This window comes from Micromonospora vulcania (genome assembly GCF_042658605.1).
Taxonomy (GTDB): domain Bacteria; phylum Actinomycetota; class Actinomycetes; order Mycobacteriales; family Micromonosporaceae; genus Micromonospora; species Micromonospora vulcania.
Map to the genome: position 1 here is coordinate 1 of NZ_JBHSQS010000018.1, position 104,884 is coordinate 104,884.

At 70.6% G+C, this 104,884-nt stretch carries 86 protein-coding genes, 1 tRNA gene and 1 pseudogene; 57 read left to right on the forward strand and 31 right to left on the reverse strand.

Translation table 11 applies throughout. From position 1 onward, the window contains the following. From ACFQGL_RS24520 to ACFQGL_RS24530, 3 genes are all read left to right on the forward strand, one after another. On the forward strand, window positions 1-441 hold a 441-nt coding region (locus ACFQGL_RS24520), incomplete at its 5' end, for a hypothetical protein (protein WP_377514752.1). 2 nt (window positions 442-443) lie between these two features. Then, window positions 444-1,751: a hypothetical protein gene (locus ACFQGL_RS24525; RefSeq protein ID WP_377514753.1), complete on the forward strand. Its 1,308-nt coding sequence runs from the start codon at window positions 444-446 to the stop codon at window positions 1,749-1,751. Window positions 1,752-1,785: 34 nt separating this feature from the next. Further along, window positions 1,786-2,433 carry a hypothetical protein gene (locus ACFQGL_RS24530; RefSeq protein ID WP_377514754.1) on the forward strand — a complete coding sequence of 216 codons (648 nt, stop codon included), beginning with the start codon at window positions 1,786-1,788 and terminating at the stop codon, window positions 2,431-2,433. On the opposite strand, the gene ACFQGL_RS24535 is transcribed toward ACFQGL_RS24530, so the two are convergent. The 7 genes from ACFQGL_RS24535 to ACFQGL_RS24565 all read right to left on the reverse strand — a co-directional run bounded on the left by ACFQGL_RS24535 (window position 2,422) and on the right by ACFQGL_RS24565 (window position 7,923). Beyond that, window positions 2,422-2,979, reverse strand: a complete 558-nt coding sequence (locus ACFQGL_RS24535; protein WP_377514755.1) for a nucleoside-diphosphate kinase — start codon at window positions 2,977-2,979, stop codon at window positions 2,422-2,424. The genes ACFQGL_RS24530 and ACFQGL_RS24535 overlap by 12 nt on opposite strands. A gap of 31 nt (window positions 2,980-3,010) precedes the next feature. Next, the gene (locus ACFQGL_RS24540) at window positions 3,011-3,931 is read right to left on the reverse strand and encodes an NAD-dependent epimerase/dehydratase family protein (protein WP_377514756.1); all 921 of its coding nucleotides are present in this window, start codon (window positions 3,929-3,931) and stop codon (window positions 3,011-3,013) included. After that, window positions 3,921-4,586: a class I SAM-dependent methyltransferase gene (locus tag ACFQGL_RS24545; protein WP_377514757.1), complete on the reverse strand. Its 666-nt coding sequence runs from the start codon at window positions 4,584-4,586 to the stop codon at window positions 3,921-3,923. Before ACFQGL_RS24545 ends, ACFQGL_RS24540 begins: the two co-directional genes overlap by 11 nt. An 850-nt stretch (window positions 4,587-5,436) precedes the next feature. Continuing rightward, window positions 5,437-5,508 (reverse strand) — tRNA-Arg (locus ACFQGL_RS24550). Window positions 5,509-5,600: 92 nt separating this feature from the next. Beyond that, window positions 5,601-6,293: a winged helix-turn-helix domain-containing protein gene (locus ACFQGL_RS24555; protein WP_377514758.1), complete on the reverse strand. Its 693-nt coding sequence runs from the start codon at window positions 6,291-6,293 to the stop codon at window positions 5,601-5,603. A gap of 161 nt (window positions 6,294-6,454) precedes the next feature. Then, the gene (locus tag ACFQGL_RS24560) at window positions 6,455-7,126 is read right to left on the reverse strand and encodes a DUF305 domain-containing protein (RefSeq protein WP_377514840.1); all 672 of its coding nucleotides are present in this window, start codon (window positions 7,124-7,126) and stop codon (window positions 6,455-6,457) included. Continuing rightward, window positions 7,123-7,923 carry a DUF3105 domain-containing protein gene (locus ACFQGL_RS24565; RefSeq protein WP_377514759.1) on the reverse strand — a complete coding sequence of 267 codons (801 nt, stop codon included), beginning with the start codon at window positions 7,921-7,923 and terminating at the stop codon, window positions 7,123-7,125. Before ACFQGL_RS24565 ends, ACFQGL_RS24560 begins: the two co-directional genes overlap by 4 nt. A 97-nt stretch (window positions 7,924-8,020) precedes the next feature. Here ACFQGL_RS24565 and argS point away from each other — a divergent pair, with 97 nt between their 5' ends. The 11 genes from argS to ACFQGL_RS24620 all read left to right on the forward strand — a co-directional run bounded on the left by argS (window position 8,021) and on the right by ACFQGL_RS24620 (window position 26,230). Beyond that, window positions 8,021-9,688: an arginine--tRNA ligase gene (argS, locus tag ACFQGL_RS24570; protein WP_377514760.1), complete on the forward strand. Its 1,668-nt coding sequence runs from the start codon at window positions 8,021-8,023 to the stop codon at window positions 9,686-9,688. Window position 9,689: 1 nt separating this feature from the next. Continuing rightward, entirely contained in the window at window positions 9,690-11,075 is a 1,386-nt protein-coding gene (gene lysA, locus ACFQGL_RS24575) for a diaminopimelate decarboxylase (RefSeq protein WP_377514761.1), read from the forward strand. A gap of 8 nt (window positions 11,076-11,083) precedes the next feature. Next, window positions 11,084-12,400, forward strand: a complete 1,317-nt coding sequence (locus ACFQGL_RS24580) for a homoserine dehydrogenase (protein ID WP_377514841.1) — start codon at window positions 11,084-11,086, stop codon at window positions 12,398-12,400. Between the two features lie 148 nt (window positions 12,401-12,548). Beyond that, complete coding sequence (gene thrC, locus ACFQGL_RS24585) at window positions 12,549-13,598, forward strand: threonine synthase (RefSeq protein WP_377514762.1); 1,050 nt, start codon at window positions 12,549-12,551, stop codon at window positions 13,596-13,598. A 141-nt stretch (window positions 13,599-13,739) separates the two neighbouring features. Further along, window positions 13,740-17,030, forward strand: coding sequence for an efflux RND transporter permease subunit (locus tag ACFQGL_RS24590; protein WP_377514763.1), 3,291 nt, complete (start codon window positions 13,740-13,742; stop codon window positions 17,028-17,030). Between the two features lie 142 nt (window positions 17,031-17,172). Beyond that, on the forward strand, window positions 17,173-18,015 hold the full coding sequence (locus tag ACFQGL_RS24595) for a polysaccharide deacetylase family protein (RefSeq protein ID WP_377514764.1): 843 nt from the start codon (window positions 17,173-17,175) through the stop codon (window positions 18,013-18,015). Between the two features lie 11 nt (window positions 18,016-18,026). After that, window positions 18,027-19,271, forward strand: coding sequence for an MFS transporter (locus ACFQGL_RS24600; protein ID WP_377514765.1), 1,245 nt, complete (start codon window positions 18,027-18,029; stop codon window positions 19,269-19,271). Window positions 19,272-19,353: 82 nt separating this feature from the next. Beyond that, window positions 19,354-20,298, forward strand: coding sequence for a homoserine kinase (gene thrB, locus ACFQGL_RS24605; protein ID WP_377514766.1), 945 nt, complete (start codon window positions 19,354-19,356; stop codon window positions 20,296-20,298). 296 nt (window positions 20,299-20,594) lie between these two features. Continuing rightward, the gene (gene rho, locus ACFQGL_RS24610; RefSeq protein WP_377514767.1) at window positions 20,595-22,688 is read left to right on the forward strand and encodes a transcription termination factor Rho; all 2,094 of its coding nucleotides are present in this window, start codon (window positions 20,595-20,597) and stop codon (window positions 22,686-22,688) included. A gap of 138 nt (window positions 22,689-22,826) precedes the next feature. Next, on the forward strand, window positions 22,827-25,760 hold the full coding sequence (locus ACFQGL_RS24615) for a phosphodiester glycosidase family protein (RefSeq protein WP_377514768.1): 2,934 nt from the start codon (window positions 22,827-22,829) through the stop codon (window positions 25,758-25,760). After that, entirely contained in the window at window positions 25,649-26,230 is a 582-nt protein-coding gene (locus tag ACFQGL_RS24620) for a hypothetical protein (RefSeq protein WP_377514769.1), read from the forward strand. Before ACFQGL_RS24615 ends, ACFQGL_RS24620 begins: the two co-directional genes overlap by 112 nt. An 83-nt stretch (window positions 26,231-26,313) precedes the next feature. Here ACFQGL_RS24620 and ACFQGL_RS24625 read toward each other — a convergent pair whose 3' ends face one another. Then, window positions 26,314-27,210, reverse strand: a complete 897-nt coding sequence (locus ACFQGL_RS24625; protein ID WP_377514770.1) for a phosphatase domain-containing protein — start codon at window positions 27,208-27,210, stop codon at window positions 26,314-26,316. 278 nt (window positions 27,211-27,488) lie between these two features. On the opposite strand from ACFQGL_RS24625, the gene rpmE reads away from it, so the two are divergent. Together rpmE and prfA are read left to right on the forward strand one after the other, a co-directional pair. Beyond that, window positions 27,489-27,713 (forward strand): 50S ribosomal protein L31, encoded by a 225-nt coding sequence (rpmE, locus tag ACFQGL_RS24630; protein WP_007464546.1) that lies wholly within the window; start codon window positions 27,489-27,491, stop codon window positions 27,711-27,713. A gap of 133 nt (window positions 27,714-27,846) precedes the next feature. Next, entirely contained in the window at window positions 27,847-28,935 is a 1,089-nt protein-coding gene (gene prfA, locus ACFQGL_RS24635) for a peptide chain release factor 1 (RefSeq protein ID WP_377514771.1), read from the forward strand. Between the two features lie 137 nt (window positions 28,936-29,072). Here prfA and ACFQGL_RS24640 read toward each other — a convergent pair whose 3' ends face one another. After that, window positions 29,073-30,620, reverse strand: a complete 1,548-nt coding sequence (locus ACFQGL_RS24640; RefSeq protein WP_377514772.1) for a GGDEF domain-containing protein — start codon at window positions 30,618-30,620, stop codon at window positions 29,073-29,075. Between the two features lie 72 nt (window positions 30,621-30,692). Between ACFQGL_RS24640 and prmC the strand changes: the two genes are divergently transcribed. The 4 genes from prmC to ACFQGL_RS24660 all read left to right on the forward strand — a co-directional run bounded on the left by prmC (window position 30,693) and on the right by ACFQGL_RS24660 (window position 35,120). After that, the gene (gene prmC / locus ACFQGL_RS24645) at window positions 30,693-31,640 is read left to right on the forward strand and encodes a peptide chain release factor N(5)-glutamine methyltransferase (protein WP_377514774.1); all 948 of its coding nucleotides are present in this window, start codon (window positions 30,693-30,695) and stop codon (window positions 31,638-31,640) included. Next, window positions 31,640-32,287, forward strand: a complete 648-nt coding sequence (locus tag ACFQGL_RS24650) for an L-threonylcarbamoyladenylate synthase (protein ID WP_377514842.1) — start codon at window positions 31,640-31,642, stop codon at window positions 32,285-32,287. Before prmC ends, ACFQGL_RS24650 begins: the two co-directional genes overlap by 1 nt. Further along, the gene (locus ACFQGL_RS24655) at window positions 32,288-32,899 is read left to right on the forward strand and encodes an arsenate reductase/protein-tyrosine-phosphatase family protein (RefSeq protein ID WP_377514775.1); all 612 of its coding nucleotides are present in this window, start codon (window positions 32,288-32,290) and stop codon (window positions 32,897-32,899) included. A 106-nt stretch (window positions 32,900-33,005) separates the two neighbouring features. Further along, window positions 33,006-35,120: a transglycosylase domain-containing protein gene (locus ACFQGL_RS24660; RefSeq protein ID WP_377514776.1), complete on the forward strand. Its 2,115-nt coding sequence runs from the start codon at window positions 33,006-33,008 to the stop codon at window positions 35,118-35,120. 6 nt (window positions 35,121-35,126) lie between these two features. Here ACFQGL_RS24660 and ACFQGL_RS24665 read toward each other — a convergent pair whose 3' ends face one another. Continuing rightward, window positions 35,127-36,587 (reverse strand): SDR family oxidoreductase, encoded by a 1,461-nt coding sequence (locus tag ACFQGL_RS24665; RefSeq protein WP_377514777.1) that lies wholly within the window; start codon window positions 36,585-36,587, stop codon window positions 35,127-35,129. A gap of 35 nt (window positions 36,588-36,622) precedes the next feature. Between ACFQGL_RS24665 and ACFQGL_RS24670 the strand changes: the two genes are divergently transcribed. The 13 genes from ACFQGL_RS24670 to ACFQGL_RS24730 all read left to right on the forward strand — a co-directional run bounded on the left by ACFQGL_RS24670 (window position 36,623) and on the right by ACFQGL_RS24730 (window position 47,615). Beyond that, window positions 36,623-37,912 (forward strand): serine hydroxymethyltransferase, encoded by a 1,290-nt coding sequence (locus tag ACFQGL_RS24670; RefSeq protein ID WP_377514778.1) that lies wholly within the window; start codon window positions 36,623-36,625, stop codon window positions 37,910-37,912. After that, window positions 37,905-38,330 carry a hypothetical protein gene (locus ACFQGL_RS24675; RefSeq protein ID WP_377514779.1) on the forward strand — a complete coding sequence of 142 codons (426 nt, stop codon included), beginning with the start codon at window positions 37,905-37,907 and terminating at the stop codon, window positions 38,328-38,330. The genes ACFQGL_RS24670 and ACFQGL_RS24675 overlap by 8 nt, the downstream gene beginning before the upstream one ends. Before the next feature lie 189 nt (window positions 38,331-38,519). Then, window positions 38,520-38,756, forward strand: a complete 237-nt coding sequence (locus ACFQGL_RS24680; protein WP_088991414.1) for an AtpZ/AtpI family protein — start codon at window positions 38,520-38,522, stop codon at window positions 38,754-38,756. An 11-nt stretch (window positions 38,757-38,767) separates the two neighbouring features. Then, window positions 38,768-39,565 carry a F0F1 ATP synthase subunit A gene (gene atpB / locus ACFQGL_RS24685; RefSeq protein WP_377514781.1) on the forward strand — a complete coding sequence of 266 codons (798 nt, stop codon included), beginning with the start codon at window positions 38,768-38,770 and terminating at the stop codon, window positions 39,563-39,565. A gap of 66 nt (window positions 39,566-39,631) precedes the next feature. Beyond that, window positions 39,632-39,871 (forward strand): F0F1 ATP synthase subunit C, encoded by a 240-nt coding sequence (locus ACFQGL_RS24690; RefSeq protein ID WP_377514782.1) that lies wholly within the window; start codon window positions 39,632-39,634, stop codon window positions 39,869-39,871. 26 nt (window positions 39,872-39,897) lie between these two features. After that, entirely contained in the window at window positions 39,898-40,437 is a 540-nt protein-coding gene (locus ACFQGL_RS24695; RefSeq protein WP_377514783.1) for a F0F1 ATP synthase subunit B, read from the forward strand. Further along, entirely contained in the window at window positions 40,437-41,258 is an 822-nt protein-coding gene (locus tag ACFQGL_RS24700; protein ID WP_377514785.1) for a F0F1 ATP synthase subunit delta, read from the forward strand. The genes ACFQGL_RS24695 and ACFQGL_RS24700 overlap by 1 nt, the downstream gene beginning before the upstream one ends. A 118-nt stretch (window positions 41,259-41,376) precedes the next feature. Then, window positions 41,377-43,029 carry a F0F1 ATP synthase subunit alpha gene (gene atpA / locus ACFQGL_RS24705; protein ID WP_377514786.1) on the forward strand — a complete coding sequence of 551 codons (1,653 nt, stop codon included), beginning with the start codon at window positions 41,377-41,379 and terminating at the stop codon, window positions 43,027-43,029. A 4-nt stretch (window positions 43,030-43,033) separates the two neighbouring features. Then, a complete protein-coding gene (locus ACFQGL_RS24710; RefSeq protein WP_377514787.1) occupies window positions 43,034-43,963 on the forward strand; it encodes a F0F1 ATP synthase subunit gamma in 930 nt (309 codons plus the stop codon). After that, on the forward strand, window positions 43,963-45,399 hold the full coding sequence (gene atpD, locus ACFQGL_RS24715; protein WP_377514788.1) for a F0F1 ATP synthase subunit beta: 1,437 nt from the start codon (window positions 43,963-43,965) through the stop codon (window positions 45,397-45,399). Before ACFQGL_RS24710 ends, atpD begins: the two co-directional genes overlap by 1 nt. Before the next feature lie 221 nt (window positions 45,400-45,620). Then, complete coding sequence (locus ACFQGL_RS24720) at window positions 45,621-46,775, forward strand: LCP family protein (protein WP_377514789.1); 1,155 nt, start codon at window positions 45,621-45,623, stop codon at window positions 46,773-46,775. 90 nt (window positions 46,776-46,865) lie between these two features. Next, complete coding sequence (locus tag ACFQGL_RS24725) at window positions 46,866-47,147, forward strand: F0F1 ATP synthase subunit epsilon (protein ID WP_355237508.1); 282 nt, start codon at window positions 46,866-46,868, stop codon at window positions 47,145-47,147. 12 nt (window positions 47,148-47,159) lie between these two features. Continuing rightward, entirely contained in the window at window positions 47,160-47,615 is a 456-nt protein-coding gene (locus tag ACFQGL_RS24730; RefSeq protein ID WP_377514791.1) for a DUF2550 domain-containing protein, read from the forward strand. Between the two features lie 7 nt (window positions 47,616-47,622). On the opposite strand, the gene ACFQGL_RS24735 is transcribed toward ACFQGL_RS24730, so the two are convergent. Both ACFQGL_RS24735 and ACFQGL_RS24740 read right to left on the reverse strand, forming a co-directional pair. Then, window positions 47,623-48,051 carry a VOC family protein gene (locus tag ACFQGL_RS24735; RefSeq protein ID WP_377514793.1) on the reverse strand — a complete coding sequence of 143 codons (429 nt, stop codon included), beginning with the start codon at window positions 48,049-48,051 and terminating at the stop codon, window positions 47,623-47,625. Next, complete coding sequence (locus ACFQGL_RS24740; protein WP_377514794.1) at window positions 48,027-48,599, reverse strand: cob(I)yrinic acid a,c-diamide adenosyltransferase; 573 nt, start codon at window positions 48,597-48,599, stop codon at window positions 48,027-48,029. Before ACFQGL_RS24740 ends, ACFQGL_RS24735 begins: the two co-directional genes overlap by 25 nt. On the opposite strand from ACFQGL_RS24740, the gene murA reads away from it, so the two are divergent. Together murA and ACFQGL_RS24750 are read left to right on the forward strand one after the other, a co-directional pair. Continuing rightward, entirely contained in the window at window positions 48,598-50,040 is a 1,443-nt protein-coding gene (gene murA / locus ACFQGL_RS24745) for a UDP-N-acetylglucosamine 1-carboxyvinyltransferase (RefSeq protein WP_377514796.1), read from the forward strand. The genes ACFQGL_RS24740 and murA overlap by 2 nt on opposite strands. Before the next feature lie 79 nt (window positions 50,041-50,119). Then, window positions 50,120-50,968: a 3-hydroxyacyl-CoA dehydrogenase family protein gene (locus tag ACFQGL_RS24750; protein WP_377514797.1), complete on the forward strand. Its 849-nt coding sequence runs from the start codon at window positions 50,120-50,122 to the stop codon at window positions 50,966-50,968. 219 nt (window positions 50,969-51,187) lie between these two features. Here ACFQGL_RS24750 and ACFQGL_RS24755 read toward each other — a convergent pair whose 3' ends face one another. Together ACFQGL_RS24755 and ACFQGL_RS24760 are read right to left on the reverse strand one after the other, a co-directional pair. Then, window positions 51,188-52,033 carry an ABC transporter permease gene (locus ACFQGL_RS24755; protein WP_377514798.1) on the reverse strand — a complete coding sequence of 282 codons (846 nt, stop codon included), beginning with the start codon at window positions 52,031-52,033 and terminating at the stop codon, window positions 51,188-51,190. Continuing rightward, entirely contained in the window at window positions 52,030-52,881 is an 852-nt protein-coding gene (locus ACFQGL_RS24760; protein ID WP_377514799.1) for an ABC transporter ATP-binding protein, read from the reverse strand. The genes ACFQGL_RS24755 and ACFQGL_RS24760 overlap by 4 nt, the downstream gene beginning before the upstream one ends. A gap of 150 nt (window positions 52,882-53,031) precedes the next feature. Between ACFQGL_RS24760 and ACFQGL_RS24765 the strand changes: the two genes are divergently transcribed. Further along, complete coding sequence (locus ACFQGL_RS24765; RefSeq protein WP_377514800.1) at window positions 53,032-55,038, forward strand: protein meaA; 2,007 nt, start codon at window positions 53,032-53,034, stop codon at window positions 55,036-55,038. 4 nt (window positions 55,039-55,042) lie between these two features. On the opposite strand, the gene ACFQGL_RS24770 is transcribed toward ACFQGL_RS24765, so the two are convergent. Then, window positions 55,043-55,339 (reverse strand): DUF1540 domain-containing protein, encoded by a 297-nt coding sequence (locus tag ACFQGL_RS24770; RefSeq protein WP_377514801.1) that lies wholly within the window; start codon window positions 55,337-55,339, stop codon window positions 55,043-55,045. A 1,146-nt stretch (window positions 55,340-56,485) separates the two neighbouring features. Here ACFQGL_RS24770 and ACFQGL_RS24775 point away from each other — a divergent pair. Then, the gene (locus tag ACFQGL_RS24775) at window positions 56,486-57,073 is read left to right on the forward strand and encodes a hypothetical protein (protein WP_377514802.1); all 588 of its coding nucleotides are present in this window, start codon (window positions 56,486-56,488) and stop codon (window positions 57,071-57,073) included. 93 nt (window positions 57,074-57,166) lie between these two features. Here ACFQGL_RS24775 and ACFQGL_RS24780 read toward each other — a convergent pair whose 3' ends face one another. The 3 genes from ACFQGL_RS24780 to ACFQGL_RS24790 all read right to left on the reverse strand — a co-directional run bounded on the left by ACFQGL_RS24780 (window position 57,167) and on the right by ACFQGL_RS24790 (window position 59,934). Continuing rightward, on the reverse strand, window positions 57,167-57,853 hold the full coding sequence (locus tag ACFQGL_RS24780) for a response regulator (RefSeq protein WP_377514803.1): 687 nt from the start codon (window positions 57,851-57,853) through the stop codon (window positions 57,167-57,169). Beyond that, the gene (locus tag ACFQGL_RS24785; RefSeq protein ID WP_377514805.1) at window positions 57,850-59,076 is read right to left on the reverse strand and encodes a sensor histidine kinase; all 1,227 of its coding nucleotides are present in this window, start codon (window positions 59,074-59,076) and stop codon (window positions 57,850-57,852) included. Before ACFQGL_RS24785 ends, ACFQGL_RS24780 begins: the two co-directional genes overlap by 4 nt. Window positions 59,077-59,316: 240 nt before the next feature. Beyond that, window positions 59,317-59,934, reverse strand: coding sequence for a DUF4126 domain-containing protein (locus ACFQGL_RS24790; RefSeq protein WP_377514806.1), 618 nt, complete (start codon window positions 59,932-59,934; stop codon window positions 59,317-59,319). Between the two features lie 71 nt (window positions 59,935-60,005). Between ACFQGL_RS24790 and nucS the strand changes: the two genes are divergently transcribed. Continuing rightward, entirely contained in the window at window positions 60,006-60,665 is a 660-nt protein-coding gene (gene nucS / locus ACFQGL_RS24795) for an endonuclease NucS (protein WP_377514807.1), read from the forward strand. 27 nt (window positions 60,666-60,692) lie between these two features. Here the strand turns inward: nucS and ACFQGL_RS24800 are convergent, their stop codons facing one another. Beyond that, window positions 60,693-62,189 (reverse strand): aldehyde dehydrogenase family protein, encoded by a 1,497-nt coding sequence (locus ACFQGL_RS24800; RefSeq protein WP_377514808.1) that lies wholly within the window; start codon window positions 62,187-62,189, stop codon window positions 60,693-60,695. A gap of 254 nt (window positions 62,190-62,443) precedes the next feature. On the opposite strand from ACFQGL_RS24800, the gene ACFQGL_RS24805 reads away from it, so the two are divergent. The 11 genes from ACFQGL_RS24805 (at window position 62,444) to ACFQGL_RS24855 (ending at window position 74,721) form a co-directional block, all read left to right on the forward strand. Next, on the forward strand, window positions 62,444-62,860 hold the full coding sequence (locus tag ACFQGL_RS24805; RefSeq protein ID WP_377514809.1) for an FHA domain-containing protein: 417 nt from the start codon (window positions 62,444-62,446) through the stop codon (window positions 62,858-62,860). 330 nt (window positions 62,861-63,190) lie between these two features. Continuing rightward, window positions 63,191-66,448: an RHS repeat-associated core domain-containing protein gene (locus ACFQGL_RS24810; RefSeq protein WP_377514810.1), complete on the forward strand. Its 3,258-nt coding sequence runs from the start codon at window positions 63,191-63,193 to the stop codon at window positions 66,446-66,448. Window positions 66,449-66,476: 28 nt separating this feature from the next. Next, complete coding sequence (locus tag ACFQGL_RS24815) at window positions 66,477-66,602, forward strand: hypothetical protein (RefSeq protein WP_377514811.1); 126 nt, start codon at window positions 66,477-66,479, stop codon at window positions 66,600-66,602. After that, on the forward strand, window positions 66,599-67,447 hold the full coding sequence (locus tag ACFQGL_RS24820; protein ID WP_377514812.1) for a hypothetical protein: 849 nt from the start codon (window positions 66,599-66,601) through the stop codon (window positions 67,445-67,447). The genes ACFQGL_RS24815 and ACFQGL_RS24820 overlap by 4 nt, the downstream gene beginning before the upstream one ends. A 10-nt stretch (window positions 67,448-67,457) precedes the next feature. Next, a complete protein-coding gene (locus ACFQGL_RS24825; RefSeq protein WP_377514813.1) occupies window positions 67,458-68,723 on the forward strand; it encodes a copper amine oxidase in 1,266 nt (421 codons plus the stop codon). Window positions 68,724-68,835: 112 nt separating this feature from the next. Then, window positions 68,836-69,900, forward strand: a complete 1,065-nt coding sequence (locus ACFQGL_RS24830) for an alpha/beta fold hydrolase (protein WP_377514814.1) — start codon at window positions 68,836-68,838, stop codon at window positions 69,898-69,900. 147 nt (window positions 69,901-70,047) lie between these two features. Beyond that, window positions 70,048-71,838, forward strand: a complete 1,791-nt coding sequence (locus ACFQGL_RS24835; protein WP_377514815.1) for a 3-hydroxyacyl-CoA dehydrogenase family protein — start codon at window positions 70,048-70,050, stop codon at window positions 71,836-71,838. Window positions 71,839-71,877: 39 nt separating this feature from the next. Then, complete coding sequence (locus tag ACFQGL_RS24840; RefSeq protein WP_377514816.1) at window positions 71,878-72,372, forward strand: SigE family RNA polymerase sigma factor; 495 nt, start codon at window positions 71,878-71,880, stop codon at window positions 72,370-72,372. Further along, window positions 72,369-73,463, forward strand: coding sequence for a hypothetical protein (locus ACFQGL_RS24845; RefSeq protein WP_377514817.1), 1,095 nt, complete (start codon window positions 72,369-72,371; stop codon window positions 73,461-73,463). The genes ACFQGL_RS24840 and ACFQGL_RS24845 overlap by 4 nt, the downstream gene beginning before the upstream one ends. Before the next feature lie 64 nt (window positions 73,464-73,527). After that, window positions 73,528-73,854, forward strand: coding sequence for a hypothetical protein (locus tag ACFQGL_RS24850; RefSeq protein WP_377514818.1), 327 nt, complete (start codon window positions 73,528-73,530; stop codon window positions 73,852-73,854). A gap of 66 nt (window positions 73,855-73,920) precedes the next feature. Beyond that, window positions 73,921-74,721, forward strand: a complete 801-nt coding sequence (locus tag ACFQGL_RS24855) for an alpha/beta hydrolase (RefSeq protein WP_377514819.1) — start codon at window positions 73,921-73,923, stop codon at window positions 74,719-74,721. A gap of 76 nt (window positions 74,722-74,797) precedes the next feature. Here the strand turns inward: ACFQGL_RS24855 and ACFQGL_RS24860 are convergent, their stop codons facing one another. The 6 genes from ACFQGL_RS24860 to mce all read right to left on the reverse strand — a co-directional run bounded on the left by ACFQGL_RS24860 (window position 74,798) and on the right by mce (window position 82,445). Next, window positions 74,798-75,886, reverse strand: coding sequence for an AI-2E family transporter (locus ACFQGL_RS24860; protein ID WP_377514843.1), 1,089 nt, complete (start codon window positions 75,884-75,886; stop codon window positions 74,798-74,800). Window positions 75,887-76,062: 176 nt separating this feature from the next. Then, window positions 76,063-76,257, reverse strand: coding sequence for a DUF397 domain-containing protein (locus ACFQGL_RS24865; protein WP_377514820.1), 195 nt, complete (start codon window positions 76,255-76,257; stop codon window positions 76,063-76,065). Window positions 76,258-76,562: 305 nt separating this feature from the next. Next, a complete protein-coding gene (locus ACFQGL_RS24870) occupies window positions 76,563-78,590 on the reverse strand; it encodes a coiled-coil domain-containing protein (RefSeq protein WP_465263538.1) in 2,028 nt (675 codons plus the stop codon). Between the two features lie 177 nt (window positions 78,591-78,767). After that, window positions 78,768-80,030: a cell division protein DivIVA gene (locus ACFQGL_RS24875; RefSeq protein ID WP_377514821.1), complete on the reverse strand. Its 1,263-nt coding sequence runs from the start codon at window positions 80,028-80,030 to the stop codon at window positions 78,768-78,770. A gap of 286 nt (window positions 80,031-80,316) precedes the next feature. After that, on the reverse strand, window positions 80,317-81,672 hold the full coding sequence (gene ccrA / locus ACFQGL_RS24880; protein ID WP_377514845.1) for a crotonyl-CoA carboxylase/reductase: 1,356 nt from the start codon (window positions 81,670-81,672) through the stop codon (window positions 80,317-80,319). Window positions 81,673-81,971: 299 nt separating this feature from the next. Next, entirely contained in the window at window positions 81,972-82,445 is a 474-nt protein-coding gene (mce, locus tag ACFQGL_RS24885; RefSeq protein ID WP_377514822.1) for a methylmalonyl-CoA epimerase, read from the reverse strand. Window positions 82,446-82,507: 62 nt separating this feature from the next. Between mce and ACFQGL_RS24890 the strand changes: the two genes are divergently transcribed. From ACFQGL_RS24890 to ACFQGL_RS24915, 6 genes and pseudogenes are all read left to right on the forward strand, one after another. After that, a complete protein-coding gene (locus ACFQGL_RS24890) occupies window positions 82,508-83,707 on the forward strand; it encodes an acetyl-CoA C-acetyltransferase (protein ID WP_377514823.1) in 1,200 nt (399 codons plus the stop codon). Continuing rightward, window positions 83,704-84,708, forward strand: a complete 1,005-nt coding sequence (meaB, locus tag ACFQGL_RS24895; RefSeq protein WP_377514825.1) for a methylmalonyl Co-A mutase-associated GTPase MeaB — start codon at window positions 83,704-83,706, stop codon at window positions 84,706-84,708. The genes ACFQGL_RS24890 and meaB overlap by 4 nt, the downstream gene beginning before the upstream one ends. An 84-nt stretch (window positions 84,709-84,792) precedes the next feature. Beyond that, a complete protein-coding gene (locus ACFQGL_RS24900; RefSeq protein WP_377514826.1) occupies window positions 84,793-85,209 on the forward strand; it encodes an Asp23/Gls24 family envelope stress response protein in 417 nt (138 codons plus the stop codon). Window positions 85,210-85,307: 98 nt separating this feature from the next. Beyond that, window positions 85,308-86,996 (forward strand): acyl-CoA mutase large subunit family protein, encoded by a 1,689-nt coding sequence (locus tag ACFQGL_RS24905; RefSeq protein WP_377514828.1) that lies wholly within the window; start codon window positions 85,308-85,310, stop codon window positions 86,994-86,996. Window positions 86,997-87,220: 224 nt separating this feature from the next. Then, window positions 87,221-88,153 carry a tetratricopeptide repeat protein gene (locus ACFQGL_RS24910; protein WP_377514829.1) on the forward strand — a complete coding sequence of 311 codons (933 nt, stop codon included), beginning with the start codon at window positions 87,221-87,223 and terminating at the stop codon, window positions 88,151-88,153. Window positions 88,154-88,219: 66 nt separating this feature from the next. Further along, window positions 88,220-89,386 (forward strand): annotated as a pseudogene (locus tag ACFQGL_RS24915) (arginase family protein); the annotation flags it as partial. A gap of 273 nt (window positions 89,387-89,659) precedes the next feature. Here the strand turns inward: ACFQGL_RS24915 and ACFQGL_RS24920 are convergent. Next, window positions 89,660-91,627: a penicillin-binding transpeptidase domain-containing protein gene (locus ACFQGL_RS24920; RefSeq protein ID WP_377514830.1), complete on the reverse strand. Its 1,968-nt coding sequence runs from the start codon at window positions 91,625-91,627 to the stop codon at window positions 89,660-89,662. Window positions 91,628-91,915: 288 nt separating this feature from the next. On the opposite strand from ACFQGL_RS24920, the gene ACFQGL_RS24925 reads away from it, so the two are divergent. Further along, entirely contained in the window at window positions 91,916-97,006 is a 5,091-nt protein-coding gene (locus ACFQGL_RS24925; RefSeq protein WP_377514831.1) for an NAD-glutamate dehydrogenase, read from the forward strand. Between the two features lie 70 nt (window positions 97,007-97,076). Here ACFQGL_RS24925 and ACFQGL_RS24930 read toward each other — a convergent pair whose 3' ends face one another. Beyond that, window positions 97,077-97,775: a class F sortase gene (locus tag ACFQGL_RS24930; RefSeq protein WP_377514832.1), complete on the reverse strand. Its 699-nt coding sequence runs from the start codon at window positions 97,773-97,775 to the stop codon at window positions 97,077-97,079. 1 nt (window position 97,776) lies between these two features. Then, window positions 97,777-98,964, reverse strand: a complete 1,188-nt coding sequence (locus tag ACFQGL_RS24935; RefSeq protein WP_377514834.1) for a hypothetical protein — start codon at window positions 98,962-98,964, stop codon at window positions 97,777-97,779. A gap of 649 nt (window positions 98,965-99,613) precedes the next feature. Here ACFQGL_RS24935 and ACFQGL_RS24940 point away from each other — a divergent pair. Then, complete coding sequence (locus ACFQGL_RS24940) at window positions 99,614-101,368, forward strand: glycoside hydrolase family 6 protein (protein WP_377514836.1); 1,755 nt, start codon at window positions 99,614-99,616, stop codon at window positions 101,366-101,368. Between the two features lie 119 nt (window positions 101,369-101,487). Here ACFQGL_RS24940 and ACFQGL_RS24945 read toward each other — a convergent pair whose 3' ends face one another. The 3 genes from ACFQGL_RS24945 to ACFQGL_RS24955 form a co-directional block, all read right to left on the reverse strand. After that, window positions 101,488-101,874, reverse strand: a complete 387-nt coding sequence (locus ACFQGL_RS24945; protein WP_377514837.1) for a hypothetical protein — start codon at window positions 101,872-101,874, stop codon at window positions 101,488-101,490. A gap of 124 nt (window positions 101,875-101,998) precedes the next feature. Beyond that, window positions 101,999-102,307 (reverse strand): hypothetical protein, encoded by a 309-nt coding sequence (locus tag ACFQGL_RS24950; protein ID WP_377514839.1) that lies wholly within the window; start codon window positions 102,305-102,307, stop codon window positions 101,999-102,001. A 16-nt stretch (window positions 102,308-102,323) separates the two neighbouring features. Beyond that, window positions 102,324-103,985 carry a sodium:solute symporter family protein gene (locus ACFQGL_RS24955; protein ID WP_377514846.1) on the reverse strand — a complete coding sequence of 554 codons (1,662 nt, stop codon included), beginning with the start codon at window positions 103,983-103,985 and terminating at the stop codon, window positions 102,324-102,326. Window positions 103,986-104,884: the final 899 nt, after the last annotated feature.

Genomic DNA, 104,884 nt, shown 5'->3' on the forward strand with positions numbered 1-104,884 from the left:
TCTTGCTGCCACCAACAGCGGCGCTTCTACTCCAAGCCCCACAAGTCAGACACCGTCACGACTTTGCCGAGGCCCTGGGCTCTCACCCTTCTCGGAACGATACTCGGCGCATTTCTGGGCCTGCTCGCGCCGATCGTCACCGGGGGGATCGGCCGACGTGAGCGAAATCAGACCTCGCAACGGGAGATCGCGGGGCAGATTCTCGAGATCTTCGAGTCGCCTCAGCCGCTCCCCGACCTATTGTGCTCCACTGATAGTGCCGCCCGGCGACGGTTATACCTGCTGGCAATGCGTGTACAAGATATCCATGCAAGGGAATCGGCGCTGGAACTGGTTGCCGTCTCAGGATCGGACGGCTCCGCAGAACGTCTGCACGACGCATGGTTCAATGCGATGACCCACGTCGGTCGCGTCTGGCGTCAAGGCAAGGCGAAGGCCTAGCCATGGATAAGCAGATGATCCCCGCTGAAGTTAGAGCAGCGCAGCGAGCGCTCGGCCGCTACCAGCCTTCTCCGACGCAGCCCGAGTCGCCGACGCTTCCAATCCAAAGTACTAGCTCCACCGATGTGGAGGCCATCCTGGTCGAAGTGCTCGACGCCGACCGCGTCGATATAATCGGGGTACTGCCGCCACAATGTGTGGACCGCCTCGTCGAGTTGCACGCCTTGCGGGAGGCTGCGGAGGGCGGTAGTTCACTGCCGGCTCATGTACGTTACGTCACGCCAGCCCGAGATCGAATCACACTTTATCGCCAACCTGGCGTCCTGGGCACCCTTGTGCAACGCTGGATGACTGGCGTCACGGGTTTGAGGAACTGGCTTGAGCCTAGGACTACTGATCCGAATAGCTCGATGCGGTTGGAGATCTTTCAGTTCGATGACATGTTCCTCGACTGCGTCATTTATACCGTAAGAGATGGCGTCGAGCGGGCCGCGATTCTGAGTCAGTTGCCCATTCTTACCTCTGGCCGGGTAGGAGCAGCCGCGGCGGTATCCACGGTTGTTGCCTCCCGGATGTCGGCCACTCAAGTCAATGAGATGAAGACTTACATCCGACTACTGCTGAACCAGGCGATGCCACTGACCCAACGACAGGTTCGTTGCAGCTCGGCGGAGAATCGCAGGATCGGTGGACCCTTCACGCCGGCGATCCGCCGCGTCGCGGCGTATGGGCGCCTCGCAGTCGACGATGTCGAGCCGATCGCCGTCGTTGCAATCTGCGCCAATACGGCATCGGGCCCATGTGTTCTCCTGAAGCCAAGGAACGTCAAGAACTCAAGGGACGACTTTCGCAAGCTGTCGCTGGTTAGTGAGCGTATCCTGATAGAAGATATGTCTCAGTACTCCCGCGGGTCGATCGACGGAGACCACGAAAAAGCGCTGGACGATCTTTGGATGGCGGCAGACCAACCTGAGCCATTCCTCATCCCCGAGGAGAGCTTTAGGAGAGCCGCACAGCGTGAACTGTTTGTTACGTGCGGCCTGGACGTCCCGACCGGCCGATTGGCGCTAAAAGGCACCTGCATCCTTGATCGGGAGGACGAGGTGACGCACCTCGGCTTTTACGTCTTCCGCCTGGATCTACTGCGGACCGTCGGCGTGGATGAGTTGAAAGAAGTCCAAGCCTGGAATCCCGAACTGGTCCTGGTGCCCATAACTGATCTGTATAGCGCGACGTTCAGGCCTCGGCTCAATCGGCTCCTCACCCGAAAGCAGGAATGGCTTGTGGACCATGTCTTCTCCATCCAATAATTCGGATGGCTCACCTCACGGAGGAGCATTTCTGATGCTCGACGACATTGCGCCCGAACACCATACTGTAATCTCCGCTGCAATCTTTCGGGACCTTCACAAGCAAGAAATTCTTCTCGGGGTACGAAAGGCGACGCCTCTTGTGCAGAGGTTCCCGGGAGTGTTGAGCACGCCCACGATGGGCCTGCCGTCCAGGTTGTTCAAGATACTCGATGAGACAACCGACACCGAAAGACCAGGGGTTTACCCTGTCGGTTCGCAGGAACTGGTCCAGGTCGGCCGCGGCGGGTATCTGGCTTCGGAGGCAGCCTATGCCCTGGAGAGCCTCTTTGCGCGGAAGCTTGGACTCGCTGCGCCGCTTGCGGCGGGGCGGCTATATGCACAAGCAAGGCTGATCATCAAATCGTGTGACGACGTGGCAGACCCTCTGGGCACCCAGAGGGCAAACCGAACTTCGATGCTCACATACGAGGTAGTCATGGAAGACGGTAGCGAACAAGTGCCTGATGAAACGGAGTCATACTCAACGCTCATGTGGGTGCCGATAGAACTCGCTCATCGCGCGATAACTACCAGAGATGCGCTTGTGGTTAGTGACCGGCTCAACCCATTCGAGGTGTGTGCGAGCGGTCTCTGCCTGAGATCCATTGCTGGCGTTCTAGCTGATTCCCTACGCCGGTGAAATTTGGTGCGTGAATTCTGGGAACCACAGCGCAATTTCGCGTGCGGCCTCATCTGGATCGCCGGACGCGTGCACGAGGTTTGCCACCGGCCGAGATTCATCGTTGGCAAAGTCGGTCGAGTCCACGCTTAGATCCCCGCGAATGGTTCCCGGTGCCGCCACTACCGGAAGCGTGTTCCCGATGATTTTCCGGACAATTTCTATCGCCCGGTTTCCGCTAAGGATGAACGGGACCAGAGGGCCGCTGCTCAGAAACTGCACCAACCGTGACCGCACGATTCGACCAATCTCGACCGCGTCGTCGGTGCCTAACTTGTCGATTGTGGATTTTCCGAGTTGCTCATGATCGGCGAGTGTTTTGCCGCCGACGACCCGCAGCCATTCCACGTCGCGCGGGTAATGGTTGTCGATCATGTCGTGTTGGCTTGACGACACGCGAATGGCCTCGATGCGTAGCCCGGCTCGTTCGAATCTATTGAGGATTTCGCCTGTCAGGCCGCGACTGTAGGCGTCTGGCTTGACGATGACTAGAGTGAACTGTCGCATCTCGACCCCCTTTTATTTGACAAGGACTCGCCTACTGCTGATCACGAAGAACCTGTCGATAGTATGCCACAGTTCGCTCAATGCCGACTGGTAGCTCGGTCAGGTCGTCTGGGCTAACCCCTAATTCCGCGAGCGTGGCAGGATTGGCGAGGACCACCGCCCCCGGTGTCTCGCCCGGGCGCATCGGCAGATGGGAAATGGAGCCGGCACCGACGCAGCGGATCACCTCGGCCGCGATGTCGAGTACGGTCGTGCGGCGTCCGGTTCCGGCCTCGTAAACGGGATGCGCTGCCAGTCCGTCCTCAACTTTGATCAAGGCCTTTGCCAGAATTCGAGCAAGGTCTCCGACGTAGATCATGTCCATGACCTGTTGGCCGTCGCCGTATATTTCGATTGGGTGGCCGTTGATGGCTCTCGCGACGAATGCGGGTACGATCTTACGAACCTTGCCCGAGCCGTAGGGGCTGGACAGCGCTTGGCCAGGGCCGTAGGAGTTGAAGCCGCGTACTACTGCCACCGACACGCCACGGAACCTGCTGTACATGTCGCAGAAGCGCTCGACGGCGCTCTTTGTGATGCTGTAGGGGTTCTGCTCGAACCAGTTTCCAACAGATATGTTCACGCCCGGGATTCTGTGATGTGCGGCAGCCTCAAGGATGTTGATGCCGCCCACGATATTCGTTTCGATTGCTGGCCTCGGGATCGCAATGGTCTCCTGCGATCCGAGTACGCCGGCAAGGTGAATCCAGGAGTCTGCCTGTGACATCGCCTCGTGGACCGCGACGGGATCCCGTATGTCACCTAGGGAAACCTCGACTCCAGGCTGCATCGCAGGGGTCTTCTGGATGTGGTCGAACGCGACGACCGTGCGGCCCATCGCCAGCAACTCCCGAGTCACGTATTGGCCGATGAAGCCGTTGGCGCCGGTAACCAAAACCTTCTTACCCGGCATGTCTGCTCCCGGATGCGCCCACTTTGTCCGGGTATTTTTCACCAACAAAGAAAGTGAACGTGGGTACCCATCCTGTGCGACGTGTCGTTGTTCGCCTATCAGCGGCGAATTGCTCGTAGTGTTCCATGTCGACGAACCAGTCCAGGAACTGGGTTAGTTGCCATCCTGCACGGAGTGCCTCGTTGTAATACGTCTCGGGCCTGCGGTGGTAATAGGTCAACGGGCCGACGATGCCGGATATCAGGTAGTCACTGAGCTCTTGCTCCCGCGACACGTCCCGATTGATCACGAAGCCATCGTCGACAACATAACCCGCGTGTGCGAAGTACGGGTGGACGAGTGCGACGACAAGTCGACCGCCGGGCTTCGTAACCCTGTGGAACTCCCGGAGCGAGGTAGCGAGGTCGCTGACCCACATCAGAACCAGACTGCTGACCACGACATCGAACCTGTCGGACGGGTAGCTCATGTTTGTGATGTCTTCGCGGGTACTCTTCACTCCCGGACGCCGAGTTGGCGGAGGTGCCAGGTCACATTGCCATGCCTCGGCCGGATCTAGCTCCTCGAAGAGCCAGCCAGTCCCACATCCGGCATCGAGCACACATTTCGTGCTCACCGGACCGACCAAGTTCACAACATTGGGGATCAGACCCATTCGTCGGATGTACTCCGAGTCTCGCCCTGTGTCGACCGTCAGTTCAGCATACGGTTCCTGCTGGTCCGTCCATGCTGGACGGTCGATGCTTGAATCGTCGATCGGAACCTCCCAGGCGTCGCTGTCCGCGCCACGTAACCGGATCTGTGCAATCGGCGGCGCTCGACCGAGTCGGTGCGTACAAGTATGACAGGACTCTGCTGGTGGCACATCCAACGTCGACGCACCCCAGGACGCCTAGGTGGGCTGGGCGTCGGTCAAGCGCTGGCGTATAGGCCGCCCCTTGGCAATTGACCTCTATTTATGCTCTGTCCCCGCGCACCGCGGCCGGACATGCCAATCCTTCGGCGCCCACCCGTGGTCACCGTCTGCGGACCAACCCTGCTCTATTGGGCGGTTCTGACGCGAACTCCTCATACCCGTTGCAGCGGCGGGTCCCTCGCCGCGCGAGAGAACGGTGGCGGGGGAGATTGGTGCTGCACTGCAGGTAACGCTCGGACCTCGACATGCCCCGACCAGTCCACCGTCAGGCGTCGGTCCTCGCTCGCGGAGGGCGGGTCGCACAGCGCTACTCGCGCTGGTGTCCTGGGCGTCCGTCCGCTGAGACGACAGCACGTACCCCTACAGACCCGGCTGTGACGCCCTGCTCCAACGGGGGGAGAAAGGCGGAAGCGCGCTCTCGGACGCCCTCGGGCACCGGCGGGGCGTTGGCAGACATGTCGGGTATGTGCCGTGGCTGGGTCGATCATGGCCAGGGGAGGCCACTGGCAGCCGGACATATGAGACGAAGCCCTTGACCGCAGAAGTGCTGGTCAAGGGCTTCGAATTAGCTGGTCTCACTTAGCAAGTGTGCCCCCGGCAGGATTCGAACCTGCGCCCCCGCCTCCGGAGGGCGGTGCTCTATCCCCTGAGCTACGGGGGCTCAGCGACTGGAGAAGACTAGCAAACCTCCTCCGTGAACGCCGAATCGGTATCCGGTGACCCGATCGTGTCGCCGACCGCCCGATGCTGGTGCTAGGCCGCGATCGCCCGGCCGCAACTGGGCAGCGGGTGCAGGACGATCCGCCGGGGAGGGCGGCGCGGCCACTCGTTGCGCGGCCAGGAGCCGTCGATGATCAGGTGTACGGTGCGCTGCTCCTCGCCGCTGAGCCGCAGCACGAACTCGCGGGGGAGCGGCGGGTCGACCGTCGGTGTGGTGATCATGAAGCGCACCCGGCCGCGGGACGAGACGGCCGAGATCACGTCGGCCGCCGGCATGGTGCCGCGCAGTCGGACCCGGCCGATCCAGTAGACCTCCGCGAGGTGCTCCTGGGCCGCCCGGGTGATCGCCGGGTACTCGCTGCGTACCCACCGCTCGACCGCGCTGACGCAGAGCCCGCAGGCCCGCTCGCGCGGCTCGCGCGGACCCAACCCCCAGGCCCGCAGGTACGCCCCGACCGCGCCCGGATCGAGCGGGAGGTCGAACCGGCGCTGGATGAGCGTGGTGAGGCTCTGCCTCGTCCACAGCTCCTCGTCCAGGCCGAACTCGTCGGGGTGGACACCCCGCAGCACGTCGATCAGTTCGAGTTCCTGTTCGCGGCTGAGCATTCCCGGCTCGCCCTGCCGCTGTCCGCGACGGACGGCTGCCACCGCCCCGTCACCGCCGATGGTGTGGCGTCGGCACCAGCTGGTGACCGAGCGCCGCGCGTCTCTGAGTGCAACCCCCACGTCCCGGACAACGAGCACACTTCCTTTTAAGTAACCCTTAGCGGAAAAATCGACCGTAAGGCTCATAGCGCCCGCCGAAGGTGGTGCCGTCGCGGCACACGACCGCGCCCCACCGGCCTGGTGCTGGCCGGTGGGGCGCGATGGTGGAACCGATCGAGGAGCTAGCCCGGGTTCTGTTGGTACGCCCGTAGCTGGGTGACCTCCAACTGCTGGTTGCGCTTCATGGTGCCGGCCAGTTCGACCACTTCGTCCCGGTCGGTACGGTCGAGGACACCGTCGATCATGTGCAGGCCACCGAGGTGATGCTTGATCATCAGCTCCAGGAAGAGGCGGTCCACCTCCGTGCCCTTCGCCTCGCGGAGCTGGGCGATCTGCGCACTCGTCGCCATACCGGGCATCAAGCCGTCAGTGCCTGCCTGGGTGCCGTCCGGCATCCAGGCCATCGAGGGCTGACTGCCGGTGGGCAGCAGGTGCCACTCCTGCAACCAGCGCTGCATCTGACCGATCTGGCTCTGCTGGGTCAGCGCCATGTCGTACGCCAGCTGCCGGATTTCCGGGGTCGGCGAGTTGGCGTACGCGATCATCGCCATCTCGACGGCCTGGGCGTGGTGTCGGGACATGTCCCGGGCGAACCCCGCCTCGGCCGAGGCGTCGTCGGGCGTACGCGGTGGCGGCGCGAAGACGCCCGCCCCGTAGCCGAGTGCGAAGACCAGCAGGGCGACCAGGGCCACCAGCGGAGCTCGGTACGCGCCGAGCCCGCGCCGCGGCCTGGGCTCCTGCGCCGAGTCCTCGGGCTCATCCACCGCGTCCTCGACGACGGCCGTCACGCTCAGCTGCCCGACTCGGCCGGCATGTCGCGCGGGGTGGTGCCGGTGCCCGTGGTGTAGCTGCCCGACGAGCAGGGCACGCCCGCCTCCATCGAGGCGTTCTGCGCCAGCGTCGTCGCGAACTCCTTGACCCGCGGGTCACTCGCGCTGTCGACCTTGAGCTGGTAGCCCCACGCCTGGAGCGACACGGCCTTGTCGAGGCCCTCGTACGGGCTCATCAGCATGAAGTCCTTGCCACGGACCAGGCTGGCCAGCTTGTCCACGTCGGCCTTGGGCAGGTCGGGGCGGTAGGTGATCCAGACCGCGCCGTGCTCCAGGCTGTGCACCGCGTTCTCGCTGGCGATCGGGGCGTCGTAGACGTCGCCGAGGCAGCGCTGCCAGGTGGCGTTGTGCACGCCGCCGACGGGCGGCGAGTACTTGTAGGTCAGCGGGCCGGACTTGTGCGACTCGTACTTCAGGCTCTCCGGGTCGCTCTTGCGGATGTTGACGATGCCGTCGATGTCGCTGGCCTGCTTCTCCCAGCCCTTGGCCCCCTGGAACGACGCCCAGGCGCCGTAACCGACGATGCCGACCGCGAGGAGGCCCACGGCCACGAAGAGCGCGATCGGACCCCAGGCGCGGCCCTGGCTCACCTTGACCGGGGTGATCGGCTTGCGGGGACCCTTGCCACCTGCCCGCGGAGTGCCGGCCGGCTTGCCGGAGCCGGCCTTGGCGCCAGACGCCGGCCTGCCCGCGGCCGGCTTCTTGCCGGTGGTGACCACGGTCGGGCGGCGCTCAGGGCCACCCGGGGTGCTGATGCTCATCGTGCCTCGTCAGGTCGGTCGGTCAGGGGAGGTGGCGGGCCGGATGTCGCGAGGGTCGCCGCCGAGTGCCCGAGTCTACCCCCGATAACATGGTTCGGTGACTCCTGCAGAACTAGCCTCGGTCGTCCTCACCGCTGCCCACGCCGTCTTCGCCGAGCGCGGCCTGGACCGCGCCGCGCTGCCGGAGCGCACGGTGGTGGAGCGACCGCGCAACCCGGAGCACGGCGACTACGCCTCGACGCTCGCCCTGCAGTTGAGCAAGAAGGTGGGCGTCCCGCCGCGCGAGCTCGCCGAAGCCCTGGCCGATCAGCTGGGCCGGGCGTCCGGGGTCAAGTCGGTGGAAATCGCCGGGCCGGGCTTTTTGAACATCCGGCTGGACGCGGCCGCCGCCGGCCAGCTCGCCCGGGTGATCGTCGAGGCGGGAGCGGAGTACGGCCGTAGCGACCGGCTCAACGGCGAGAAGATCAACCTGGAGTTCGTCTCGGCCAACCCGACCGGCCCGGTGCACATCGGCGGGGTCCGCTGGGCGGCCGTCGGCGACGCGTTGAGCCGGCTGCTGCGGGCCACCGGCGCCGAGGTGGGCACGGAGTACTACTTCAACGACGCCGGTTCGCAGATCGACCGGTTCGCCCGCTCGCTGCTCGCCGCCGCCAAGGGGCAGCCCGCGCCGGAGGACGGCTACGGCGGGGCGTACATCGGGGAGATCGCCACCGAGGTGCAGGCCCGGCGGCCGGAGGTGCTCACCCTGGACGACGACGCCGCCCAGGAGGTGTTCCGGGTCGAGGGTGTGGCGTTGATGTTCGACGAGATCCGCTCCTCGCTGCGCGACTTCGGGGTGGAGTTCGACACCTACTTCAACGAGAAGGACCTGCACGACCGGGGTGAGCTGGACCTCGCCTTGGCCCGGCTGCGGGAGCAGGGTCGGATCTACGAGTCCGAGGGCGCCACCTGGCTGCGCACCACCGACTTCGGCGACGACAAGGACCGGGTGCTGCGCAAGTCCAACGGCGAATGGACCTACTTCGCCGCGGACTGCGCCTACTACCTGGACAAGCGGGAGCGCGGCTTCGAGCGGGTCGTGATCATGCTGGGCGCCGACCACCACGGCTACATCGGCCGGATGAAGGCGATGGCCGCGTGCTTCGGCGACGACCCGGAGCGCAACCTGGAGATCCTCATCGGCCAGCTGGTCAACCTGGTACGCGACGGCGCCCCGATGCGGATGAGCAAGCGCGCCGGCACCGTCGTCACCCTGGAGGACCTGGTCGACGCGATCGGGGTGGACGCCTCCCGGTACGCGCTGGCCCGCTACTCCAGCGACTCGCCGATCGACATCGACGTCGAGCTGTGGACCCGGGCCGGCAACGACAACCCGGTCTACTACGTGCAGTACGTGGCGGCCCGCACCGCCAGCGTGGCCCGCAACGCCGCCGAGCTGGGGCTGGCCCGGGGCGACGGCGACGACTTCCACCCGGAGCTGCTCGACCACGAGAAGGAGAACGAGCTGCTCAAGGCACTCGCGCAGTTCCCCGCCGTGGTCGCCTCCGCCGCCGAGCTGCGCGCCCCGCACCGCCTGGCGCACTACCTGGAGAAGGACGTCGCCCAGTCGTACCACCGGTTCTACGACAGTTGCCGCGTCCTGCCGCGCGGCGACGAGGAGTTCACCGACCTGCGCCGGGCCCGGCTGTGGCTCAACGACGCCACCCGCACGGTGATCGCCAACGGCCTGGCCCTGCTCGGCGTCACCGCACCCGAGAGGATGTGACATGCGCGCTCACGAGGCCGGTGCACTGCACGGCGACATCGGCAGCCGGGGGCCGACCTGGTTGCGTACCCCGGAGGACGTCAACGCCCTCCTGCCGTCGCTCTGGCCGCGCACGGTGGCGCGTGGCGCGGACGGCGCGCTCACCGTCGCGGGCCTGAGCGTCCGCGACCTCGCGGCCGAGTTCGGCACCCCGGTGTACGTCCTCGACGAGGACGACCTGCGCTCGCGCTGCCGCGACTTCCGGGCCGCCTTCCCGACCGAGGACATCTACTACGCCGGCAAGGCTTTCCTCTGCCGGGCGGTGGTCCGGATGATCGCCGAGGAGGGCCTGCACCTCGACGTGTGTAGCGGTGGTGAGCTGGCCACGGCGCTGGCCGCCGGAATGCCGCCGGAGCGGATCGGCTTCCACGGCAACAACAAGTCGATGGCCGAGCTGACCCGGGCACTGGAGGCCGGGGTGGGCCGGATCATCGTCGACTCGTTCACCGAGATCGACCGGCTGACCGCGCTGGCCCGCGAGCGGGGGGTCCGTCCCCGGGTGCTGGTCCGGGTCACCGTGGGCGTCGAGGCGCACACCCACGAGTTCATCGCCACCGCGCACGAGGACCAGAAGTTCGGCTTCTCGCTGGCCGGCGGGGCAGCCGCGGCGGCGGCCTTCAAGATCCTCGACGAGGACGTGCTGGAGCTGCGCGGGTTGCATTCGCACATCGGCTCGCAGATCTTCGACACCAGCGGCTTCGAGGTCTCGGCGCGTCGGGTGCTCGCCCTGCAGGCGCAGATCCGCGACGCGCGCGGGGTGGAGCTGCCCGAGCTGGACCTCGGCGGCGGCTTCGGCATCGCGTACACCACCCAGGACGACCCGTCCACGCCGCAGGACCTGGCCAAGCGACTACGCAAGATCGTCGACTCCGAGTGCGCGGCCGAGCGGCTGGCGTTGCCGCGGCTCTCCATCGAGCCGGGCCGGGCCATCGTCGGGCCGGCCGTCTTCACCCTCTACGAGGTCGGCACGGTCAAGGACCTCGACGGCATCCGGACCTACGTCAGTGTGGACGGTGGGATGAGCGACAACATCCGCACCGCGCTCTACGACGCGTCGTACTCGGCGACGCTGGCGTCCCGGGCATCGACCGCGGAGCCGTTGCTCGCCCGCGTGGTGGGAAAGCACTGTGAGTCCGGGGACATCGTGGTGAAGGATGAATTCCTGCCCGCCGACGTGCAGCCCGGAGATCTTGTCGCGGTGCCCGGCACCGGTGCCTACTGCCGAAGCATGGCCAGCAACTACAACCACGTGCCCCGGCCGCCGGTGATCGCGGTCCGTGATGGCCAGGCGCGTCTGATCGTCCGGCGGGAGACCGAAGAGGACCTGCTCGCATTGGATGTTGGATGACGTCACCTGTGCGCTTGGCGCTGCTCGGCTGCGGCACGGTCGGCCAGGAGGTGGTCCGGCTGCTGCACGAGCAGTCGGCGGACCTGGCCGCCCGGATCGGCGCTCCGCTGGAGATCGCCGGCATCGCCGTCCGTCGGCTCGGCCGCGATCGCGGTGACCTGCCGATCGACCCGGCCCTGTTCACCACGGACCCGCTCGGCCTGATCAAACGCGACGACGTGGACGTGGTGATCGAGGTGGTCGGCGGCATCGAGCCGGCCCGAAGCTGGCTGGTCGAGGCGCTGCGCGCCGGCAAGAGCGTGGTCACCGCCAACAAGGCGCTGCTCGCCGAGGACGGCGTGGCGCTGCACGACGCGGCGGCCGAGGGTGGCGGCGACCTCTACTACGAGGCGTCCGTGGCCGGGGCCATCCCGCTGCTGCGCCCGCTGCGCGAGTCGCTGCACGGCGACCGGATCAACCGGGTCACCGGCATCGTCAACGGCACCACCAACTTCATCCTCTCCGCGATGGACGCCACCGGCGCCGGCTTCGCCGAGGCCCTCGAAGAGGCCACCGAGCTGGGGTACGCCGAGGCCGACCCGACCGCCGACGTGGAGGGCTTCGACGCGGCGGCCAAGGCCGCGATCCTCGCCTCGCTGGCGTTCCACACCCGGGTCGGCGCCGCCGACGTGCATCGGGAGGGCATCACCGAGGTCACCGCCGCCGACGTGGCCAGCGCCCAGGCGATGGGCTGCACCATCAAGCTGCTCTGCATCGCGGCCCGGGGCGTCGACCCCGCCGGCCGGGAGACGGTCAGCGTCCGGGTGCACCCGGCGATGATTCCCCGCAGCCACCCGCTGGCCAGCGTCGGCGACGCGTTCAACGCGGTCTTCGTGGAGGCGGACGCGGCCGGGCAGCTGATGTTCTACGGCCGGGGCGCCGGTGGCGCGCCGACGGCGAGCGCGGTTCTCGGTGACGTGGTGGCGGTCGCCCGCAACCGGCTCGCCGGGGTGCGCGCGGCCAGCGAGAGCGCGTACGCCGACCTGTCGGTGCGGCCGATGGGTGAGGCGCTGACCCGCTACCACGTCAGCCTGGACGTCGCCGACCGGCCGGGTGTGCTGGCCGCGGTCGCCGGCGTGTTCGCCCGGCACGACGTGTCGATCGCGACCGTGCGGCAGGGCTCGGCGGGCGGGTCGGCTGCCGCTGCCCGGGACGACGACGCCGAGCTGGTCATCGTCACCCACGTGGCCCCGGACGCCGCGCTCGCCGCGACCGTGGACGAGCTGCGCGGCCTGGAGATCGTCCGGTCGGTGACCAGCGTGCTGCGGGTCGAGGGCGGGGTCTGAGTCGTTTGTCCCGGTGGGGGCGGGCCGAACGAGGCCCCGGCGTCCCGCCAGGTGGGTAACCCCGGGTGTGCCACCGGTCGCTCCGGCAGGCTGGTCCAGGGTTGCTGGGTTCCCAGGTCGGCGCAGCGGTAGAGGCGAGGAGAACGACATGTGGCGGGGTCTGATCGAGGCGTACCGGGATCGGCTGCCGGTCACCGAGGCCACGCCGGTCGTGACGCTGCACGAGGGGAACACCCCGCTGCTGCCCGCGCCGGTGCTCTCCGCCCGACTCGGGTGCGATGTCTATCTGAAGGTCGAGGGCGCCAACCCGACCGGCTCGTTCAAGGACCGTGGGATGACCCTCGCGGTGTCCAAGGCGGTCGAGGCCGGCAACAAGGCCATCATCTGCGCCTCCACCGGCAACACCAGCGCCTCCGCGGCGGCGTACGCGGCCCGGGCCGGGCTGACCTGCGCGGTGCTGGTGCCGCAGGGCAAGATCGCGCTGGGCAAGCTGGCCCAGGCGCTGGTGCACGGCGCGAAGCTGCTCCAGGTGAGCGGCAACTTCGACGACTGTCTGGCACTCGCCGCCAAGCTGGCCCAGGACCACCCGGTCGCGCTGGTCAACTCGGTCAACATCGACCGGCTGCACGGGCAGAAGACCGCCGCCTTCGAGATCGTCGAGGCGCTCGGTGACGCGCCCGACATCCACTGCCTGCCGGTCGGCAATGCGGGCAACATCTCCGCCTACTGGTTGGGCTACTCCGAGGAGCAGGCCGCCGGCACCACCACCCGGGCGCCGAAGATGTACGGCTTCCAGGCCGCCGGTGCGGCCCCGATCGTGACCGGTCAGGTGGTGCCGGAGCCGTCGACCATCGCCACCGCGATCCGGATCGGCAACCCGGCGAGCTGGACCAGGGCACTGGACGCCCGGGACGCCTCCGGTGGGTTGATCGCCGCGGTGACCGATCGGGAGATCCTGTCCGCGTACCGTCTGCTCGCCCGCGAGGTGGGTGTCTTCGTCGAGTTGGGCAGCGCGGCCAGCGTGGCCGGCCTGCTCCAGCAGGCCGCGGCCGGCACGGTTCCGCCCGGCTCGACGGTGGTCTGCACGGTGACCGGCCACGGTCTCAAGGACCCGGAGTGGGCGATCTCCACCGCGCCCTCCCCGCTCACCATCCAGAACGACCCGCTGGCCGCGGCCCGCGCTCTCGATCTGGCCTGAGCCGGCACGGCCACCGCGCCCCGGCGGCGGGAAGGCGGCCGAGGGCGGGACGGCGTGGGGCCGGCGGGGGTCGGCGTGATCGAGTCCGGCACACTTTCGGGTATCCCCGCCCGCATTCTCTTTCAGGAGTGAGCCAGGCCGATGTCGCTGCTTGCCAGATTCAGCCTCGCCAACCGAGGGCTGGTCGCCCTCATCGCGGTGGTGACCACGGCGTTCGGGGCGTTCGCCGTGCCGTCGCTGAAGCAGCAACTGCTGCCGTCGCTTGAGTTCCCGGCCGCGTTCATCGTGGCCGCCTACCCCGGCGCCGGACCCGAGATCGTCGAGTCGCAGGTGACCGAGCCGATCGAGAACGCCCTGCAGGGCATCCCCGGGTTGGACAAGGTCACGTCCACCTCCCGTGAAGGTTCGACCACCGTCCAGGTGCAGTACGAGTTCGGCACCGACCTGGACGACATGGTCAACAAGATGCAGACCGCACTGAGCCGGATCGACGCCCAGCTTCCGGAGAGCGTCGACCCGCAGGTCATCGCCGGTAGCACCGACGACCTGCCCGCGGTGGTGCTGGCTGCGGCCGGCGCCGCGGACGAGCGGGTGCTCGCCGAGAAGCTGCGCGCGACGGTGGTGCCGGAGCTGGAGGGCATCGAGGGGGTCCGCACGGTCGAGGTGACCGGGACCCGCGACGACCTCGTGGTGATCACCCCGGACCAGGCCAAGCTGGCCGCGGCGAAGCTCGCGCCCACGGCGATCGGCGTCGCGCTGAAGACCAACGGCGTGGCCATCCCGGCCGGCGCGGTGGCCGACGGCACCCTGGCCCTGCCGGTGCAGGTCGGCACGCCGGTCGCCACCCTGGACGACCTGCGCGGCATCGTGGTGGCCCCGGGTGCGGCCCCGGTCCGTCTCGGTGACGTGGCGACCGTCGCGCAGCAGGCCGCCCCGGCGACCGCGATCACCCGGACCAACGGCAAGGAGAGCCTCGGCATCGCGGTCACCGCGGCGCCGGACGGCAACGCCGTGGAGATCTCGCACGAGATCCGGGACCGGTTGGCCGACCTGAAGAACGCCTCCGGCGCCGAGCTGACCGTGGTCTTCGACCAGGCGCCCTTCGTCGAGAAGTCGATCGAGTCGTTGACCACCGAGGGCCTCCTGGGCCTGCTGATGGCCGTCATCGTCATCCTGGTCTTCCTGCTGTCGATCCGCTCGACCGTGGTCACCGCGGTCTCCATCCCGCTCTCCGTCCTGGTGGCGTTGATCGCCCTGTGGATCGGCGACTACTCGCTCAACCTGCTCACCCTCGGTGCGCTGACCATCGCGGTCGGCCGGGTGGTGGACGACTCGATCGTGGTGTTGGAGAACATCAAACGGCACCTGGAGTACGGCGAGGAGAAGCGGCACGCGATCATCACCGGCGTCCGTGAGGTGGCCGGCGCGGTGACCGCGTCCACCCTCACCACGGTCGCGGTGTTCGCGCCGATCGCTCTGGTCGGCGGGTTCGTCGGGCAGTTGTTCGCCCCGTTCGCGATCACCGTGACGGTGGCCCTGCTCGCTTCGCTGCTGGTGTCGCTGACGGTGATCCCGGTGCTGGCGTACTGGTTCCTCAAGCCGCGCGGCGGCACCGCCGACGACGAGGCGGTGCGGCGCGACGCGGAGGAGAAGGAGCTGCGTAGCCCGTTGCAGCGGGCGTACCTGCCGGTGATCGGGTTCGCCACCCGCAAGCGGTCGACCCGTTGGGTGACCGTGGGGCTCGGTCTGCTGGTGCTCTTCGGCACCTTCGGCCTGTCCCAGAAGCTGGAGACCAACTTCCTGGACGACTCCGGCCAGGACACGCTCAGCTTCCGTCAGGAGCTGCCGGCGGGTAGCGCGCTGGCGGCCACCGACGCGGCGGCCAAGCAGGTCGAGACCGTGCTCGGGCGTGTCGACGGGGTCGAGACGTACCAGGTGACCGCCGGTGGCGGGGACACCCCGTGGGCGGGCGGCGGCGGCAACAACGTCGCGAGCTGGTCGCTGGCGCTCGGCGGGGACACCGACGCCAAGCAGATGCGCGAGGTGCTGCGCAAGGAGTTCGACAAGCTCGGCACCGGCGTTGGCGAGATCAGCTTCGGCGGCGGGCAGGACGCCTCGACCAGTCAGCTGGAGGTGGTGGTCCAGGCCAGCGACCCCGAGGTGCTGACCAGGGCCGCCGAGGCGGCCCGGTCGGCGATGGCCGGGGTCCCGGACGTCGAGGACGTATCCACCAGCCTGGCCGCGCGGGTGCCGCGGGTCGACGTGACCGTCGACCGGGTCGCCGCCGGCCGGGCCGGGCTCACCGAGGCCGCGGTGGGTCAGATCGTGTCGCAGGCGTTCCGCGGTGCGCCGCTGGGTCAGGTCGCGCTCGACGGTCAGCAGCAGGACGTGGTGCTGCGGTTGGGTACGCAGCCGCCGATGTCGGTACAGGAGCTGCGGGCGCTGCCGGTGGGTCCGGTCAAGTTGGACGACATCGCGGACGTCACGCAGGGCGAGGGGCCGCAGCAGGTCACCCGGATCGACGGTGAGCGCAGCGTCTCGGTGACCGGCACGGCGACCGGCTCGAACCTGGGCGCGACCAGCGCGGAGCTGCAGAAGCGGCTGGACGGCCTCGACGTGCCGGGTGCGACCTTCACCATCGGTGGGGTCAGCGCGGACCAGGCGGACGCCTTCGGTGACCTGGGTCTGGCGGTGCTGGCCGCGATCGCGATCGTGTTCCTGATCATGGTGGCCACGTTCCGCAGCCTCTCCCAGGCGCTGATCCTGCTGATCTCCATCCCGTTCGCGGCGACCGGCGCGATCGGTCTGCTGCTGGCCACCGGGACGCCGCTGGGCGTGCCGGCGCTGATCGGCGTGCTGATGCTGGTCGGCATCGTGGTGACCAACGCGATCGTGCTGCTCGACCTGATCAACCAGTACCGGGCCCAGGGCATGGAGGTCCGGGAGGCGGTGGTCGAGGGCGGTCGACGCCGGCTGCGCCCGATCCTGATGACGGCGGTCGCGACCATCTTCGCGCTGCTGCCGATGGCACTCGGGCTGACCGGCGAGGGTGGGTTCATCTCCCAGCCGCTGGCGGTCGTGGTGATCGGCGGTCTGCTCAGCTCGACGCTGCTCACGCTGATCCTGGTGCCGACGCTCTACACGATGGTGGAGCACACCAAGGGGTCGCTGCGGGAGCGGCGTCGTCGGCGGCGCTCCGGCGGCCCGGCGGTGACCGACCCGAGGGCACCGGAGACCGACGAGCTGGCCGGTCCGAACCAGGTCGCGGTGCCGTCCGGTGCGCCCTCGGCGAAGCCGACCGAGGGTACGCAGCCGGCGGCGGGGCGGCCCGCCCCGTCGGGCGCGCTGGTGGACGGTACGGACCAGTTCGAGGTGCTCCGGCTGCCCCGCAGCCGCACCTCGCCGCTGCCGCCGGCCGACCCGAGCGAGTAACCGGGCAGGCTGCCCTGAAACGCCCCCGGCGGGTTCCCGACCCGCCGGGGGCGTTCCGTTTCCGCTGACTCGGACACTCCGATCGGTTGACCAATCCTGCACTTTGCGTCACGTCTTGCATACTCATGGTGGGCATGCGGGGATGTCGGTGAAGCGGGGCGGACGGATGACCGAGGGCGCGCACAGGTGGGGTCGGCGCGACGTGCTGCGCCGGGCCGCACTGGTGGCCGGCGGTGCCGCGGCCGGTGTGGGAGCGTCCGAGGCGTGGTGGCTGACCCATCGCCGGCTGCCGCTGGCCGGTGGCCCGGCCGGCGCCACGGTCGGCAACCGGCTCCAGGACGTCGGCTCCGGCCAGTTGGCGGTCGTCTGGTCCGGACCGGCCGGGCAGCGCCAGGTGGCGCTCACCTTCGACGACGGCCCGGCGCCACAGTGGACCCCGCGGGTGTTGGACACCCTGGCCCAGCACCGGGTGCCGGCGACCTTCTTCCTGGTCGGCGCGCAGGTCCGGCGGCACGCCGACGTCGTGCGCGGTCGGCTCGGCGAGCACGAGGTGGGCAACCACAGCTGGAAACACCGGGACCTGGCGCAGTTGGACGCCGACGAGGCGTACGACGACCTGAGCCGCAGCCACGACGCGATCGCCGAGGTAACGGGCAGGGTGCCCCGGCTGCTCCGCCCGCCGTACGGCCACCTGGGCGGGGCCGTGCTGCACGCGGCGGCCCGACTGAACTACCGGCTGGTGCTCTGGTCGCTCCAGATGGCGGAGCGGGAGTTTCCCGACGACCCGGCCGGGCACGCCCGGCGGATCGTGGCCGACGTCCGGCCGGGGACGATCCTGCTCGGGCACGACGTGGGTGCGCGGCGCCGCTTGGTCGCACTGGACGGGCTACCCGAGATGATCAACGGATTGCGGGCGCGCGGCTTCAGTTTCGTCACCGTCTCGGCCCTGCTCGGGCCGTGTATCGCCGCCGCGTCGACCGGGTAGGGTCCCGCTGCGTGACGTCCACCTTCTCGGTCCTTACCGGCAACCGGAGTTTCCGTAACCTCTTCCTCGCCGAGTTGGTGGTGTTCGGCGCCGACTGGTTCGTCATGGTGCCGCTGCTGGTGCTGCTGCCCAAGCTGACCGGGAGCGGGGTCTGGGGCGCGCTGGTCTTGGCGGTGGACACCGGCATCGTGGCGCTGCTGCTGCCGTACACCGGGACGGTGGCCGACCGGTTCGACCGTCGCAAGATCATGGTCGTCGCGAACGTGGCGGCGTTGCTGGGCGTGTTGCTGCTGCTCGGCGTACGGGACGCCGGAACGGCCTGGCTGGCGCTGGTGGCGATCGGCGTGGTCGCGGTCGCCAAGGCGTTCTACTCGCCGGCTGCCCAGGCCGCCCTGCCCAACGTGCTGGAGCCGTCCGAGTTGGCGGCCGGCAACGCGGTGGCCGGCTCGGCCTGGGGCACCATGACCGTCGTCGGGGCCTCGCTCGGCGGCGTGCTCAGCTCGGCGGTCGGCCCGTACGCCTGCTTCTGGGTGGCGGCGGCCGGCCTGGCGCTCGCCGCGGGCCTCGCCACGCTGATCCGCCGGCCGCTGCAGGCACCCCGGGACGCGAGCCAACCCACCCAGCGGACGTGGGCCGCGGTCCGCGAGGCGCTCGGCTACATCGGGCACCGGCCCCGGGTGCTGGCCCTGGTCACGGTCAAGTCGGCGGTCGGCCTCGGCAACGGGGTGCTGACCGTGTTTCCGCTGCTTGCCGGTGTGTACGGGGTCGGCTCGCTGGGCGCTGGCCTGCTCTTCGCGGTACGTGGGGCGGGCGCGCTGGTGGGGCCGATCCTGATGCGTCGGGTGCTGACCAACCGCTCCTGGCTGTTGCCCGGGCTGGCGCTGTCCATGTCGCTCTACGGCCTGTCCTACCTGGGCACCTCGGTGGTCCGCTGGTTCCCGTTGGTGCTGCTGCTCGTCTTCGTGGCGCACTTCGCCGGCGGCAGCAACTGGGTGATGTCGAACTTCGCCCTCCAGGGCGAGGTGCCGGACCGGTTGCGCGGACGCGTCTTCGCCACCGACATGATGCTCGCGACGCTGGCCATTTCGGTGAGTCAGCTGGTGGTGGCCCTGGTGGTGGACTCGGTGGACGAGCGGGTGGTGTTGGCGGGTTGCGGGCTCGTCACCGTCGTCTACGCGGTCGGCTGGCGGATCGCCACCCGCCGCCTCTCGCTCACCGACCCGGTCGGCGAACCGGTACCGGCCGAGCAGGCCTGAGAAGCCGGCTGGTTGAGCCCCGACGGTCCCATTGCCGCGGGCGTGGGGACGGATCGTCGGTGCCGAGCCCTAGCATGAGCCCGTGCCGACGAACTTCACCGCTGGGCCGGTCCGGGTCCGGGTCCCCGCGACCAGCGCCAACCTGGGCCCGGGCTTCGACGCGCTGGGTCTCGCCCTCGGGCTCTACGACGACGTGGCCGCCGAGGTCGCACCGGGCGGGGCCCGGGTCACGGTGACCGGCCAGGGCGCCAGCGAGCTGCCCGACGACGACCGGCACCTGGTGGTGCGGGCGATGCGAGCCACCTTCGACGCCCTCGGTGCCCAGCCACCCGGGCTGAGTGTGGAGTGCGTCAACCGGATCCCGCAGGCGCGCGGCCTGGGTTCCTCGTCCGCCGCCATCGTCGCCGGCGTGCTGCTGGCCAGGGCTCTGGTCACCGATGGGGGCAGCCTGCTGGACGACGAGGCGGTGCTCCGGCTGGCCGCCGAGATCGAGGGCCACCCGGACAACGTCGCGCCCTGCCTGCTCGGCGGCTTCACGCTGGCCTGGTCCGAGCCGAGCGGCGCCCGGGCGGTGACCCTCCCGGTCGCCGACGGGGTGCGGCCCACCGTCCTGGTGCCGGCCGAGCGCGGATTGACGGCCACCGCACGGGCCGCGTTGCCGGCCACCGTGCCGCACGGCGACGCAGCGTTGACCGCCGGACGGGCCGCGTTGCTGGTGCACGCGCTCACCGCAGAGCCGACGCTGCTGCTGCCGGCCACCGTCGACCGGCTTCACCAGGATTACCGCGCACCCGGCATGCCAGGCACATCGTCCCTGGTCAACGCGTTGCGAGAGGCGGGTGTGGCGGCTGTGGTGAGTGGGGCCGGGCCGACCGTGCTGGCGCTCAGCGCCCTGCCGGAGAGCTTCCCGGTGGGAACAGATTGGCAGATCTGGCAGTTACCGATAGACGTCAGCGGCGCGCGGGTCGCCCGGGGTAGACTTGGACACGCCGAGCGGGACCCTGTTGCCGCAGGTCGGAAGAGTTGATTACGCTCTAGGCCTAGCACAGCCGCGAAGCACGCGATCTCCTGCGGGGCGGCGCACCCCCGAAGCTCTCGGCGGTAGCCCGTCACCCCTGCCAAGGCCCACGCCGCACCGCAGTTTTCACAGGTCGTCGCAGACGGCGAGACCTGCTCACCGACTTCTGGTGAGTCGGGATACCGACCGGCTGCTGTGTCACAGACTCCCGCGACGCGTCCTTGCGAGGCGGGTGCACCGAGGCCGCCCGGCCACCTGAGCTCCGACTCCGGGCAGTCCCGGCCTTTATCGAGGGAAGGAATCCATTGAGCGACACCACCGACGTGACGTCGGATGTTTCCAACGTCGCTGGCGATGCCACCACCGCCGCTCCCGCCCGTCGTCGGCGTAGCGGCACCGGTCTGTCGGCGATGCTGCTGCCAGAGCTGCAGAGCCTGGCCGCGTCGCTCGGCATCTCCGGCACGGCTCGCATGCGCAAGGGCGAGCTGATCGCCGCGATCTCCGAGCGGCAGGGCGGCAACGCCGCCGGGACCCCTCGACCGCGGGCCGAGGTCGCGGCCGCGGCCGCTCCGACCCGCGAGGGGGTGCACGCCGAGGTGCGGGAGACCGCGGAGCGGCCTGCCGCCGAGGGGCGCAGCGCCGACCAGGCGCCGGCTGAGCCGGCCGCCGAGACCGAGGGCCGGGGTCGTACCCGGCGGAGCCGGGCCACCGCCGAGGCGCGTACCAGTGAGGCGCGTACCGACGAGGCCGAGGCCGGCGAGCGGACCGACCGGGGCGAGAGCCGCCGGGACCGGACCGAGCGTCCGGAGCGCGCCGAGCGTCCGGAGCGGGCCGAGCGTGGTGAGCGTTCCGAGCGGGGCGAGCGTGCCGAGCGGGGCGAGCGCAACGACCGGGGTGACCGTGCCGACCGGGGCGAGCGTGCCGAGCGTGGCAACGACCGCGCGGAGCGGGCCGACCGGGGCGAGCGTGCCGAGCGTGGCAACGACCGCGCGGAGCGGGCCGACCGGGGCGAGCGCGCCGAGCGTAACGACCGGGGCGAGCGGGCCGACCGGGGCGAGCGCAATGATCGCAACGACCGGGGCGACCGTAACGACCGTGGTCAGCGCGCCGAGCGCGACAACGACGGTGACGACGACGGCGAGGGCGGCGGCCGGCGCGGTCGGCGCAGCCGGTTCCGTGACCGTCGTCGGGGCCGCGGCGACCGTCCCGAGACCGCTGGCGACACCGGCGGCCGTGAGCCGCAGGTCAGCGAGGACGACGTACTCGTCCCGGTGGCCGGCATCATCGACGTGCTCGACAACTACGCCTTCGTGCGGACGACCGGCTACCTGGCCGGCCCGAACGACGTGTACGTCTCGATGTCCCAGATCAAGAAGTACGGCCTGCGCCGCGGTGACGCGATCACCGGTGCGGTGCGGGCGACCCGCGAGAGCGGCGGCAGCGGCGATCAGCGGCGGGACAAGTACAACCCGCTGATGCGGCTGGACACGATCAACGGGATGGAGCCGGAGGAGGCACGTCGCCGGCCCGAGTTCTACAAGCTCACCCCGCTCTACCCGCAGGAGCGTCTGCGTCTGGAGACTGAGCCGCACATCCTCACCACCCGGGTGATCGACCTGGTCATGCCGATCGGCAAGGGCCAGCGGGCGCTCATCCAGTCGCCGCCCAAGGCGGGTAAGACGATGGTGCTCCAGGCGATCGCGAACGCGATCACCCGGAACAACCCGGAGTGCCACCTGATGGTGGTGCTGGTGGACGAGCGGCCTGAAGAGGTCACCGACATGCAGCGGTCGATCAAGGGCGAGGTCATCGCGGCCACGTTCGACCGTCCGCCGCAGGACCACACGACGGTGGCCGAGCTCGCGATCGAGCGGGCGAAGCGCCTGGTCGAGCTGGGGCACGACGTCGTCGTGCTGCTCGACTCGGTGACCCGGCTCGGCCGGTCGTACAACCTGGCAGCGCCGGCCAGCGGCCGGATCATGTCGGGTGGTATCGACTCCACCGCGCTCTACCCGCCGAAGCGCTTCCTCGGTGCGGCCCGCAACATCGAGAACGGCGGCTCGCTGACCATCATCGCCACGGCGCTGGTGGAGACCGGTTCCATGGCGGACACGGTCATCTTCGAGGAGTTCAAGGGCACCGGTAACGCGGAGCTGAAGCTGGACCGGAAGATCGCCGACAAGCGCACCTTCCCGGCCATCGACATCAACCCGTCCGGTACGCGTAAGGAAGAGGTCCTGCTCGCTGCCGAGGAGCTGGCCATCATCCACAAGCTGCGCAAGGTGCTGCACTCGCTGGACTCGCAGGCCGCGATGGACCTCCTGCTGGACCGGCTCAAGCAGTCCCGCACCAACATCGAGTTCCTGATGCAGATCGCGAAGTCGACGCCGGGGGAGTAACCATCCCCGGGTGACCGACCACAAGGGGGCATGGCCGTCAGGGCCGTGCCCCCTTCGTCGTGCCGGGTTCCGCAGTTTTCCTTCGGTTCAGCCCGCAGGTCTTGAAACTTCTATTCACTACCGGGTTGACTGTCGTCCATGCGTACCCGCAGACGACTCGCCCGTCGCACCGGCGTCCTGCTGCTGACGCCACTGCTCACCCTGGCCATGCCGGTGCCGGCCACCGCCGACCCGGCGGCCCGGACCGTCCCCAGAGCGGCCACCACGAGCCTCCCGCCCGCCGCCACCAACGTGGAACCGGCGGGTGGTCTGGAGACGACCAGGGCCACCCGACCGGTCGCGCCGGGGGTCCAGCTGACCTCCTTCGACCGGTACGACGCTGAGGGCTGGCTGCGTGCCGACGCCCTCACCACCGACCTCACCGGAGGGGCGACCGTCGACTACGTCAACTCCGGGGCGGTCAGCCAGGCTGCGCCGTTGCGGGGTGCGGTGGACGGCGCCCGTGCGGTCGCCGCGGTCAACGGCGACTTCTTCGACATCAACAACTCCGGTGCCGCCCAGGGCGTCGGGATCCGCGACGGGGAGTTGATCCAGTCGGCGGTCAGCGGGCATCGCAACGCGGCAGCGGTCACTGCGGACGGGATCGGCCGGGTCATCGAGGTGAACTTCGACGGCACCGCCTCGCTGCCTACCGGTCCGGTGCCGCTGACCCAGTTCAACAACCTGGTGCAGGCCGACGGCATCGGCGCGTTCACCCAGCTGTGGGGGACGTACTCCCGGGAGCGTGCCGTGGAGGGCGCGGCCCGGGTCGTCGAGGTCACCGTGGCCGGCGGCCGGGTGACCGCGGTGGCCGGCGCGGCCGGCAGCGGGCCGATCGTGGCCGGAAGCACCGTGCTGCTGGGCCGCGACGCCGGCGCGGACGCGCTCGCCGGGCTCCGTACCGGTGACCCGGTCACGGTGGCCTGGCAGCCCAAGCCGTCCGACGGCAGCACGCTGCGCGCGGCGGTCGGCGGTGGCAACGTCCTGATCCGCGACGGCGTCGTGCAGGCCGTCGCCGATCCGGCACTGGCCCCGCGCACCGCGGTCGGGTTCACCGCCGACGGTCGGAAAATGATCATGTTGACGGTGGACGGCCGGCAGGGCGACAGCCGTGGCGTGACGCAGACCGAGATGGGCCGGATGATGGCCGAGCTGGGCGCTCACCACGCGCTCAACCTGGACGGTGGTGGCTCGTCCACGCTGCTGGCCCGGGAGCCCGGCGCGGCAGCCGTACAGGTGGAGAACAGCCCCTCCGACGGCACCGAACGAGCCGTGCCCAACGGCCTGGCCATCTACGCGCCGACCGGCAGCGGCCGACTCGCCGGCTACTGGGTGGAGACCGCCAGCGACCCCAGCACCGCCCCGGGTGTCTCGCCGGTGCGCGGCGGCCGGCCGGACCGCGTCTTCCCGGGGCTGACCCGTGTGCTCACCGCCGCCGGCTACGACGAGACGTACGGCCCGGCGGCCGGAGCGCCGACCTGGCGGGTGAGTTCCGCGCTGCGGGGCCGAATCGATCACGCCGGGGTGTTCCACGCCGGTTTACCCGGGGCCGCCACGGTGACGGCGTCTCGTGGTCGGGCCACCGGCTCGCTGAACCTCACCGTGCTCGGCCCGCTGGCCCGAATCGGCTCTACTGTGGAGCGCGTTGGTTTGACCGGCCGGGACGGCAACGCCCTGGTCGGCGTGGTCGGCTACGACGCCGAGGGCAACACCGCGCCGATCGAGCCCGCCGACCTGACCCTCGACTACGACCGGAACCTGCTGCGCATCACCCCCGACGCACACGGCAACCTCACCGTCACCGCCCTGCGGGACACCGGGTCGGCTCTGATCACCGTCCGGGTCGGACGCTCCAGCACGGTCGTGCCGGTCACCGTCGGACTGACCGACGTGCCGGTGGCCGGCTTCGACGACGCCGCCTCCTGGCGGTTCAGTCAGGCCCGGGCCAGCGGATCAGTCGCGCCCGCGCCGGGCCACACCGGCGGCGGGCTGCGGATGTCGTACGACTTCAGCCAGTCCACCGGCACCCGCGCCGCGTACGCCGACCCGCCGGCCTGGATCGAGGTGCCCGGGCAGCCGCAGGCGTTCGGCATGTGGATCCACGGCAACGGCACCGGGGAGTGGCCCAGTCTGCACCTGCACGACGCCCAGGACACCCAGCACGTGCTGCGCGGCCCGCTGATCACCTGGACCGGCTGGCGGTACGTGGAGTTCGCGGTGCCGCCCGGGGTGCAGTACCCGGTGCGGGTACGCCGGTTCTACGTCGCCGAGACCAACGCCGCCGCGCAGTACAGCAGCGAGGTGGTCATCGACGACCTGGTGGCCAAGGTGCCGCCCCCGGTGGACGTGCCGGCGGTGGCGCCGCGTACCGACCGGGTGGTGATCCGCGACGGCACCGTGGACGGCGCACCCTGGCGGTTCGCGGTGCTCTCCGACGCCCAGTTCGTCGCCGCCGACCCGGACAGCGACCTGGTCGCCCAGGCCCGGCGGACGCTGCGCGAGGTGAAGGCGGCCAGGCCGGACCTCGTGGTGATCAACGGGGACTTCGTGGACACCGCTTATCCGGCCGACTTCGCGTTGGCCAAGCGGATCCTCGACGAGGAGTTGGGCGATGCCGTGCCCTGGTACTACGTGCCGGGCAACCACGAGATCATGGGCGCTCCGATCAGCAACTTCCAGGCGGTGTTCGGTGCCACGTCGCGGGTGTTCGACCACGCCGGTACCCGGTTCGTCACGCTGAACTCGTCCACCGGGACGCTGCGCGGGGGCGGCTTCGACCAGGTCCGGATGCTGCGCGACACACTGGATGCCGCAGCCGCCGACCCGCGCGTCGGCTCGGTCGTCGTCCTGGAGCACCACCCGGCGCGGGACCCCAGCCCGGCGCAGGCCAGCCAACTCGGTGATCGCAAGGAGGCGGGCTGGTGGAGCAGTGGCTGGCCGACTTCCAGCACCGCACCGGAAAGGGCGCGCTCTTCGTGGGTGGGCACGTCGGCACCTTCCACGCCGATCGGGTCGACGGGGTGCCATACGTGATCAACGGCAACTCGGGCAAGACGCCGTCCACGCCTGCGGACCGGGGCGGCTTCACGGGCTGGACCGAGTTCGGCGTCGACCCGGTCACCCCGGCCGAGGCCGACCGGGCCCGACGTGACCCGCTCGCCGAGGGGCCACGCTGGGTCGACGCGGAGGTCCACGCGCACGTGGACCAGCTCACGCTGACCGCCCCGGCCAGCGTCGCGGTCGGCGTACCGGCGCGGGTCACCGCCACGCTGACCCAGCCCGGCGGGCGTACCGTCCCGGTGGCCGCGCCGGTCAGCGCGGACTGGTCCGGCTCGGCGACCGTGCACATCGGCCCGGTGGCCGGGGTACGCCCGTGGCACACCGCACACTTCGACCCCGCCACCGGCACGCTGACCGCGCTGCGCCCCGGCGCCCCCATCCGCCTCACCGTCACCGTCAACAACGTCCTCGCCGAGGCCACCGTGAAGATCACCGCCCGCTGAGTGCAAGGAAGGGTCCCTTCCTATACAAAAAACGATAGGAAGGGACCCTTCCTTGCACTCAACCGCACTGCGCTGCGCACCGTTCAGAAGTTGCCGTCGGCTACCTGGAAGACGGTGAGGCCGAGCGACCGCCACATCTGGACCACCTGGACCCGGTCGTCGAAGACACCGACCACCCGGTAGCGGTCCCGGATCTCCCGGTCGTAGATCTCCCGCTTGACGATCGAGTCCTTGCGGGCGTCACCCTGGGCCCGTAGGTGCAGGCCGAGGTACGGGACCCGGACGTGCCGGGCGAGCCACGCCTCGGTGGCGGCCCGAGCCGAGGTGTCCCGCCCGGAGCAGAAGACCACTCCGTACCCGGCGTCGTGCATCGCCCGGACCGCCGCGATCACCGCCGGGTTCGGCTGGTCGGTGCCCACCCGGGTCATGTCGTACGGGCTGCGTGCGACGGCCAGCGCGACGGTGCCGTCGATGTCCACCAGGACGATCTCCGGTGGCTCGGTCGACGGCGGATGCACGGTGCCGGGCCGTCCGGTGCGGGCCTGCGGCACCGGCAACGGCAGTGTCCGGTTCGCGAGGTAACGCTCGTGCAGTCGGGTGATGGCGTCCGCGCCCACCTGTTCGTCCGTCGGGCGAGCAGCGTCGCGGCGCAGGCACTCGGTCAGCGGCACGTCGGTGAAGTCGTGCACCTCGAACTCGGCGCCGTGCCGGGCGGCCAACTCGGCCCAGTCCCGCAGTGTCCGCGATGGCAGGTTGGTGTCGTCCACGCAGACGTCCACCCGCGCCCGCAGCAGCGCCTCGACCTGGGCTCGCTGCGCCGTGGTCACCTGCACCTCGGCCCACTGGGTCAGTAGTCGCTCGCCGTGCAGCATCCGGCGCAGATCGTCCCGGTTGACCCGCGCCACGGACGGTTGGAGGGTCCGGGCGAAGGTGGTCTTGCCCGAGGCCGGCAGGCCCCGCGTGGCGATCAGGCGGGTCATCGGCGGATCTCCGCCACCAGCGTGGAAGTACCCCGGGCGGGGCACCCGGCGGTGGCCGACGGGGTCGGCGAATGCCCGGTCGGGCGGCGGGAATGCGGACGGGAAGGCATGTGTTGACGATGCCGGACGAGGTGTGCGGCCCGATTATCGGGTCGGCTCAGGCCCATGGCACACTGGTCAATCGGCCACCGGTTCCGGTTCACGCCCGAGCCCGTCGTGCACGGCGCGACGGGCGGTGACGGCGACCCGGCGACCACCAACGAGAGGACCGAGGCGAGATGAAGGCAAACATCCACCCGGAGTACGTGACCACCGAGGTCAGCTGCTCCTGTGGCAACACGTTCACGACCCGCAGCACCGCCAAGGGCGGGGCGATCCACGTCGAGACCTGCAGCGCCTGCCACCCGTTCTACACCGGTAAGCAGCGCGTTCTCGACACCGCCGGCCGGGTCGCGAAGTTCCAGCAGAAGTACGCCAAGGTTCAGGCCAAGAAGGCCAAGTAACTCCTCGTTCGGCGCCCGCGTCCGGTTTCCTGCCGGAGGCGGGCGCCGTCCGCGTTCCGCCCCCGTTTCCACCCGGCGACCGGTCTCCCGACCGGCCCGGCCGGCGCCGCATCGTCGAAGGAGCATCCGCAGCATGAGCAGCGAGCGTCTGGCCGGGCTCCTCGACGAGTACGCGGAGCTGGAGAAGCGGTTGGCCGATCCGGCGATCCACGCCGACCAGGCCACCGCCCGACGGGTCGGCCGCCGGTACGCCGAGCTGGTGCCACTGCACAAGGCGGCCGGCGAGCTGGAGCAGGCGCGCGCCGACCTGACCGCGGCCCGCGAGCTGGCCGCCGAGGATCCCTCCTTCGCCGCCGAGGCGGAGTCGATCGGGGCGACCCTGCCGGCCCTGGAGGAGCGCCTCGCCGAGCTGCTCATCCCGCGTGACCCGCACGACGCCAAGGACGTGATCGTCGAGATCAAGGCCGGTGAGGGCGGCGAGGAGTCCGCGCTCTTCGCGGCCGACCTGCTGCGGATGTACTCCCGGTACGCCGAGCGGCGGGGCTGGCTCACCGAGGTGATCGACGCGCAGGATTCGGACCTCGGTGGGGTCAAGGACGTCTCGCTGTCGATCAAGACCAAGGGCGTGCCGGACGGCGGCAACGGCGTCTGGTCACGGCTCAAGTGGGAGGGCGGCGTGCACCGGGTGCAGCGCGTCCCGGTGACCGAGTCGCAGGGCCGGATCCACACCAGTGCCGCGGGGGTGCTGGTGCTGCCCGAGGCCGAGGACGTCGACGTCACCATCGACCAGAACGACCTGCGCATCGACGTGTTCCGCTCGTCCGGCCCGGGCGGTCAGTCGGTGAACACGACCGACTCGGCGGTGCGGATCACGCACCTGCCGACCGGCATCGTCGTCTCCTGCCAGAACGAGAAGTCCCAGTTGCAGAACCGGGAGCAGGCGATGCGGATCCTGCGGGCCCGGCTGCTCGCCGCCGCCCAGGAGCAGGCCGACGCCGCCGCGTCGGACGCCCGCAAGGCGCAGGTGCGTACGGTGGACCGCTCGGAGCGGATCCGCACCTACAACTTCCCGCAGAACCGGATCACCGACCACCGGATCGGCTACACCGCGTACAACCTGGACCTGGCGCTCGCTGGCGAGCTGGACGGGGTGCTGGACGCCCTGGCCGAGGCCGACCGCGCTGCCCGGCTGGCCGGTGACACCGAGCTGACCCGCCGCTGACCGCGGCGCAATCCGGGGGCGCCGGGCACCCGCCGCTGGCCGCGGCGAAATCCGGGGGCGCCGGGTGCCGCCGCTGGCCGCAGCGCCACCAGCCACCCGGCACCGGCCGGCGTTACGGCCAGCCGTCGTGTCGGAGGTCAGCTCGCGCGGGGGCGGGTCTTGGCGCGCAGCATCTCCCGGTCGGCCTCCTCGAACGCGACACTGAGCGCGTCGCGCAGCCCGCTGCCGCCGGAGACCTCGGCGAAGCCGATGCTCACGCCGACCGGGGTCTCCGGAACCAGCGACTCCCAGTCCTCGGCGCCGACGGCCGCCTCGATCCGGCGGGCCACCTCGACGGCCTCGGCCATGCCGGTGTCCGGAAGCACCACCACGAACTCGTCGCCGCCGTAGCGGGCCACGAAGTCACCCCGGCGCATCACCCGGTTGATCACCCCGGCGATGCGCTGGAGCACCAGGTCGCCGGAGTGGTGCCCGTGCCGGGTGTTGACCGCCTTGAACCCGTCCAGGTCGCAGACGCCGATCACCACCCGCTCGCCACGGGTCACCACGGCGGTGATGTACCGCTCCAGCCGCCGCCGGTTGGGCAGCCCGGTGAGCGGGTCGGTCAACGCCTCGCCCTCGAACCGCGCTGCCTCCCGGCGCATCTCCTCGTGGTCGATGCGGGCGGCGATGCCGTCGATGTAGACGTCGCGGAGCCGGTCGTTGCGCTGCGCGGCGAGCCGGAACGCCAGCCGGTCGGCCCGGTGCGCCGCCACGTGGTCACCGGCCCGGGCCAGCGCGATGCTGCGCAGCCGGGCCGACTCGGCCGCGCCGAGCGTCTCGGTGGACACCCGGATGGTGTCCAGTCGGGTGACCGCCTCGATGGGCCGCCCAGCGGCGACGGCCAGGCAGACCTGCCCGAGCTGACGCATGTCCCGGGCACGGGCGCTGTCCCCGCCGTTGCCGAGCAGCCGGGCCGGCTCGGCGTCCCCCTCCGAGTCCACCCGGTCGCCGAGCGCGGCCTGCCGGGCCGCCGCGTAGCCGTACGCGGCGAGGCTGCTCGGGCGCAGCCGGCCGGCCCGGCCGGCGCGCAGGAACCGGTTCAGGTCGGCGGCCACGTCCCGGAGCACCCGCAGGCAGCCGTCGCTGTCGCCGTTGTGGTCCAGTGCCACGGCGTTCCGCAGCCGGATGCCCGGTGCGGCGAAGGTCTCCTCCGGGATCCCGGCGGCCAGTCCGAGCTGCCGGGCACGCTCGATCGCGCCCAGGGCGTACCCGTGGAAGCTGAGGTAGCTGTAGGCCATCGCGAGGTCGTGCCAGCCCCAGGCGGTGTCCCGGTCCGGGTCCTCCACGGCACTGAGGGCCCGGGCGGCCTTCACGAGGTGGGTGACGCAGCGGTCCAACGCGCCCTGGTGGTGTGCGGCGAGCGCGGCCAGTGCGTTGAGGTGCCCGTGCAGATAGGGCTCGGCGAGGTCGCGCACCGCCGCCGAGGCCTCCTCGATGGCCCGGGTGAACTCCGCCGTCCGACCGAGATTGATCAGCGCGGAGAGGCGCTGCACCATGGCGTCCGCACGCGTCGTCGGGTCGGTCGCGCTGTGGATCACCCGCTCCAGCAGGGCGTACGCCTCCGCGGAGCGACTGGCCTCCTGCAATGCCCGGGCGCGCGTAAGCGCATCAACCTGGTCATCGACCCGGTCGAGCCAGCCCACCCGCGACCTCCAGTCGTGTGCGCCGCGAGGCACCCGTTCGTGGTGTCGCCCGCGACGCTTCATGATTATGGCGTGACCACTCTGCCGCAACACCCCCCCGAAGGGACAGGGCCACTCCGACCGTCCGCCGCGGTGGCCCGAGCGGCCCGCAGGCTCGACGCCGCCGGGGTGGGTCCGGCGCGCGCGGAGGCGGAGTTGTTGGCGGCGTACGTGCTGGGGGTGCCCCGGGGGCGGCTGGTGCTCGCCGACGACCTGACCGGCGACGAGGTGGCGCGGCTCGACGAGTTGGTGCGCCGGCGCGTGGCCCGGGAGCCGTTGCAGCACCTGACCGGTCGTGCCGGCTTCCGGCACCTGGATCTGGCGGTCGGTCCGGGCGTCTTCGTGCCCCGGCCGGAGACCGAGCTGCTGGCCGGCTGGGGCGTCGAGCAGGGTCGGGGCCGACCCGAGCCGGTGGTGGTGGACCTGTGCAGCGGCTCCGGCGCGATCGCGCTGGCGGTGGCCCAGGAGCTGCCCGGGGCGCGGGTGGTGGCGGTGGAGCGGTCCCCGGCGGCGCTGGGCTGGCTGCGCCGCAACGCGGCGGAACGGGCCGCGGCGGGGGATCGCCCGATCGAGGTCGTCGAGGCGGACGTCACCGCGCCGGACCTGCTGGCCGAGCTGGTCGGCGGGGTGGATGTGCTGCTCTGCAACCCGCCGTACGTGCCGGTGGACGTGGCGGTCCCGCCGGAGGTGGCCGGGTACGACCCGGCCGAGGCGGTCTTCGGCGGGGCCGACGGCCTGGCGGTGATCCGGCCACTGGTCACCCGGGCGGCGGCGCTGCTGCGCCCGGGCGGTGTGTTCGGTGTCGAGCACGACGACACCCACGGTGCGGCGGTGCCCGGGCTGCTCGCCGCGGACGGCCGGTTCACCGCCGTCACGGCCCATCCGGACCTCACCGGCCGGCCCCGGTACGCCACCGCGTCCCGACGGGCGGACGGCCAGCACGCCTCGGCCGCGGCGGCGTGGCAGACTGACTCCTCGTGATGCTCTACGACTGCCGCTCGCCCGCCGACCGGGACCGCGGCATCGCCGCGGCCATCGAGGCCGTCAAGAACGGCGAGTTGGTCGTCCTGCCGACCGACACCGTTTACGGCATCGGCGCGGACGCGTTCACCCCGTACGCGGTCAAGGCACTGCTGGACGCCAAGGGCCGGACCCGCCAGATGCCGCCGCCGGTGTTGATCGGCTCCCGGCACACCCTGGACGGGTTGGTCTTCTCGCTGCCCACCGAGGCGCGGGATCTGGTCGAGGCGTTCTGGCCCGGTGCGCTGACCATCGTGGTCGAGCACTCCCCGAGTTTGCAGTGGGATCTCGGCGACAAGTCGGGCACGGTGGCGGTGCGGATGCCGCTGCACCCGGTTGCGCTGGAGGTGCTGCGGGAGACCGGCCCGATGGCGGTGTCGTCGGCCAACAAGACCGGCCAGCCCGCCGCGGTGACCGCCGAGGAGGCGCGCGACCAGCTCAGCTACTCGGTGCGCGCGTACCTGGAGGCCGGTCCCTGCCCGGACCCGGTGCCCAGCACGATCGTGGATCTGACCGGCGAGGTGCCGCGGCTGCTGCGGGCCGGCGCGATCCCGCTGGAGAAGCTGCGCGACGTGGTGCCGGATCTCGTCGACGGCCAGGGGGTCTGAGTGCCCCCGTTCACCGTCCTGCACGTGTGTATGGGCAACATCTGCCGCTCGCCGATGGCCGAGCGGCTGCTGGCCCTCGCGGTGCGGGAGCGGTTGGCCCGGCGCGAGCAGGACCCGGCGCGGGCCGAGGAGCTGGTGCACAGCCACAGCGCGGGCACCGGCGGTTGGCACGCCGGCGAGGAGATGAACCCGCCGGCGGCCCGGCAGGTCACGACCCGGGGCGGCGACGTTGAGGGGTTCGCCGCGCGCAAGCTGCGCTCGGACCACATCGACGCCGCGGACCTGGTCCTCACTGCGACAGCCGACCAGCAGGAGTACGTGGTGGCGCTGCGTCCGGACGCGGCGGCCCGCACCTTCGTGCTGGGCGAGTTCGGCCGGCTGCTGGCCGTGGTGGACGCCGCCGCGCTGCCGCCGGCGGAGGCGACCCCGGATGCGACGTACGCCCGGGGGGTGGCCCTGGTGGCGGCGGCCCATGACGCCCGGCTCGGTGCGTCGGCGCTGCCCACCGACGATCTGGACGACCCGTGGGGTCGCGGCGACCAGTGCTTCAGCCGGGTGGCCGACGAGATTGAGGAGACGGTCCACCCGTTGGCCACCGCGCTGCTGCCCTGAGCGGCGTGCGAGTTTCCTCCGGGTTTGGGGAAAACCTGGGGCGAAAGGGGCGTTCCGGGTCATTCTGAACGGGTCCTAGCGTGACCGGCTCCTGCGGGGAGAGCTGATGATCCGGGCCCAACTCGACAAACTGCTGACCGTGGTGATCGCCGGGGTGCTGGCCGGTCTGGTGCTGGCGGTGGCTGCGCTGCCCGCGGCCCTGGTCTTCGGAATCGGCTTCAGCGCCCTGTCCACGCCCTACTCGGAGCTGCCGAACACGCTGCTCACGCCGCCCACCGCCCAGCGTTCCAACCTCTACGCCAACGACGGCACCACCCTGATCACGTCCTTCTATCAGGAAGACCGGGTGGACGTGCCGCTGCACGAGGTGGCCCCGGTGATGCGCCAGGCCATCGTGGCCGCCGAGGACGTCCGGTTCTACCAACACAGCGGGGTGGACCTGCGGGGCGTGGTGCGGGCCTTCACGGTGAACAAGCGCGACGGCCAGACCCGGCAGGGCGCCTCCACGCTGACCATGCAGTACGTCCGCAACGTGCTCAGCAGCGACCCCCGGCTGACCGAGCGACAGCGGCAGGCCGCCACCGAGGTCACCACCGCCCGCAAGATCCAGGAGATGCGGTACGCGCTGGCGCTGGAGCGGGAGCTGGACAAGGAGGAGATCCTCACCCGCTACCTCAACATCGCCTACTTCGGCGCCGGGGCGTACGGCATCGCGGCGGCCAGCAAGAGGTATTTTTCGCGTACCCCGGCCGAACTGACGCTGGCCCAGGCCGCGCTGCTGGCCGGCCTGGTCCGGTCGCCGGACAGCGACGACCCGATCAACGGCGACGCCGACAGCGCCCTGCGCCGACGGACGTACGTGCTGGAGCAGCTGGTGGAGTCGGACCAGGTGCCGGCCGACGTGGCGGCGGCGGCCCAGGCCGAGCCGCTGGAGTTGCAGCCCGACGAGACCCCGAACGACTGCACGGCGGTGCCCGACGGGCACAACGACTGGGGCTTCTTCTGCGACTGGTTCACCCGGTGGTGGAGTAGCCAGTCGGCGTTCGGGTCGACGGCCGACGAGCGGCAGCGCACGCTGCGCCGCGGCGGCTTCTCCATCGTCTCCTCGCTGGATCCGGGGGTGCAGCGGGCCACCAACGAGCAGGTGCTAAGGATCTACCGGCCGACCGAGGCCCGGGCCGTGCCGACCGCGGTGGTGCAGCCCGGCACCGGTCGGGTGCTGGCGATGGCGGTGAACCGCACCTACGGGGTGGCGGACAACCCGGTCGGGCAGAAGAACTACCCGAACACGGTGAACCAGCTGGTCGCCGGCGGAGGCGCGATCGACGGGTATCAGGCCGGGTCGACGTTCAAGCTCTTCGCCATGCTGGCCGCGTTGGAGTCCGGCCTGCCGCTGTCGACCGACTTCGTCGCGCCGACCCAGTTGGTCACCCGCTTCCCGGTGTCCGGGCAGGCGAGCTGTGACGGTCGCTGGTGCCCGGCGAACGCCAGCCCCTCGTCGATGGACGGGCCGCGCACCATGTGGACCGCGTTCGGTCGCTCGGTGAACACCTACTTCGCCTGGCTCACCGAGCGGGTCGGTGCCGACCGGGTGGTGGAGATGGCCGAGCGGCTCGGCATCGTGCTGCGCGCCGACTCGGACGCCCGGCTGGCCCGCGACGGTGCGAAGGACTGGGGTCCGTTCACCCTGGGCGTGGCCGCGACCACCCCGCTCGACCTGGCCTCGGCGTACGCCACGGTGGCGGCCGAGGGGACCTGGTGCGCGCCGCTGCCGGTGGTCTCGATCAGCGACTCGGCGGGCCGGCCGGTCGACGCCGCCAAGCCGTACTGTCGGCAGGTGCTCGACACCGACGTGGCGCGGGCGGCCGCCGACGCGGCCCGTTGCCCGGTCGGCGACCAGTCGATGTACGGGCGCTGTGACGGGGCCACCGCACCCGGCCTGCGAGCCAAGCTCGGTCGACCGGTGGCCGGCAAGACCGGCAGCTCGGAGCGGTACGAGACGGAGACGGTGGTGGCGTTCACCCCGCAGCTGGCGGTCGCCTCGATGGCGGCGAACCCGGACGACCCGCGGGACGCGGTCGGGCAGGCGGTGCAGGCCCGGATGGTGGGCGCGGTCGGCGAGGTGCTCACCGCCGCCCTGCGGGATCAGCCGGTGCAGGACTTCGTTCCGCCGAGTGAGCGAGCCGCCTACCAGGTCACCGGGGCCCGCACCGGCAACTGACCCGGCTCAGTGGGTCTGTTCGGCGTTGCGGGCGATGTTGCGGGCCATGCCGCCGAAGACCACGGCGTGGAACGGCGCCACCGAACCCCAGTAGGCGTGCCCGAACAGCCCGCGGGGCAGGAAGACCGCGCGTTGCTGGTACCGGCTGCGTCCGTCGTCGGTCGGTACGGCCCGCATCTCCAGCCAGGCCCGGCCGGGCAGCCGCATCTCGGCGCGCAGCCGCAGCAACTCGCCCGGGACGATCTCCTCCACCCGCCAGAAGTCCAGCGCCTCACCGACCTGGAGGTGGTGCGGGTCACGCCGGCCGCGGCGCAGCCCCACCCCGCCGACCAGGCGGTCCAACCAGCCACGGATCGACCAGGCGAGCGGGAAGGAGTACCAGCCGTGCTCGCCGCCGACGCCCTCGATGATCCGCCAGAGCGCCGCCGGGGAGGCGTCGACCGCTCGCTCGCGGATGTCGGTGTAGGCGGTGCCGCCGGACCAGTCCGGGTCGGTGGGCAGCGGTTCGGCGGGCGCGTACGGGCCGCTCGCGTTCGACCAGCGGGTCTCCACCTGGGCGTCGCGCACCTTGGCCAGTGCCAGCGCCACGGCCGGCTCGAAGCCGGTCAGCCCGTCGGGCGGGTCGGGCACGTACCGGGCGATGTCGTGCTCGTGTGCGATCGCCTCCTGGATCAGGCTCTCCACCAGCGGGCGGGCGATGGCGTTCGGCACCGGGGTGATCAGGCCGATCCAGTGCGAGGAGAGCGACGGGGTGAGCGGGCGGACCGGCACGATGATCCGTCGGCGCAGGCCGGCCACCTGGGCGTAGCGCTGCATCATCGCCCGGAAGGTGAGCACGTCCGGCCCGCCGATGTCGAAGGCCCGGTTGACCTCGGGCGGCAGCGCGGTGCAGCCGGCCAGGTAGCGCAGCACGTCGCGGACCGCGATCGGCTGGATCCGGTTGTTGATCCAGCGCGGCGTGATCATGGCGGGCAGCCGTTCGGTCAGGTAGCGCAGCATCTCGAACGACGCCGAGCCGGAACCGATGATCACCGCGGCCCGGAGCACCGCCGTGGGCACCCCGCTGCCGAGCAGGATCCGACCCACCTCGGCCCGGGACCGCAGGTGCGGGGAGGGGACCTCCTCGGTCGTGGGCTCCGGCCCGCCCAGGTAGATGATCCGGCGTACGCCGGCCGCCCGGGCCGCCGCGGCGAAGTTGGTCGCCGCCGTCCGGTCCGCCGCCTCGAAGTCGGCCCGGCCCAGCGAGTGCACCAGGAAGTACGCGACGTCCACGTCGGCGAACGCGGTCGGCAGCGTCTCCGGCCGACTCAGGTCGCCCTGGACGATCTCGGCCGCCGACGCCCAGGGCACGTCCCGCAGCCGACCGGCCGAACGGGCCAGACAGCGCACGGTGTGCCCGTCGGCGAGCAGGAGCGGCGTCAGCCGCCCGCCGATGTAACCCGTGGCTCCGGTGACGAGGCATCTCACGGCTTCCAGTCTGCGGCCCCCTAGACTCGTTCGCTGTGGACACCGAGACGAGCACCTTCTGGGGGCCGGATTTCGCCCAGCTCAGGGCCACCGACCCGGAGATCGCCGGGGTCGTGCTCGGCGAGCTGGACCGGTTGCGGGGCGGCCTCCAGCTGATCGCCAGCGAGAACCTGACCTCCCCGGCCGTGCTGGCCGCGCTCGGCTCGACGCTGACCAACAAGTACGCCGAGGGCTACCCCGGGCGGCGCTACTACGGTGGCTGCGCCGAGGTGGACCGGGCCGAGGAGATCGCCATCGCCCGCGCGAAGGAGCTCTTCGCCGCCGAGCACGCCAACCTCCAGCCGCACTCGGGGGCGAGCGCCAACCTGGCCGCGTACGCCGCGCTGGTGCAGCCGGGGGACACGGTGCTGGCGATGGACCTGCCGCACGGCGGGCACCTGACCCACGGCAGTCGGGTGAACTTCTCCGGCAAGTGGTTCAACACGATCGGGTACACGGTCCGGCGGGACACCGAGCTGATCGACTACGACGAGGTGCGGGACCTGGCCCGGGCACATCGGCCCAAGATGATCATCTGTGGCGCCACCGCGTACCCCCGGCTGATCGACTTCGCCCGGTTCCGGGAGATCGCCGACGAGGTCGGTGCGTACCTGATGGTCGACGCGGCGCACTTCATCGGCCTGGTCGCCGGCCGGGCGATCCCGTCCCCGGTGCCGTACGCCGACGTCGTCTGCGCCACCACCCACAAGGTGCTGCGTGGCCCGCGCGGTGGCATGATCCTCTGCCGTGAGTCGTTGGCCCAGCGGATCGACAAGGCGGTCTTCCCGTTCACCCAGGGCGGCCCGCTGATGCACGCGATCGCGGCCAAGGCGGTGGCGCTGCACGAGGCCGCCCAGCCGGACTTCCAGACGTACGCCGGCCAGGTGGTCCGCAATTCCCAAGCGCTCGCGGCCGGGCTGGCCGCCGAGGGCATGCGCCCGGTGTCCGGCGGCACCGACACCCACCTCGCCCTGATCGACCTGGGCGAGCTGGGAGTGACCGGCGCCGAGGCCGAGAGGCGGTGCGACGCCGTGTCGATCACCCTGAACAAGAACGCCATCCCGTACGACCCGCAACCCCCGGCGGTCGCCTCCGGTATCCGGGTGGGTACGCCCAGCGTCACCACCCAGGGCATGCGGGAGGGCGAGCTGCGGCAGGTGGCCACCCTGATCGCCCGTGCGGTACGCGCCGATCCCGGCGCCCCGGGCGGCGCCGACCAGCTGACCCGGATCGGTGCCGAGGTGGCCGAACTGGTCGCCGAGTTCCCGGCGTACCCCCGTGGCTGAGCCCGGCGTGGTCGCGGCCGACACCGACCGGCGCTGGCGGTTGCGGCACCTGCCGCTGTTGTTGATCGCCTCGCTGGCGCTGGCGGCGCTCGCCGCGGTGGTCGGCGGGGTGACCGGCGGCACGACGGCCGCGCTCGGGGCGGCGGCGGGCGTCGGCGTCACGGTGCTCAGCTACACGCTCACCACGGTGGTGCTGGCCTGGGCCGACCAGATCAACCCGCAGCTGCTGCTCCCGCTCGGGTTGGGCCTGTACGCGCTGAAGTTCACCCTGTTGGGTGTCGTCATGGTGGCGGTGGCCTCGACCGGCTGGGCCGGGTTGGTGCCGCTCTGCCTCGGCATCGTCGCCGGGGTGGCAGTGTGGACGGCGGTGCACATCTGGTGGCTGACCAGGGTGCACGCCCGTCGCCCGCACGGCTGACCTGGCGATCGGCTGGTCGTCCCACCCTGCGGACGCGCCGTAACGTGTCGGCCACCGGTCATTCTCTCAGGGGCGGAAGGGGAGTAGCGTGCCCACAGACGACGGCGCCCCCGAGATGCCCACACAACGACGGTTGTGCGGGGGGTGAGGCACAGCCTCGTCTTCCCGGCTGATATCGTTCGCCCCGTCATGGCTGGTGACCAAACCCCCCGTCCCGCCGGCGAACCGGACGACTATCCGTCCGGCGCCGGTCAGGGTTGGACCGCGCTCAGCTACCTCATCGGAGGCATGCTCGTGTGGGGTTTCATCGGCTGGCTGGTTGACCAGTGGCTCGACACCGGCGGCGTCGCCACCGGGATCGGCGTCGTGCTCGGCATGGCCGGAGGAATCATCCTCGTCGTCCGCCGACTCGGCACGCCTACTTAGGAAGGGACGCGGTGTTCGGACAGGCGAACGTTCTGGCAGCGGGCCAGGCGGCATTCCCACCCAGTGTGGACGACTTCTACCTGCCCAGCATCCTGCCCTGGGGTGCGCACGAATCGTACTGGTTCACCAAGATCACGGCGATGGTCTGGGTGGCGGTCGGCGTCCTGATCATCTTCTTCCTGGTGAGCTACCGGAACCCGAAGCTGGTGCCGACCAAGAAGCAGTGGTTCGCCGAGTCGATCTACGGCTTCGTGCGGAACAACATCGCGGTCGACATGATCGGCCACGCGGGCGTGCGGTTCGCGCCCTATTTCACGACGCTGTTCTGCTTCGTGCTGTTGACGAACGCGTTCGCGATCATCCCGTTCTTCCAGATCTCGCCGAACTCGCACATCGCCTTCCCAGCGTTCCTCGCGCTGATCAGCTACGTGCTGTTCAACTACATCGGGATCAAGAAGCACGGCTTCGTCAAGTACTTCAAGAACTCTCTGGTTCCGCCGGCGCCCTGGTTCATCCTGCCGCTGCTGATCCCGATCGAGCTCTTCTCGACCTTCATCGTCCGGCCGTTCTCGCTCGCGGTTCGTCTCTTCGCGAACATGTTCGCCGGTCACATGCTCCTGCTGGTCTTCACGCTCGGCGGCTTCGCGATGCTGAGCGCCAACGCCTGGCTGGCGCCGGTCTCGGTGATCTCCTGGGTGATGACCATCGCGCTCACCTTCCTCGAGTTCCTGGTGATCGTCCTGCAGGCGTACGTCTTCACCGTCCTGACCGCCAGTTACGTGCAGGGCGCGCTCGCCGAAGAGCACTGATCCACCGCACCAACCGTTGTCGTCCCGCGTGAGAGTCACGCGTGATAACCAGGAGGAACCACACCAATGGACGCTAGCGTTCTCGCCGCGGTAGAGGGCAGCACCGCCGCCATCGGCTACGGCCTCGCGGCCATCGGCCCGGGTATCGGCGTCGGCCTGGTCTTCGCCGCCTACATCCAGTCGACCGCCCGCCAGCCGGAGTCGTCCCGGATGACCCTGCCGTACGTCTGGATCGGCTTCGCCGTCATCGAGGCACTCGCGCTGCTGGGCATCGCCTTCGGCTTCATCTGGCAGGGTCAGCTCTAATCCCGCCCCTCGACCGGGAGGTCACCATGTACTTCTACGCCGCTGAGGGTGGTGAGTCGACCCACAACCCGATCATCCCGCTCTGGCAGGAGATCGTGGTCGGTGGCGTCGCCTTCATCGTGCTCTGCTTCGTGCTGATGAAGTTCGTCTTCCCCCGCATGGAGCAGACGTTCCAGGCTCGGGTCGACGCGATCGAGGGCGGCATCAAGCGCGCCGAGGCCGCCCAGGCCGAGGCCAACCAGCTGCTCGAGCAGTACCGTGCCCAGCTCGCCGAGGCCCGGACCGACGCCGCCAAGATCCGTGACGACGCCCGGGCCGACGCCGAGGGGATCCGGCAGGACATCCTCGCCAAGGCGCGGGAGGAATCCGACCGGATCATCCAGGCCGGCAAGGACGCGCTCGCCGGTGAGCGGGCCACCATCGTGCGCGAGCTTCGCGCCGAGGTCGGCACGATCGCGGTGGACCTGGCCAGCAAGATCGTCGGTGAGTCGCTGACCGACGAGGCGCGGCGTAAGGGCACCGTCGACCGCTTCCTGAGCGGTCTCGAGAGCACGGGGGCCCGCTGATGCAGGCCGCCAGCCGGGAGTCGTACAAGGTCGCGGCCGAGCGCCTCGACGCGTACGCCCGCGGCGCGGAGCCGTCGGCGGTGGCCTCCACCCCCGACGCCATCCTCTCCGTCGCCACCCTGCTGCGGCGCGAGCCGCGGCTGCGCCGGGCGCTCTCCGAGCCGGCCCGTTCCGGCGAGGACCGCGGTGCCCTGCTCGGCGACATGCTGGGTGGCCGGATCGGCGCCGACGCGCTCGACCTGCTCGTGGCGCTGGTCTCCGGCCGTTGGTCGGCACCGTCGGAGTTGCTCGACGGCGCCGAGCGCCTCGGCGTGGAGGCGCTGCTGGCCAGCGCCGACAAGGCCGGCGACCTCGGCGAGGTCGAGGACGAGCTGTTCCGCTTCGGTCAGGTCGTCTCGGGTCAGTCGGCACTGAGCAACACGCTGGCCGACCCGGTCGCCCCGGTCGAGCAGCGGGCCACCCTGGCCCGCGAGCTGCTCGCCGACAAGGCTCGTCCGGTCACCGTCCGCCTCGTCGAGGTGGCGCTCGGCGGGTTCGGGGGTCGCTCCTTCACGGGCGCGCTCACCCGGCTGGTCGAGCTCGCCGCCGACCGACGCGACCGGCAGGTGGCGTACGTGACCGTCGCGGCCCCGTTGAGTGACGAGGACGAGCGCCGGCTGGGTGCGAGCCTCGGCGCGATATACGGTCGGGAGGTCTCCGTCAAGCAGACGGTGAACCCCGACGTCCTGGGTGGCGTGAGCGTTCGGGTCGGCTCCGACCTGTACGACGGCACCATCCTGCGCCGCCTCAACGAGACCCGCAACGCGCTCGCGAAGCGCTGACCGGCTCCGCCGCTCAGCGTTGGGGCGGCTCCGCCGCCGCAGCGCCCGGAATGACAGACGCCATTCGGACCGGTCGGTACTAGGTATCCCGGGCCCCTGAATTTTAAGGAAGCAGAGGATGGCCGAGCTGACCATCTCGACGGAGGAGATCCGCGGCGCCCTGGAGCGCTACGTCTCCTCCTACTCGTCCGACGTCTCCCGCGAGGAGGTCGGCACCGTCGCCGACACCGGCGACGGCATCGCCCACGTCGAGGGCCTGCCCTCGACCATGACCAACGAGCTCCTGGAGTTCGAGGACGGCACGCTCGGCGTGGCGCTGAACCTCGACGTCCGGGAGATCGGTGTCGTCGTTCTCGGTGACTCCGCCAAGCTGGAGGAGGGGCAGCGCGTCAAGCGCACCGAGCGGGTCCTGTCCGTTCCGGTCGGCGACGCCTTCCTCGGCCGCGTGGTCGACGCGCTCGGCCAGCCGATCGACGGCCTCGGCGACATCGCCAACGAGGGCTTCCGCGAGCTGGAGCTGCAGGCGCCGAACGTGATGTCCCGGCAGTCGGTCTTCGAGCCGCTGCAGACCGGCATCAAGGCGATCGACGCCATGACCCCGATCGGTCGGGGCCAGCGGCAGCTGATCATCGGCGACCGGAAGACCGGCAAGACCACGGTCGCCCTGGACGCGATCCTCAACCAGCGGGACAACTGGCGCACCGGCGACCCGAAGAAGCAGGTTCGCTGCATCTACGTCGCCATCGGCCAGAAGGCCTCCACGATCGCCTCGATCAAGGGCCAGCTGGAAGAGGCCGGCGCGATGGAATACACGACCATCGTGGCCTCCCCGGCGTCCGACCCGGCCGGCTTCAAGTACCTCGCCCCGTACACCGGCTCGTCCATCGGGCAGCACTGGATGTACGGCGGCAAGCACGTCCTGATCGTCTTCGACGACCTGAGCAAGCAGGCCGAGGCGTACCGGGCCGTGTCGCTGCTGCTGCGTCGCCCGCCGGGCCGTGAGGCGTACCCGGGTGACGTCTTCTACCTGCACTCCCGCCTGCTGGAGCGCTGCGCGAAGCTCTCCGACGAGCTGGGTGGCGGCTCGATGACCGGTCTGCCGATCATCGAGACGAAGGCCAACGACATCTCGGCCTTCATCCCGACCAACGTCATCTCGATCACCGACGGCCAGATCTTCCTGGAGACCGACCTGTTCAACCAGGGCGTTCGCCCGGCGATCAACGTCGGCACCTCGGTCTCCCGGGTCGGTGGCGCCGCCCAGGTGAAGCCGATGCGTAAGGTCGCCGGTTCGCTGCGGCTCAACCTGGCCCAGTACCGCGAGCTGGAGGCGTTCGCCGCCTTCGCCTCCGACCTGGACCGGGCCTCGCGCGCCCAGCTCGACCGCGGTGTCCGGCTGGTCGAGCTGCTCAAGCAGCCGAACTACTCGCCGTTCCCGGTCGAGCAGGAGGTCGTCTCCGTCTGGGCCGGCGTCGAGGGCAAGCTGGACGACATCCCGGTGGGTGAGGTCCGGCGCTTCGAGGCCGAGTTCCTCCAGTACCTGCGGCACAAGCACCAGGGTGTGCTGGCCGGTATCGCCGACAACCAGTGGGGCGACGACATCGTCGGTTCCCTGGACGCCGCGATCACCGAGTTCAAGCAGGTCTTCCTCGGCAAGGCGGACGAGCGTCGGGTCAACGACGCGCCGGCCGCGCCGCTCGAGGGCGACGAGAACCGCGAGACGGTGACCCGCTTCCGCGACGGCACGACCGACCGCCCGGCCGAGAGCTGATCTGATGGCGGCCCAGGTACGCGTTCTTCGTCAACGGATCCGCTCGGCGAAGTCGATGAAGAAGATCACCAAGGCGATGGAGCTCGTGGCGACGAGCCGGATCGCCAAGGCTCAGGCCCGGGTGCAGGCGTCCCTGCCGTACGCCCAGGCCATCACCGGTGTGCTCACGGCGCTGGCGTCCAACGCGCGGATCGACCACCCGCTGCTCACCCCGCGCGAGCGGGTGCGGCGGGTGGGCGTCCTGCTGGTCACCAGCGACCGTGGCCTGGCCGGTGGCTACAGCTCCAACGCGATCAGGACGGCGGAGTCGCTGATCGCGCGGCTCCGGGCGGACGGCAAGGAGCCGGTGCTCTACGTCATCGGGCGTAAGGGCGTCGGGTTCTACCGGTTCCGCGATCGGCCGATCGAGGCGAACTGGACCGGGTTCAGCGAGCAGCCGTCGTTCGACGACGCCCGCACGGTGGGTGAGACGCTGATCAAGGCGTTCACTGCCGGTGCGGACGACGCCGACGGCGGTGCCGGGGCGGACGGCGTGCACGGCGTCGACGAGCTGCACATCGTCTACACCGAGTTCCACTCGCTGATGACGCAGACTCCGGTCGCCAAGATCATCGGTCCGATGCAGGTCGAGGACCGGCCGCGCTCCGAGGGGCTGCTGCCGGCGTACGAGTTCGAGCCGGAGGCGGAGGCGCTGCTCGACGCGCTCCTGCCGAGGTACATCAACACGCGGATCTACGCGGCGTTGATCGAGTCGGCGGCGAGTGAGTCGGCGGCGCGGCGGCGGGCGATGAAGAGCGCCACCGACAACGCCGAAGAGATGATCGACAAGTACACGCGTGAGATGAACTCGGCCCGACAGGCCGGGATCACCCAGGAGATCAGCGAGATCGTCGGCGGCGCCAACGCGCTGGCCGCGTCGGGAAGTGAAGTGTGATGACTGCACCAGTAGAGACCAAGACGGCCACGGGTCGCGTGGTCCGGGTCATCGGCCCGGTCGTCGACGCCGAGTTCCCGCGCGACGCCATGCCGGCCCTGTTCAACGCGCTGAACGTCAACGTGAACCTGTCCGGCGGTGAGAAGACGCTGACCCTGGAGGTCGCCCAGCACCTGGGTGACAACCTGGTCCGCGCCATCTCGATGCAGCCGACGGACGGCCTGGTCCGCGGCGCGGAGGTACGTGACCTCGGCGAGCCGATCACCGTACCGGTGGGCGACGCGGTCAAGGGTCACGTGTTCAACGCGATCGGCGAGTGCCTCAACCTCACCGAGGGCGAGACCATCCAGGCCGACGACCGGTGGGGCATCCACCGCAAGGCCCCGGCCTTCGCCGACCTGGAGCCGAAGACCGAGATGCTGGAGACCGGCATCAAGGTCATCGACCTGCTCGCCCCGTACGTCAAGGGCGGCAAGATCGGCCTGTTCGGCGGCGCGGGCGTGGGCAAGACGGTGCTCATCCAGGAGATGATCACCCGTGTTGCCCGCAACTTCGGTGGTACCTCGGTCTTCGCCGGCGTGGGTGAGCGCACCCGTGAGGGCAACGACCTCATCGCCGAGATGACCGAGTCCGGCGTCATCGACAAGACCGCGCTGGTCTACGGCCAGATGGACGAGCCGCCGGGCACCCGTCTGCGGGTGGCGCTCTCCGCGCTGACCATGGCGGAGTACTTCCGCGACGTGAAGAAGCAGGAGGTGCTGCTCTTCATCGACAACATCTTCCGCTTCACCCAGGCCGGTTCGGAGGTCTCCACCCTGCTCGGCCGTATGCCGAGCGCGGTTGGTTACCAGCCGACCCTGGCCGACGAGATGGGCGAGCTCCAGGAGCGGATCACCTCCGTCCGGGGCCAGGCCATCACCTCCATGCAGGCGATCTACGTGCCGGCGGACGACTACACCGACCCCGCTCCGGCCACCACGTTCGCCCACCTGGACGCGACCACCAACCTGGAGCGGTCGATCTCCGACAAGGGCATCTACCCGGCCGTGGACCCGCTGGCGTCCTCGTCCCGGATCCTCGCCCCGGAGTTCGTCGGCGCCGAGCACTTCCAGGTCGCCACCGAGGTGAAGCGGATCCTGCAGCGCTACCGCGACCTGCAGGACATCATCGCCATCCTCGGCATCGAGGAGCTCTCCGAGGAAGACAAGATCACCGTGGCGCGTGCCCGGCGGATCGAGCGCTTCCTGTCGCAGAACACCTACGCGGCGGAGCAGTTCACCGGCGTACCGGGTTCGACGGTCCCGATCAAGGAGACCATCGACGCGTTCCGGAAGATCAGCGAGGGTGAGTACGATCACTTCCCCGAGCAGGCGTTCTTCATGTGCGGCGGTCTCGAGGACCTGGAGGCCAAGGCCAAGGAGCTGATGAAGGCCTGACGGCCTGATCGGACTCGTACCAAAAAGACTGCCCCGGCAATGCCGGGGCAGTCTTTTGTTCATCTTCAGGCCCTATCATCGCCGCGGTCCGTTACTCACGGTCGTCGCTGTCGAGGCACCTGGGATACGGTCGGTGCTTGCGCTCAACGGAACGAGCGCTCATCTTTGCAACCTTTCGGCTGCGTGCGCCCGTCTCCTACTCGTGGGCGTAACGAACGGAGATGCTAGTGGGTAAGGCCGGCAAGAGTGGCCGCAAGTCGTCCATCTGGCGGGGCGTGCCGCGCTGGGCCCGGGTCTGCACCGTGTTCGGCACGGTGCTGACCATGCTCAGCGGCGCGATGCTGGTCGGCACCGAGGTGCTGATGGCCCGCTACGAGGGCGCGGTCGGCAAGGCCGACCTCTTCGGTGACCAGGCGGCCGGTGCCAAGGAGAAGAAGAGCGACATCAAGGGTCCGCTCAACCTTCTGCTGGTCGGCATCGACCCGCGTACGCCGACCGCGGCGCCGCTGGCCGACTCGATCATGGTGCTGCACGTGCCGGCGACGATGGACCGGGCGTACCTCTTCTCGCTGCCCCGCGACCTCTACGTCAACATCCCGCCGTTCAGCAGGGCCAACTTCAACGGCGAGAAGACGAAGATCAACGCGGCCATGTCGTTCGGCAGCCGGGTGCCGGGGGAGAACCCCGACGCGGCGCGAGGCTTCGAGTTGCTGGCGACCACGGTGCAGCAGGTCACCGGGATCAAGCGGTTCGACGCTGGCGCGATCATCAACTTCACCGGCTTCCAGAAGATCGTCGACGCGATGGGCGGCGTCGACATGTACGTCGAGCGTGAGGTGAGGTCCGAGCACAAGCAGCCGGACGGCAAGCCTCGGCCCGGCAACACGCGCGGCTCGGGCTACGTCGGCCCGCAGGCGACGTACACGAAGGGCAACCACCACCTCAGCGGCTGGCAGGCGCTGGACTACGTCCGGCAGCGCTACCCGAAGAACGGTGTGCCGGATTCCGACTACGGCCGGCAGCGTCACCAGCAGCAGTTCGTCAAGGCGATGGTCGGGCAGGCGTTCAGCTCCGACGTGGTGGCCAACCCGATCAAGCTGGACAAGGTGCTCCGCGCGGCCGGCCAGTCACTGATCTTCAGCGGTCGGGGCAACAGTGTGGTCGACTTCGGGCTCGCCCTGAAGAACATCCGGCCGAACACCATTCAGATGATCAAGCTCCCTGGCGGTGCCCTCTACGAGGGCGAGGGTAGGAACAAGAAATACCTGGGTGAGGAGTTCCAACAAGGTGTCCCGGCCTTCTTCACGGCCCTGAAGAACGAGCAGCTCGACCCGTTCCTGCTGGAGCACCCGGAATTCCAGAACAAGGCCAAGTAATCGTGGCGCGGCTGCCACCCACCCGCCTCCGGGGCGGGTGGGTGGCAGCACTAGACTGTCGACAATCCGTCGCCGCAGCAAGGAGACAGCGTGGCACAGCAGCTTCACGTCGAGCTCGTCGCCGTCGAGGAGAAGGTCTGGTCCGGTGAGGCCGAGATGGTCGTCGCCCGGACGACCGAGGGTGAGCTGGGCGTCCTGCCGGGGCACGCGCCACTGCTCGGCCAGCTCGCCGAGCCCGGCCAGGTCCGGATCAAGCTCGCCGGTGGCGAGCAGGTCGCCTACGAGGTGGCCGGCGGCTTCCTCTCGGTGAGTGCCGAGGGCGTCACCGTACTGGCCGAGAGCGCGACCCCGGTCTCCGCGCAGAGCCGCTAAGTCATACCGGGGATGGAGATCGTCGAGGGGATCGGGATCGGCGTCGCCGTCGTCCTCTGCGCGCTCCTCATCCTCTTCGTTCGGCGGGCCCTGGTCACCCGCAGCGGTGGCATCATCCGGCTCAGCGTCCGGGTCTCCACCATGCTCGACGGCCGAGGCTGGTCGCCGGGCTTCGGCCGGTTCGTCGGCGACGAACTGCGCTGGTACCGGATGTTCAGCTTCGCCCTGCGACCCAAGCGAGTGCTCTCCCGCAAGGGGCTCGCGGTGGAGCGGCGGCGGCTACCCGAGGGGCAGGAACGGCTCTCCATGCCGGCCGACTGGGTGATCCTCCGCTGTACCAGTCACCACGCACCGGTGGAGATCGCCATGGCGCGGTCCACCGCCACCGGATTCCTTTCCTGGCTCGAAGCCGCCCCTCCGGGGGCGGCTTCGTCGCGTCTGGCGTCCCAGGACTGGCCGGCGGCCTGAGTCCTCCTCAGCCTTGGGGTTCCCGGGGAGCGACCAGTTCTGCCTCGTACCCCTGGTTGTCCGTCAGATAGGCGTTGTAGGTGTCCGGGCCTCCGGCGTGGGGGTGGCGGTCCGGAAAGAGCAGGGTCCACCCGTACGCCGGCGCGGCCGCGACCAGCCGGTCCACGGCGGCCCGCGAGCCGGCGTGGAAGGCCAGGTGGTTGAGGCCCGGGGCGAGCCGGTCGTGGACCGTCCCGGAGAGCGCGGGTGACTGCTCCAGCACCAGGTACGTCGGGCCGAGTCGCCAGGAGCGGCCGGCCGGCCAGTCCTGGAACAGCGTCCAGCCCAACTCGCCGAGCAGCCAGCCCCAACTACGCGTGGCGGCGGCCAGATCGGGAACCCAGACCTCGACGTGGTGCAGTGCGCCGACGTTCAGCGCTTCCCGCCCGGCACCCATAGCACATCACCCGCCGGATTTGCCGTTCTTGACAGGATAAAGAGCAGATCGGAGAGCCGGTTGAGATACTTTGCCGGGAGCGGGCTGGTCCGTTCCGGGTCGTGGCTGACCAGCGCCCACGCCGCCCTTTCGGCACGTCGGGCGATGGTCCGCGCCACGTGCAGCAGCGCCGCGCCCGCGGTGCCGCCGGGGAGGATGAAGGAGTCGAGCGTGCTCAGGCGTGCGTTGTACTCGTCGCACCAGCCCTCCAGGCGCTCGACGTACTCCTCGGTCACGCGCAGCGGCGGATACTTCGGCTCCGGCTCGACCGGCGTGGACAGGTCGGCTCCCACGTCGAACAGGTCGTTCTGCACCGACCCCAGCACCGCCCGCAGTTCCTCGTCGAGCTGGCCCAGGGCGAGCGCGACACCGATCGCCGCGTTGCACTCGTCGACGTCGGCGTACGCGGTGATCCGCGGATCGTTCTTCGGCACCTGCTCGTTGTTGCTCAGCCTGGTCATGCCGGCGTCGCCGGCCTTGGTGTAGATGCGCGTGAGGTGGACGGCCATGACGCACAGCCTACGGACACCGGACCTGACGATCCCGGCACGGCCGGACAGCACCGCCGGTCGGCCGGGGGTGGTGGGCCCCGGCGACGCGGGCGATCCGGCGGTCAACGACGTCGACGTCATCCGGGTCAACGGCGACGCCAGGCTGGCCGGAACCGTGCACGTGGTCGGTGCCAAGAACTCCGCGTTGAAGCTGATGGCCGCCGCGCTGCTCGCCCCCGGCCGCAGCGTGATCACCAACGTTCCCCGGATCACCGACATCGCGATCATGGGAGAGGTCCTGCGCCGGCTGGGCTGCGACGTCCAGTTCGACGCCGACGACCCGGTCGATCCGATGGTCGCCCGAGGCGGGGTGGCCCGGTCCCGCTCGGTGAGCATCGACGTACCCGAGCAGCCCGGCGCGGACGCGGACTACGACCTGGTCCGCCGGCTGCGCGCGTCGATCTGCGTGCTCGGGCCGCTCCTGGCCCGCCGAGGGTACGTGCGGGTGGCCCACCCGGGCGGTGACGCGATCGGCTCGCGCGGGCTGGACATGCACGTCTCCGGGCTGACCCGGATGGGCGCGGACATTTCCGGTGAGCACGGGTTCGTCATCGCCGCAGCCCCGCACGGGCTGCGCGGCGCGGACATCGTGTTGGACTTCCCCAGCGTGGGAGCCACCGAGAACCTGGTGATGGCGGCGGTGCTCGCCCAGGGCACCACCACCATCGACAACGCGGCCCGCGAGCCGGAGATCGTCGACATCTGCACCATGCTCAACCAGATGGGCGCGCGGATCTCCGGTGCCGGCACCTCCACCCTGCGAATCACCGGGGTGTCCGGGCTGCACCCGGTGCGGCACGCCACGGTGGGGGACCGGATCGTCGCCGGCACCTGGGCGTTCGGCGCCGCGATGACCCGCGGCGACGTGACGGTGACCGGGCTGGACCCGGCGTTCCTGGAGGTCGCGCTGGACAAGGTGGTCGCGGCCGGAGGCCTGGTGGAGACCCGGGGAGACGGTTTCCGGGTACGCATGGAGGACCGGCCCCGGGCGGTGGACGTGGTGACGCTGCCGTACCCCGGCTTCGCCACCGACCTGTTGCCGATGGCGATCGGCTTGGCCGCGGTCAGCGACGGCGCCTCGCTGATCACCGAGAACATCTTCGACGGCCGGTTCATGTTCGCCAACGAGATGGCCCGCCTCGGCGCGGACATCAAGACCGACGGACACCACGCGGTGGTCCGCGGCCGGCCCCGGCTCTCCGGTGCGCCGGTACGGGCCACCGACATCCGCGCCGGGGCCGGGCTGATCATCGCCGGGCTCTGCGCGGACGGGATCACCGAGGTCTCCCACGTGCACCACGTCGCCCGGGGCTACCCGGATTTCGTGGCCGACCTGCGTGCGCTCGGAGTCGCCGTCGAGCGGGGCACCACCCCGGAGGAACCAGCGCTGGAGATCTGACGCCGACCGGCCTTAGCCGTCGTTCAGGCTCGCCGACTAGGGTGCAGGCAGGCACTCAATCGCAGCGAGGGAGAAGTAGATGGCGGGTCGACTCGCGGTCGTCGGGGCCGGGCTGATGGGCTCCGGCATTGCCCAGGTGGCGGCGCAGGCGGGCTGGCAGGTGACGCTGCGCGACCTGGATGACGCGGCCACCACCCGGGGCCTCAGCGGCATCCGGAAGTCGCTGGAGAAGTTCGCCGAGAAGGGCAGGATCGGGGCGTCCGAGGTCGAGGCGACGCTCGCCCGGATCACCCCGACCACCGACCTGGAAGCGGCGGCGGACGCGGACATCGTGGTCGAGGCGGTCTTCGAGCGACTGGAGATCAAGCACGAGGTGTTCCGCGCCCTGGACAAGATCTGCAAGTCCGATGCGGTGCTCGCCACCAACACCTCGGCCATCCCGGTCACCCAGATCGCCGCGGTCACCGAGCGGCCCGAGGCGGTCGTCGGCACCCACTTCTTCTCCCCGGTGCCGATGATGCAGCTCTGTGAGCTGGTCCGGGGCTACAAGACCAGCGACGCCACGCTGGCCACCGCGCGGGCCTTCGCCGAGGAGATCGGCAAGACGGTGGTGGTGGTCAACCGGGACATCGCCGGTTTCGTCACCACCCGGCTGATCTCCGCCCTGGTGGTGGAGGCGGTCAAGCTGGTCGAGTCCGGCGTGGTGTCCGCGGAGGACCTGGACACCGCCTGCCGCCTCGGCTTCGGCCACGCCATGGGCCCGCTGGCCACCACCGACCTGACCGGCGTGGACGTGCTGCTGCACGCCTCGAAGAACATCTACACCGACACCGCCGACGAGAAGTTCTTCCCGCCGGAGCTGCTCCAGCGAATGGTCACCGCCGGCGACCTGGGCCGCAAATCCGGCAAGGGTTTCTACACGTACTGACCCCCGCGCCCGCACCACGTACCCCCACGCCCCCACGCCCGCGCGCCCCGCCCGCCCCGCCCGCCCCGCCGGCCCGCCCCGTCGATCTAGGGCAAATCGTTGCGGTTGGAGATCAACAAACAACAACGAGCCCTAGATCGACGCGGCGGGCGGTGCGGTGCGGGCGGTGCGGTGCGGGCGGTGCGGTGCGGGCGGTGCGGGGGGAGCGGGGGCGTGGGGTTAGCCGTCGCGCTTGGTGGTCCAGCGGAAGGTGGTTAGGCAGAGCACCAGACCGATCACGCACCAGAGGGCCAGCACCAGCGCGACCCGGCCCAGCTCGAACGAGCCGCCCGGCTCCTGGGCGCCGAAGCTCGTCGGCAGGAAGACCGAGCGCAGTCCCTGGCACATCCACTTGAGCGGGAAGAGCGCGGCCACCTGCTGCATCCAGGTGGGCAGATCGGTGAAGACGAAGAACACCCCGGAGATGAACTGGAGTACCAGGGCGACCGGGGTCACCACCGCCGAGCCGCTGCGGGCGGTACGGGCCAGCGACGAGATGGCGATGCCGCACAGGGTGCAGGCGGTCACCCCGAGCACGGCGACCCAGCCGAAGGTGAACCACTTGGCGGCCGTACCCGGCAGGTCGAGATCGAACAGCGCCACCGCCACGGCCAGCAGCAGCGCCGTCTCGACGATGCCGATCGTCACCACCATGATCACCTTGCCGGCGAACCAGACCCACTTCGGCATCGGCGTGCCCCGGTAGCGCTTGAGCACGCCCCGGTCCCGCTCGATCGGGATCCAGATGCCGAGGTTCTGGAAGCTCACCGTCATCAGGCCGGTCGCGATCATGCCGGTGATGAAGTACTGGGTGAACTTCACCCCGCCGCCGATCGTCCCCCCGAAGATCGACGCGAAGATCAGGATCATGATGATCGGGAAGCCCATCGTGAACACGACGGACTCCCGGCTGCGCAGGAACTGGGTGATCTCCAGGCGGCCCTGGCGCAGAGCCAGCGTGCCGGAGCTGGGCCGCCGGCCCGGGTTCGCGGTGACCGGGGCGGCCGGCTTCGTCGTGGTCGTCATCGCGCGTGTCCGATCATCGTGAGGTAGACGTCCTCCAGGGTCGGCCGGGTCACGGTGAGGCCGGGAACCTCGCCGCCGTAGCGCGCGGCCAGGTCGGCGACCAGCGCCGTCGGCGTCGCGCTCTGCGCGCTCTCCAGCGTCCCTTCGGGGGTACGCCAGGAGACCGTCGCCAGCGACTCCTGCCGGTTGCCCAGCCGGGCCGGTGCGGCCACCTCGACCAGTTGGCCACCGGCGATCACACCGACCCGGTCGGCCAGCGCCTCCGCCTCGTCCAGGTAGTGGGTGGTCAGGACGATGGTGGTGCCGGCCACGGCGAGATCCCGGATCAGCTCCCAGAACTCGCGGCGGGCCTCCGGGTCGAAGCCCGTGGTCGGCTCGTCGAGGAAGAGCAGTTCGGGACGGCCGACGATGCCCAGTGCCACGTCGAGGCGGCGTTTCTGCCCACCGGAGAGGGTGTGCGTACGGGCCTTCGCCTTGCCGGCCAGCCCCACCCGCTCGATCACCTTGTCCGGGTCGTCGGCGTCCGGGTAGAAGCCGGCGAAGTGCCGAACCACCTCGGCCACGGTCAGCTCGTCGAACTCACCGGTGCCCTGGAGCACGATGCCCACCCGGGACCGCCAGCCGGAGTCCGGCTGGGCCGGGTCCACGCCGAGCACGGCGACCTCGCCGGCATCGCGACGCCGGTAGCCCTCCAGGATCTCCACCGTGGTGGTCTTGCCGGCGCCGTTCGGGCCGAGCAGAGCGAAGACCTCGCCGCGGCGTACGTCGAGGTCCACGCCCGCCACCGCCACGGTGTCGCCGTACGCCTTGCGCAGCCCTCGGACGGAGATCGCGAGCTCGTCATCCATACCGCCCAGTGTGCTCCTGGCCGGGGCGGTGCGACGCCCGGGGTGTGGCGCTCCGCGCCACCGCGGGTGCTTCGCACCCCGACGTCCCCGACATGGGCCTGTGTGGTTTTCCACAGCCCGTTTTACTGAACGGTAACTTAGACTCCGGCCATGGATGAGAAGGCATACCCGGGGCGGTTGCCGGAGCGGGAACGCCCGTGGGTGATGCGCACCTACGCCGGCCACTCGTCGGCCGCCGCGACCAACGCTCTCTTCCGTCGCAACCTGGCCAAGGGGCAGACCGGACTGTCGGTCGCCTTCGACCTGCCCACCCAGACCGGGTACGACCCGGACCACGAGTTGGCCGCCGGTGAGGTGGGCCGGGTCGGCGTGCCGGTGGCTCACCTCGGCGACATGCGGGCGCTATTCGACGGCCTCCCGCTCGCCGAGACGAACACCTCGATGACCATCAACGCGCCGGCCATGTGGCTGCTCGCCCTCTATGGCACCGTGGCGATGGAGCAGGACGCCGAGCTGGCCCGCTGCGCCGGCACGACGCAGAACGACATCATCAAGGAGTACCTGTCCCGGGGGACGTACATCTTCCCGCCGGCGGCGTCGCTGCGGCTCACCGCCGACGTCATCGCGCACACCCTGACCACGATGCCGAAGTGGAACCCGGTCAACATCTGCTCGTACCACCTCCAGGAGGCCGGGGCCACCCCGGTGCAGGAGGTCGGCTTCGCGCTCGCCACCGCGGTCGCCGTGCTCGACGCGGTCCGTGACTCCGGCCAGGTGCCCGCCGAGCGGATGGGCGACGTGGTGCAGCGGATCTCGTTCTTCGTCAACGCGGGCGTGCGCTTCGTCGAGGAGATCGCCAAGATGCGCGCGTTCGGTGCGCTCTGGGACGAGATCACCCGCGACCGGTACGGGGTCACCGAGGCCAAGCAGCGCCGGTTCCGCTACGGCGTACAGGTCAACTCGCTCGGCCTGACCGAGGCCCAGCCGGAGAACAACATCCAACGCATCGTGTTGGAGATGCTCGGCGTGACGCTGTCCCGCGACGCTCGGGCCCGGGCGGTGCAGCTACCCGCCTGGAACGAGGCGCTGGGGCTGCCCCGGCCCTGGGACCAGCAGTGGTCGCTGCGGATGCAGCAGGTCCTGGCGTACGAGTCGGACCTGCTCGAATATCCGGACCTGTTCGCCGGCTCGCACGTGATGACCGCGCTGGTCGACGAGATCGTCACCGGAGCCCGGGTCGAGCTGGACAAGGTGCTGGAGTTGGGTGGCGTGGTCGCCGCCGTGGAGACCGGCTACCTCAAGAGCGCGCTCGTCGCCTCGCTGGCCGAGCGTCGCCGCCGGATGGAGTCCGGCGCCGACGTCGTGGTCGGAGTCAACCGGTACACCGAGACCGAGCCCTCCCCACTGACCGCCGCCGGAGCGGAAGCCGTCGAACAGGTCGACCCGGCGGTCGAGGCGGCCGCCGCTGAGGGCGTACGCCGATGGCGTGCCGACCGGGACGACGCGGCGGTCGACGCGGCACTGACCCGGCTCCGCGCGGACGCCGCGACCAGCGCGAACCTGATGCCCGCCACCCTGGAGTGCGTGCGGGTCGGCGTGACCACCGGCGAGTGGGCCGGCGCGCTGCGCCAGGTCTTCGGTGAGTACCGGGCGCCCACCGGGCTGGCCGGCGCTACCGGGGCGGGCGGCGATCCGGGCCTCGCGGCCGTCCGCGAGCGGGTCACCGCCACCGCCCGCGAGCTGGGCAGCGGCCGGCTGCGGTTGCTGGTCGGCAAGCCTGGCCTGGACGGGCACTCCAACGGTGCCGAGCAGATCGCGGTACGCGCCCGCGACGCCGGCTTCGAGGTCGTCTACCAGGGCATCCGGCTGACCGCCGGACAGATCGTCGCCGCCGCCGTCGAGGAGGACGTCGACCTCGTCGGCCTCTCCGTGCTGTCCGGCTCGCACCTGGCCGCCGTGCCGGCGGTGCTCGACGGACTGCGCGCCGCAGGTCGGGCGGACCTGCCGGTGGTCGTGGGCGGCATCATCCCCGCCAGCGACGCCGAGACGCTACGGACGGCGGGAGTCGCCCGCGTCTTCACGCCGAAGGACTTCGCCCTGACCGGCATCATCGACGACCTGGTGACAGTCATCCGTCACGCCAACGACCTACCCTGATCGGTCAGCGACCGTCGTAGGTCATGCAGTCGGCGAGGTCGTTGTCCGGGCCGACCCGGATGGACGGCGCGTGGCACTCCAACCGCTCGTTGTGCCGGCAGTCGGACCGTTGGCAGGCGCCCACCTGCGCCGTCAAGCCGTCCACGCCGCCACGGACCGACGACTCGACGAAGGTGTGGCAGTGCGCGTGATCCATGCTGCCGATCGTGATGGCGAAGGCGTGGCAGTCGCCGGCATTGTTGTACGCGCAGGCAACGACCACACACTCCTGGACCCGGGGCATCTCCAACGCTGCGGTCATGCCGATCTCCTCTGGCCTTTTGTCCGATCCTAGGCTTCTGTCGGCCTCTTGGCCTCGCTATGCGGCAGCCTGTCCCGGGTGGCCGGGTGTCGGTGCTGGGTTGTGGTGCTGGGTTGCGGTGCGTCGTGGATGGGGTGGGGCTCGCCTTGCCCGGCTCCGGGCGGTCGGGCCTGATCCCTGCGCCGGGCGCGGCGGGCCTCACCCCACGTGGACGGGCGGCCGTCCGTCTGAGCGGTATACCTGTGAGTCATAGATATACCTGCGAGGTATATCCCTCGCTGTCCGCTAGGCCCGCCAGGCCGCGTCGTGCCCCCGCGCCCGTCAGGCCGCGTCGTGCCTCCGCGCCCGCCAGGCCGCGTCGTGCTTCCGCGCCCGACCAGGCCGCGTCGTGCCCCCGCGCCCGACCAGGCCGCGTCGTGCCCCCGCGCCCGACCAGCGGCGTCGATCTAGGGCATATCGTTGCTTTGGTAGATCAACTAGCGAGGATATGCCCTAGATCGACGCGGCTGTGGGGGCGGGGAAGGGAGGGGTCGCCGGGTCCTGGGGTCTCCGGGGGGATTTACGCGTGCTTTGCGGCGATTTTTGTCGGGCGCTTGTCTTCTGCGCACCGGTCGCGGTCGCATGATCGACACGGGATTGGCGATGTCGGGGGGTGTCCCCGCTTGCCCGGGTACAGCGCCGTCAGTGACCTCGTGTGGATCGTCGGCCTGCCGTCCGGTCTGGCCCCGGAACGATGGGCGGCCTGCTCGCCGGATGCCCGGTATGGGGTGGTGTGTCCTGTGATCGGGTGCACTCGTGGGCTGGAATCGGGGCCGGTCGGGCGGCGTTACATACCCTGACGATCGCAGCACCACCAGCCGCCCCCAAGCGACCCGCCCCCGGCCCTCGGCCTCGACCGACAGGCTGCTAGCGGATGGGCCGGCCCCGGAATGATCCCCGGCCCGCGGTCGTTACACCTGGACCCGGCGCCACGAGCCCCCGCTCGCAGGCCGCCGACCGAACCCCGGCGCCACGAGCCCCCCCGCTCGCAGGCCGCCGACCCTAAGACTTTCCCCCTTCTTGATGCGCCGGACGAGGTGCTCACACCCGCAGGTGCCGTCCCCCGGAACGGTTGCGGGTGTCTCTACCCCCGAAGGAGCTACCCCCATGACCACGATCATTCGTAAGAGCATGCTGTCCGTTGCTGGTCTCGCGTTCGCCGGTGGCATCTTCGCCGGTCCGATCGCTGCGCACGCCGCCGCTCCGACGATCGACGCCAAGCCGGTCGCCGTGGTGCAGGCCGACAAGCCCGACACGGCCAAGCTGATCCCGCACGGCACCCAGGGTGAGCAGTCCCGGATCGCCCTGAACGGTGAGCAGACCGACGACGCCAAGGCGATCATCGCGGCCACGAAGAAGGCCGGTCTGCCCGAGCGGGCCGCGGTCATCTCGATTGCCACCAGCCTGCAGGAATCCAAGCTGGAGAACCTGGGCCACCTCGGCGACGCCAACGATCACGACTCGCTGGGCCTGTTCCAGCAGCGTCCTTCCAGTGGTTGGGGTACGCCGGAGCAGATCACCGACCCCGCGTACGCCACCACCGCGTTCCTCAAGGGCCTCAAGCAGGTCGACGGCTGGCAGGACATGCCCCTGACCCAGGCCGCGCAGACCGTGCAGGTCTCCGCCTACCCCGACGCCTACGCCCAGTGGGAGCAGCAGGCCGCCGACCTCGTCGCCCAGCACTGGAACAGCTGACCACAGCACTGAGAGCCACACACAAAGCTGGCCGGCACCCCCACCAGGGGTGCCGGCCAGCGGCATGTCCAGGCCCAGCGGACCGTGCCGTGGTCAGCCGGGATGATGGCGGCAGGTCGACGACTGCGGGGTGACCAGTCCCGCCTCGTACGCGGCCACGACCGCCTGGGCGCGGCTGCACAGGTTCAGCTTGGTCATGGTCCGGTTGATGTGGGTCTTGACCGTCGCCTCGCTGAGTACCAAGTTGTCGGCGATCTCGCCGTTCGTCATGCCCTTGGCGACCAGTCGCAGGACCTCGACCTCCCGGGCGGTCAGCGGACTCAGGTCGGGTGGCGGGCCGGCCGGGTCCCGGTCGCTGCGGGTGTACGCCTCGATCAGCCGCCGGGTCACCGTCGGCGCGAACAGCAACTCGCCCTCGGCGACGGTCTGGATGGCAGCGAGCAGCCGTTGCGGCGGGGTCTCCTTCAGGAGGAAGCCGCTCGCGCCGCCGCGAAGCGCGGCGTAGACGTACTCGTCCAGGTCGAAGGTGGTGAGGATGAGGATCCGGGGTGGTGTGCCAGTGGCCGCGGCGAGGATTCGCTCGGTGGCCCGTACCCCGTCGAGGCCCGGCATCCGGATGTCCATCAGGATGACGTCCGGCCGCGTCGTCGCGGCCAGGGCCACCGCCTCGTGGCCGTTGGCCGCCTGGCCCACCACCTCCAGGCCGGGGGCGGCGCTGATGAGCGCCGCGAGGCCGGCACGGATGAGTACTTGATCGTCGACGACGAGCACTGTGATCACGTGAGATCCCTCCCCGGGGCGGCGCGCTCCTCGTCCACCATCGCAGGTATCGGCAGGGTGAGGACGACCTCGAAGCCGCCCGTCGATTGTGGACCGGCGGTGAGCGTGCCGCCGTAGAGGTGTGCGCGTTCCCGCATGCCGACCAGGCCGTGCCCCTCGGCGGTCCCGCTCCGGGGCGCTCCCGGCGTGCCGTCGTCCCGGATCCGGGCGGTCAGCAGGTCGCGGGCGTAGTGCAGCGCCACGGTCGCCGCCGCCAGCGGCGCGTGTTTGAGGACATTGGTCAGACTTTCCTGGATCACCCGGTAGGCGCAAAGGTCGGCGCCGGGCGGCAACGATCGCGGGGTGCCCGTGGTGGTCACCTCGACCCGTACGCCGGCCGCCCGGACCCGCTGGACCAGCTCGTCGAGCTGATCCAGCCCGGGCGCAGGGGCGTACGAGCCGCTCTCCTCGCCAGCGCCGTCCACGTTCAGCCGCAGGAGGGACAGCAGTCGACGCAGTTCGTCCAGCGCCTCGCCGCTGGTCTCCAGCACCGTGCCGAGCGCGGTCCGGGCGGTCTGCGGGTCGGTGGCCAGCACGTACCGGGCGAGCCCCGCCTGGACCGAGATGACCGACATGTGGTGGGCCACCACGTCGTGCAGCTCCCGGGCGATGCGGACCCGCTCCTCGACGACGGCACGACGCGCGCGCTGCTCCTGCTCGTACTCCAGTTGCTGGGCGACCCGGGCGAGCCGTTGGTTGCTCGCGGCCAGTTGCCCGGCGCCATGTCCGATCCACGCGATCACGGCGGTCCACGCCACACCCTGGACGACGGCGACCAGCAGGGAGTCGTGGCCGGCGTACACCCAGACCGCGGCAGCGATCACCACGGCGGTGACCGCCGTGCGGACCCGGCGTTTCGCGGCGACCGTATAGAGCGCCAGCAGCATGCCCGGACTGTTCACCACCGGCCAGTAGCCGAGGCCGATGTAGCCGGCCCAGACGGCGCAATACAGCACCAGTACGGCCATCGGTGCCCGCTGCCGCGCCACCAGCAGCGCACCGAGCAGGCAGGTCAGGACGTATCCCCGCAGGTCCATCGGGCGGACCCCGGCCGGTGGCTGCTGACTGGCCAGCGCCAGGCCGACGGCGACCGTCGCGGTGGCCAGGAGCCCGTCCACGAGCAGCGGGTGGCGACCGACCAGGCGCCGCAGGCAACGGGGCCACAGTGCCGCTTGAGCGACCATGCGCGCACGGTAACCCAGCGCCGGGCTCAGGTCGTCAGACCATGACGGGCCTTCGCCCTACCGCCCTGGTTGTACGGCGGCCGAGGTCGTCACCATGATCCGTGGCCGGCCGTCACCCGCGTCGGTACCGCCAAGGTTTCCGCGAGCGTCAATCTCTTGCGGGACGATCGGACGCCTCGGGCGAGCTGCGGCGGGACGGGCCAGTGGGGGAGGCCCGTCCCGCCGTACGCTGGCGGACCGTCAGACGCGGAAGCCGGCGGCGCGGGCGGCCTGGCGTTCCCGGCGGCGTTCGGAGCGTCGGCGTACGAACCAGAAGATGAACGCCACCAGGCCGAGCAGGAACGCGAGCACCAGCACCGGCAGGATGATCGCCGCCAGCGAGACCAGCACGCTGGTGGCGTCCTCGGCGGTGCTGGCCACCGGGGCCCCGAACCCGGCGGTGGTCGCGTTGATGACCGGCCGCGCGGCGGATTTGAGCAGGTGTACGCCGAGAGCGAGCAGGACGCCGGTGACGACCGGCACCCACTGGTGGGACGAGAAGAAGCTGCCCGGGTCACTGACCGTCACCGTCTCCGACGACGAGCCGGCACCGAAGGCCAGGCCACCGGCGGTGGGCCGGACGACGGTCTGCACCACGTCGTTGACGTGGTCGACCACCGGCACCTTGTCCGCCACCATCTCGATGGCGAGCAGCACGGCCAGGATGGCGACGACCCAGCCGTTGCCGAGCCACGTCCAGCCGCTGGGCAGGTCGATCAGGTCGGTGTAGCGGGCGAGCAGCCCGAGGGTGAGCAGGGGGATGTAGGCGTTCAGCCCCGCCGAGGCGGCGAGGCCGGTACCGGTGAGCACTTCGAGCACGAACTCAGCATCGCATCGACGCGCCAGTGCCGCTCGGCGGCGACCGGTCGGTACTCGGCTACCCTCGTCGGGTGCGGTTGGTCATTGCGAAGTGCTCGGTGGACTATGTCGGACGGCTCTCGGCTCACCTGCCGCTGGCCACTCGGTTGCTGATGGTGAAGGCGGACGGGTCGGTGTCCATCCATGCCGACGACCGGGCGTACAAGCCGTTGAACTGGATGAGCCCGCCGTGCCGGCTGGAGGAGGCCCCCGGCGTGTGGCGGGTCGTCAACAAGGCCGGCGAGGAGCTGCGGATCACCCTGGAGGAGGTCTTCCAGGACACCTCGTACGAGCTGGGCGTCGACCCTGGCCTGCGCAAGGACGGGGTGGAGGCGCACCTTCAGGAGTTGCTGGCGGCCAACCCGGGCGCGCTGGGCGAGGGCTACACGCTGGTGCGCCGCGAGTACATGACGGCGATCGGCCCGGTCGACCTGCTCTGTCGCGACGCCAATTCCGGTGCAGTCGCCGTCGAGGTCAAGCGGCGCGGTGAGATCGACGGGGTGGAGCAGCTCACCCGCTATCTGGAGCTGATGAACCGCGATCCGCTGCTCGCCCCGGTCGCCGGCGTCTTCGCCGCCCAGGAGATCAAGCCGCAGGCCCGGGTGCTCGCCACGGACCGGGGCATCCGGTGCGTGGTCGTCAACTACGACAAGTTGCGCGGCATCGAGAAGGACGAGCTGACCCTCTTCTGACCGGCCGCCCCGGGGCCGCTCCGGGGATCACCGCCCGTACATCACCTTGATGGCCTTGACGAGTCGGGCCATGTCGGCCGGGGTGCGTTCGAAGGTCATCGACGGCAACAGGGACCGGGCCCGTCGGCGCGTGATCGCCTTGGCCCGACCGAACTCGCGCAGCCCGTCCTCGCCGTGGATCCGCCCGAAGCCGGAGTCACCCACCCCACCGAACGGCAGGGTGGACATGCCGGCGAAGGTCAGGGTCGAGTTGACCGAGGCCATTCCGGAGCGCAGCCGCCGGGCGATGGCCACCGCGCGGCGTCGGCCGAAGACCGAACCACCGAGGCCGTACGGCAGGGCGTTGGCCCGGGTCACGGCCTCGTCGGCGTCGCGGACCCGGCTGATGGTCAGCGTCGGCCCGAAGGTCTCCTCGCGGACGGCGGCCGACTCCTCCGGCACGTCCACCAGCACGGTCGGGTGCACGTACGGCGGCTGGACGGCGGTCGGGCCGCCGAGCACGGCGCGCCCGCCGGAGCTGATCGCGTCATCGATGTGTCGGCGGATGATGTCGAGCTGGCTCGGCATGGTGATCGGGCCGATGTCGGCGCCGTCCGGCCCGACGGTGAGTCGACCTGCCCGGGTCACCACCTTGTCGACGAAGGCGTCGAAGACCTGGTCCACGGCGTACACCCGCTCGATGCCGATGCAGGTCTGGCCGGCGTTGGTCAGGCCGCCCCAGACGCACGCCTCGGCGGCGGCGTCCAGGTCGGCGTCGCTGTCGACGATCATGGCGTCCTTGCCGCCGCCCTCGATCAGCACCGGGGTCAGTGTCTCGGCGCAGGCGGCCATCACCTTGCGGGCGGTGGCGGTGGAGCCGGTGAAGGCCACCTTGTCGACCCCGGAACGGCACAGCGCGGCACCCACGTCGCCCAGCCCGTGCACGGCGGTGAAGACCGGGTGCTCGGGCACCACCTCGGCGAAGCTGTCCACCAGCCACTGGCCCGCGGCGGGCGTGTATTCGCTGGGCTTGAACACCACGGCGTTGCCGGCGGCCAGCGCGTACGCGGCGGAGCCGACCGGGGTGAAGACCGGATAGTTCCACGGCCCGATCACGCCGACCACGCCGTGCGGCTGGTATTCGAGGTGCCCGGAGAACTCGGCGAGGATGAGCCGGGACCGCACCCGGCGCGGGCCGAGCACCCGGCCGGCGTTGCGGGCGGCCCAGTCGATGTGCTCGATGGCGGTCACGATCTCGACGATGGCGTCGGCGACCGGCTTGCCACCTTCGAGGTGCACCAGCTCGGCGAGCTGCTCGATGCGCTTGGCGAGCAGGGCGCGCCAGCGCAGCAGCCGCTGGCGGCGGCCGGTGAAGCCGAGCCCGGCCCACCACTCGCCGGCGGCGCGGGCGCGGTCGACGGCCTGCCGTACGTCGGCTTCGGTGGCGACCGGGAGGCGACCGGCCTCGGCACCGGTGGCCGGGCTGGTGGACACCAGTCGATCCGCCTCGATGACCGGGGTACCCGGGACATGCACAGCCGTCATGGCGGAAGTCTAGACCCGAGGATTACTCACCGGTAGGGCCGCAATTCGGACGGATGGCCGGGAGTCGTACCGGCCTGTCCGCTCGTTGATCAGGGAGGTCGCTCACCACGATGTCGAGCCGTGCCCGCCCGAACCGTCGAACGGGGGATGGCCGGGAGGTGACGAGGAGTTGACCGCCCGGTCGGTACTGACGATTACCGTCTGATGGCAAGCTGACGCGCGGAGTAACGGTGTGGGGTGGAGGCTGACTGTCCATGGAGGAACATCCGGAACTGATGCCGCTGTTGACGGTCGCGGGTGGGCCGATGCGCGGAGCGAGCTTTCGACTGCGGGCCGAGCCGCAGGTGATCGGTCGGGCACCGACCGGGCACGTGGTCATCAACGATCCGCACCTGAGTCGGCGACACGCGGAGGTGTGGCTGGCGCCGGAGGGTCCGTCGCTGCGCGACCTCGGCTCGACCAACGGCACCTGGCTCAACGACCGTCGGATCACCGACCTGGAACGGCTCTCCGACGGCGACGTGATCCGGCTCGGTCGTACCGAGCTGCGGCTCTTCGACCCCGGGGTGGCCCGCACGGACCCGGTCGGGCTCAGCTTCGGCCCACCGCGGCGCGACATCCGACCGACGCTGCCGCTGCCACTGGCCACGCCGCCCACCGCGCGCCGCTGACCTGCGCGAGCCCGGTGTTATATCGCACCGTGATCTTCTCGTGTGCCCCGCCCTGCCTGATTGTTCGAAATATTTAAATGTAGCTTACAGTTGACCTACGGCAACTATAGGTCATGCCAAGATCTCCCCGCTCCGCCACCGGACCTGGGGAGGTTTTTCGTGGCATTGGTGTCTCCTGCCCGTTTCACGGCGACGATCTGCGCCGTTGTCGTTGTCTCGGCCGCCGCACCTGCGGCGTCCGCGGCCGGCGCTCCTGAAAGGCAACAGCCCGAGCGGGCCGCGGCCCGCTCGGCACCCGCGCAGCCCGCCTCACCGCGCTCCGCTGGCCGGGTGGTGCTCAGCACCTCCGACGCGCCGGTGATCCAGCTCGCCGGGCCGATCTCCGTTCCGGTCGGTACCGGACCGGTGCACAGTGCCTCGATCACCTCGTTCGGTCTCACCGACCGGGCGAAGGTCGGCGTCAACACCGGCTCCGGCAACCTGTTGATCCAATCGGCCGACCTGACCCTGCCCGGCCTCTCCGGCGACGTCCTGCTCGGGTCGGCGTACAACAGCCTGTTCACCGGCAGCGGCGCGCCCACCGGCTCGCTCGGCTATGGCTGGCGGACCCGCTCCGGCGTCGACGTCAAGCTGCTCAAGGCCGACGACGGCTCGCTGACCTACCTCGCCCCGGATGGCGTCGTCGGCCGGTTCACCCCCGCCGGCAGCGGCTTCACCACGCCCAAGGAGTTCAAGGCCACGCTGGTCACCGACGGCTCCGGCTGGAAGCTCAGCGACCACGAATCCGGGCTGAAGTACTTCTTCACCTCCGGTGGGCTGCTCGACCGTAGTGAGGACCGCAACGGCAACGTCACCGACTTCGCGTACGACGCGTCGAACCGGCTGACCACCGTGACGTCGGACCGGGGCACCGCGAACGCCCGCAAGGCGACCGTCACCTACGGTACGAACGGCTACCTGAACAAGATCCAGCAGACCTCCGGCGGGCTGACCCGACGGGTCGAGTACACCTACGACGGCAACGGCAACCTCACCGAGATCTGCTACCCGACGCTGCGCGACATCCGCTTCAGCTACGACTCGTCGCACCGGATCACGAAGATCACCAGTGGCATCGAGGGCTCCGACACGGGCGCGGTCACCACGATCACCTACGACAGCCAGCACCGGGTGACCTCGTTGACCCGGGTCATCGACGAGAAGAAGGACCCGGGGGTGGGCGCCACCACCCGTTGGGCGTACCCGTCGACCACCCAGACGCTGGTCGCGGACGCGAACACGGACCTGTCCCGCGCGGTGGCGGACGTGCCGCACACCGCGTACACCGTCAACGCCGACAAGCGGGTCACCCGCACCGTCGACCCGGCGGGCAAGACCCGGGACACCTCGTACACCGCGTACCACGACGTGGCCAGCTCGACCGACGCGCTGGGCGCGATCAGCACCAACACCTACGGTGCCAACGGCGGTCAGTCGCTGACCGCCGCCGCCACGGCCACCGGGGCGGACATCGGCGTGGCCTACGGTAACGCCGCGACGACGACCAACCCGTTCGGCAACTACCAGGCGTCCGGCGGGACCGACGGCCAGAACAACAGCAGCACGTTCAGCTACAACGGAGCGGGAAACCGACTCTCCACCAAGAACGCGCTCGCCGCCGAGGCGAAGGTCGACTACAACACCGACGGCACGGTGAAGTCCACCACCGACCCCAACAACGGCACCAACCGGACCACCTACCAGTACGACTCGGACAAGCAGCTCGCCTCGGTCACCCCGCCAACCGGCACCACGCTGGGCAAGCGCGATCTGACCTATGACGAGTACGGCCGGCTGCACACGATCACCGACGGCGCCGGCCGCAGCAGCCACTTCGACTACGACGACGACGACCGGGTCACCAAGATCACCTTTTCGGACAAGACCGTCGCGGTCGAGTTCAAGTACGACGGCGCCGGCAACCTCTATGCCCGCGAGGACGGCAGCGGCTACCAGAACTTCTCGTTCGACCGACTGAACCGGCTGATCGAGCGGTACGCCACGCAGTGGTACATCTACGACCCGGTGGGCAACCTCATCGAGCTGCAGGACCAGCGCGGCAGCAGCTTCTACACGTACGACAGCCGCAACCTGCTCACCAAACTGGTCGCCGACAAGGCCACGTACACGTTCTCCTACGACGACAACGGCCGGCGCACCGACACCCGGCTCGCGGTCACCACCGGCACCCCGGTGCCGCCGACGATCGCCGAGACCCACAACACCTACGACCGGTCGGGCCGGCTCAGCCGGACCACCAGCAAACGGTGGCAGAAGGTCTCCGGCGTCGACCAGTCGTACGTCGTCTACGACGCCTCGTACTGCTACGCCAAGCGGGTCGGCACCGCCGCCTGTTCGACCACCACCGCCGACGACACCGGGCTACGCCAGTGGCAGACCGACCACCACCGCTCCGGAGCGGTCAGCGTTTACACCTACGACCAGGGCAACCGCCTGACCAAGGCGACGAACGTCGACGGCAAGACCTACGAGTACACCTACGACAGCAATGGCAACCGGGGCACGGTAAAGGTGGACGGGGCGACCACCCAGTCACTCACCTTCAACGCCGCCAACCAGATCACCAGCTCCGGCTACAGCTACGACGGTGCCGGTAATCAGAAGACCGGCTCGGCCGCGCGTTCGTTCGCGTACAACGCGGCCGAGCAGCTGCTCAGCGGCAAGGACGCCAAGGGCGGGGCGATCACCTGGGATTACAGCGGCTCCGACCAGGTCGAGCTGGGCTGGAAGGACACCGTGGACTTCGACCACCGGTACTTCTACGGTCTGGCCGACGGCACCGGTCAGCCGGCGCTGCAGAGCTACACGGTGCCCAGCTCCTACAGCCGGCACTACGTCGAGCGGGACGGCTCGGGCGCCCCGTTGGGTTTCCGCGCCAAAACCAACGGTGTCTTCCACCACTGGTTCTACGTCCTGGACGGCCTCGGTTCGGTAGTCGGCCTGATCAAGCACGACGGGACGCTCGCCGCCAGCTACACCTACGACCCGTACGGCAACGTGGTGAAGAGCAGCGGCGGCACCGACGAGGTCGAGGAGAACGCGCTGGGCTACGCAGGTGGCCTCCGGCACGACGACCTCACCAAGATGGGCAAGCGCTGGTACGACCCGGCGACCGGCCGGTTCACCCAGCAGGACCGACTCAACCTCATCGGTGACCCGGCCAACGGCAACCGGTACGCGTACGCGGGTGCGAACCCGGTGACCAACGTGGACCCGGCCGGTCTCGCGACCCAGACCATCGGCGGCGAACTCTGCTACTACGTCTGCCTCAGCCTCGGCTGGTCCTGGGACGACGAGGGCGACTCGGGGGCGGTCGTCGGGCTCGGTGCGGGTCAGGGCGGCTCCTTTGGGTACTCGGAGAGCACCGGAACGGTCGATGAGGGTGCCAGTGCGACCGCCGAATGCAGTCTCGGGTCGTTCAGCGTCGGGGTCAGCGAGTCCTTCTCCACCGGCGAGGACGACTACTCGGCTGGCTTCGGCAGCCCCAGCGGCGCCTCCTGCTCGGCCGGTGTGCAGTACCAGTTCTGACCGCAACAGGGACCGTGAAGGAGGAGTCATGCCGTGGTTGGCGGTGACCGGAGGTGGTGGCGGCACTGAGTGGCCGACCTGGGCCATCGTGCTGTTTCTCATCGCGTTCGTGCTGGTCGGCGTCTTCGTGCTGATCAAGCGTCGGGGCCGGTGACGTCCCGCGAACCGGCGGGTGCGGGGCTCCGGGGTAACCCGGGGCCCCGCACCACCCCCGTGCCGGCCGCGCCGAACCCGTGGACCTCACGGGCGTACCGCCTGCGCTGGGGAGCCGGCCTGGCCACCGCGGCCGCGCTGGTCGCCTTCGCGGTCGCGCCGTGGGGCGCCGGGGCCTCGCCCCAGCCGTCGAACGTCGGGGCGACCGGCCCGTCCGGCACCGTCGACCCGGTCGGCCCGGGGCAGGTCTCGGACCCGTCTTACGGCCCGCCACCGGCCAGCGGCACGGGCCGGGACCCGCTCACCCCGGCCGAACTGGACCTTGCCCGCTCCCTCGACGACAGCGGCGGCGGCCCGCTGGCCGGCGCCGAGGACGTCACCGGCGCAGTGGGCGGCGAACAGCTCTCCGTCGAGCTGGTCGCGCGCCGGCCGGACGGGCATCGTCGGGCGGCGCTCTACACCTACGACTACCGCACCGATCGGTTGGTGAAGCAGGTGGTCGACCTTACCGCCGGTCGGCTGGAGGGCAGCTACGTCGCTGCCGAGATGCAGCCGCCGACGGTGCCGCGGGAGGTCCGTGTGGCCCTGGACCTGCTGCTGGCCGACCCCCTCGGTGAGCGGTTGCGCACCCGCTACCGGGAGTTGGCCGGCCGGCCCCTCACGGCTCCCGACCAGCTCGCGGTGACCGCACAGACCTACCTGTCCCCGGCCGGGAAGGGTGCCGCCGCGAGCTGCGGGCGACACCGTTGCGTCCAGCTCATCACCCAGCTCCCGGACGGCCCGTTCGTGGATGTCACCGATCTCGTCGTCGACCTGTCCGGACGCACGGTCGTCCGGCTCAGCTGAGGCAGGCAGCGTGTTCCCATCCCGATCCGTACCGGCCGCCGCGACGGCCGCACTGTTGCTGGCCACCGCCGGGACGCTGCTGGCCGGCCCGCCGACCGCCGGGCGGGCCGCCGACCCGGCACCGGACTGCGGCACGTCCGGGCTGGTACGGGAGACGTTGCCGAACGGCACCCGCTGGCAGCTCTGCTGGCACGTCGACCCGAAGACCGGCCTGGTGCTGGAGCAGGTGGCGGTCCGGGCGCGGGGCGCCGCCAGCGCGGTCCGGGTGCTCGGCTCGATCACCATGGCCCAGCTCAACGTCCCCTACGACTCGGGCACCAACGAGTGGAACGACATCACCTCGTACGGCTTCGGCGGCGACCGGATGCAGACGCTGACCGGCGAGGACTGCCGGGGCGGGTCGCGGCGACCGGCGGCGACCGGCGCCGGCCCGGCCGGCAACCGGGTGCTCTGCGTGAGCGAGGAGCGCAGCGGCCCGGCGTTCCGGCTCAACGACGAGGCGACCGCCGAGACCTTCTCCGAGCAGGGCGACGATCTGGTGCTGCGGACCTACTCCAAGGTGGGCTGGTACGAGTACGTCAACGAGTACCGGCTCAGTGACGACGGGGTGATCTCGGTGGGTCTGGGCGCGACGGGCGACCTCTCCCCGTACGACTTCTCCGGACCGACGGACGGGTGGCCGGTGGGCGCGGGGGAGAGTGACCACGCGAGCAGCCATCACCACAGCGCGTTCTGGCGGGTCGACTTCGACCTGGACGGGCGGGGCGGCGAACGGGTGGAGCAGTACGACACCGCGCCGACCGGGGAGCGGGGCCGTCGCTCGGCGATCCTGGCCACCACCCGGACGCCGATCGCCACCGAGGCGACCGCGACCCTGGCCAACCGTCGGTGGTGGCGGGTGGTCAGCCCGACCAGCCTCAACGGCGATGGGCACGAACGGTCGTACCAGCTGGCGTTGACCGGTGGGGACAGCTACGAGTCCCACCCGGAGACGGTCCCGGACGTCACTTTCACCGAGTATCGCGAGTGCGAGAAGTTCGCCACCTTCAACACCGATCCGGAGTGCCAGGCCCGGACCATCCTCGACTACACCAACGGCGAGACGCTGACCGATCCGGTGCTCTGGGTCCGGGTCGGCTACCACCATGTGCCCAGGGACGAGGACCAGAGCCCGATGCCGGTGCACTGGCAAGGTTTCCAGTTGCTGCCCCGGGACATGTTCGCCACCAATCCGATTGGGCCGACCGCCCGCGCCACGATCAACGGACGCCCCTGACCGGCCGGCACGAGGGGCCGGGCCGACCGCCGGGACCTGGCGGTCGGCCACACCGCGCACCGCCGCCGGGTGGGCACCGGCCACCTGGACCGGCGCCGGCCCGCGTGGCACCATGCCGCGGATGGAGACCGAGCAGCGGACCGTGACGGCGAACGGCATCACCCAGGGGGTACGGGTGGCCGGCCCGCCGGACGGCGTACCGGTGCTGCTGATCCACGGCAACTGCTCGTCCGCGCTGTTCTGGGAGCCGCTGGTCCGGCGGCTGCCGGCGACGCTGCGGGTGGTCGCCCCCGACCTGCGGGGGTACGGCGACAGCGAGACCGCCCCGGTGGACGCCACCCGGGGTCTGCGGGACTTCGCCGACGACGTGGCCGCGCTGCTGGACGACCCGACGCTCTTCGGCTCGGCCGACGCCCGACCAGTGGTGGTCGGGCACTCCCTCGGCGGCGGGGTGGCGATGCGGCTGCTGGTCGACCACCCGCACCGGGTCGGCGCGCTGCTGCTCGCCGCGCCGGTCTCGCCGTACGGCTTCGGGGGCACCCGTGACCTGGCCGGTACCCCCACCACGCCGGACTTCGCCGGCACCGGCGCCGGCACGGCGAACCCGGACTTCGTGGCCCGACTGGCCGCCGGCGACCCGGGCGCCGACGCCCCGGCCAGCCCGCGCGCCGTGCTGCGAGCCACCTATGTGGCCGAACCGGCGTCGCTGGGCACCGACGAGGAACTGCTGCTGGACAGCCTGCTCTCCACCGCCACCGGGGACGACAACTACCCCGGCACGGCGACGCCCTCGGCGAACTGGCCGGGCACCGCACCGGGGAACCGCGGGGTGCTCAACGCGCTCGCGCCGACCTTCTTCCGGCTCGCCGACGAGCTGGTGGCCGTCCCGGACAAGCCTCCGATCACCTGGGTACGCGGTGACGCCGACGTGATCGTCTCGGACACCTCGCTGTTCGACCTGGCGTACCTGGGCTCGTTGGGTGTGCTGCCCGAGTGGCCCGGTGCCGAGGCCTGCCCGCCGCAGCCGATGGTCGGCCAGACCCGGGCGGTGCTGGAGCGGTACGCGGCGGCCGGCGGCGCGTACCACGAGGTGGTCCTGCCGGGCTGCGGGCACAGCCCGCACCTGGAGCGGCCTGCGGAGTTCGTCTCGGAGCTGCTGGCGCTGACCGTGCGCTGAGCGTGGGCCCGGCCGAGACGGGCAGCCGCCGACGTCGTGGGTGAAATATGCCACGGCGTCTCGACAACCGAGCGTCACGTGGCAGACTCGCGCGCATAGCCTTAGCGGCCGTTCAGTGGTCGTGCGGAGTGTCTGGGGAGGCCGGTCGTGGCGCGCGAGTTCAGCACCGTGGGTGTGGTGGGGCTGGGCACCATGGGTGCCGGCATCGTCGAGGTCTTCGCCCGCAACGGCATCGACGTGGTGGCGGTCGAGATCTCCGAGCCGGCGTTGGAGCGCGGCCGGGCCACGCTCACCGGCTCCACCGACCGGGCCGTCGCCAAGGGCAAACTCGCAGCGGCGGACCGGGACGCGCTGCACGAGCGGGTGCACTTCGCCGTCGGTCTGGACGCGCTGCACTCCGTCGACCTGGTGATCGAGGCGGTGCCCGAGCACCTCGACCTCAAGCAGCGCATCTTCGCGGAGCTGGACCGGGTCTGCCACCCGGAGGCCATCCTGGCCACGAACACGTCGTCGCTGAGCGTCACCGAGATCTCGGTCGCCACCACCCGGCCCAACCAGGTGATCGGCATCCACTTCTTCAACCCGGCACCGGTGATGAAGCTGGTCGAGGTGGTCCGCACCGTGGTCACCGCCCCCGAGGTGGTCGCCGACGTGGAGGCGCTCTGCACCCGGCTCGGCAAGGTCGACGTCACCATCAACGACCGGGCCGGCTTCATCGCCAACGCACTGCTGTTCGGCTACCTCAACCACGCGGTCGGCATGTTCGAGTCGCACTACGCGACCCGGGAGGACATCGACGCCGCCATGAAGCTCGGCTGCGGCCTGCCGATGGGCCCGCTGGCGCTGATGGACCTGATCGGCCTGGACACCGCGTACGAGATCCTGGACACCATGTACCGGCGCGGCGGGCGGGACCGCCGCCACGCCCCGGTGCCGCTGCTCAAGCAGATGGTCACGGCGGGGCTGCTCGGCCGCAAGTCCGGGCGGGGCTTCTACACCTACGAGCGGCCGGGATCGCCGGTCGTCGTACCGGACGAGGCGACGCCGCTGGCCGCGGAGGCCGCGCTCGCCGACGGCGCGCGCGCCATCGCGAAGGTCGGCGTGGTCGGCTCCGGGACGATGGCCACCGGGATCATCGAGGTCTTCGCGAAGGCGGGCTACGAGGTCGTCTCGGTGACCCGGGGCATGGAGAAGTCCGCGACGGTCTGCGAGGCGGTGAAGACCTCACTGAACAAGGGCGTGGTCCGGGGCAAGCTCGCCGAGGCCGACCGGGACGCCGCGCTCGGCCGGATCAGCTGGTCGGCCACGCTCGACCACCTCGCCGACGTCGACCTGGTGGTCGAGGCGGTGGTCGAGGAGTTGAGCGTGAAGAAGGCGCTCTTCGCCAGCCTCGACGAGATCTGCAAGCCGGGCGTGGTGCTGGCCACCACCACCTCCTCGCTGCCGGTGATCGACGTGGCGATGGCCACCCACCGGCCGGCCGACGTGGTGGGCCTGCACTTCTTCAACCCGGCGCCGATCATGCCGCTGGTCGAGGTGGTACGCACCATCCGCACCTCGCCGGAGGCCACCGCGACGGCCCGGGCGGTCTGTGCCGCGCTGGGCAAGACCGGTGTGGTCTGCGGCGACCGGTCCGGGTTCATCGTCAACGCGCTGCTCTTCCCGTACCTCAACGACGCGGTGAAGATGCTGGAGGCCAGCTACTCCACCGCCGACGACATCGACCACGCCATGAAGCTGGGCTGCGGCTACCCAATGGGCCCGTTCGAGCTGCTCGACGTGGTCGGGCTGGACGTCTCGCTGGCCATCCAGCGCGAGCTGTACCTGGAGTTGCGCGAGCCGGGCTTCGCTCCCGCGCCCCTGTTGGAGCACCTCGTCACCGCCGGCTACCTGGGCCGCAAGGCCCGCCGGGGATTCCGCGACCACTCGCACCGCTGACGGGTCAACGCCCGACGGTCGCCGCGGCGTCTGCAGGGTGTGACCTTCGAGGAGTACGTCAGCAGCCGCGGGCCGGCGCTCGTCCGGCTGGCCCGGCTGCTCACCGGTGACGAGCACCGCGCCGAGGACCTCACGCAGGACGTGCTGGCGCGTGCGTACGTGCACTGGCGCAGGATCTCCCGGGCCGACCGGCCGGACGTGTACGTGCGCCGGATGCTGGTCAACGCCAACAATTCCTGGTGGCGTCGCCGGTCCAGCCGTGAACTGGCCACCGACGCCTTCGCCGACCGGCCGCAGCGCGGCGACCTCGGTGGCGAGGTCGCCGACCGGGATGAGATGTGGCGGTTGATCCGCAGCCTGCCCGACCGTCAGCGGGCGGTGCTGGTGCTGCGTTACTACGAGGACCTCGACGACGCGACGATCGCCCAGATCCTGGACTGCTCGCCGGTCACCGTCCGCACCCACGCAATGCGGGCGTTCGCCAACCTCCGGGAGCGCTGCGGTGCTCCGACCATGAACGGGAGCCGGCCGTGATCGATCTCGACGAGCGGATCGTCCAGACCCTGCGCGAGCGCGCCGAGGGGGACGTGGACGCCGGCCGGCTGTTGCGGGGCTCCCGGGCCCGGGGCCGCCGCCGGCAACTGCACCGCCGGGTCGCCGCGGGCACCGCGCTGGCGTTGGTCGGTGTCCTCGGCTTCGTCGCGGTGCCGGGGACGGGAATCGACGGGCTGACCAGCCGACTGCCCTGGAGCGCCGGCGCGCCGAGCGAGGCCACGCCGGTGCCGCCGCGCGCCGACGGTGTGCCCGGAGCCGCCGCCGAACCGACGCTGGTCGGTAGCGATCCGCAGGTGCTGCACTTCGGCCTCGACCCGGCCAAGGCCCGCTATCTGGGCTGGGCGGCCTTCAGGGCCAACGTCGAGTCGGTACGGCTGAGCGTAGGGGACGGCCAACCGGTGTATGTCGAGGCGGCCACTTCGGTGGAGCTGCTGTCCAGCAGCGTCTCGTTCGGCAGCGTCGAGCTTGCGGTGGGCAAGCCGCGGACGGAGATCTTCGATGGCACGAGCCAGCCGGCGACCGGTCCCGCCAGTGGGCTGGTCAAGTCGTGGCAGCCCGCGCCGGGCCTGTACGCCCGTGCCGTCATCCTGCAGGGCGGCCGGGCCGAGTTGGAGCGGGCGGTCGATGCGCTGCGCTGGAACGAGGCCCGCTGGTGCGCCGTGCCGCTGCGCCTCGGCGCCGTGCCCGAAGGCGCGACGATCGCTTCCTGCTCGGTCGACGTCAGCTCGTACCCGAGACTGGTCACCTCGGATCTCAACATTCGGCGGGCGGCGTCGGAGTACATGTTCGTGAGCTACCGCTTCGCGATCGGGGCCGGCACCCGTACCGCGGGGAACCGGACCATCGCCGGTCGGCCGGCGCTCTTCTCGGGGACGGGCAAGCTGGAGTTGCTCGGCATTCCCAGGACCGAGGTGCTCGCCAACTACGACTGGCTGGGACCCGGCGACACGCATCCGTTCGAGGTCACCGGGTCGGACGCGACGACGCGCTTCACCGAGGCGGACGCGACGACCGTGCTGGCGGGAGCGCGGATCATCGAGGACCCGACGCGGCCGCAGAACTGGAAGTGAGCGCCGCCGCCGGCCGGACCGCCCGCGAGGCTGGTCCGCCCGACGGAACGTACGCTTGGTCATTGTGAGCCCTCGTCGTAACCGCCCCCGCCGGGACGAGACCGCCAACCTGGACGACGATCGGGTCCGGCAGGGCGTCGCCTCGGTGCAGCAGTGGACCGACGGCGCCTGGCAGGTACGCGGAATCGGCGCGGGCGCGTCGGTCAAGACGTACCGTTGCCCCGGTTGTGACCAGGAGATCCGACCCGGGGTGGCGCACCTGGTGGCCTGGCCGGCGGACGGCCTGGGTGATCTGACCGACCGGCGGCACTGGCACAGCGGCTGCTGGCGGGCCCGGGACCGGCGTGGGCCGGCCGTGCAGCGCGGCCGGAGTGCCCCGCGCTACGGCTGAGCGATCTGGATCACCCTGTTCGTGCCCGGGCGGGCGGCGGCGGCGACTTCGCGACAGACTTGACCGGTGAGCACAGCGATCCGCGCGTCGTCGATCCTGCCCGGCCGCCGGGAGGACATCGAGCTGCACACTGCCGACGGTCTGCGGCTGGTCGGCGAGCTGGCCCTGCCGGCCGACCGGCCGCCGGTGGCCACCCTCGTCTGCCTGCACCCGCTGCCCACCCACGGCGGGATGATGGACAGCCACGTGTTCCGCAAGGCGGCCTGGCGGCTGCCCGCGCTGGCCGATCTTGCCGTGCTCCGGTTCAACACCCGGGGGACCAGCAGCGTGCGCGGCACCAGCGAGGGGGCCTTCGACAACGCCGTCGGCGAGCGCTTCGACGTGGCCGCCGCGATCGAGTACGCCGAGTTCGCCGAGCTGCCGAACATCTGGCTGGTCGGCTGGTCGTTCGGCACCGACCTGGCGCTGAAGTACGGCTGCGACCCGGCGATCGCGGGAGCGATCCTGCTCTCCCCGCCGCTGCGTTTCTCGGCCCCGGCGGACCTGGCCACCTGGGCCGGCTCGGGTCGGCCGCTGGTGGCCCTGGTGCCGGAGTTCGACGACTACCTGCGCCCGGCCGAGGCCCGGGAGCGGTTCGCCGCGGTGCCGCAGGCCGAGGTGGTCGGGGTGCCCGGCGCCAAGCACCTCTGGGTGGGTGACGCCGAGACGGTGCTCGACGAGATCGTCCGTCGGGTGAACCCGGCGGTCGCAACGCCGCTGCCGACGACGTGGGACGGCCCGATGCAGACCGGCGACGTCAGCGCGTACGCCGACCGGACCGTCGCCTCGTTCGCCGACACGCCGGTGCCCGGCCCGCTCGCCGACTGACCCTGGCGGCACCCAGGTCGGCGGTCAGCTCGGCGCTCGGGTCCGCTCAGCTCGGGTCCGCTCAGCTCGGGTCCGCTCAGCGGGTCTCCTGGCGGGGGAGCACCACCTCACGCAGGATCAGTTGCAGCGCGGCCACCGTGGGGATCGCGATCAGCGCGCCCACCACGCCCAGCAGCGCCACCCCGAGCAGCGCGGCCAACAGGGCCGCCACCTCGTTGACCTCCACCGAGCGCCGCATCACCTTCGGGTAGATCAGGTAGTTCTCCACCTGCTGATAGATCAGGAAGAACACCGCGCAGGCGATGCCGGTCGGCAGGTCGGCGGCGAAGCCGACCAGGCTCACGATGACCGCGCCCAGGGTGGCGCCGATCTGCGGGATCAGGTCGGTCACCGCGACCACCACGGCCAGCGCGAAGGGGTACGGCAACCCGACGATCAGCGCGAACACGAAGGTGGTCGCGCCGGCCAGTACCGCGATGCTCAGCGCCCCGACCATGTACGCGCCGACCTTGGCCAGGATCTCGTCACCGATCAGCTGCACCCGCTCCCGGCGCGACCGGGGCACCAGCGCGTACCCCAGGGTGCGCAGCCGGTTGAAGTACGCCAGGAAGTAGATGGTCAGCACCAGCACGGTCAGCGTCCGGAACACCGTGCCGAAGATCAATTGGGCGCCACCGAGCACCCCACCGAGCGCCCGGCTCAGCGTGTCCGCGTTCGCCGCGCCCTGCGCCCGCTCCACCAGGTCGTACCGCTCCACCAGGTCGTTGACCGTCGGATTGCGGCGCAACTCCTCGACGTAGCTGGGCACCTGGTCGATGAACTGCCCGGACTGGGTCACGATCGGCGGAACCAGCGCCACCACCCCGCCGCAGAGCAGCAGCACCACGGTCAGCGTCACCACCGCCACCGCCAGGCCGTGCGGCAACCCCCAGCGGCGTAGCCGGGCCACCGCCGGGTAGAGGCCGACCGCGAGGAAGAGTGCGATCACCACCAGCACGAGGATCCCGCCGGCGTTGCGGACACCCAGATAGAGGGTGTACGCCAGCAGCACGCCGAGCGCGCCGGTGAAGCCGACCAGGAAGCTACTGCGCCGCAGCGGCCGCCCCGGCGTACCGAACCGCCCGGAAGGTACGGCCGGCGGCTCGTCCGCGTCGACGCCCGGCAGGGGGACCGGTACCGGGAGCGGTGTGTCGGCTCGTGGTGTGTCGGCTCGTGGTGTGTCGGCTCGTGGTGTGTCGGCTCGTGGTGTGTCGGCTCGTGGTGACTCGGCCGGCGGGAGGCCGGGCGTGGCGTCCGGGTCGTCGGCCGGCGGATCGTGCTGCGGCACGAGGACCTCCCGGGTCAGGCGGTGGGTCGACGGGTGGTGGCGACGAACGCCCGCCAGGCGGCCGGCGCGAAGACCAGCGCCGGGCCGGACGGATCCTTGCAGTCCCGCACGCCGACCACCTCGGGCAGATTGTCCGCCACCTCGACGCAGTCGCCGCCGCTCACGCCGCTGCGGGTCGACTTGCGCCACTTGGCGCCGATCACGTGCATGACGTCACAACTTCCTTCATCAGCTCGATCGACCGCTGGCGGGACAGAGCGCCATTCCTGATCATCTCCCAGCGAGCCAGCAGCGTAGCCACTTCATGGTCGCCATCGACCACTAGCCCGTCAATGTGGTGCTCCAGGCGCCCACGTTCCGCCGGCTGCTCATCGACCCGCCGCCGGCTCCCACCGTTACCGGTGCCTCCCGCCCCGCTGGCGTCCGACAGCTTTGATCACTTTGTCCTGAGTAGTTGCGGCGAGCCTTCTGCAACTACTCAGGACAAAGTGATCTTGCGTCGTGGGGTGGGCGGTCAGTCCTTTTCGGCGGTGACCTTGCTGGGCTTGGCGCTGCGCTCGTCCGTGGTGACCGTGCTGGGCTTGGCGCTGCGCTCGTCCGTGGTGACTGTGCTGGGCTTGGCGCTGCGCTCGTCGGTGGTGGGCTTGCTGGGCCGCTTGCCGTTCTCGCCGGTGCTCGTGATCTTGGTCGGGGTGGCGCCCCGGCCGCCCTCGCCCGGAACGGCGGCAACCGTCGGCTCGCCGTCCACCGCGGCGCCGGACGCCCCGTCGTCGACGGTGGTCACCGGCTCGGCCACCGGCCGGGTCGTGGTCTGCCCGGATTCCGCCGCCGGCTGCTCGGCCTCGGTCGGCTCGGCCTTGGGCCCGGCGAGGCTCTGCAACTGCAGCTCGGCCACCTGCCGCTGGAGCTCGTCGGACTCCTGCCGGGACTTCCAGGTCTCCTGCCGCAGGTCGGCGAGCTGCTGCTGGGCCTGGGCGATCTCCAGCATCACCTGGGCGAGCTGTTGCCGGCCGGCCGCCGACTCCTGCTGGGTGGCCGCCAGGTGCTGCTGGGTGGTGGCCAGGTGCTGCTGCGTGGTGGCCGCGTACTCCTCGAACTGCCGGCGGGAGGCCGCCACGTGCTCGTCGGCCTTGCGGCGCTTGTCGGCGGCCTCGGTCTCGGCCTGGCGCAGCAGTTCCGTGGACTCCTCCTCGGCCCGCTGACGCAGCGTCAGAGCGTCCTGCTCGGCAGCCTGACGGACCGCCTCGGCACCCTGCTCGATCTCGTTCTTGCGGGTCGAGTAGTCGGTCTCCAACTCGTCCCGGCGGGTGGTGAAGCCCGTCTCCAGCTCCTGCTGGCGGTCGGTGAAGGTGGTCTCCAGCTCCTGCTGACGGCTGGCGAACCCGGTCTCCAGCTCCTGCTGGCGGGACTTGTGCTGGTTCTCCAGCTCGTCGCGGCGCTTCGCGAACTCCTGCTCGGCCGCCGCCCGTCGCTGGGCCAACTCCCGGTCGGCCGCTTCCCGCCGGGAGTTGACCTCCTGCTCCACCCCGGCCCGCCAGGCGCCCAGCTCCTGCTGGGTCTGCGCCCGGGAGTGCTGCACGTACGCCTCGGTCTCGCTGCGCATCCGCTGCACGTACGACTCGGTCTCGGCGCGGCTGCGCTTGGTCGACTCGGTGGCCTGCGTGGTCAGCCGCTCGGCCTCCTGCTGTGCCTTGGCTCGGGTGGCTCGGCCGGCCATCGACGCGTCGTCGATGATCTGCTTGGCCTCGTGCTGCGCCTTGGCGTGCGTGGCCCGCCCTGCCTCGGTCGCCGTGTCGGTGAGCCGCTTGGCCTCCTGCTGGGCCTTGGCGTGCACCTCCTTGGCGGCCTCGCGCAGCTCGCTGGCCTCCTGCCGGGCGGTGGTCAGGGCCTCGCGGGCCGCCTCGCGCAGCTTGGTGGACTCCTGCTGCGCCCGGGTGTGGATCTCCTTGGCGGTGTCCCGTAGCTGGGTGGCCTCCTGCTGGGCCTTCGCCAGCGCGTCCTCGGCTGTCTTGCGCAGCTTCGCCGACTCGTCCTTGGCCGCCTGAAGGGTCGCGTCCGCCTCCGCGCGCCGGGCGCTGGTGTGCCGCTCCTCCTCCGCGCGCCGCGCGGCGAGGGCGATCTCGAAATCCTTGAGGGCCCGCGCGGACTGCTCGCGGGCCTCCTCGATGATGTGCTCGGCCGCGGCGCGACGGGCCTCGATCTCCTCGTTCGCCGCGGAGAGGATCGACTCGGCCTGCTCCTCGGCGAGGACGAGGATCGACTCGACCCGGGGGCCGAGGTGCCGGAACGAGGCCCGGTCCACCACGCCGACCTGCTTGCGGACCTGGGCGAGATCCCGCTGGAGCACCTCGACCTGGCCAGCGAGCTTGTGGATCTGTGTATAGGCCTGTTCGCGTTCGGCGGCGAGGGTCGCGATCTCATGCTCGGCACGCGCGACGTACCGGTCAACCTGTCGTTTCGCGTAACCCTTCAGAGCGGACTCGAAGCTGGGCTCCGTGGTCACGTCCCCGCCGAGTGCGAACAGTTCCTCGCCGTGCGACATGCCCCCATCCTCACACGCATCGGGCCCTGCTGGGGCGATACGGACGGCGCTTCTGGGACCTAGTTCACTCTCTTCGCAGCGCGGGATGCCAAGGAGTGGGAAACGCACACGGCGCGAGGTCACACCGGTCACCCGGTGTCACCTCGCGCCGTCGATGCCCCGATCTGACGCCTCGCGTCAGCCGGCGGTCTCCGCAGTCACCCGCTCCTGACCGCCGTCGGCCTTCTTGGCCTCCGGCTTGGCTGCGGGGGCGGCCGCCGGCGGCACGCCGGGAACGATGCCGGCGAGCCCGGAGAGCATCTGGCCGAGCTGCGAGGTGACCGCGTCCTTCTGCCGGGTGAGGTCCTCGACCTCGCGGCGGGCGGCCTGCGTGGTCAGCTCCGCCTCGGTGCGAGCCTCGCTGAGCAGGCGCTGCGACTCGGCCTTGGCCTCGTTGAGCGTCTTCTCGGAGTGCGCCTTGGCCTTGTCGACCGTCTCGGCGGCGCTGCGCTCCGACTCGACCCGACGGGCCTCGGCCCGCTGCTCGATCTCCTTGGCCCGCTCCTGCGCGGCCCGGGCACGCTGCTCGGCCTCGCTGACCATCTTCTGGGTCTGCGCGACCTGCGCGGCGTGCCGCTCGGACTCCTCGCGCTCGGCCTTCTCACGCCGCTCGGCGAGCTGCAGCTCCAGAGCCTGCAGGTCCTTGTCGCGCTTGTCCCGCGCGTCGGTGAGCAGCTTGGTCGCCTCGGCCCGCTTCTCCTCGGCCTCCCGCGCGGCCTTCGAGCGGTGCTGGGTGATCTCCCGTTCGGCGGTGGCCCGGAGGGTCGCCACCTCCCGCTCGACGGTCGACTTCAGCTCGGCCACCTCGTGCGCGGTGACGGTACGCAGCTGCTTGGTCTCACGGTCGGCGTCGGCGCGCAGCGTGTCGGCCTCGCGGCGGGCCTGCACCCGGACCTCGGCGGCCTCGCGCTCGGCGGCGGTACGCAGGTTGCCGGCCTCGCGCTCGGCGCTGGCCTTCATCGCGGCGGCCTCGGCGCGGGCCTTGTCGGTGATCTCCCGGGCCTCGAGGCGGGCGGCGGAGAGGATGCCCTCCGACTCGCGCTTGGCCTCGTTGCGGTGGTCGTTGGCCTGCTCCTCGGCGAGCCGGAGGATCTGCTCAACGCGGGTGCCGAGGCCGGAGAGGGTGGGCCGGCTGTTCTCTTCGAGCTGCTTGTTCGTGTCGGTGAGCTTCTGCTCCAGCGCGCTCATGCGCTGTTCGGCTTGGCGGAGTCGACGCTGGGCGTCGTTCATCCGCTGCTCGGCCTCGGCACGGGCCTGCTCGGACTGGGTCAGCGCGGCGGTCATCCGGCCGATGAAGTCATCGACCTGATGCGTGTTGTACCCGCGCAGGCCGACGGTGAAATCTGGCTGCGAGTTCGCGTTATCGAAGAACGCGAGAGGGGAGGACTGCTGCTGGGGCATTGGGACATACTGGCAGACGCCCCAGGGTGCTTCGCAAGAGCGGTACGAAGCTTTCGTGTCCTCTTTACATGGTCAACTACCGCCCTCGGCGAGGCCGGACCAATCGGCGATCTTGGCAGGTCCCGGGCGGGTCGGACGCCACGGAGCGTGACGCGGAAAAGGGCCACGGGGTTCGCCCGCGGCCCTTTGTTCGATCCGGGTGGGTATCCCGCAATTGGGGGTGGAAGAACAATGGCCGTTCACCGCATTGGCCATCGGGTGCTCATCCGTCCGGCCGGTGCCCCGGTCAGTGCCCCCGGAACCGGTTGATCGCGTCCTCGTGCCGGGCCCGCAGCTCGCCGTCGCGTACGCCCAGCCCGTCGGTGGGGGCGAGGCAGCGTACGCCGACCTTGCCCTGGTGGGCGTTGCGGTGCACCTCGTACGCGGCCTGGCCGGTCTGCTCCAGGGGGTAGGTGCGGGACACCGTCGGGTGCACCTTGCCGAGCGCCACGAGACGGTTGGCCTGCCACGCCTCGTGGTAGTTGGCGAAGTGGCTGCCGATGATCCGCTTGAGGTGCATCCACAGGTAGCGGTTGTCGAACTGGTGCTGGTAACCGCTCGTGGAGGCGCAGGTCACGATGGTGCCGCCGCGCCGGGCCACATAGACGCTCGCGCCGAAGGTCTCCCGGCCGGGGTGCTCGAAGACGATGTCCGGGTCCTCGCCGCCGGTCAGCTCACGGATCCGCTCGCCGAAGCGCCGCCACTCGTCCGGGTCCTGGGTCTCTTCGTCCTTCCAGAACCGGAAGCCCTCGGCCGCTCGGTCGATGACCAGCTCCGCGCCCATCCGGCGGCACAGCTCGGCCTTCTCCGGCGAGGAGACGACACAGACGGGGATCGCGCCGCCGTTCAGCGCCATCTGGGTGGCGTACCCTCCGAGCCCGCCGGACGCCCCCCAGATCAGCACCACGTCGCCCTGCTTCATGTTGGCGCCGTGGTGCGAGACCAGTTGCCGGTAGGCGGTGGAGTTGACCAGCCCCGGGCTGGCCGCCTCCTCCCAGGTCAGGTGCCGAGGCTTGGGCATCAGCTGGTTGGCCTTGACCACGGCCAGCTCGGCCAGCCCGCCGAAGTTGGTCTCGAAGCCCCAGATCCGCTGCTGCGGGTCGAGCATGGTGTCGTCGTGCCCGGCCGCGTCCTCCAACTCCACGGACAGACAGTGCGCCACCACCTCGTCGCCGGGCGCCCACCGGGTCACCCCCGGGCCGGTACGCAGCACCACGCCGGCCGCGTCCGAGCCGACCACGTGGTACGGCAGGTCATGTCGGCGGGTCAGCTCGGAGATCCGGCCGTAGCGCTGGAGGAACTTGAAGGTGGACACCGGCTCGAAGATGCTGGTCCACACCGTGTTGTAGTTGATCGCGCTGGCCATCACCGCGACCAGCGCCTCGCCCGGCCCGAGTTCCGGCGTCGGCACCTCCTGCACGTGCAACGCCTTGCGCGGGTCCTTGTCCCGGGCGGCCATGCCGTCGAACATCCGGGCCTCTTCGGCGCGTACGACCACGCCCCGGTAGCTGTCCGGAACGGGCAGCGCGGCTACGCCGGCCAGCTCGCGGTCCGGGTCGCTCGATTCCTCCGCCGCCATGATCGCTTCGAGGATGTCCTGCACGGTGACCTCCGGTTCGTCCGCACCCGCACGGGCCCGGGTGCTGCCATCGTCGGCGCCGGTGGGCACGACCGCCATGTCGGCATTCGACACATCCGGCACCGGTCGCGCTCCTGTGGGGCCGGACGTTACTGAACGGTAGCTAGAGCCGGAAGTCCTCTGTGAAAAACTGCATCGGCCGATGCGTGAAGGTGTCCGGCCACCCCGCCAACCGCGCACTGACGTGCTCGCGGGGGGCCTGCGCGATGTTAGGAAGGGCCCCTTCCTATACGCGAGGCGATAAGAAGGAGCCCTTCCTTGCGCTAGTGGGTGGGGGCGGGTTCCACCAGTTCGACAAGGACGCCGCCGGCGTCCTTGGGGTGCACGAAGTTGATCCGGGAGTCCGCGGTGCCGCGCCGCGGGGCGTCGTAGAGCAGTCGCATCCCCCGCGCGCGTAGCGCCGCGCAGGCCGCGTCGATGTCCACCACGGTGTACGCGACCTGCTGCACTCCCGGCCCGTTGCGGTCCAGGAACCTGGCGATCGTCGACTCCGGGGTGAGTGGGGCGAGCAGTTGTACGCAGCCACCCTCGGTGGTCGGCCCGACGGCCAGCATCGCCTCCCGTACGCCCTGCTCGGCGTTGGTCTCGGTGTGTACGCAGCGCATCCCGAACGTCCGCTGGTAGAAGTCGATCGCGGCGTCCAGGTCGGCCACGGCGATCCCGACGTGGTCGATCTTGCGAAGCCCGATGTCTGTGACGTAGTCCGCACCGGGCTCGGCGGGGGAGTTCTCAGCCATGGCGCTAGTCTGACCGAACAATCGTTAAGGCGTACAGGTCGGCACCCCCCTCGGAGGCAGGTATGGCTTCGGTGATCGTCAGCGGCGCGCGGACCCCGATGGGGCGGCTGCTGGGCAACCTCAAGGACCTCCCGGCCACGAAGCTCGGCGGGATCGCGATCAAGGCGGCTCTGGAGCGGGCCGGTGTCGGCCCCGACCAGGTCCAGTACGTGATCATGGGGCAGGTGCTCCAGGCCGGTGCCGGCCAGATCCCGGCCCGGCAGGCGGCGGTCGAGGCCGGCGTACCGATGTCCGTGCCGGCGCTGACCATCAACAAGGTCTGCCTCTCGGGGCTGGACGCGATCGCGCTGGCCGACCAGCTCATCCGGGCCGGCGAGTTCGACATCGTGGTGGCCGGCGGCATGGAGTCGATGACCAACGCCCCGCACCTGCTGCTCGGGCAGCGCACCGGTTACAAGTACGGCGACGTGGTGGTCAAGGACCACATGGCGCACGACGGGCTCAGCGACGCCTGGGACTGCTGCTCGATGGGCGAGTCCACCGAGCGGCTCGGCACCAGGCACGGCATCTCCCGCGCCGAGCAGGACGCCTTCGCCGCGGCCAGCCACCAGCGGGCCGCCGCCGCGCAGAAGAACGGCCACTTCGCCGAGGAGATCACCCCGGTGCTGATCCCGCAGCGCAAGGGCGACCCGCTGGTGATCAGTGAGGACGAGGGGATCCGGCCGGACACCACGGCCGAGTCGCTGGCCAAGCTGCGCCCCGCGTTCACCAAGGACGGCACCATCACCGCCGGCAGTTCCTCGCCGATCTCGGACGGTGCCGCCGCCGTGGTCGTGATGAGCAAGGCCAAGGCCAAGGAGTTGGGGCTGACCTGGCTCGCCGAGATCGGTGCGCACGGCAACGTGGCGGGTCCGGACAACTCCCTGCACTCGCAGCCGTCCAACGCCATCAACCACGCCCTGAAGAAGGGCGGCCTCAGCGTGGCCGACCTGGACCTCATCGAGATCAACGAGGCGTTCGCCCAGGTCGGCATCCAGTCCACCCGTGACCTCGGGATCAACCCGGAGAAGGTCAACGTCAACGGCGGTGCGATCGCGCTCGGGCACCCGATCGGCATGTCCGGGGCCCGGTTGGTGCTCACCCTCGCGCTGGAGCTGAAGCGGCGCGGTGGCGGCACCGGTGCGGCGGCGCTCTGCGGCGGTGGCGGCCAGGGCGACGCTCTGATCATCCACGTTCCGGAAAGTGCAGCGCGGGTCAAGTGAGCGAAGCGGTTGAGCACGTCCCGGCGGCGGGCGCCACGTCGGTGCGCCGCAGTCGGGACGTACCGCTGCTGGTCGAGCGGGCCCGCACGGGTGATCCCCGGGCGGTGGCCCGGCTGATCACGTTGGTGGAGAACGGCGACGCGCTGCTGCCGGAGATCGCCGCCGCGCTGGCGCCGTACGCCGGGCAGGCGCAGGTGGTGGGTCTGACCGGCTCGCCCGGGGTGGGCAAGTCGACCACCACCAACGAACTGGTCCGCGCGTTGCGCGAGCGCGGGCACCGGGTGGGCGTGTTGGCGGTCGACCCGTCCAGCCCGTTCACCGGCGGGGCGATCCTCGGCGACCGGGTACGCATGCAGGACCACGCCACCGACCCGGGCGTCTACATCCGGTCCATGTCCAGCCGTGGGCACCTCGGCGGGTTGGCCGCGGCGACCCCGCAGGCGGTCCGGGTGCTGGAGGGCGCGGGCTGCGACGTGGTGCTGGTGGAGACCGTCGGCGTCGGGCAGGCCGAGGTGGAGGTCGCCTCGCTGGCCGACACCACGCTGGTGCTGCTCGCCCCCGGCATGGGCGACGCGATCCAGGCGGTCAAGGCCGGCATCCTGGAGATCGCCGACGTGTTCGTGGTCAACAAGGCCGACCGGGACGGCGCCGACGCCACCGTCCGCGACATCCAGGGCATGATCGCCCTCGGCGAGCGCGGCCCGGGGCAGTGGCGACCGCAGGTGGTCCGCTCGGTCGCCGCGCGCGGCGAGGGCATCGACGACATCGCCGCCGCGATCGACAAGCACCGTGGCTGGCTGGTCGAGCACGGCGAGCTGCGCCGCCGTCAGGAGGCGCGGGCCGCCGCCGAGATCGAGGCCATCGCGCTCGGCGTGCTCCGCGCGCGGATCGGTTCGCTGCGCGACGGTACGGAGCTGACCACGCTCGCCGCCAAGGTCGCCGAGGGTACGAACGACCCGTACACGGCGGCCGACGAGCTGCTCGCCCAGTTGGGCACCTGACCGGTCCACTGCGGAACGACCCGGCTTAGTACGCTCGCACCGCCCCTCGGAACCCCGGGGGGCGGTGCGATGTTTGGGGAGATCATGACTGAGGACGCGACGCAGGCGCAGTCGGCGACAACGGCCCCGGTGACGGGCGGGACGAACACCGTCGACGACGACGTGCTGGAGAAGCTCGCGGTGAACGCCGCCCGGTCGGTGGACGGCGTGACCGACCTGGGTGGGGACGCGGCGCGGCTGTTCAACTCGGTGCTCGACAGGGTCGGCCTCGACTCGGTTGGCGACTCGACGCGCGGTGCCTCGGCGAAGGTCGTGAACGGCGGCGCGGTGATCGACATGGCGATCGTCATCGAGGCCGGCCGGACGGTGCCCGAGGTGAGCGAGGCGGTCCGCGTCGCGGTGACCGAGGCGGTCAAGGCGTACGGGCTGCGGGTGGACGCGGTCAACATCCGGGTCGACGACGTGTCGCTGAGCGAGCCGACCACCCCGCCGACCGCCTGATCCGAGGGGTTACCCGCTGGTACGGCCTTCCTTAGCGATCGTTCAGGAGTGGGCTCTACACTCGACGTGCAGTCGAGGACCTAGGAGGAGCCCTGCCCATGGACGCCGACGAGATCGCCGCCGGACGGGCGCGCTGGCAGGCCCGGTACGACGCCGCGCGCAAGCGGGACGCGGACTTCACCACGCTCTCCGGCATGCCCGTCGACCCGGTCTACGGGCCGCCGGAGGGCACCGCCTACCCGGGCTTCGAGCGGATCGGCTGGCCGGGCGAGTACCCGTACACCCGGGGTCTGCACCCGACCGGCTATCGCGGGCGGACCTGGACGATCCGGCAGTTCGCCGGCTTCGGCAACGCCCAGCAGACCAACGAGCGCTACAAGATGATCCTCGGTGCCGGCGGCGGCGGCCTGTCGGTCGCGTTCGACATGCCGACCCTGATGGGCCGCGACTCGGACGACCCGCAGGCGCTCGGCGAGGTTGGTCACTGCGGCGTCGCCATCGACACCGCCACCGACATGCAGGCGCTCTTCGAGGGCATCGACCTGGCCGGCGTCACCACCTCGATGACCATCTCCGGCCCGGCCGTGCCGGTGTTCTGCATGTACCTGGTCGCCGCCGAGCGGGAGGGCGTCGACCTGTCGACCCTGGACGGCACCCTGCAGACCGACATCTTCAAGGAGTACATCGCGCAGAAGGAGTGGCTCTTCGACCCCGAGCCGCACCTGCGCCTGATCGGCGACCTGATGGAGTACTGCGCCCAGGAGATCCCGCGCTACAAGCCGCTGTCGGTCTCCGGCTACCACATCCGCGAGGCCGGCTCGACCGCCGCGCAGGAGTTGGCGTACACCCTGGCCGACGGTTTCGGGTACGTGGAGCTGGGGCTCTCGCGCGGGCTGGACGTGAACGTGTTCGCCCCCGGGCTGAGCTTCTTCTTCGACTCGCACCTGGACTTCTTCGAGGAGATCGCCAAGTTCCGCGCCGCCCGCCGGATCTGGGCCCGCTGGCTGCGTGACGTCTATGGCGCGACCAGCGAGAAGGCCCTGTGGCTGCGGTTCCACACACAGACCGCCGGCGTGTCGCTGACCGCCCAGCAGCCGGTCAACAACGTGGTGCGTACCGCCGTCGAGGCCCTCGCGGCGGTGCTCGGCGGCACCAACTCGCTGCACACCAACGCGCTGGACGAGACCCTGGCGCTGCCGACCGACGAGTCCGCCGAGATCGCCCTGCGTACCCAGCAGGTGCTGATGGAGGAGACCGGTGTGGTCAACGTGGCCGATCCGCTCGGCGGCTCCTGGTACGTGGAGGCGTTGACCGACAAGATCGAGGCCGAGGCCGAGGAGATCTTCGCCCGGATCCGGCAGCTCGGCGGGGAGGGCCCGCACCAGATCGGCCCGATGACCTCCGGCATCCTGCGCGGCATCGAGGACGGCTGGTTCACCGGGCACATCGCCGAGTCGGCCTTCGTCTACCAGCAGGCGCTGGAGAAGGGCGACAAGAAGATCGTCGGGGTCAACTGCCACACCGGTACGGTCGCCAAGGAGCTGGAGATCCTGCGCATCTCGCACGAGGTGGAGCTGGAGCAGCGCCGGGTGCTCGCCGAGCGCAAGGGCGCGCGGGACAAGGCCGCGGTCCGTGCGGCGGTGGCCCGGATGGTCGAGGTCAGTCGTACCGACGGGAACATGATCCCCGCCATGCTCGACGCCGTCCGTGCCGAAGCCACCCTCGGCGAGATCTGCGACGCCCTGCGCGCCGAATGGGGCACCTACCGCGAGCCCGCCCGCTTCTAACCCCACCCCCACCCCCCACCCCGGCCCCGCCCCCACCCCCGGCCCCACCCCATGTCGATCATGTAGTTGCCGCCCGGATAGATGCCGCAAATACCGCATCTTGCCGGTAGAAAGTGCATGATCGCGGGACGTTCGGGGTGGGGCGGGGTGGGGACGGTGAGAGTTGCAACGTCGGGGTTGCGGGTGAGCCGGGATTCCGGGCTCACGTGCGAGACTAGGTAACCATGAGCGACCCACGGATCACCTCGTCGATCTTCACCCGCGGCGCGGTCGACCTCAGCACGCTGCGCGGCCCCGCACCAGCCAGTACCCGTCCCGGCACACCCCCGCAGGGCGGCCCGTCCGCCGGCACGCCCGGCACCCCCGGCACACCCGCCGCCGGTGGTAACGCCGCCATCGTCGACGTCACCGAGGCGACCATCCAGGCCGATGTTCTCGAACGGTCGTTGGCGCTGCCCGTCGTGGTCTTCTTCGGCGCGGCCGGCTTCCCGGAGAGCGACGAGTTCGCGCCGGTGCTGGAGCGGCTGGCCGCCGAGGGTAACGGCGCGTGGGTGCTGGCCCGGGTCGACGTGCAGGAAAATCCGCGGATCGCCCAGATGTTCCGGGTCCAGGGCATCCCGATGGTCTACGCGGTGGTCGGCGGTCAGCCGGTGGACGCGTTCTCCGGTGTGGTGCCCGAGGCGCAGTTGCGACAGTGGATTCAGGCCGTCCTCAAGGCCGGCGGCGTGGCCGTCGCCGAGCCGGAGGACCCCCGCCTCGACGAGGCCGACGACGCGCTGATGAGCGGCGATCTGGATGCCGCCGAGCGGGCGTACCGGAAGATCCTCGCCGACGCGCCGGCGGACGCCGCGGCCGAGGCGGGCCTGGCCCAGGTCGGGGTTGCCCGCCGGGTGGCCGGCGCCGACCCGGCCGCCGCGCTGGCCGCCGCCGAGAGCGCTCCCGACGACGTGGCGGCCCAGTTGCTGGCCGCCGACGTCGAGGTGCTCAGCGGCCAGGCCGAGCAGGCGTACGCGCGGCTGGTCGGTCTGGTCCGGCGCACCGCCGGCGAGGACCGGGAGACGGTACGCCAGCACCTGGTCTCGCTGTTCACCATCGCCGGCCCGGACGATCCGGCGGTCGCCTCGGCACGGCGGGCCCTGGCCAGCGCACTGTTCTGAGTTCGTAGCACGCCAGCGCGGGCCGGCGTTCCGGCCGGCCCGCCCGACCACCGAGGACGGGAGCTCATGATGCGCCGGATCGCCGTCCTCGACGCGCCGACAAATCTCGGTCTACGGCCGCCGACGTCCACGTCGGTGCCGGGCTGCGCCAAGGCACCGGGCGCGCTGCGCGACCACGACCTGCTGGCCCGGCTGCGGGCCCGCGACGCCGGCTGCCTCACCCCACCCCGGTACGACCCGGGCGACTGGCGGCCCGGCGACGGGGTCTGCCACGCCCGGGAGATCGCGGACTACTCGCTGGCGCTCGCCGAGCGGGTCGGTTCGATCATCGATCGGGGCGAGTTCCCGGTGGTGCTCGGCGGCGACTGCTCGGTGCTGCTCGGCTCGGCGCTGGCCATGCACCGGCTCGGCGAGGCGGTCGGCGGGCGGATCGGGCTGGTCTTCGTGGACGGGCACTCCGACTTCCGGCACCCCGGCAACGCCTCCTACGTGGGTGCGGCGGCCGGCGAGGACCTCGCCCTGGTCACCGGGCGTGGGCAGGCCGACCTGGCCGCGCTGGAGGGGCGCCGACCCTACTTCCGTGACATCGACGTGGTGGTGCTCGGCATCCGGGCGCAGGACGAGTACCGGCTCGACCTCCAGGCGGCCGGGATCGTCACCCGGCCGGTGCCGGCGCTGCGTGCCGAGGGCGCGGCCCGGACGGCCCAGTGGGCGCACGAGCAACTCGCCGACTGCGCGGGCTACTGGGTGCACATCGACGTCGACGTGCTCGACCCGGCGGTGATGCCCGCCGTGGACGCGCCGGACCCGGGCGGGATCGCCTTCGCCGAGCTGGAGATCCTGCTCGCCGGCCTGGTCGACACCCCGCACTGCCTCGGTGTCGAGCTGACCGTCTTCGACCCCGACTACGACCCGGACGGCTCTTACGCCGCCGAGATCGTCAACACCGTGGTCGCCGGGCTGGCGCCGGTCACCGCCCCGGAGGCGGTGCCGCCTCGGCTGCTGTCGGCCCGCCCGACCCCGGCCCCACGACGCGGCAACGGCCGGCCCACGCGTGCCCCCGGGCGACCCGACGGCCCCCGACCCGCGCCCATCGACGAGGCGCGGTACGCGGATGACGCCGCGCCCTCGATCGGTGCCGGCGTACCCGCCGCCGACACCTCCACCGTGCGCCCGGCCGACCGGGTCGGCACCGACCTGGCGAGCCGGCTGCCCCTCGGTGCCCTGGCCCCGCCCGAGCCGGAGCCGCTGGGCATCCTCGGCCCGGTCCACTCGGAGCCGGCCGTCGGCCCTGCCGCGGTGGACCGGGAGCCGGTAGGCCCGCCCGCCTCAGCGGGCCCAGGCCTCCTGCGCCGAGCGTCACCAGACCCCAACGAAGCAGACACCGCCTAGCCCCCCACCCCCCCACGCCCAACCCGCCCCGGTGATCAAGAGTTTCGCGTCAGGCCTGAGCCGGTTCTTGACGCAAACCTCTTGATCACCAGTGCGAGCGAGGGGCGCTCCGGGTCAGGGGGTTGGGAGGGCGCGGAGGAAGCGCTCGGCGATCGGGACGGCCGAGGCCGTGCTGGCCCCGCCCTTCTCCACGAACACGGCGAACGCCACGTCACCCCGCCAGCCGACGAACCAGGCGTGCGTGTGGGCCGGGTTGTTGTCGAACTCGGCGGTGCCGGTCTTGCCGTACACCGCACCGCCCGGCACGTCCTTGAGCGCGCTGCCGGTGCCCGAGGTGACCACCTCGCGCATCATGGTGCGCAGCGCCTCGACCGACTCCGGCTTGAGCTGCTCGCCGGCCGCCGCGGGCTTGGCCGGCACTGGGTCGAGCAGCAGCTTCGGCTGCTCGAATCGGCCCCGGACGACCGCAGCGGTGGCACCGGCCATCGCCAGCGGGCTCACCAGCGTGGTGCCCTGCCCGAACGAGGCGGCTGCCTGCTCGGCGGGGCTGCCGCCGGTCGACACCTTGCCGGTGAAGGCGTCGATGCCGAGGTCCCACTGCCCCTCCAGGCCCAGCGAGCGGCCGGCGACCGCCAGCCCGTCAGCGCCCAGCTTGGGGGCCAGCGCCGCGAACGCGGTGTTGCAGGACTTGGCGAAGTCGGTGCGGAACGGCACCGAGCCGAGCGCGAAGTTGTCGGAGTTCTTGAAGGAGCGGCCGTCGGTGGTGAACGTCTTCGGGCAGTTGACCGGGCCGTCCAGGCTGACCGCGCCCTTGTCGAGCAGGCCCAGCGCGCTGACCATCTTGAACGTGGAGCCCGGCGGCACCTGCGCGGTGAACGCCAGGTTCTCCCCGGTCGGCCCGGGTCCGTTCGCCGCGGCGAGCACCGCGCCGTCGCTGACCCGTACGGCCACCAGCGCGGACCGGTGCGGCTCCGCGCGTAGTGCGCCGTCGGCCGCGTTCTGGGCGGCCACGTCGAGCGTGGTCTTGAGCGCCTGGCCGGGCTGCGGGTCGCGGCGGAACAGCTCGGTGCCGGTGGGCTCCAGCGTGCCGCCCTGGCCGGAACGCTTGATCACCACGACCACCCCGGGTACGCCGCGCAGCCGATCCTCGTAGCGGCCCTGCAGCCCGCCATGACCGACCAGGTCGCCGGTGGCGTACAGGTCGGGGTGCGCCTCCAGGTCGTCGGCCTGCGCCGAGTCGACAGTGCCGAGCAGCGCCCGGGCGAATTCCCGGGTCGGTGCCAGGTCGAGCGTGTCGGACTGGAACTTGGTGCCGGGCAGGTCGTAGATCCGGGGCTTGATCTGCTTGTACGCCTCCTCGCGCAGCGACACCACCTCGACGAACACGTTCGGATCGGCCTTGGACACCCGCTGCGGCAGGTCGGTCAGGTCGACGGCGGGGACCAGCGTCGGGCGGATCGCCTTGAAGGCCGCGTCGAGGTCCTTGACCAGCTTCTTGATGTCGGTGACCTGGCTGGGCTGCACGCCCACCCGGACCACCGGGCGGGGCGCCACGATCGGCTGCCCGGCGGCGTCCAACAGAGCGCCCCGGGGCGCGCTGACGCGGCGCAGCCCGAGGTGGTCACCGTCGACGAGTTGCTCCTGCACCACCTCGGGCTCCCAGATCACCTGCCACTGGTCGTCGTCGCCCTGGGCGAGCCGGACCTGCCGGTCGTACGCCCAGCGGGTCTTGTCGGGCAGGTTCCACTCCACCCGCACGGTCGCGACGGCCGTGTCCTTGGTGATCTTCGGCTCACCCTTGCGGGTCAGCGTGGGCGGGGTGGCCGCCAGTTCGCCGGAGAGATCCTTGATCTCCTGCATCACCTGGCCCGCCGGCAGCTTGGCACCGGTCGCGTCGACCAGGCCGACGGCCTGGAGGTTGCCCTTGCGCCAGCCGGTGAGGAAGGCGTCGACACTGCGCTGCGGCCCGTCGTCGCCCCCGCAGGCGGCCAGGGCGCCGGCCGCGAGCAAGGTCGCGGCGAGAGCGGCGATTCGCCGGCGAGCGCGGTTCGGCCGGTGATGCGTGGGGTACGGCAGGTGCATGGAGCGGGCCCTTCCGGTCGCGGACTCTCCTGCACGCTAGTACGCGAACGGTGTCCCCATCGTCCCGTGTGCGCTGCGAAGAGCGGAAAGCCGGGCCCGCGCCGGTGTGATGAACATCGCGGGCCGGGTATCCCGCAACCGGCCAACCTCGTACCCGCAACGGGTGAAAGGACAAAGTCCCGATCCGGACGTCCGGCCAGTGGTCCGCCGACGAAGGCGCAGACCGGTAGGGCCTAGGCTGGGCGTCAGAGTGACCCACAACGCGGTGGGTCGAGGGGAGTGGCACCGATGGACCGGCGTCCGGCGATCAAACCGGAACCCGACCTCCGGCAGGATGACTCCGGCCGGGACGACGACAGCTTCGATTCCGCGACCGACGGGGACGGCTACGGCCGACTCGACACGGGAGTGACAGGGCTGACCGGGTCGAGTATCGACACCATCTACGATCTGGGCCTGCCGACAGAGGCGTTGGTCGACGATGTGGAGGACGCCGAGCTCGACGAACCGGTGCCCAACGCGGAACGGCTGGTGGCCCAGGCCGTCGCGCTCGCCGGGGACGACCACGACGCGGCGACCCTGGTCGGCCGCTTCTGGCGCTTCGCCCCCGACGAGGAGCTGATCGGCTTCACCGCCGAGGAGATGCTCGACGCGGCCCGCGCACACCGGGATCTCGCCCAGCAGCGGGTGCCGGGGGAGCTGAAGCTGCGGATCCACGAGCCGCACGCCGACCAGCACCACACCGTCGTCGAGATCGTCACCGACGACATGCCGTTCCTGGTCGACTCGGTGACCGCGCTGCTCAACTCGTACCACCTGGATGTGCACCTGCTGGTGCACCCGTTGGTGGTCGTCCGGCGGGAGCCGCTGGGCCTGCTCAGCGAGGTCTCCGCGGACGTGGAGCCGGACGACGCGATCGCCGGCGACATCATCGAGAGCTGGATGCGGATCGAGATCGACCCGGTCCGGGACGCGGCCGAGCGGGACCGGCTGCGCCGCGAGCTGCAGCGGGTGCTCACCGACGTGCGTGAGGCGGTCGAGGACTGGCCGAAGATGCGCCAGCGGGCGCTCGCGCTCGCCGACGAGCTGGCCTCCGCCCGCACCTCGGACAACCGTCCGCCGGTGCCGGAGAAGGACATCACCGACTCGGTCGAGCTGCTGCGCTGGCTCTCCCAGGACCACTTCACCTTCCTCGGCTACCGCGAGTACCGGCTGGTGGACGTGCCCGCCGGGGACGGCGCGGACGGCACGGGCCCGGTCGACGGCAAGGCCCTGGAGGCGGTGCTCGGCACCGGTCTGGGCATCCTGCGGTCGGATTCGCCGGAGGCCCGTTCGTTGGCGTCGATGACGCCCGAGGCGCACGAGAAGGTGCTGGAGAAGCGCCTGCTCATCATCACCAAGGCCAACTCGCGGGCGACCGTGCACCGCTCGGCGTACCTGGACTATCTGGGTTTCAAGGTCTTCAACGAGGCCGGCGAGGTGATCGGCGAGCGGCGCTTCCTGGGCCTGTTCTCCACGGCGGCATACCGGACCAGCGTGCGTGAGCTGCCGGTGGTACGCCGCAAGGTGGCCGAGGTGCTGGACCGCTCCGGCCTGAGCCGGCGCAGCCACTCCGGCAAGGATCTGATCCAGATCCTGGAGACCTACCCGCGCGACGAGCTGTTCCAGATCAAGACCGACGACCTCTACCACGCGGTGATCGGCGTGCTGCGGATGGCCGGTCGCCGGCAGCTCCGGGTCTTCCTGCGGCGCGACGCGTACGGGCGGTTCATCTCCTGCCTGATCTACCTGCCCCGGGACCGGTTCACCACGCAGAACCGGCTGCGGATGCAGGACATCCTGCTGCGCGAGCTGAACGGTGTCGGGGTGGACTACACCACCCGGGTCACCGAGTCGATGCTCGCTCGGGTGCACTTCATCGTCCGCACCGACCCGACCCGGCCGCCCGGCGACATCGACGCCGACCTGCTGGCCGAGGAGTTGGCCGACGCGACCCGGCTCTGGGACGACGACTACCGGCTGGTGCTGGAGCGCAAGCTCGGCGACGAGCAGGCCAAGCACCTGTTCACCCGGTACGCCGACGCGTTCCCGGAGGGCTACAAGGACGGGCACACGCCGTACGAGGCGATGAAGGACCTGGCCAAGCTGGAGCTGCTGGAGGAGTCCGGTCAGCTCGAGATGCACCTGTTCCGCAAGCAGCACGCGCCCCGACCGGGCACCCGGGTGCCCGGCGCGGATCTGGCCGAGGCGATGGACGTCCGGTTCAAGGTCTACCGGTACGGCGAGCCGATGATGCTCTCCGCCGTGCTGCCGGTGCTGCACTCGCTCGGTGTCCGGGTGGTCGACGAGCACCCGTACGAGGTGGACCGGATCGACGGCCGGGTCTACCTGTACGACTTCGGCCTGCGGCTGCCCGAGGGGCACCAGGAGCTGGCCGAGGTACGCCCGCACGTGGAGAACGCGTTCGCGGCGGCCTGGCGCGGTGAGGCCGAGGTGGACCGGTTCAACGAGCTGGTGCTGCGCGGCGGGCTGACCTGGCGTCAGGTGGTGGTGCTGCGGGCGTACGCGAAGTACCTGCGACAGGCCGGCACGGTCTTCTCGCAGGACTACATGGAGCAGACCTTCGTCGCGTACCCGAAGATCGCGGCACTGCTGGTGGAACTCTTCGAGACCCGGTTCGCGCCGGGTGCGCAGAGCACCGAGCAGCGTCAGCAGCGCAGCGGTGAGCTGGTCGAGACGATCCGGGGTGCGCTGGACGAGGTGGCGAGCCTCGACCAGGACCGGATCCTGCGCTCGTACCTGACGTTGATCGAGGCCACCCTGCGGACCAGCTTCTACCAGAAGCGTGCCGACGGGCGTCCGAAGGCGTACGTGGCCTTCAAGCTCGACCCGCAGGCGATCCCGGACCTGCCCGCGCCCCGGCCGAAGTTCGAGATCTTCGTCTACTCGCCCCGGTTCGAGGGCGTGCACCTGCGGTTCGGGCCGGTGGCCCGGGGCGGGCTGCGCTGGTCCGACCGTCGGGAGGACTTCCGCACCGAGGTGCTCGGCCTGGTCAAGGCACAGATGGTGAAGAACACCGTGATCGTGCCGGTGGGCGCCAAGGGCGGCTTCGTGCTGAAGCAGAAGCCGGGCGACCGGGACGAGGCGGTCGCCTGCTACCAGGAGTTCGTCGGCGCGATGCTGGACGTCACCGACAACATCGTCAGCGGGCAGATCGTGCCGCCCGAGGACGTCGTGCGGCACGACGGTGACGACCCGTACCTGGTGGTGGCCGCGGACAAGGGCACCGCGACGTTCTCCGACATCGCCAACGAGATCTCCACGGCGCACACCTTCTGGTTGGGCGACGCGTTCGCCTCCGGCGGCTCGGCCGGGTACGACCACAAGAAGATGGGCATCACCGCACGAGGTGCCTGGGAGTCGGTCAAGCGGCACTTCCGGGAGATGGGCCTGGACACCCAGACCCAGGACTTCACCGTGGTCGGCGTCGGCGACATGTCCGGCGACGTGTTCGGCAACGGGATGCTGCTCTCCGAGCACATCCGGCTGGTGGCCGCGTTCGACCACCGGCACATCTTCCTCGACCCGACTCCGGACGCGGCCTCCTCGTACGTGGAGCGGCGGCGGCTGTTCGACCTGACCCGCTCCTCGTGGGAGGACTACAACCCGGAGCTGATCTCGGCCGGCGGCGGCATCTTCCCGCGTACGGCCAAGTCCATCCCGATCACGCCGCAGGTCCGGGCGGCGATCGGCCTGGAGGACGGCGTCACGCAGCTCTCGCCACAGGAGCTGATGAAGGCGATCGTCACCGCGCCGGTGGACCTGTTCTGGAACGGCGGCATCGGCACCTACGTCAAGGCGTCCAGCCAGACCAACGCCGAGGTCGGCGACAAGTCCAACGACGCGATCCGGGTGGACGGGCGCAGCCTGCGCTGCCGGGTAGCCGGCGAGGGCGGCAACCTGGGCTGGACGCAGCTCGGCCGGATCGAGTACGCGTTGACCGGTGGTCGGATCTACACCGACTTCATCGACAACGCGGCCGGGGTGGACACCTCCGACCACGAGGTGAACATCAAGATCCTGCTGAACACCGCTGTCGGCGATGGTGAGCTGACCACCAAGGACCGGGACGAGCTGCTGGCCGGGATGACCGACGAGGTCGCCGAGCTGGTGCTCCGGGACAACTACGACCAGGCCCGGGCGATCAACAATGCCCAGGCCCAGGCGTCCTCGCTGCTCCCGGTGCACCGTCGGATGATCAACGAGCTGGAGCGTTCCGGTGCACTTGACCGGGCGCTGGAGGCGCTGCCGCCGGACAAGGAGCTGGCGGTCCGGAGTGAGTCCGGGCTGACCGCGCCGGAGTTCGCCGTGCTGCTCGCGTACGTGAAGATCGTCCTGGAGCGGGAGATCCTCACCGAGGGGCTGGCCGACGAGGAGTGGACGACCGAGGTCCTGGTCAACTACTTCCCGACGCCGATGCGCGAGCGGTTCGCCGACCGGATGGGTCAGCACCGGCTGCGTCGCGACATCGTCACCACCGTGCTGGTCAACGAGGCCATCAACCGGGGCGGCATCTCGTTCGTCTTCCGGGTGGTCGAGGAGACCGCGGCCAGCGCGGCCGACGTGATCCGGGCGTACGTGGTGGTCCGCGAGGTGTTCGGGCTGCGTGAGCTGTGGGACGAGGTGGAGGCCCTGGACAACAAGGTCTCTCCGGAGCTGCAGACCAGCGTCTACCTGGACACTCGCCGGCTGCTCGACCGCGCGGTGCGGTGGCTGGTGACCAACCGGCGCTCGCCGATCGACGTGCCGACCGAGATCGCCCGGCTGCGCGACGGCGTGGCCCGGCTGTTGCCGGGGCTGGAGGAGCTGTTCTACGGCGACGAGCGGCAGGCCATCGCGGCGCACATCGACTCGTCGACCGACCGTGGCCTGCCCCGGGAGCTGGCCGAGCGGGCGACCCGGCTGATGTACAGCTTCGGTCTGCTCGACGTGGTGGAGACCGCGACCCGCAGTGGGCGGGACGTCGGCGAGGTGGCCTCGGTCTACTTCGTGCTCTCCGACCTGTTCCGGGTCGACTCGCTGCTGTCGAAGATCTCCCTGCTGCCGCGGGAGGACCGCTGGCAGACGCTGGCCCGGATGGCGCTGCGCTACGACCTGTACGCCGCGCTGGCCGCGCTCACCGCCGAGGTGCTCGACTCCACCCCGGACGAGCTGCCGCCGAACGAGCGGGTTCAGCAGTGGGAGCAGTCGAACGCCACCTCGATCCACCGGGCCCAGCGGGCGATGGGCGAGTTCGACGAATCCCGGGCGGATCTCGCCGCACTGTCCGTGTTGCTGCGCCAGATCCGCACCCTGGTGCGGACCTCCGCCGCCGCCTGATTCGGTACGCCGGATGCGGTCCGGCCGGTCGGGGTGACCCCCGACCGGCCGGACCGTCCGTGCTCGCGAGTCACTCCGCCAGGGTGGCGAAGACCACCACGTTGTCCGGGTAGCTCTTGGCGACCTGGTCGAACTGGCCGCCGCAGGTGACCACCCGCAGGCCGGGCCGGTCGTTTGGCCCGTACACGAGATCGGTGGGGAAGGACGTCTTCGGGTACGACTGCACCGAGTCGACCCGGAAGGCGACCGGTTGGCCGTCCGCCCGTCGGACGTTGATCGTGTCGCCGGGAACGAGGGCGCCGAGATCGAAGAAGACGGCCGGGCCGAGCTTCGCCGAGTCCACGTGCCCGACGATCACCGCGTTGCCGGTCTCGCCGGGGCTGGCGCCCGGCTCGTACCAGCCGGCCTGATCGGCCTGCTCCAGCGGGGGGACCTGGACGGTGCCGTCCGGGTTGGTGCCCAGCGACATGATCGTCGCGTCGACGCCGATCCGGGGGATCTCGATGCTGGTCGGCGCGGAACGCTCCAGCCCGGCCGGGACGTCCCCCTGCCCGGTGGGTTGCCCGTCGACCGGCGGAGCGGTGAAGTCCGCCGGCCCGGTGACCTCGGGCCCGGCCTGGGCCAGCGGCTGCGGCGGTCGGGGAGCGGGCGTGGTCTTGAACGCGGCGCCGATCATGCCGGCGCCGGCCATGGCGATGGCGACGACGACGGCCGCGCCGGCGGCACGCCACGGTCTCCCGTGACGGCCGCCGGCCCGTGTCGTCGTCACGTCAGACGAGCGAACCATCGGTCCGCCGACGACGCATCAGCACGATCCCGCCCAGCGCGGCAGCGCCGAGCAGGCTCGCCCCGCCGGTTGCCAGGCCACGGTCGGTGCCGGTGCTGGCGCCACCGTCGCCACCGTCGACCCCGCCGTGCGGCAGGACGACCAGCTCACCCTCGCCGCACGAGCCCTTGAGCTCGTAGCGACCCGGGCGGGCGTCCTTGTCGACCTTGGCCTCGCCGTAGTAGACGAAGTCCCGCTTGTTCTCCCAGCGGTCCTCGTCCTTGCCGTAGTCGTCGCCCTCGTCGGAGCCGTACTCGTCACGGTCCTTGGACTCCCAGCCCTTGTCCGAGCCGTACTCGTCCTCGTGGCCCTTGGACTCCCAGCCCTTGTCCGAGCCGTACTCGTCGGAGCCGTACTCGTTGTCCGAGCCGTACTCGTCGGAGCCGTACTCGTGGTCCGAGCCGTACTCGTCCTCGCGGCCCTTGGACTCCCAGCCCTTGTCCGAGTCGCGCTCGTCCGAGCCGTACTCGTCCTCGTCCTTGGACTCCCAGTCCTTCTTGTCCTCGTCCTTCTTGCCTTCGTCCTTCTTGCCTTCGTCCCTGGACTCGGCGTCCTGGCCGTGCTCGTCGCCCTTCCAGTCCTTGCTGTCCTCGTCGCCGTAGGCGTCGGCCGCAGCGCCGCCGCCCTGGCCACCATCACCGGGCTGCTGCGGCTTGTCCTTGCCGTCCTCGCCCTTGTCGCCCTTGTCGCCCTTGTCGCCCTTGCCCTTGTCGTCCTCGTGCTTGCCGCTCTCGTCCTTGCCCTTGTCGTCCTTGTCGCCCTTGTCGTCCTTGCCCTTGTCGTCCTTGTTCTTGTCGTCGTCCTTGCCGTTCTCGTCCTTGCCCTTGTCTTCGTGGTCGTAGGAGTCCTCGTCCTCGTTCCACTCGCCGCGGTCCTCGCCACGGTCCTCACGGACGGGCTTGAGGTTGACCTTGCCGGTGACCTTGGACCACACGTAGGCGTGCTCCTGCCGATCCGGGCAGATCTCGAGGAGCTTGACCTCTTCGCCGGCCTTGACGACGTGCGGCTTGGCATAGACCTTGCCGTCGTCGTGATGTCCGTCGGCGAACGCGATCCCCGGCGAGAACACCAGGAGCGAGGCACCGCCGAGCGCGGCGCCCGCAACGACCTTCCCGAGCATCTTCTTAGCCATGACCTGCGTCACTCCATCCCTGTTGTCCTGAGCCCGGCGACAACCGAGCTAAGACCGACGTTAGACCTTTTCACGAACTATCAAGTGAAAGATTCGTGTTTTGACCTTTGCTGGTAGTAAGCGGCAAAGGGGTGCTACGCGGCTTTCGCCGCTCGGAGCGCGGTCTCAGGCGTGCCAGGGCGTTGCGGGCGGCCCAGGGTGTTCTCGGCTCGCCATGCATCCCTCGCCAGACTCATCCGGTAGCGGTGCTCTCGCTCTCGCTCACGCCGCTCGGGCGGAGTCGGCGGCAACGTCCGCCTCGACCGAGGCCGAGGTCGAGGCCGAGTCCCGTCGATCATGGAATTGAGGTGCCGGCACCGCGGCGCAGGCATCGAGGCATTGCCATGGAAGCGCTCCCATGCAAGAATCGGCGCACGCGGTTCGGGGAGCCACACCGCGCAGGCAGGGAGTCGAGGGCATCCGGTTCGCCGGACGACATCCCGCCGCCCCACCGACCGGCCTGCCGGTCGCGCACCACCACCACCATCGCCCGGCCGGGTCGGGCACCCCCGAACATCCCGTTGGCGCCGGCGGCCGTCCGTGTAGGACGCCCACCGGGCCGTCTCGCCGGGCCGCACGTGGCCCGGTCTCGCCCAAGGAGATCAGTGGCATGAATGTGTGGAGAAGGCTGTCCGGCCAACGCCGGGCCCTCGCGCTCGCCGGCGCCGGCGTCCTGGTCGCCGGCGGGTTGGTGACGATACCGGTCACCGCGGCGCAGGCAGCGACGCAGTGCGACGTCGCCTACTCGACGAACGACTGGCCCGGCGGCTTCACCGCGAACATCACCATCAAGAACCTCGGTGACCCGATCAACGGCTGGACGCTGGGCTGGACCTTCCCCAACTCCAGCCAGCGGGTGCAGCAGGGCTGGTCCGCCGAGATCAGCCAGACCGGCAGTCAGGTGACCGCGCGCAACCTGTCGTACAACGGCAGTCTCGCCACCGGCGCGTCCACCAGCTTCGGCTTCAACGGCGCCTGGAGCGGCAGCAACCCGAAGCCGGCGTCGTTCACCCTCAACGGTGTGGCCTGCACCGGTGGCACCACGACTCCGCCGCCCACCGATCCGCCGCCGACCGATCCGCCGCCCACCGACCCGCCGCCGGCGGGTAGCAAGGTGAACAACCCGTACGCCGGGGTGCGGGGGTACGTGAACCCGGAGTGGAAGGCCAAGGCCGACGCCGAGCCGGGCGGCAGCCGGGTCTCCAACAACCCGACCGCCGTCTGGCTGGACCGGATCGCCGCGATCAATGGCACCACCGGAAGCAGCTCCAACGGCGCCTTCGGAGTACGGGACCACCTGGACGAGGCGCTGCGCCAGGGCGCCGGCTACATCCAGTTCGTGATCTACAACCTGCCGGGTCGGGACTGTGCCGCGCTCGCGTCCAACGGTGAGCTGGGTCCGAACGAACTGCCCAGGTACAAGTCCGAGTACATCGACCCGATCGCCGCGATCCAGTCCGACTCGAAATACCGGAACCTGCGGATCATCAACATCATCGAGATCGACTCACTGCCGAACCTGGTGACCAACACCTCCGGCCAACCCGGCGGTACCGCGATGTGCGACACGGTCAAGGCCAACGGCGCGTACGTCAACGGCGTCGGCTACGCCCTGGCCAAGCTCGGCGCGATCGGCAACGTCTACAACTACATCGACGCCGCGCACCACGGCTGGATCGGCTGGGACAGCAACTTCGGCCCCACCGCCGACATGCTCAAGAGCGCCGCGGTCGCCTCCGGCAGCACGGTGGCGAACGTGCACGGGTTCATCGTCAACACGGCGAACTACTCCGCGCTCCGCGAGCCGTACGTCAGGATCACTGACTCGGTGAACGGTCAGTCGGTGCGGCAGTCCAAGTGGATCGACTGGAACTTCTACGTCGACGAGCTGTCGTTCGCCCAGGCGTTCCGGCAGAAGCTGGTCTCGGTCGGCTTCGACAGCAACATCGGCATGCTGATCGACACCTCCCGCAACGGCTGGGGTGGCTCCGCTCGGCCCACCGGGCCGGGCGCGACGACCAACGTCGACACCTACGTCAACGGCGGTCGGATCGACCGCCGGATCCACGCCGGCAACTGGTGCAACCAGTCCGGCGCGGGCCTCGGCGAGCGGCCCACGGCAGCGCCCGAGGCGGGCATCGACGCGTACGTCTGGGTGAAGCCCCCGGGCGAGTCGGACGGCTCCAGCGAGCTGATCGAGAACGACGAGGGCAAGGGCTTCGACCGGATGTGCGACCCGACGTACACCGGCAACGCCCGCAACGGCAACAGCCTCAGCGGTGCGTTGCCCAACGCGCCCATCTCGGGTGCGTGGTTCTCCGCCCAGTTCCAGGAGCTGATGCGCAACGCGTACCCGGCGCTCTGACCGGGTAGCTCCCGCACCCACCCGCCGCCGGCAGTAGGTGAGGCACTGCCGGCGGCAGGTTTCCCCGGTCCCCGGTCCGACCGTCGCAGTCGGGCCGGGGACCCCCTCGTGCGCCCAGGTCAGGGCACGGTGCGCTCGATCGCCGCCCGGCCCTGCTCGGCCAGGTCGCGGCGGGCCTTGTCCAGGTTCTCCGGGGTGAGGTCCTGCCCACGGGCCATCACCAGGTCCTCCGGCTCCCAGGGCTGCTCCGCCCCGGTGCGGATGTTGTCCCCGCCAGCCCCGGTGCCCGTCCCGGTCGCGCCGGTGCCCGCCGCGTACGGATCGGCGATCACGTCGTCGGTGTCCGGAGCGAGGTCGGCCGGCCGGTCGCGGGGCTCGGCGAAGGTCGGCGTGTCCCGGTCCGGGCCGCCTCCGCCTCTCAGCTGCGAGACGGTGCTGTCATCGTCCACCGCCGAGGCCACCTCCGAGGTCTCCTCCAGCGGGGGTCGGCGATCGCGATCGGTCATGGTTGTGCCTCCTGTGTCCGACACGGTGCCTTGTCCCCTCGCGTACCCCGTGCGGCGGCGGCCATGCACGGCGCTCCGCCCACCCGACCACGGCGTCCACGCACCGAGCCGGCCCGGCGGCGGGTCAGCTGTCGGGCTGCTTCTCGTTGGGGGCCGGCGGTTCCGCCGGGCGCAGCCACTGCCAGAGCAGCATGAGCAGGCCGAAGACGAGCATCACCAGCCCGGCCCACAGGTTGATCCGGACGCCCTGGGCCTTGTCGATCTCGGCCCGGCTGTCGAAGACGCCGATCAACGTCACGATGATCCCGTACGCCACGAAAAGCCCACCGATCACCCGGCGGATGTCGAACAGGCGGGCGGCGGCGGAACGGCGCTGCTCGGCCTGCGTCTCGTCGATCAGCGGGTCCTGTGCCGGCTGGCCGTGGTTGTCCATCTGCCGAACCCCTTTCCTAGAAGACCGGGATGTAGAAGAGGGCGGCGAGCGCGACCGCGATCACGCCGAGCAGCACCGGGGAGCGGTACCAGGCGGCGTCTCCGGCGATCACGTCGCCCTTCAGGTCGACGCCGCCTATGCCGTACACCAGGCCGCGCAGCTCCTCGTCGCGCTTGGGTGCGGTGAGCGGGGTGATGATCGCGGCGACCACTATCGCAGTGACGAATGCGAGACCGGCGCCCCAGAAGCTCTCCTCCAGGTCGGAGTTGAAGTCGATGACGCCGCCCTTGTAGAGCAGATAGAGACTGAGCGACACCAGGGTTCCCAGCAGCAGCGACCAGAAGCCGGCCAGCGCGCTCATCCGCTTCCAGAACATGCCGATGATGAAGGTGGCGAAGAGCGGCGCGTTGAAGACCGAGAAGAGCGCCTGGATGTAGTTCATGATGTTGCTGAACCCGGCCGCGATGAACGCCGTACCGATGCCGATCACCACGGCGGCGACCGTGGCCCACCGACCGACCCGCACGTAGTAGTCGTCCGGCCGGTCGCGGCGGATGTACGCCTGCCAGATGTCGTACGTGAAGACGGTGTTGAAACCGCTCACGTTTGCCGCCATGCCGGCCATGAACGAGGCGAGCAGACCGGTGACGGCCACCCCGAGCACGCCGTTGGGCAGCAGGTCGCGCATCAGCAGCGGGATCGCGTTGTTGTACTGCAGGTCGCCCGTGTCCGCGCCGAGCCCCTTCACGGTGACCAGGGCCACCAGGCCGGGGATCACCGTGACCAGGGGGATGAACAGCTTCGGGTACGCGGCGATGATCGGCGTACGCCGGGCGGCGCTCATGTTCTTCGCCGACAGCGCCCGCTGCACCTCGGCGAAGTTCGTCGTCCAGTAGCCGAAGGAGAGCACGAAGCCGAGGCCGAAGACGATGCCCAGCCACTGCGCGCCGAGCGGGTTGGCGGTGCCGCCGGTGTCCTGCCAGGCGTGCAGTCCGGCCTCGCCGAGCTTGGAGTCGCGTACCGCGTCCATCAGACCGTTCACCCCGCCGACCTTGACCAGGCCGATCACGGTGACCGGGATGAGGCCGGCCAGGATGACGAAGAACTGGAGCACCTCGTTGTAGATCGCCCCGGACAGACCGCCGATGGTGATGTACGCCAGCACGATCGCCGCGCCGACCACGATCGCGGTCCAGAGCGGCCAGCCCAGCAGCGCCTGCATCACCAGGGCCAGCGCGTACAGGTTGACCCCGGCGATCAGCACCTGGGCGACGGCGAAGCTGAGCGCGTTCAGCAGGTGGGTGGGGCGGTTGAAGCGCAACCGTAGGTATTCCGGCACGCTCCGGACCTTGGAGCCGTAATAGAACGGCATCATCACGATGCCCAGGAAGACCATCGCCGGCACCGCGCCGATCCAGTAGTAGTGGACCGTCATCACGCCGTACTGGGCGCCGTTCGCGGCCATTCCGATGATCTCCAACGCGCCCAGGTTCGCCGAGACGAAGGCGAGCCCGGTCACCCAGGCTGGCAGGGACCGGCCGGAGAGGAAGAAGTCGACGCTGGTCCGGATCGCGCGGCGGGCGGCGAAGCCGACCCCGAGGACGGTGATGAAGTACAGCGCCAGGATGAGGTAGTCCAGGCCGTTCATGTTGAGCCGAAGACCGCCGCCGCCGTCCATCCCCGTCACCCCTCATCCCGCCGTCCCGTTTCGGTCGCGCGCGCCCTATTACCCGGGACGAGCGTTTTCACGCCTCCCCGCCCGGTCCGGGCGTGTTCGGGGCCCGTCGGACGCGCTCGCCCGGGCTGGACGGCGTGTGAGTGCTCACTGGCCCCCCCATCGCGTCGATCTAGGGCATATCGTCGCTTTTGTAGATCAACTAGCGACGATATGCCCTAGATCGACGGGGCTGTGGGCGGGGAGGGGTGGGGTAGGGCCACCGCGCCTGGGGTCTGGTGGTGCTATGGGCGTTTCGCGCCCTTTGCGTTCGGTGCCCGCCCTTTGTGTGTCGGCTGCAGCTGTGTGATCGACTCGGGATCAGTGATGTTGTTGGGGTGTCCCAGGCGTCCGGATAGCGCGGTATCAGTGACCTCGTGTGGATCGTCGGCCTGCCGTCCGGCCTAACCCCGGAACGGGGGGTGGCCTGCCCCGCCGATGCCCGGTATGGGTGGTGTGTCCCTGTGAGCGGGTGCACTCGTGGGCTGGAATCGGGGCTGGCCGGGCGGCGTTACATACCCTGACGATCGCAGCACCACCGGCCGCCCCCGAGCGACCCGCCTCCGGCCCTCGGCCTCGGCGGACAGGCTGCTAGCGGATGGGCCGGCCCCGGAATGATCCCCGGCCCGCGGTCGTTACATCTGGACCCGGCGCCACGAGCCGTCCGCTCGCAGGCCGCCGACCGAAACCCGGTGCCACGAGCCCTTCGCTCGGAGGCCGCCGACCCCCAGACTTTCCCCCCTTCTTGATGCGCCGGACGAGGTGCTCACATCCGCAGGTGCTGTTCCCCGGAACGGTTGCGGGTGTCTCTACCCCCGAAGGAGCTACCCCCATGACCACGATCATTCGTAAGAGCATGCTGT

Bases quoted from the DNA above. Each gene is read 5' to 3' on its own strand.
- ACFQGL_RS24765 (WP_377514800.1), top strand. From the start codon at position 53,032: ATGGATGAGAAGGCATACCCGGGGCGGTTGCCGGAGCGGGAACGCCCG.
- ACFQGL_RS24955 (WP_377514846.1), bottom strand. From the start codon at position 103,985: ATGGACGGCGGCGGCGGTCTTCGGCTCAACATGAACGGCCTGGACTAC.
- ACFQGL_RS24940 (WP_377514836.1), top strand. From the start codon at position 99,614: ATGAATGTGTGGAGAAGGCTGTCCGGCCAACGCCGGGCCCTCGCGCTC.
- ACFQGL_RS24680 (WP_088991414.1), top strand. From the start codon at position 38,520: ATGGCTGGTGACCAAACCCCCCGTCCCGCCGGCGAACCGGACGACTAT.
- ACFQGL_RS24760 (WP_377514799.1), bottom strand. From the start codon at position 52,881: ATGGATGACGAGCTCGCGATCTCCGTCCGAGGGCTGCGCAAGGCGTAC.
- ACFQGL_RS24890 (WP_377514823.1), top strand. From the start codon at position 82,508: ATGGCTTCGGTGATCGTCAGCGGCGCGCGGACCCCGATGGGGCGGCTG.
- ACFQGL_RS24905 (WP_377514828.1), top strand. From the start codon at position 85,308: ATGGACGCCGACGAGATCGCCGCCGGACGGGCGCGCTGGCAGGCCCGG.
- ACFQGL_RS24700 (WP_377514785.1), top strand. From the start codon at position 40,437: ATGCAGGCCGCCAGCCGGGAGTCGTACAAGGTCGCGGCCGAGCGCCTC.
- ACFQGL_RS24875 (WP_377514821.1), bottom strand. From the start codon at position 80,030: ATGCCCCAGCAGCAGTCCTCCCCTCTCGCGTTCTTCGATAACGCGAAC.
- thrC (WP_377514762.1), top strand. From the start codon at position 12,549: ATGTGGCGGGGTCTGATCGAGGCGTACCGGGATCGGCTGCCGGTCACC.
- rpmE (WP_007464546.1), top strand. From the start codon at position 27,489: ATGAAGGCAAACATCCACCCGGAGTACGTGACCACCGAGGTCAGCTGC.
- ACFQGL_RS24755 (WP_377514798.1), bottom strand. From the start codon at position 52,033: ATGACGACCACGACGAAGCCGGCCGCCCCGGTCACCGCGAACCCGGGC.
- ACFQGL_RS24595 (WP_377514764.1), top strand. From the start codon at position 17,173: ATGTCGGTGAAGCGGGGCGGACGGATGACCGAGGGCGCGCACAGGTGG.
- ACFQGL_RS24535 (WP_377514755.1), bottom strand. From the start codon at position 2,979: ATGCGACAGTTCACTCTAGTCATCGTCAAGCCAGACGCCTACAGTCGC.
- ACFQGL_RS24530 (WP_377514754.1), top strand. From the start codon at position 1,786: ATGCTCGACGACATTGCGCCCGAACACCATACTGTAATCTCCGCTGCA.
- ACFQGL_RS24590 (WP_377514763.1), top strand. From the start codon at position 13,740: ATGTCGCTGCTTGCCAGATTCAGCCTCGCCAACCGAGGGCTGGTCGCC.
- atpA (WP_377514786.1), top strand. From the start codon at position 41,377: ATGGCCGAGCTGACCATCTCGACGGAGGAGATCCGCGGCGCCCTGGAG.
- ACFQGL_RS24910 (WP_377514829.1), top strand. From the start codon at position 87,221: ATGAGCGACCCACGGATCACCTCGTCGATCTTCACCCGCGGCGCGGTC.
- ACFQGL_RS24870 (WP_465263538.1), bottom strand. From the start codon at position 78,590: ATGTCGCACGGCGAGGAACTGTTCGCACTCGGCGGGGACGTGACCACG.
- ACFQGL_RS24945 (WP_377514837.1), bottom strand. From the start codon at position 101,874: ATGACCGATCGCGATCGCCGACCCCCGCTGGAGGAGACCTCGGAGGTG.
- ACFQGL_RS24950 (WP_377514839.1), bottom strand. From the start codon at position 102,307: ATGGACAACCACGGCCAGCCGGCACAGGACCCGCTGATCGACGAGACG.
- ACFQGL_RS24830 (WP_377514814.1), top strand. From the start codon at position 68,836: ATGCCGCGGATGGAGACCGAGCAGCGGACCGTGACGGCGAACGGCATC.
- ACFQGL_RS24925 (WP_377514831.1), top strand. From the start codon at position 91,916: ATGGACCGGCGTCCGGCGATCAAACCGGAACCCGACCTCCGGCAGGAT.
- ACFQGL_RS24660 (WP_377514776.1), top strand. From the start codon at position 33,006: ATGATCCGGGCCCAACTCGACAAACTGCTGACCGTGGTGATCGCCGGG.
- mce (WP_377514822.1), bottom strand. From the start codon at position 82,445: ATGGCTGAGAACTCCCCCGCCGAGCCCGGTGCGGACTACGTCACAGAC.
- prfA (WP_377514771.1), top strand. From the start codon at position 27,847: ATGAGCAGCGAGCGTCTGGCCGGGCTCCTCGACGAGTACGCGGAGCTG.
- ACFQGL_RS24735 (WP_377514793.1), bottom strand. From the start codon at position 48,051: ATGGGTGCCGGGCGGGAAGCGCTGAACGTCGGCGCACTGCACCACGTC.
- ACFQGL_RS24805 (WP_377514809.1), top strand. From the start codon at position 62,444: ATGGAGGAACATCCGGAACTGATGCCGCTGTTGACGGTCGCGGGTGGG.
- ACFQGL_RS24800 (WP_377514808.1), bottom strand. From the start codon at position 62,189: ATGACGGCTGTGCATGTCCCGGGTACCCCGGTCATCGAGGCGGATCGA.
- ACFQGL_RS24865 (WP_377514820.1), bottom strand. From the start codon at position 76,257: ATGCACGTGATCGGCGCCAAGTGGCGCAAGTCGACCCGCAGCGGCGTG.
- murA (WP_377514796.1), top strand. From the start codon at position 48,598: ATGACGCACAGCCTACGGACACCGGACCTGACGATCCCGGCACGGCCG.
- ACFQGL_RS24695 (WP_377514783.1), top strand. From the start codon at position 39,898: ATGTACTTCTACGCCGCTGAGGGTGGTGAGTCGACCCACAACCCGATC.
- ACFQGL_RS24615 (WP_377514768.1), top strand. From the start codon at position 22,827: ATGCGTACCCGCAGACGACTCGCCCGTCGCACCGGCGTCCTGCTGCTG.
- ACFQGL_RS24525 (WP_377514753.1), top strand. From the start codon at position 444: ATGGATAAGCAGATGATCCCCGCTGAAGTTAGAGCAGCGCAGCGAGCG.
- ACFQGL_RS24540 (WP_377514756.1), bottom strand. From the start codon at position 3,931: ATGCCGGGTAAGAAGGTTTTGGTTACCGGCGCCAACGGCTTCATCGGC.
- ACFQGL_RS24565 (WP_377514759.1), bottom strand. From the start codon at position 7,923: ATGAGCATCAGCACCCCGGGTGGCCCTGAGCGCCGCCCGACCGTGGTC.
- ACFQGL_RS24770 (WP_377514801.1), bottom strand. From the start codon at position 55,339: ATGACCGCAGCGTTGGAGATGCCCCGGGTCCAGGAGTGTGTGGTCGTT.
- ACFQGL_RS24625 (WP_377514770.1), bottom strand. From the start codon at position 27,210: ATGACCCGCCTGATCGCCACGCGGGGCCTGCCGGCCTCGGGCAAGACC.
- ACFQGL_RS24545 (WP_377514757.1), bottom strand. From the start codon at position 4,586: ATGGGTCTGATCCCCAATGTTGTGAACTTGGTCGGTCCGGTGAGCACG.
- ACFQGL_RS24815 (WP_377514811.1), top strand. From the start codon at position 66,477: ATGCCGTGGTTGGCGGTGACCGGAGGTGGTGGCGGCACTGAGTGGCCG.
- atpD (WP_377514788.1), top strand. From the start codon at position 43,963: ATGACTGCACCAGTAGAGACCAAGACGGCCACGGGTCGCGTGGTCCGG.
- ACFQGL_RS24935 (WP_377514834.1), bottom strand. From the start codon at position 98,964: ATGGCTAAGAAGATGCTCGGGAAGGTCGTTGCGGGCGCCGCGCTCGGC.
- lysA (WP_377514761.1), top strand. From the start codon at position 9,690: ATGCGCGCTCACGAGGCCGGTGCACTGCACGGCGACATCGGCAGCCGG.
- ACFQGL_RS24730 (WP_377514791.1), top strand. From the start codon at position 47,160: ATGGAGATCGTCGAGGGGATCGGGATCGGCGTCGCCGTCGTCCTCTGC.
- ACFQGL_RS24690 (WP_377514782.1), top strand. From the start codon at position 39,632: ATGGACGCTAGCGTTCTCGCCGCGGTAGAGGGCAGCACCGCCGCCATC.
- ACFQGL_RS24720 (WP_377514789.1), top strand. From the start codon at position 45,621: ATGCTAGTGGGTAAGGCCGGCAAGAGTGGCCGCAAGTCGTCCATCTGG.
- ACFQGL_RS24900 (WP_377514826.1), top strand. From the start codon at position 84,793: ATGACTGAGGACGCGACGCAGGCGCAGTCGGCGACAACGGCCCCGGTG.
- ACFQGL_RS24710 (WP_377514787.1), top strand. From the start codon at position 43,034: ATGGCGGCCCAGGTACGCGTTCTTCGTCAACGGATCCGCTCGGCGAAG.
- ACFQGL_RS24920 (WP_377514830.1), bottom strand. From the start codon at position 91,627: ATGCACCTGCCGTACCCCACGCATCACCGGCCGAACCGCGCTCGCCGG.
- ACFQGL_RS24785 (WP_377514805.1), bottom strand. From the start codon at position 59,076: ATGGTCGCTCAAGCGGCACTGTGGCCCCGTTGCCTGCGGCGCCTGGTC.
- ACFQGL_RS24750 (WP_377514797.1), top strand. From the start codon at position 50,120: ATGGCGGGTCGACTCGCGGTCGTCGGGGCCGGGCTGATGGGCTCCGGC.
- ACFQGL_RS24740 (WP_377514794.1), bottom strand. From the start codon at position 48,599: ATGGCCGTCCACCTCACGCGCATCTACACCAAGGCCGGCGACGCCGGC.
- ACFQGL_RS24775 (WP_377514802.1), top strand. From the start codon at position 56,486: ATGACCACGATCATTCGTAAGAGCATGCTGTCCGTTGCTGGTCTCGCG.
- ACFQGL_RS24650 (WP_377514842.1), top strand. From the start codon at position 31,640: ATGCTCTACGACTGCCGCTCGCCCGCCGACCGGGACCGCGGCATCGCC.